Annotated in this window: 122 protein-coding genes, 1 other RNA gene and 1 riboswitch; of the genes, 37 read left to right on the forward strand and 86 right to left on the reverse strand. The window is 41.1% G+C overall.

All coding sequences use genetic code 11. The features are described from left to right. Window positions 1-481: 481 nt before the first annotated feature. Window positions 482-1216, reverse strand: a complete 735-nt coding sequence (locus ACLI08_RS10300) for a class I SAM-dependent methyltransferase (RefSeq protein WP_411428406.1) — start codon at window positions 1214-1216, stop codon at window positions 482-484. Window positions 1217-1352: 136 nt separating this feature from the next. Between ACLI08_RS10300 and ACLI08_RS10305 the strand changes: the two genes are divergently transcribed. Both ACLI08_RS10305 and ACLI08_RS10310 read left to right on the forward strand, forming a co-directional pair. After that, complete coding sequence (locus ACLI08_RS10305) at window positions 1353-2168, forward strand: 2,3,4,5-tetrahydropyridine-2,6-dicarboxylate N-succinyltransferase (RefSeq protein WP_411428407.1); 816 nt, start codon at window positions 1353-1355, stop codon at window positions 2166-2168. A 9-nt stretch (window positions 2169-2177) separates the two neighbouring features. After that, window positions 2178-4007 carry a glycosyltransferase gene (locus tag ACLI08_RS10310; protein ID WP_411428408.1) on the forward strand — a complete coding sequence of 610 codons (1830 nt, stop codon included), beginning with the start codon at window positions 2178-2180 and terminating at the stop codon, window positions 4005-4007. Here the strand turns inward: ACLI08_RS10310 and ACLI08_RS10315 are convergent. Then, a complete protein-coding gene (locus tag ACLI08_RS10315; RefSeq protein WP_411428409.1) occupies window positions 4004-4813 on the reverse strand; it encodes a glycosyltransferase family 2 protein in 810 nt (269 codons plus the stop codon). The two genes, ACLI08_RS10310 and ACLI08_RS10315, sit on opposite strands and share 4 nt — an antisense overlap. Window positions 4814-4820: 7 nt before the next feature. Further along, a complete protein-coding gene (locus tag ACLI08_RS10320; RefSeq protein WP_411428410.1) occupies window positions 4821-5582 on the reverse strand; it encodes a Kdo domain containing protein in 762 nt (253 codons plus the stop codon). A 77-nt stretch (window positions 5583-5659) separates the two neighbouring features. Here ACLI08_RS10320 and ACLI08_RS10325 point away from each other — a divergent pair, with 77 nt between their 5' ends. Continuing rightward, window positions 5660-6721 carry a glycosyltransferase family 4 protein gene (locus ACLI08_RS10325; RefSeq protein WP_411428411.1) on the forward strand — a complete coding sequence of 354 codons (1062 nt, stop codon included), beginning with the start codon at window positions 5660-5662 and terminating at the stop codon, window positions 6719-6721. 5 nt (window positions 6722-6726) lie between these two features. Here ACLI08_RS10325 and ACLI08_RS10330 read toward each other — a convergent pair whose 3' ends face one another. After that, window positions 6727-7587: a hypothetical protein gene (locus ACLI08_RS10330; protein ID WP_411428412.1), complete on the reverse strand. Its 861-nt coding sequence runs from the start codon at window positions 7585-7587 to the stop codon at window positions 6727-6729. Window positions 7588-7646: 59 nt separating this feature from the next. Between ACLI08_RS10330 and glf the strand changes: the two genes are divergently transcribed. The 8 genes from glf (at window position 7647) to ACLI08_RS10370 (ending at window position 15114) form a co-directional block, all read left to right on the forward strand. Beyond that, window positions 7647-8765 (forward strand): UDP-galactopyranose mutase, encoded by a 1119-nt coding sequence (glf, locus tag ACLI08_RS10335; protein WP_411428413.1) that lies wholly within the window; start codon window positions 7647-7649, stop codon window positions 8763-8765. Beyond that, complete coding sequence (locus tag ACLI08_RS10340) at window positions 8755-9528, forward strand: DUF4422 domain-containing protein (protein WP_411428414.1); 774 nt, start codon at window positions 8755-8757, stop codon at window positions 9526-9528. The genes glf and ACLI08_RS10340 overlap by 11 nt, the downstream gene beginning before the upstream one ends. A gap of 5 nt (window positions 9529-9533) precedes the next feature. Beyond that, window positions 9534-10637, forward strand: coding sequence for a DegT/DnrJ/EryC1/StrS family aminotransferase (locus ACLI08_RS10345; RefSeq protein ID WP_411428415.1), 1104 nt, complete (start codon window positions 9534-9536; stop codon window positions 10635-10637). Window positions 10638-10709: 72 nt separating this feature from the next. Then, on the forward strand, window positions 10710-11312 hold the full coding sequence (locus ACLI08_RS10350) for an L-threonylcarbamoyladenylate synthase (RefSeq protein ID WP_411428416.1): 603 nt from the start codon (window positions 10710-10712) through the stop codon (window positions 11310-11312). Beyond that, entirely contained in the window at window positions 11313-12746 is a 1434-nt protein-coding gene (locus ACLI08_RS10355) for a CCA tRNA nucleotidyltransferase (protein ID WP_411428417.1), read from the forward strand. Between the two features lie 6 nt (window positions 12747-12752). Continuing rightward, window positions 12753-13772 (forward strand): COX15/CtaA family protein, encoded by a 1020-nt coding sequence (locus tag ACLI08_RS10360; RefSeq protein WP_411428418.1) that lies wholly within the window; start codon window positions 12753-12755, stop codon window positions 13770-13772. 92 nt (window positions 13773-13864) lie between these two features. Further along, entirely contained in the window at window positions 13865-14047 is a 183-nt protein-coding gene (locus ACLI08_RS10365) for a CsbD family protein (RefSeq protein WP_411409640.1), read from the forward strand. Between the two features lie 194 nt (window positions 14048-14241). After that, complete coding sequence (locus tag ACLI08_RS10370; RefSeq protein WP_411428419.1) at window positions 14242-15114, forward strand: cupin-like domain-containing protein; 873 nt, start codon at window positions 14242-14244, stop codon at window positions 15112-15114. On the opposite strand, the gene ACLI08_RS10375 is transcribed toward ACLI08_RS10370, so the two are convergent. Further along, window positions 15111-15533, reverse strand: coding sequence for a hypothetical protein (locus ACLI08_RS10375; RefSeq protein WP_411428420.1), 423 nt, complete (start codon window positions 15531-15533; stop codon window positions 15111-15113). The genes ACLI08_RS10370 and ACLI08_RS10375 overlap by 4 nt on opposite strands. 62 nt (window positions 15534-15595) lie before the next feature. Continuing rightward, window positions 15596-17272, reverse strand: a complete 1677-nt coding sequence (locus ACLI08_RS10380; protein ID WP_411428421.1) for an amino acid permease — start codon at window positions 17270-17272, stop codon at window positions 15596-15598. A 222-nt stretch (window positions 17273-17494) separates the two neighbouring features. Between ACLI08_RS10380 and ACLI08_RS10385 the strand changes: the two genes are divergently transcribed. From ACLI08_RS10385 to ACLI08_RS10410, 6 genes are all read left to right on the forward strand, one after another. Beyond that, window positions 17495-18133: a peroxiredoxin gene (locus ACLI08_RS10385; RefSeq protein ID WP_411428422.1), complete on the forward strand. Its 639-nt coding sequence runs from the start codon at window positions 17495-17497 to the stop codon at window positions 18131-18133. A 31-nt stretch (window positions 18134-18164) separates the two neighbouring features. After that, the gene (locus ACLI08_RS10390) at window positions 18165-18479 is read left to right on the forward strand and encodes a thioredoxin family protein (RefSeq protein WP_411428423.1); all 315 of its coding nucleotides are present in this window, start codon (window positions 18165-18167) and stop codon (window positions 18477-18479) included. Continuing rightward, on the forward strand, window positions 18460-18720 hold the full coding sequence (locus tag ACLI08_RS10395) for a DUF6952 family protein (protein ID WP_411428424.1): 261 nt from the start codon (window positions 18460-18462) through the stop codon (window positions 18718-18720). The genes ACLI08_RS10390 and ACLI08_RS10395 overlap by 20 nt, the downstream gene beginning before the upstream one ends. 84 nt (window positions 18721-18804) lie before the next feature. Then, on the forward strand, window positions 18805-19308 hold the full coding sequence (locus ACLI08_RS10400) for an N-acetyltransferase family protein (protein WP_411428425.1): 504 nt from the start codon (window positions 18805-18807) through the stop codon (window positions 19306-19308). Between the two features lie 170 nt (window positions 19309-19478). Continuing rightward, complete coding sequence (gene rplS / locus ACLI08_RS10405; protein ID WP_411428426.1) at window positions 19479-19832, forward strand: 50S ribosomal protein L19; 354 nt, start codon at window positions 19479-19481, stop codon at window positions 19830-19832. Window positions 19833-19994: 162 nt separating this feature from the next. After that, on the forward strand, window positions 19995-21413 hold the full coding sequence (locus ACLI08_RS10410) for an alkaline phosphatase (protein WP_411428427.1): 1419 nt from the start codon (window positions 19995-19997) through the stop codon (window positions 21411-21413). A 36-nt stretch (window positions 21414-21449) separates the two neighbouring features. Here ACLI08_RS10410 and ACLI08_RS10415 read toward each other — a convergent pair whose 3' ends face one another. Both ACLI08_RS10415 and ACLI08_RS10420 read right to left on the reverse strand, forming a co-directional pair. After that, window positions 21450-22388 carry an NAD(P)H-dependent flavin oxidoreductase gene (locus ACLI08_RS10415; RefSeq protein WP_411428428.1) on the reverse strand — a complete coding sequence of 313 codons (939 nt, stop codon included), beginning with the start codon at window positions 22386-22388 and terminating at the stop codon, window positions 21450-21452. A gap of 17 nt (window positions 22389-22405) precedes the next feature. Beyond that, the gene (locus ACLI08_RS10420) at window positions 22406-24025 is read right to left on the reverse strand and encodes a S8 family serine peptidase (RefSeq protein ID WP_411428429.1); all 1620 of its coding nucleotides are present in this window, start codon (window positions 24023-24025) and stop codon (window positions 22406-22408) included. Between the two features lie 112 nt (window positions 24026-24137). Here ACLI08_RS10420 and ACLI08_RS10425 point away from each other — a divergent pair, with 112 nt between their 5' ends. The 3 genes from ACLI08_RS10425 (at window position 24138) to ACLI08_RS10435 (ending at window position 27829) form a co-directional block, all read left to right on the forward strand. Continuing rightward, window positions 24138-25007, forward strand: a complete 870-nt coding sequence (locus tag ACLI08_RS10425) for an EamA/RhaT family transporter (protein WP_411428430.1) — start codon at window positions 24138-24140, stop codon at window positions 25005-25007. A gap of 119 nt (window positions 25008-25126) precedes the next feature. Then, window positions 25127-25240: riboswitch (SAM riboswitch) on the forward strand. 139 nt (window positions 25241-25379) lie between these two features. Then, window positions 25380-26558 carry a trans-sulfuration enzyme family protein gene (locus ACLI08_RS10430; RefSeq protein WP_411428431.1) on the forward strand — a complete coding sequence of 393 codons (1179 nt, stop codon included), beginning with the start codon at window positions 25380-25382 and terminating at the stop codon, window positions 26556-26558. A 32-nt stretch (window positions 26559-26590) separates the two neighbouring features. Then, on the forward strand, window positions 26591-27829 hold the full coding sequence (locus ACLI08_RS10435) for a homoserine dehydrogenase (RefSeq protein ID WP_411428432.1): 1239 nt from the start codon (window positions 26591-26593) through the stop codon (window positions 27827-27829). A gap of 148 nt (window positions 27830-27977) precedes the next feature. Here ACLI08_RS10435 and tpiA read toward each other — a convergent pair whose 3' ends face one another. From tpiA to ACLI08_RS10465, 6 genes are all read right to left on the reverse strand, one after another. Continuing rightward, window positions 27978-28733 carry a triose-phosphate isomerase gene (gene tpiA, locus ACLI08_RS10440; RefSeq protein ID WP_411428433.1) on the reverse strand — a complete coding sequence of 252 codons (756 nt, stop codon included), beginning with the start codon at window positions 28731-28733 and terminating at the stop codon, window positions 27978-27980. Next, window positions 28733-29233, reverse strand: coding sequence for a TlpA family protein disulfide reductase (locus ACLI08_RS10445; protein WP_411428434.1), 501 nt, complete (start codon window positions 29231-29233; stop codon window positions 28733-28735). The genes tpiA and ACLI08_RS10445 overlap by 1 nt, the downstream gene beginning before the upstream one ends. 70 nt (window positions 29234-29303) lie before the next feature. Beyond that, window positions 29304-30380 carry an ABC transporter permease gene (locus tag ACLI08_RS10450; protein WP_411428435.1) on the reverse strand — a complete coding sequence of 359 codons (1077 nt, stop codon included), beginning with the start codon at window positions 30378-30380 and terminating at the stop codon, window positions 29304-29306. After that, complete coding sequence (locus ACLI08_RS10455) at window positions 30377-30571, reverse strand: hypothetical protein (RefSeq protein WP_411428436.1); 195 nt, start codon at window positions 30569-30571, stop codon at window positions 30377-30379. Before ACLI08_RS10455 ends, ACLI08_RS10450 begins: the two co-directional genes overlap by 4 nt. Then, window positions 30571-31689: a MauE/DoxX family redox-associated membrane protein gene (locus tag ACLI08_RS10460; protein WP_411428437.1), complete on the reverse strand. Its 1119-nt coding sequence runs from the start codon at window positions 31687-31689 to the stop codon at window positions 30571-30573. Before ACLI08_RS10460 ends, ACLI08_RS10455 begins: the two co-directional genes overlap by 1 nt. 221 nt (window positions 31690-31910) lie before the next feature. Further along, window positions 31911-32453, reverse strand: coding sequence for a DUF1599 domain-containing protein (locus tag ACLI08_RS10465; RefSeq protein ID WP_411428438.1), 543 nt, complete (start codon window positions 32451-32453; stop codon window positions 31911-31913). Window positions 32454-32535: 82 nt separating this feature from the next. On the opposite strand from ACLI08_RS10465, the gene folP reads away from it, so the two are divergent. Next, window positions 32536-33369, forward strand: coding sequence for a dihydropteroate synthase (gene folP / locus ACLI08_RS10470; protein ID WP_411428439.1), 834 nt, complete (start codon window positions 32536-32538; stop codon window positions 33367-33369). 172 nt (window positions 33370-33541) lie between these two features. Here the strand turns inward: folP and ACLI08_RS10475 are convergent, their stop codons facing one another. The 6 genes from ACLI08_RS10475 to rpsA all read right to left on the reverse strand — a co-directional run bounded on the left by ACLI08_RS10475 (window position 33542) and on the right by rpsA (window position 41151). Further along, entirely contained in the window at window positions 33542-35350 is a 1809-nt protein-coding gene (locus ACLI08_RS10475) for a T9SS type A sorting domain-containing protein (protein ID WP_411428440.1), read from the reverse strand. A 23-nt stretch (window positions 35351-35373) separates the two neighbouring features. Continuing rightward, on the reverse strand, window positions 35374-36552 hold the full coding sequence (locus ACLI08_RS10480; protein WP_411428441.1) for a porin: 1179 nt from the start codon (window positions 36550-36552) through the stop codon (window positions 35374-35376). Between the two features lie 3 nt (window positions 36553-36555). After that, a complete protein-coding gene (locus tag ACLI08_RS10485) occupies window positions 36556-37284 on the reverse strand; it encodes an SdiA-regulated domain-containing protein (RefSeq protein WP_411428442.1) in 729 nt (242 codons plus the stop codon). A gap of 8 nt (window positions 37285-37292) precedes the next feature. Further along, window positions 37293-38438, reverse strand: a complete 1146-nt coding sequence (locus ACLI08_RS10490) for a hypothetical protein (protein WP_411428443.1) — start codon at window positions 38436-38438, stop codon at window positions 37293-37295. A gap of 177 nt (window positions 38439-38615) precedes the next feature. Next, window positions 38616-39173 (reverse strand): fasciclin domain-containing protein, encoded by a 558-nt coding sequence (locus ACLI08_RS10495; RefSeq protein WP_411428444.1) that lies wholly within the window; start codon window positions 39171-39173, stop codon window positions 38616-38618. Window positions 39174-39372: 199 nt separating this feature from the next. Further along, window positions 39373-41151 (reverse strand): 30S ribosomal protein S1, encoded by a 1779-nt coding sequence (rpsA, locus tag ACLI08_RS10500; RefSeq protein WP_411428445.1) that lies wholly within the window; start codon window positions 41149-41151, stop codon window positions 39373-39375. A gap of 315 nt (window positions 41152-41466) precedes the next feature. On the opposite strand from rpsA, the gene ACLI08_RS10505 reads away from it, so the two are divergent. Beyond that, window positions 41467-42177, forward strand: coding sequence for a class I SAM-dependent methyltransferase (locus ACLI08_RS10505; RefSeq protein ID WP_411428446.1), 711 nt, complete (start codon window positions 41467-41469; stop codon window positions 42175-42177). A gap of 50 nt (window positions 42178-42227) precedes the next feature. On the opposite strand, the gene ACLI08_RS10510 is transcribed toward ACLI08_RS10505, so the two are convergent. The 12 genes from ACLI08_RS10510 to ACLI08_RS10565 all read right to left on the reverse strand — a co-directional run bounded on the left by ACLI08_RS10510 (window position 42228) and on the right by ACLI08_RS10565 (window position 54919). After that, window positions 42228-42626 carry a DUF2059 domain-containing protein gene (locus ACLI08_RS10510; RefSeq protein ID WP_411428447.1) on the reverse strand — a complete coding sequence of 133 codons (399 nt, stop codon included), beginning with the start codon at window positions 42624-42626 and terminating at the stop codon, window positions 42228-42230. Window positions 42627-42666: 40 nt separating this feature from the next. After that, window positions 42667-43299, reverse strand: a complete 633-nt coding sequence (locus ACLI08_RS10515; RefSeq protein WP_411428448.1) for a 7-carboxy-7-deazaguanine synthase QueE — start codon at window positions 43297-43299, stop codon at window positions 42667-42669. Between the two features lie 105 nt (window positions 43300-43404). Then, window positions 43405-45135: a tetratricopeptide repeat protein gene (locus tag ACLI08_RS10520; protein ID WP_411428449.1), complete on the reverse strand. Its 1731-nt coding sequence runs from the start codon at window positions 45133-45135 to the stop codon at window positions 43405-43407. A 2-nt stretch (window positions 45136-45137) separates the two neighbouring features. After that, entirely contained in the window at window positions 45138-46061 is a 924-nt protein-coding gene (locus tag ACLI08_RS10525; protein WP_411428450.1) for a PstS family phosphate ABC transporter substrate-binding protein, read from the reverse strand. A 128-nt stretch (window positions 46062-46189) separates the two neighbouring features. Continuing rightward, window positions 46190-46324, reverse strand: coding sequence for a hypothetical protein (locus tag ACLI08_RS10530; RefSeq protein ID WP_411428451.1), 135 nt, complete (start codon window positions 46322-46324; stop codon window positions 46190-46192). 119 nt (window positions 46325-46443) lie between these two features. After that, window positions 46444-47283 carry an energy transducer TonB gene (locus ACLI08_RS10535; protein WP_411428452.1) on the reverse strand — a complete coding sequence of 280 codons (840 nt, stop codon included), beginning with the start codon at window positions 47281-47283 and terminating at the stop codon, window positions 46444-46446. A gap of 31 nt (window positions 47284-47314) precedes the next feature. Next, complete coding sequence (locus tag ACLI08_RS10540; RefSeq protein WP_411428453.1) at window positions 47315-47866, reverse strand: ExbD/TolR family protein; 552 nt, start codon at window positions 47864-47866, stop codon at window positions 47315-47317. Window positions 47867-47889: 23 nt separating this feature from the next. Further along, a complete protein-coding gene (locus tag ACLI08_RS10545; RefSeq protein WP_411428454.1) occupies window positions 47890-48549 on the reverse strand; it encodes an ExbD/TolR family protein in 660 nt (219 codons plus the stop codon). Between the two features lie 84 nt (window positions 48550-48633). Beyond that, window positions 48634-49464 (reverse strand): MotA/TolQ/ExbB proton channel family protein, encoded by an 831-nt coding sequence (locus tag ACLI08_RS10550; protein ID WP_411428455.1) that lies wholly within the window; start codon window positions 49462-49464, stop codon window positions 48634-48636. 486 nt (window positions 49465-49950) lie between these two features. Next, window positions 49951-50676 (reverse strand): hypothetical protein, encoded by a 726-nt coding sequence (locus ACLI08_RS10555; RefSeq protein ID WP_411428456.1) that lies wholly within the window; start codon window positions 50674-50676, stop codon window positions 49951-49953. 39 nt (window positions 50677-50715) lie between these two features. Then, window positions 50716-53154: a TonB-dependent receptor plug domain-containing protein gene (locus ACLI08_RS10560; RefSeq protein ID WP_411428744.1), complete on the reverse strand. Its 2439-nt coding sequence runs from the start codon at window positions 53152-53154 to the stop codon at window positions 50716-50718. Between the two features lie 40 nt (window positions 53155-53194). After that, window positions 53195-54919 carry a peptidoglycan DD-metalloendopeptidase family protein gene (locus tag ACLI08_RS10565; protein WP_411428457.1) on the reverse strand — a complete coding sequence of 575 codons (1725 nt, stop codon included), beginning with the start codon at window positions 54917-54919 and terminating at the stop codon, window positions 53195-53197. 176 nt (window positions 54920-55095) lie between these two features. On the opposite strand from ACLI08_RS10565, the gene ACLI08_RS10570 reads away from it, so the two are divergent. The 4 genes from ACLI08_RS10570 to rny all read left to right on the forward strand — a co-directional run bounded on the left by ACLI08_RS10570 (window position 55096) and on the right by rny (window position 57463). Continuing rightward, complete coding sequence (locus ACLI08_RS10570) at window positions 55096-55386, forward strand: hypothetical protein (RefSeq protein ID WP_411428458.1); 291 nt, start codon at window positions 55096-55098, stop codon at window positions 55384-55386. Between the two features lie 5 nt (window positions 55387-55391). Continuing rightward, entirely contained in the window at window positions 55392-55679 is a 288-nt protein-coding gene (locus ACLI08_RS10575; RefSeq protein ID WP_411428459.1) for a cell division protein ZapA, read from the forward strand. Between the two features lie 60 nt (window positions 55680-55739). Next, a non-coding RNA gene (ssrS, locus tag ACLI08_RS10580) (6S RNA) lies at window positions 55740-55847 on the forward strand. A 53-nt stretch (window positions 55848-55900) separates the two neighbouring features. Beyond that, window positions 55901-57463, forward strand: coding sequence for a ribonuclease Y (gene rny / locus ACLI08_RS10585; RefSeq protein WP_411428460.1), 1563 nt, complete (start codon window positions 55901-55903; stop codon window positions 57461-57463). 296 nt (window positions 57464-57759) lie between these two features. Here the strand turns inward: rny and ACLI08_RS10590 are convergent, their stop codons facing one another. The 8 genes from ACLI08_RS10590 to ACLI08_RS10625 form a co-directional block, all read right to left on the reverse strand. Then, complete coding sequence (locus ACLI08_RS10590; protein ID WP_411428461.1) at window positions 57760-59022, reverse strand: asparagine synthetase B; 1263 nt, start codon at window positions 59020-59022, stop codon at window positions 57760-57762. A gap of 136 nt (window positions 59023-59158) precedes the next feature. Continuing rightward, window positions 59159-59671 (reverse strand): 3'-5' exonuclease, encoded by a 513-nt coding sequence (locus tag ACLI08_RS10595; protein WP_411428462.1) that lies wholly within the window; start codon window positions 59669-59671, stop codon window positions 59159-59161. 44 nt (window positions 59672-59715) lie between these two features. Then, the gene (locus tag ACLI08_RS10600) at window positions 59716-61074 is read right to left on the reverse strand and encodes a pyridoxal-phosphate dependent enzyme (RefSeq protein WP_411428463.1); all 1359 of its coding nucleotides are present in this window, start codon (window positions 61072-61074) and stop codon (window positions 59716-59718) included. A 58-nt stretch (window positions 61075-61132) separates the two neighbouring features. Beyond that, window positions 61133-63007, reverse strand: coding sequence for a putative porin (locus ACLI08_RS10605; protein ID WP_411428464.1), 1875 nt, complete (start codon window positions 63005-63007; stop codon window positions 61133-61135). Between the two features lie 200 nt (window positions 63008-63207). Continuing rightward, window positions 63208-64038: a hypothetical protein gene (locus tag ACLI08_RS10610; protein WP_411428465.1), complete on the reverse strand. Its 831-nt coding sequence runs from the start codon at window positions 64036-64038 to the stop codon at window positions 63208-63210. A 12-nt stretch (window positions 64039-64050) separates the two neighbouring features. Continuing rightward, on the reverse strand, window positions 64051-65649 hold the full coding sequence (locus ACLI08_RS10615) for a RagB/SusD family nutrient uptake outer membrane protein (RefSeq protein ID WP_411428466.1): 1599 nt from the start codon (window positions 65647-65649) through the stop codon (window positions 64051-64053). A 13-nt stretch (window positions 65650-65662) separates the two neighbouring features. Further along, window positions 65663-68728: a SusC/RagA family TonB-linked outer membrane protein gene (locus ACLI08_RS10620; RefSeq protein ID WP_411428467.1), complete on the reverse strand. Its 3066-nt coding sequence runs from the start codon at window positions 68726-68728 to the stop codon at window positions 65663-65665. A 260-nt stretch (window positions 68729-68988) separates the two neighbouring features. Beyond that, on the reverse strand, window positions 68989-70911 hold the full coding sequence (locus ACLI08_RS10625; RefSeq protein ID WP_411428468.1) for a S8 family serine peptidase: 1923 nt from the start codon (window positions 70909-70911) through the stop codon (window positions 68989-68991). A gap of 177 nt (window positions 70912-71088) precedes the next feature. Between ACLI08_RS10625 and ACLI08_RS10630 the strand changes: the two genes are divergently transcribed. Then, complete coding sequence (locus ACLI08_RS10630) at window positions 71089-71691, forward strand: ribonuclease HII (protein ID WP_411428469.1); 603 nt, start codon at window positions 71089-71091, stop codon at window positions 71689-71691. An 8-nt stretch (window positions 71692-71699) separates the two neighbouring features. Here the strand turns inward: ACLI08_RS10630 and lipB are convergent, their stop codons facing one another. Next, entirely contained in the window at window positions 71700-72422 is a 723-nt protein-coding gene (lipB, locus tag ACLI08_RS10635; protein WP_411428470.1) for a lipoyl(octanoyl) transferase LipB, read from the reverse strand. A gap of 86 nt (window positions 72423-72508) precedes the next feature. On the opposite strand from lipB, the gene ACLI08_RS10640 reads away from it, so the two are divergent. Both ACLI08_RS10640 and lysS read left to right on the forward strand, forming a co-directional pair. After that, window positions 72509-73351 carry a hypothetical protein gene (locus ACLI08_RS10640; RefSeq protein ID WP_411428471.1) on the forward strand — a complete coding sequence of 281 codons (843 nt, stop codon included), beginning with the start codon at window positions 72509-72511 and terminating at the stop codon, window positions 73349-73351. A 79-nt stretch (window positions 73352-73430) separates the two neighbouring features. Next, window positions 73431-75125, forward strand: coding sequence for a lysine--tRNA ligase (gene lysS, locus ACLI08_RS10645; protein WP_411428472.1), 1695 nt, complete (start codon window positions 73431-73433; stop codon window positions 75123-75125). A gap of 195 nt (window positions 75126-75320) precedes the next feature. On the opposite strand, the gene eno is transcribed toward lysS, so the two are convergent. The 36 genes from eno to rpsL form a co-directional block, all read right to left on the reverse strand. Then, entirely contained in the window at window positions 75321-76616 is a 1296-nt protein-coding gene (eno, locus tag ACLI08_RS10650; protein WP_411428473.1) for a phosphopyruvate hydratase, read from the reverse strand. Between the two features lie 24 nt (window positions 76617-76640). Further along, window positions 76641-77759, reverse strand: coding sequence for a glutamine-hydrolyzing carbamoyl-phosphate synthase small subunit (carA, locus tag ACLI08_RS10655; protein WP_411428474.1), 1119 nt, complete (start codon window positions 77757-77759; stop codon window positions 76641-76643). A gap of 173 nt (window positions 77760-77932) precedes the next feature. Further along, entirely contained in the window at window positions 77933-78418 is a 486-nt protein-coding gene (gene rplQ, locus ACLI08_RS10660; protein WP_411428475.1) for a 50S ribosomal protein L17, read from the reverse strand. 37 nt (window positions 78419-78455) lie between these two features. Continuing rightward, window positions 78456-79448 carry a DNA-directed RNA polymerase subunit alpha gene (locus tag ACLI08_RS10665; protein ID WP_411428476.1) on the reverse strand — a complete coding sequence of 331 codons (993 nt, stop codon included), beginning with the start codon at window positions 79446-79448 and terminating at the stop codon, window positions 78456-78458. A 23-nt stretch (window positions 79449-79471) separates the two neighbouring features. Next, window positions 79472-80077 (reverse strand): 30S ribosomal protein S4, encoded by a 606-nt coding sequence (gene rpsD / locus ACLI08_RS10670; protein ID WP_411428477.1) that lies wholly within the window; start codon window positions 80075-80077, stop codon window positions 79472-79474. Between the two features lie 92 nt (window positions 80078-80169). Beyond that, window positions 80170-80553, reverse strand: a complete 384-nt coding sequence (gene rpsK / locus ACLI08_RS10675; RefSeq protein ID WP_411428478.1) for a 30S ribosomal protein S11 — start codon at window positions 80551-80553, stop codon at window positions 80170-80172. Between the two features lie 8 nt (window positions 80554-80561). After that, on the reverse strand, window positions 80562-80936 hold the full coding sequence (gene rpsM / locus ACLI08_RS10680; protein WP_411428479.1) for a 30S ribosomal protein S13: 375 nt from the start codon (window positions 80934-80936) through the stop codon (window positions 80562-80564). A gap of 2 nt (window positions 80937-80938) precedes the next feature. Continuing rightward, on the reverse strand, window positions 80939-81055 hold the full coding sequence (gene ykgO / locus ACLI08_RS10685) for a type B 50S ribosomal protein L36 (RefSeq protein WP_074961360.1): 117 nt from the start codon (window positions 81053-81055) through the stop codon (window positions 80939-80941). Window positions 81056-81065: 10 nt separating this feature from the next. Then, window positions 81066-81281: a translation initiation factor IF-1 gene (infA, locus tag ACLI08_RS10690; protein ID WP_035129818.1), complete on the reverse strand. Its 216-nt coding sequence runs from the start codon at window positions 81279-81281 to the stop codon at window positions 81066-81068. Window positions 81282-81289: 8 nt separating this feature from the next. Further along, entirely contained in the window at window positions 81290-82633 is a 1344-nt protein-coding gene (secY, locus tag ACLI08_RS10695) for a preprotein translocase subunit SecY (protein ID WP_411428480.1), read from the reverse strand. 16 nt (window positions 82634-82649) lie between these two features. Further along, window positions 82650-83102, reverse strand: a complete 453-nt coding sequence (rplO, locus tag ACLI08_RS10700) for a 50S ribosomal protein L15 (protein ID WP_411428481.1) — start codon at window positions 83100-83102, stop codon at window positions 82650-82652. Window positions 83103-83115: 13 nt separating this feature from the next. Continuing rightward, window positions 83116-83298, reverse strand: coding sequence for a 50S ribosomal protein L30 (rpmD, locus tag ACLI08_RS10705; RefSeq protein WP_411409574.1), 183 nt, complete (start codon window positions 83296-83298; stop codon window positions 83116-83118). A gap of 13 nt (window positions 83299-83311) precedes the next feature. Then, complete coding sequence (rpsE, locus tag ACLI08_RS10710; RefSeq protein ID WP_411428482.1) at window positions 83312-83836, reverse strand: 30S ribosomal protein S5; 525 nt, start codon at window positions 83834-83836, stop codon at window positions 83312-83314. Between the two features lie 8 nt (window positions 83837-83844). Beyond that, the gene (rplR, locus tag ACLI08_RS10715; protein WP_411428483.1) at window positions 83845-84195 is read right to left on the reverse strand and encodes a 50S ribosomal protein L18; all 351 of its coding nucleotides are present in this window, start codon (window positions 84193-84195) and stop codon (window positions 83845-83847) included. Between the two features lie 14 nt (window positions 84196-84209). Further along, complete coding sequence (rplF, locus tag ACLI08_RS10720) at window positions 84210-84752, reverse strand: 50S ribosomal protein L6 (protein ID WP_411428484.1); 543 nt, start codon at window positions 84750-84752, stop codon at window positions 84210-84212. An 18-nt stretch (window positions 84753-84770) separates the two neighbouring features. Continuing rightward, the gene (rpsH, locus tag ACLI08_RS10725; protein ID WP_411428485.1) at window positions 84771-85169 is read right to left on the reverse strand and encodes a 30S ribosomal protein S8; all 399 of its coding nucleotides are present in this window, start codon (window positions 85167-85169) and stop codon (window positions 84771-84773) included. A 69-nt stretch (window positions 85170-85238) separates the two neighbouring features. Then, the gene (rpsN, locus tag ACLI08_RS10730; protein ID WP_411428486.1) at window positions 85239-85508 is read right to left on the reverse strand and encodes a 30S ribosomal protein S14; all 270 of its coding nucleotides are present in this window, start codon (window positions 85506-85508) and stop codon (window positions 85239-85241) included. Between the two features lie 3 nt (window positions 85509-85511). Beyond that, window positions 85512-86063: a 50S ribosomal protein L5 gene (gene rplE / locus ACLI08_RS10735; RefSeq protein ID WP_411428487.1), complete on the reverse strand. Its 552-nt coding sequence runs from the start codon at window positions 86061-86063 to the stop codon at window positions 85512-85514. Window positions 86064-86065: 2 nt separating this feature from the next. Beyond that, window positions 86066-86380 carry a 50S ribosomal protein L24 gene (rplX, locus tag ACLI08_RS10740; RefSeq protein ID WP_411428488.1) on the reverse strand — a complete coding sequence of 105 codons (315 nt, stop codon included), beginning with the start codon at window positions 86378-86380 and terminating at the stop codon, window positions 86066-86068. A gap of 11 nt (window positions 86381-86391) precedes the next feature. Continuing rightward, complete coding sequence (gene rplN, locus ACLI08_RS10745; RefSeq protein WP_116787132.1) at window positions 86392-86760, reverse strand: 50S ribosomal protein L14; 369 nt, start codon at window positions 86758-86760, stop codon at window positions 86392-86394. Between the two features lie 2 nt (window positions 86761-86762). After that, window positions 86763-87020, reverse strand: coding sequence for a 30S ribosomal protein S17 (gene rpsQ / locus ACLI08_RS10750; protein WP_411428489.1), 258 nt, complete (start codon window positions 87018-87020; stop codon window positions 86763-86765). 16 nt (window positions 87021-87036) lie between these two features. Continuing rightward, window positions 87037-87228: a 50S ribosomal protein L29 gene (rpmC, locus tag ACLI08_RS10755; protein ID WP_411428490.1), complete on the reverse strand. Its 192-nt coding sequence runs from the start codon at window positions 87226-87228 to the stop codon at window positions 87037-87039. Between the two features lie 12 nt (window positions 87229-87240). After that, window positions 87241-87660: a 50S ribosomal protein L16 gene (rplP, locus tag ACLI08_RS10760; RefSeq protein ID WP_072781252.1), complete on the reverse strand. Its 420-nt coding sequence runs from the start codon at window positions 87658-87660 to the stop codon at window positions 87241-87243. Between the two features lie 19 nt (window positions 87661-87679). Then, on the reverse strand, window positions 87680-88429 hold the full coding sequence (gene rpsC, locus ACLI08_RS10765) for a 30S ribosomal protein S3 (RefSeq protein WP_411428491.1): 750 nt from the start codon (window positions 88427-88429) through the stop codon (window positions 87680-87682). An 8-nt stretch (window positions 88430-88437) separates the two neighbouring features. Continuing rightward, a complete protein-coding gene (gene rplV, locus ACLI08_RS10770; protein ID WP_411428492.1) occupies window positions 88438-88851 on the reverse strand; it encodes a 50S ribosomal protein L22 in 414 nt (137 codons plus the stop codon). A gap of 5 nt (window positions 88852-88856) precedes the next feature. Further along, window positions 88857-89135, reverse strand: coding sequence for a 30S ribosomal protein S19 (gene rpsS / locus ACLI08_RS10775; protein WP_411428493.1), 279 nt, complete (start codon window positions 89133-89135; stop codon window positions 88857-88859). Between the two features lie 10 nt (window positions 89136-89145). Then, the gene (rplB, locus tag ACLI08_RS10780) at window positions 89146-89970 is read right to left on the reverse strand and encodes a 50S ribosomal protein L2 (RefSeq protein WP_411428494.1); all 825 of its coding nucleotides are present in this window, start codon (window positions 89968-89970) and stop codon (window positions 89146-89148) included. Window positions 89971-89976: 6 nt separating this feature from the next. Beyond that, entirely contained in the window at window positions 89977-90267 is a 291-nt protein-coding gene (gene rplW, locus ACLI08_RS10785; RefSeq protein WP_411428495.1) for a 50S ribosomal protein L23, read from the reverse strand. 9 nt (window positions 90268-90276) lie between these two features. Then, the gene (rplD, locus tag ACLI08_RS10790; RefSeq protein WP_411428496.1) at window positions 90277-90906 is read right to left on the reverse strand and encodes a 50S ribosomal protein L4; all 630 of its coding nucleotides are present in this window, start codon (window positions 90904-90906) and stop codon (window positions 90277-90279) included. After that, window positions 90906-91523, reverse strand: a complete 618-nt coding sequence (gene rplC, locus ACLI08_RS10795; RefSeq protein ID WP_411428497.1) for a 50S ribosomal protein L3 — start codon at window positions 91521-91523, stop codon at window positions 90906-90908. Before rplC ends, rplD begins: the two co-directional genes overlap by 1 nt. Before the next feature lie 274 nt (window positions 91524-91797). After that, entirely contained in the window at window positions 91798-92379 is a 582-nt protein-coding gene (locus ACLI08_RS10800; RefSeq protein WP_411428498.1) for a hypothetical protein, read from the reverse strand. Window positions 92380-92423: 44 nt separating this feature from the next. Then, entirely contained in the window at window positions 92424-92783 is a 360-nt protein-coding gene (locus ACLI08_RS10805; RefSeq protein WP_411428499.1) for a hypothetical protein, read from the reverse strand. 121 nt (window positions 92784-92904) lie between these two features. Further along, complete coding sequence (gene rpsJ / locus ACLI08_RS10810) at window positions 92905-93210, reverse strand: 30S ribosomal protein S10 (protein ID WP_020213633.1); 306 nt, start codon at window positions 93208-93210, stop codon at window positions 92905-92907. 11 nt (window positions 93211-93221) lie between these two features. Continuing rightward, window positions 93222-95357, reverse strand: coding sequence for an elongation factor G (gene fusA / locus ACLI08_RS10815; protein WP_411428500.1), 2136 nt, complete (start codon window positions 95355-95357; stop codon window positions 93222-93224). Between the two features lie 30 nt (window positions 95358-95387). Continuing rightward, entirely contained in the window at window positions 95388-95864 is a 477-nt protein-coding gene (rpsG, locus tag ACLI08_RS10820) for a 30S ribosomal protein S7 (protein ID WP_411428501.1), read from the reverse strand. Window positions 95865-95889: 25 nt separating this feature from the next. Then, on the reverse strand, window positions 95890-96303 hold the full coding sequence (rpsL, locus tag ACLI08_RS10825; protein ID WP_322625160.1) for a 30S ribosomal protein S12: 414 nt from the start codon (window positions 96301-96303) through the stop codon (window positions 95890-95892). A 184-nt stretch (window positions 96304-96487) separates the two neighbouring features. Here rpsL and ACLI08_RS10830 point away from each other — a divergent pair, with 184 nt between their 5' ends. The 6 genes from ACLI08_RS10830 (at window position 96488) to rlmB (ending at window position 104891) form a co-directional block, all read left to right on the forward strand. Then, window positions 96488-98149: a hypothetical protein gene (locus ACLI08_RS10830; protein WP_411428502.1), complete on the forward strand. Its 1662-nt coding sequence runs from the start codon at window positions 96488-96490 to the stop codon at window positions 98147-98149. 164 nt (window positions 98150-98313) lie between these two features. Next, window positions 98314-101418, forward strand: coding sequence for a SusC/RagA family TonB-linked outer membrane protein (locus ACLI08_RS10835; RefSeq protein ID WP_411428503.1), 3105 nt, complete (start codon window positions 98314-98316; stop codon window positions 101416-101418). A gap of 13 nt (window positions 101419-101431) precedes the next feature. Further along, entirely contained in the window at window positions 101432-102922 is a 1491-nt protein-coding gene (locus tag ACLI08_RS10840; RefSeq protein ID WP_411428504.1) for a SusD/RagB family nutrient-binding outer membrane lipoprotein, read from the forward strand. A 7-nt stretch (window positions 102923-102929) separates the two neighbouring features. Next, on the forward strand, window positions 102930-103565 hold the full coding sequence (locus tag ACLI08_RS10845; RefSeq protein ID WP_411428505.1) for a DUF5011 domain-containing protein: 636 nt from the start codon (window positions 102930-102932) through the stop codon (window positions 103563-103565). A gap of 48 nt (window positions 103566-103613) precedes the next feature. Further along, window positions 103614-104093 (forward strand): lipid-binding protein, encoded by a 480-nt coding sequence (locus ACLI08_RS10850; RefSeq protein WP_411428506.1) that lies wholly within the window; start codon window positions 103614-103616, stop codon window positions 104091-104093. Window positions 104094-104156: 63 nt separating this feature from the next. Beyond that, complete coding sequence (rlmB, locus tag ACLI08_RS10855; RefSeq protein ID WP_411428507.1) at window positions 104157-104891, forward strand: 23S rRNA (guanosine(2251)-2'-O)-methyltransferase RlmB; 735 nt, start codon at window positions 104157-104159, stop codon at window positions 104889-104891. 102 nt (window positions 104892-104993) lie between these two features. Here rlmB and ACLI08_RS10860 read toward each other — a convergent pair whose 3' ends face one another. The 3 genes from ACLI08_RS10860 to ACLI08_RS10870 form a co-directional block, all read right to left on the reverse strand. Further along, window positions 104994-105464 (reverse strand): hypothetical protein, encoded by a 471-nt coding sequence (locus ACLI08_RS10860; RefSeq protein ID WP_411428508.1) that lies wholly within the window; start codon window positions 105462-105464, stop codon window positions 104994-104996. An 89-nt stretch (window positions 105465-105553) separates the two neighbouring features. Further along, on the reverse strand, window positions 105554-106345 hold the full coding sequence (locus tag ACLI08_RS10865) for a rhomboid family intramembrane serine protease (protein ID WP_411428509.1): 792 nt from the start codon (window positions 106343-106345) through the stop codon (window positions 105554-105556). A 130-nt stretch (window positions 106346-106475) separates the two neighbouring features. Beyond that, window positions 106476-107351 carry a hypothetical protein gene (locus tag ACLI08_RS10870; RefSeq protein WP_411428510.1) on the reverse strand — a complete coding sequence of 292 codons (876 nt, stop codon included), beginning with the start codon at window positions 107349-107351 and terminating at the stop codon, window positions 106476-106478. Window positions 107352-107451: 100 nt separating this feature from the next. On the opposite strand from ACLI08_RS10870, the gene ACLI08_RS10875 reads away from it, so the two are divergent. After that, the gene (locus tag ACLI08_RS10875; RefSeq protein ID WP_411428511.1) at window positions 107452-108729 is read left to right on the forward strand and encodes a replication-associated recombination protein A; all 1278 of its coding nucleotides are present in this window, start codon (window positions 107452-107454) and stop codon (window positions 108727-108729) included. Between the two features lie 166 nt (window positions 108730-108895). Here ACLI08_RS10875 and ACLI08_RS10880 read toward each other — a convergent pair whose 3' ends face one another. The 6 genes from ACLI08_RS10880 to ACLI08_RS10905 form a co-directional block, all read right to left on the reverse strand. Then, window positions 108896-109678, reverse strand: coding sequence for a hypothetical protein (locus ACLI08_RS10880; RefSeq protein WP_411428512.1), 783 nt, complete (start codon window positions 109676-109678; stop codon window positions 108896-108898). Continuing rightward, window positions 109679-110368: a YjjG family noncanonical pyrimidine nucleotidase gene (locus tag ACLI08_RS10885; protein WP_411428513.1), complete on the reverse strand. Its 690-nt coding sequence runs from the start codon at window positions 110366-110368 to the stop codon at window positions 109679-109681. It abuts the gene before it with no gap. A 1-nt stretch (window position 110369) separates the two neighbouring features. After that, on the reverse strand, window positions 110370-110870 hold the full coding sequence (locus ACLI08_RS10890) for a hypothetical protein (protein ID WP_411428514.1): 501 nt from the start codon (window positions 110868-110870) through the stop codon (window positions 110370-110372). Next, window positions 110863-112170: an ABC transporter permease gene (locus ACLI08_RS10895; protein ID WP_411428515.1), complete on the reverse strand. Its 1308-nt coding sequence runs from the start codon at window positions 112168-112170 to the stop codon at window positions 110863-110865. Before ACLI08_RS10895 ends, ACLI08_RS10890 begins: the two co-directional genes overlap by 8 nt. A gap of 3 nt (window positions 112171-112173) precedes the next feature. Then, on the reverse strand, window positions 112174-112800 hold the full coding sequence (locus tag ACLI08_RS10900) for an ABC transporter ATP-binding protein (RefSeq protein ID WP_411428516.1): 627 nt from the start codon (window positions 112798-112800) through the stop codon (window positions 112174-112176). Window positions 112801-112899: 99 nt separating this feature from the next. Next, a complete protein-coding gene (locus tag ACLI08_RS10905) occupies window positions 112900-113280 on the reverse strand; it encodes a hypothetical protein (RefSeq protein WP_411428517.1) in 381 nt (126 codons plus the stop codon). 196 nt (window positions 113281-113476) lie between these two features. Here ACLI08_RS10905 and ACLI08_RS10910 point away from each other — a divergent pair, with 196 nt between their 5' ends. Continuing rightward, window positions 113477-114484 carry an aldo/keto reductase gene (locus ACLI08_RS10910; protein WP_411428518.1) on the forward strand — a complete coding sequence of 336 codons (1008 nt, stop codon included), beginning with the start codon at window positions 113477-113479 and terminating at the stop codon, window positions 114482-114484. Window positions 114485-114513 lie beyond the last annotated feature (29 nt).

Below are 114513 nucleotides of genomic sequence, written 5' to 3' on the forward strand. Positions count from 1 at the left end.
TTTTAAAGCCGTATCCGCCTCTCATTACCCACCGAACCTCGCAGTTCGGGAGGGCAAAGGTAAAACCTTTTTCCTTTTAATTCAAAACTTTTTTAAGCTTTTTTTCTGAAGTTTTTTTTCGTTCCCCTCCTCATTATAAAGAGTTAAACGCTAAAATCCTGCTTCCATGTTTTCAAATGAACGTCGCCGTAGTTGCGGGTGCAAAAGTAATAAACTTTTCGTTACATCCTAATCTTTTTGAAACTTTTTTTCAAGGCCGCTTTTCAACGTGTATTCATCTTATTACATAAGAGAAAAACCTCTTTCAAAATCTCATCAAGTTTTCTATGAACCTCGCTAACTTCTCTGTTGCGGGTGCAAAGATACCACTCTTTTACACTTAAACAACTACTAAATCAAGGTTTTTTTAATCATTCGGTAACACAAATCGGTAACACACTAAAACAACAAGAGTTAGCAGATGAAAAAAATGGAAAAAAAATTACACTTTACGCCCTACCCTTAGTAAAAGCGGAAAAACTACCTCCTTTTCTCCCCTGCCCCATATAGTTTGGAGCTCTGTTTTAACCAAATCTACAGGATTTATACCGTTTTTATTTATGTAATGCTGTACCGCAGACCACGTATTTAAGTACCCCAGTAGCTGCTCAACGTTCCAACTAAAGCGATTTTCAAACTTTTGTGATACAATTTCGGCAAATGGGAATGGAATTGTACTGTAATTCTCATCCAAATACCTTCTTTCCTCATCCCAGTAGGTTCCCAAAATCTCTCTGTATAGATGATAAAGCACCTTATCGGCCTTAAAACCCGCCGAAAATAACCCATAACCTAACACAGCAAAAACACCATTACTATTTAAAAGCCGGTTTACTTCTTTATAAAACGCATTAAAATCAAACCAGTGAATAGCCTGTGCCACGGTTATAAGATCAAAGGTATTATCCTTAAACCCTAAATCTTCTGCACTTGCCATCTTATAGTGCACATTATATAACTGTGTGGCGTTGGCCAACTGCTGTTCGCTTATATCTACTGCGTACACTTCTTTAAAATACGGAGAAAGCGCCGCAGCCACCTGGCCGTTTCCTGTTGCTACATCCAGCGCATTTTGGTGTTGTGAAACATTACTCATTATATATTGTATCATTTCCGCCGGGTAATGCGGCCGGAACCTGGCGTAGTCATTTGCCTGCGCAGAAAAATTATCTTTCATACTCTTATATATTATAGGTATTAAGGTACGGCTAAAATGCAGAATAGTAAAATTGGGAGTATAAAAAGTGATATTTACCGCAAACCTCTGTTTTATATGCCGACTTTAGTATATTTGCCGAAATACAAGCACTACAATGAACAACTTACAAACCCTTATAGAACAGGCCTGGGAAGACAGGAGCCTGTTACAAAACGAAAATACCACAAATGCAATCAGAGAAGTAATAGAACTACTGGACACGGGCAAACTGCGTGTTGCAGAACCTACAGCAGATGGATGGCAGGTAAACGAATGGGTAAAAAAGGCTGTGGTAATGTATTTCCCGATACAGAAAATGGAAACCCTTGAAGCCGGAATTTTTGAATATCATGATAAAATGCCGCTTAAACGTAATTATGCCGAAAAAGGGATACGTGTTGTACCTAATGCCGTAGCAAGGCATGGCGCTTATATATCGGGGGGTGTAATACTTATGCCAAGCTATGTAAACATAGGTGCTTATGTAGATGAAGGCACTATGGTAGACACCTGGGCCACTGTAGGAAGCTGCGCACAAATAGGCAAACACGTTCACCTTAGTGGCGGTGTGGGTATAGGCGGAGTGCTGGAGCCACTTCAGGCAGCACCGGTTATTATAGAAGACGGCGCGTTTATAGGTTCGCGCTGTATAGTTGTAGAAGGTGTACGGGTAGAAAAAGAAGCCGTACTTGGCGCTAATGTTTGCCTTACCGCTTCTACCAAGATTATTGACGTAACCGGAGATGAACCTGTAGAAATGAAGGGTATAGTACCGGCGCGCAGTGTAGTAATCCCCGGAAGCTATACTAAAAAATTTGCCGCAGGCGAATATCAGGTGCCTTGTGCACTTATTATAGGTAAACGAAAAGAATCTACAGATCTTAAAACTTCACTGAACAACGCCCTAAGGGAGTATGATGTTGCAGTATAACAGTTGCGGATGGAAGGTGAAAAAGTAAAGATATCGGCCCTCGCGATTGTTTTTAACGAGGAACAAAATATAAGAGAGTATTTAAACAACATTTCGTTTGCCGACGAAATTGTTGTTGTAGACTCTTTTAGTACCGACGCTACGCCGGAGATTATCAAAAATGAGTTTCCTCATGTGCGTTTTTACCAACGCGTTTTTGATGATTTTTCGTCGCAGCGAAATTATACTATAGACCTTGCCTCTAACGACTGGGTTATGTTCTTTGATGCCGACGAGCGCATTACGCCCGATGGCATCAAAGAAATAAAATCTGCCATAACACCTACAACAACCGAGGTAGCTTTTTGGGTAAAAAGGATTTTTTACTACAAGGACAAGCCTTTGGTGATGAGTAATTTTAACGACGACCGTACGGCGCGTATCTTCAGGAAGTCGAAATGCAGGTATAGCGACAAGCTGGTACACGAACAGCTGACCATAAATGGTAAAAGCCGGGTGCTTAAACATGCTATTAAGCACTACTCCTTTAAAAATAAAGAAGATTTTCTTAAAAAGAGTCTTTTGTACTCACGCCTGCGGGCCAAAGAGTTTTTTGAATTAGGCCTGCATCCTAATTTTTTACACTTTACCATTCGTCCTGCTTACAGGTTCTTTAAACATTACATATTAAAACTGGGTTTTTTAAACGGGCAGCGCGGTTATGAGGTTTCCTCTATACTGGGCTACCACGTATATATGCGTTATAAATACCTTCAAGATCTGTATAACTACAAGGAGAACCCTAAAATACTGGTTATACAACAAAAAATGATTGGCGATGTTTTAGCCAGCACCATTATATGTAATAACCTGAAACAAATGTATACCGCGGCTACGGTAGATTATTCTATTTATCCGTTTACACGCCCTGTTACAGAAAACAACCCTAATATAGACAATCTTGTTTTGTATGATCCGAAATACCGTACAAGCCGAAAAGATTTACTCAATTTTTTGTTTGAGGTTAGGAAACAGAAATACGACATAGTTATAGATGCCTATGGGAAAGTAGAAAGTAACCTTATTACTTCTTTTTCGGGAGCCAAAAAACGCATTAGCTTTTATAAGTTTTACACCAGCTATTTGTATACAGATACGGTTAAGGAGCTTACCGTACCGGTATCTGATGCGGGGCTGGCTATAGACAACAGGTTACAGCTGCTTACCATATTAAATGAAAAATATCAGCCTGTAAAAAGGCCGCATATTTTTATGACTGAGGCAGAAATAGAAAGTGGCAGGCAAATCATAGCGCAGTATAATCTGGATTCTGTACAAAATCTTTATATGATTAGCCTTTTGGGTAGTTCTTACAATAAGACTTATCCTTACGAATACATGGCGCAACTGCTGGATGTTATAGCACAAAAAGAGGATGTGTGTATGATTTTTAATTATATGCCATCTCAAAAAGACGAGGCGAATAAAATATACAGTTTGTGCGCTGAAACCACACAGAAAAAAATACGCACCGATGTAAATCCGGGCAGTATACGCGACTTTTTGTCTATACTGTACCACTGCAAGGCACTTATAGGTAATGAAGGTGGTTCTATAAACATGGCTAAGGCCATAAACATACCTACCTTTACAGTATTTTCAACATGGATAAATAAGGAGGCATGGAATTCTTTTGAAGACGGAAAGCACTACGTGTCTGTACACCTGAAGGATTTTAAACCACAACTTTACGGATCTAAGCCACCAAAGGAAATGAAAGATAGTGCCATGGATTTGTACAGCCACTTTACGCCTGATTTGATAATACCTAAACTTAAGCAGTACCTGATGGATAACTAAAGTTGTGCAATACCTGTAGGTGTTTTTACTACTTTATGCTTTTTAGTGTACTCGCGGATTTCGTTATTTTTTTTCCAAACAGCATCGCTTACATACCCTCGCGCATGATCAAGGTGCACGCATATAGCGCTGTATCGTATTTGAACCGGCTTTAACCCATTGTTTATAAGGCGTTCACCAAGCTCCCTGTCCTCACCGCCGTACTGCATTTCATGATTAAAGCCGTTTATATCAAGTAGTTCTTCTTTCCAGCACGATGCATTATGCCCGTTCCAGGTAGCCTTGGTAGGTGTAGCAGCGTTTAAGAGTGCTGCCAAAAAGCCCTTAGCTGAGAGTTTCAGTTTTTTAACTGCTTTGAGCCCATTTAGCTGTAACCAATGTACATCAAAACAGCGCTGGGCTATAATATCTTCTTTTGTTATCGTTTCAGAAGTAATCATGGGAAGTTTAAAATACCCGCCCGACAAAAAATGTTTCGGCCTGCGGAATTTTAAATGTGTAGCCACAAAATCGGCTCGCGGTATACAGTCACCGTCTGTAAAGATAAGATAGTCTGTTTCCGCCGCCAGAATAGCACGGTTTAATATCATACACTTCTGGAATCCGTTGTCCGGGTGCCATACGTGCTTTACAGGCATCTTAAGTTCGCTTCTCATGCTGGCAATCAGTTCGGCGGTTTTAGGTCCCGACCCATCATCAGCAATTATAATTTCAAAATCCTGTTCAGTCTGTACGCTAAAGCCCCAAAGCACTTTTTGTAGCCAGGCCTCGGCATTGTAAGTACTCATTATAACCGATGCTTTCATGCGCTTGCTATTTAAGTTTAAGTTTTTGCTTTAACGCCCTTTTTCTCCAAAACTTCCTTTGAAATTCGGCCGTTTTACCCCAAAGGGTATTAAATATTTCCTGCTCCGTTTTTTCTGTATATAACGCAGCATACTCGCTACTCATAACAGCAACCATTTCCTGCTTAGGGGTAAGCCTTTTAAGGTTTTCCATGCGAAGGTCAAAACTCATAGCATTATGGAAATTCATCCTGTTTAGGTCTACCAGGTAAAACGAATATTGCCCCGGAGCATTTTTAATAATAAGGGTGTTTCCCGGAGAATGGTCTTTAAATTCTATACCTGCCTGGTGCAACCTGAAAGAAAATGCTGTAAACTGACGCAAAATAATTTCGTGTTCAGGATAATCCGGAATTTCTACCAGTTCCCTAAAGGTAAGATCTGGCATCAGGTGTTCACTGGCATAATAGCTATCCTTCAGCCCAATAGCAGTTACGTTTTCAAAATATGCAATGGGTGCCGGGGTACCTATCCCTTTTTCAAGCAAAACAGTGGCGTGATCATACGAGCGCCTGGCTTTTGATTTTCTAAAAAAACGGTATACTATCGTATTCAGTGCATTTGGCACCCTAAATGATTTTACATTTACGTTTATGCCGTTACATTCAAAAATTTTTATAGCATTACGCCTTCCTATCACAAAGTCGGTTCCCTGTGTAGTAAATCCGTTAATGGCTGATTTTAAGGCTTCCTGCAAGTAGTTAAATGCAGGACTGATGGTGTAACGCATAAAAAATTTTCAACAAAAATAAATATTGCATTCCATAGTCGCTATATTTATCGATATTTTTACCCAAATTTTTACAAATGCGTACTGTATTCCTTGAGTCTCACAACCTAAAAAACAGAGCCGGTGGCCTTGGCACGTTTAATTATGAGCTAATTAAAGCCATGGCACAGCTACAGACCGATAATCTGGAAATTTACCTCAACCTAAAAAATCCGGAGATGCTAAAGTCAGAGTTTGGCGATGCTTTTTTATACAATAAATACAGTAGCCTGCAACGCCACGCTATATTCCGCATAAAAAAAAAATATGATGTTTGGCACAGCCTTAATCAAAACACTAAGGTTGAACCCTTCTTCAATCCGGGTAAATATATAGTTACCGTACACGACGTTAACTTTATGGAGGAGGGGCGCAGTGAAGACCGTAAAAAAAATGAGCGCGTTTTTAAAGAAAAACTAAAGCGTGCTGATGTTATTACTTACATAAGCAATTTTGCCAGGCAGCAAACGCACCAATATTTTAATGTTCCTGCCGTTAAAGAAGTAGTTATTTACAACGGCAACCCTATATCTACCCTACAGGATACCAGCAATTATAATGCAGAAGCTCCTGTAGACAAGCCTTATTTATACTCACTGGGCGATTTTATAGAGCGTAAAAATTTTATGGCATTGGTAAAAATGATGGAGGTTAACCAGCAGTACAACCTTATCATTTCAGGTAATAACGATAAGGAATATGGCCATGCCATAAAACAGTATATTGCCGAAAAAAAACTGGAAAACCGTGTATTCCTAACCGGAAAGGTAGATGATACAGGCAAGCAGTTTTATATGAAAAATTGTAAGGCATTTGTTTTCCCCTCTATCCGCGAAGGGTTTGGGTTACCACCGATTGAAGCTATGAAGTTTGGGAAGCCGGTATTTCTTTCAGACAAAACGTCGTTACCGGAAATAGGTGGCGATGCAGCGTTTTACTGGACTAACTTTGATCCGGAATATATGAATGATTTCCTGACCACTACCCTTACCCAGTTTAAAGAAAACCCTGAAGCACAGCTTAAAAAGATATACGACAGGGCTAATTATTTTTCGTGGGATAAAGCAGCCAAAGAATATTTAGCGCTCTACACCGAATAGAAATATTATTTAAATAACATACGGAACCACTGCCCGAAGTTTTTCATGGCCAGGAATAAAGAAGACACGCTGAGTTTACTGGTTTTTCTAAAATTAACCAATAGCTCGTTGATATTGGCTCCCGGCATAAACTCTAAAGTTTTCCAGTTCATGGGCTCCAGGTAAAAGAACCCCTGCATGGTCTTGTAATTTGATTTATTTACAGTGTCCCACTTGTGCAGAAATGCTTCTTTGTCTATATCTGTGTTATGGCCCCAGTTTTCCAGTTTCTGAACCAGTTCACTACGCTCTCGCGAAAGGCAGTCGTGCAGTGCAATGCTGTCTGTATATACAGAGCGGCATTTACAATGCCTGCCCACTTTGTAAGCCGGTTGGTTTACAGCAAGCATAAACTTATCAAGTTTATCTACATACAGTACGCCGCCATCTACATATTTATACAGGTTAACCTTCCACGCACAGATTTGTATAGGCTTACGCGACTTTAAATAATGGTTGTGGCTTTTTAAAAAGTCGGTAAACTTTTTAAAATTGTACATATATTCATCTGAGTCAAGCTGAATGAGCCAGTTACCCTGGCCCATTTGCGCGGCAAGGAGTTTTCTTTCGCGCACTTCGCATTCCATAGTGGAGAGCTCAGGCTTATAAAAGTCATCTTCATAAATTACCACCTTGCCCTTAGTATCAAATGCTTTTACCCATTCGAAAAAACTTTCTTCAATAGTAAAATACTCGCCATTCCAGGTACGCCTGTTGCGGTCTATTGCCAGAAAAACGGTATCGCTCTCCTCATATATGGGAGGCAATGCGTTTTGAATTAGCTTGTAATCATAGGAAACCAGAAACCCTACCTGAATTTTAGCCATCTTTAAAAATGTTGGTTTAAATGGCTTGCAAGTTAAGATATTATAAATAATTTCGCTATATGAAAGATAAATATGATTATTTGATCGTAGGAGCCGGACTTTTTGGCTGTGTTTTTGCCCACGAAGCCAACAAGCGGAACAAACGCTGCCTGGTTATAGACAAACGAAACCACATAGGAGGTAATGTTTATTGCGAAAACATAGAAGGCATTAACGTACACAAATACGGCGCACATATTTTTCATACTAATGACAAAGGGCTATGGGACTACGTAAACCAGTTTGCCACGTTTAACCATTACCGTAATTCGCCGGTATCTGTATCTAAAGGTAAGTTGTACAACCTGCCATTTAACATGAATACATTTTACCAGCTTTGGGGAACAAAAACCCCCGAAGAGGCTAAGGCAAAAATAAATGCACAGATAGACGAATACGGTGTGCAATACCCACAAAACCTGGAAGAACAGGCACTTTCGCTGGTAGGGAAAGACATTTATGAAACCCTTATTAAAGAATACACGCAAAAGCAATGGGGGCAAGACCCAAAGCAACTGCCTGCATTTATTATAAAAAGGCTACCCGTACGCTTTACTTACGACAATAATTATTTTAACGACACCTACCAGGGCATACCTGAAGGAGGTTACAACAAAATCATAGACGGCCTCATGCAGGGCGTAGATTACAAAACAGAGGTAGACTTTTTTGAAAACCGCGCCTACTGGGAAGACCAGGCAGCGAAGGTCGTATTTACCGGTAAAGTAGACGAGTACTTTGATTACCGTTTCGGCAGGCTTGAATACCGTTCACTGCGTTTTGAAAACGAAATACTCAATACCGACAATTATCAGGGTAATGCTGTAGTAAATTACAACGACCTCGAGGTGCCGTATACACGTATTATTGAGCATAAACATTTTGAATTTGGCAAGCAGCCGGCCACTGTAATAACCCGCGAATATCCTGAAAACTGGACGCCCGAAAAAGAGGCTTATTACCCGGTGAATAACCCGGAGAACCAGGAAATTTACAATCAATACGCCCAATTGAAAAAGGAAAATGCCTCTACTATATTTGGAGGAAGGCTTGCGGAGTACAAGTATTATGATATGCACCAGATTATTGCCGCTGCGCTAACAGCCGTTAAACGAGAATTTAAAGAGAATGAAGACTAAAATATTTGTAGTTACCCACAAGGCTGTACCCCCACTGGCAAACGACTTGTACATACCTATACAGGTGGGCAGCCGGGACGATATATACACAGGTATTACACGCGATAACAGCAGTGATAATATAGCGGACAAAAACAGCAGCTTTTGCGAGCTTACAGCAACATACTGGATTAGCAAGCATATTGCCGATGCAGACTATGTAGGTATATGCCACTACCGCAGGTACTTTAATTTTTTTAATCCGTTGTTTAACTTAAAGCCGTCGCGCCAAAAACCGGTTACTGCCGAAGAATTTAAGCAAACTGCTATCTGCAAAGCCTCGCCTGAAAAAACCGACGAAAAAATAGCCGCTATATTTAAGTCGCATGACGCCATAATGCTTAGGGCTTACAATCTTGAAAACGGGCTTTCGGAATCGTACTACAACGAACAGGGAGGGCACCGAAAATCAGACTGGGACGAAACCCTTAACATCATTAAGGAGCTTTACCCTGAGTACAGCAACAGTATTACCCAATACCTGGACGAGGGTAAAAAGTTTCATATGGGTAATATGATTGTTACCACAAAAAAGATTTGGAACGAATACAACCAGTGGCTGTTTAGCATATTGTTTGAACTTGAAAAACGTATTGAAGTACCTTCAGATCCCGTTCAGGGCAGAGTGTTTGGCTATATTTCAGAGAGAATAATAAACCTGTACGTATACCATAACAAGCTTCGCATTAAAGAAATGGGAGGCTACAAAATAACCGACATTTAAACCCAATGATAAAATTCCTCGACATACAAAAAATTAACCTGCTGCACCAGGAAGCACTGGAAGCGCGCCTGCTGAAAACATTCAGGAGCGGCTGGTACCTTTTAGGCGAGGAAGTAAAAAATTTTGAAAAAAACCTTCAAAGCTATATTGGTTGTAAGCACGCTATTGGCGTGGCTAATGGGCTCGATGCCCTGCGACTCATCTTTCGGGGGTATATGGAACTTGGGGTGTTAAGCCCCGGGGATGAAGTTGTAGTGCCGGCAAACACTTACATAGCCAGTGTACTCGCCATAACTGATAATAACCTTGTACCTGTGTTTGTAGAGCCAAGTGAAACTACACTAAACATAGACCTCAGCAAGATAGAGCAGGCAATTACCCCTAAAACTAAAGCCATAATGCTGGTACACCTTTACGGGCGTGCCGTGTACGGCAGCGATTTAGCTGGCATTGCACAAAAACACAATTTAAAAATCATTGAAGACAATGCACAGGCCATTGGCGCTACTTACAACGGCCTTAAAACAGGTAACCTAGGCGATGCCGCGGGTTTTAGCTTTTACCCGGGTAAAAATCTGGGCGCATTAGGCGATGGTGGTGCCGTGTGTACTAACAACGATCACTTAGCTGCTGCCATACGGGCGGTAGCCAACTACGGTAGCCAGCAGAAATATGTAAACCGCTATAAGGGACTTAACTCACGCCTGGACGAAATACAAGCCGCTGTACTCGATGAAAAACTGAAATATCTTGACAAGGAAAATGATATAAGAAGGCACATAGCACACTACTATATCAATAACATAAAAAATCCACAGATTATTCTGCCACAGGTTCCTGATAAGGATGAAGAACATGTGTGGCACGTTTTTGTAATCCGGACCAATCAACGAGATCGACTACAGAAATATCTAAATCAACGGGGGATTCAAACGCTTATACACTACCCTATCCCCGTACATAAACAAGAGGCCTATGCCGAATACAGCCACCTTAATTTACCAATTACCGAACAAATTCACAACGAAGTGCTGAGCCTGCCCATAAGCCCGGTGTTAACGGAAGATGAGCTAAAAACCATTACCGTAACTTTGAATGAATTTAAATAAGGTGCTCAAAACTTCGGTTGGGGTTTTTCCCTTTTTAAAAAGAAGTAAATTTGCGTTATAAATTGTAATGCTATGCATCCATTAGACAGAATGAACATGAGCGAGCAGGAACTGGTTAACCAGGAAGTGCATAACGCTTACGAAGCCATAAAGGCCGGAGGAATTATCCTTTACCCTACAGATACCGTATGGGGAATTGGCTGTGATGCTACTAATACCGAAGCCATTAAAAAAATATATGCGCTAAAGCAGCGCGAAGAAACTAAAAGCATGATTGTGCTGGTTAACGGAGACCGCATGATGTGGAGTGTTTTTAAAGACGTACCGGAAACTGCATGGCAAATACTGGATTTAAGCGAAAAACCCACTACACTTGTGCTTGACAATCCTAAGAATGTGGCAGATAATATTATAGCACCAGACAATACACTAGGGGTGCGTATAGTAAAAGAACCGTTTTGCTATAAACTAATGGAGCGCATGAAACGTCCGTTAGTTTCTACATCGGCTAATATAAGTGGTATGCCCACACCTACTCAATTTAAAGAAATCGACCATCATATTTTGGACGGCGTAGACTATGTAGTAAATTTGCACCGAGAAAAAGTTGCCGCCAAACCATCAGCAATTATAAAGCTAGGTAATGACATGACGGTTAAAGTGATACGCCCTTAAATGGAAAACAATACTTCATACCAAGAAGCCCTTACAAATACTATTTTTGAAATCACAGCCCAGGCGGCTGCGTCGCTTAATGTAAAAAGCTACGTTATAGGTGGCTTTGTGCGCGACTACCTGCTACAACGAGGCCTTAAAAAAGACATTGATATTGTGGCTGTGGGCAGCGGTATAGAACTTGCAAAAGCAGTATCGGGCCTTATTAAAGGTAAGCCAAAAGTTCAGGTTTTTAAAACCTACGGCACCGCCATGCTTAAGTATGAAGAGATAGATGTAGAATTTGTAGGTGCACGCAAAGAAAGTTACCGCGCAGACAGCCGTAACCCTATTGTGGAAACCGGCACACTGGAAGACGACCAAAACCGCCGCGACTTTACAATAAATGCCCTTGCATTGTCTTTATCTAAAGACGATTTCGGTACACTGGTAGACCCTTTTAACGGCGTTAAGGATTTGGCAAACAAAATAATCCGTACTCCTCTGGATCCGGATATTACGTATAGTGATGACCCATTGCGTATGATGCGTGCCATACGTTTTGCAACGCAACTCAACTTTACTATTGAAGAAGAATCACTTAAAGCGATTACCCGAAATAAAGAACGCATAAAAATTATTACCGGCGAACGCATTACGGATGAGCTGAATAAAATTTTATCGGCTCCGGTGCCTTCTGTAGGTTTTAAGTTGCTCTACGACACAGGGCTGCTGGATATAATTTTGCCTGAGCTTACCGCGCTGAAAGGTGTAGAGGAGGTAGAAGGGCAAACGCATAAAGACAACTTTTACCATACCCTGGAAGTGGTAGACAATATAAGCCGTAACACCGAAGATGTATGGCTACGCTGGGCGGCATTACTACACGATATAGGTAAAGCGCCTACCAAGCGTTTTGTAAAAAAACAAGGCTGGACGTTTCACGGGCATGAGTTTGTAGGAGGCAAAATGGTAAAAAAACTTTTTGAACGCCTGCACATGCCGCTAAACCATAAAATGAAATTTGTTTCGAAAATGGTGATGCTGAGCTCCCGCCCTATTGTACTAGCGCAAGATATTGTTACAGACAGTGCAGTGCGCAGGCTTGTATTTGATGCAGGCGAAGACATAGACAGCCTAATGACGCTTTGCGAGGCAGACATTACCACAAAAAACCCTAATAAGTTTAAAAAATACCATAACAACTTTAAAATTGTACGTCAGAAAATTGTTGAAGTGGAAGAGCGCGACCATGTGCGTAATTTTCAGCCACCGATTACCGGTGAGCAGATTATGGAAATTTTTAACCTGAAGCCTTCCCGCGAAATCGGGGTGCTTAAAGAAGCCATAAAAGAAGCAATATTGGAAGGCGAAATACCCAATGAATACGAATCGGCTTATTCTTATATGATGGAAAAAGCCACTAAAATGGGCTTAACGAAAGTAAATTCTTAAACAGTTATGAAACGCGATAAAGGAGTCATCATCTGGTTACTGTCAGGCTGTGTACTGGTGTTTATAATGGTGGTGGTTGGCGGTATAACCCGCCTTACAAACAGCGGCCTTAGTATGACCGACTGGCATTTGGTTACAGATACATTTCCTCCGCTAAGTGAGGAAAAATGGCAACACGCTTTTGAGGAATATAAAAAGTTTCCTGAGTATCAAAAGATAAACATCCATAATAATTTTACGCTGGATGATTATAAATACATCTATTTTTGGGAATGGTTCCACCGCCTTATCGGCCGTGTTATAGGTATGGTATTTATTATACCGTTTATATATTTCCTTTTAAAAAACCGCATAGCCCCATCTACTTTAAAAAAATGTTTTGTGCTACTGGGCATGGGTGCATTACAGGGTTTCTTTGGGTGGTTTATGGTAAAAAGCGGCTTGATTGACGATCCGGACGTAAGCCACTTCAGGCTATCGCTGCACCTTACCTTTGCTTTCCTTACCTTTGCGTACACGCTGTGGGTAGCGTTGGATTTAATTTACCCGGAAAGAAAAGCCCCGGTGCCTGTACTGCGCAAGTGGGCCAGGATAGCGCTGATAGTTTTACTGATACAAATTGTTTACGGTGGTTTTGTTGCAGGGCTTAATGCAGGGCTTGTTCACAACACCTGGCCGCTTATGAGCGATGGCCAACTTATACACGACAGTGTATTTATAGAGCGCCCTACATTGTTACAAAACCTTACCGAAGGCCAAAGCGGGGTTCAGTTTGTACACCGTACTATGGCGTACGTAGTAGTAGCCCTTATATTAGCGCTGTACTTTAAAGGAAAAAAACTGGGTGTAGACGCACAGCAGAAGCAAGGACTAAATGCCTTGGTCATTATAGTATTCCTGCAATTTACCCTTGGTGTACTTACCCTGCTGTTTAGGGTGCCGCTATGGCTGGGGCTTACCCACCAGGTTGTAGCTTTCTTTTTACTTACTGCAATGACGTATACATTACATAGATTAAGCAAGTAAACTTTAGCAACTCTTTATCAATCCCTTGGCTGTATTTTAAGATTAGGAAAGGTAATTTTACAATATCAAAATAACCTAATCAGAAAAAAGTTATGCCAAATTCAACAGAAATAAAAGGACACTGGGATGAGCTAAAAGGGAAGCTTAAACAAAAATATGCCGAACTTACCGACGACGATTTAACATACGAAGAAGGTAAAGACGATGAAATGTGGGGACGCCTTGAGCAGAAACTGGGCAAAGCTAAAAAGGAGATACTGTCTATTTTTCAGTAATTAGTCCGTTTCCCTCAACGCACATAACCACATATTTAAAACTGTTCTGTAAACAGCAATCTGTTTGCCGAACAGTTTTTTTTATGCACTACCCTTAGGTATAGCACCCTTTTAAAAAATCGCAATTTTAACACTGCCTTTGTACGTTTTTTCGATACTTTCGTAGTAAGAAACTACACACGAAACCACGCATCATGAATTTTGAATTTAGAGAAATTGAACGGGTGGAAAAACTCACGGAAAAAGAGTTTATTGAAAACTACTACAAACCACAAAAACCGGTAGTAATAACAAGGCAGCTGGAAGACTGGCCGGCATTTGAGAAATGGAACTTTGCCTTCCTTAAAAAAGTGGCTGGAGATAAAATGGTGCCTTTATATGATAATCGGAAAACCGACTATACCAAAAAGGTGAACGAACCTGATTTTACCATGACCATGACAGAATACATTAATATTCTGGAGAAAGGCCCTACACAGCTCCGTATCTTTCTATTTAATTTACTGAAAGAAGTACCTGCTATGAAAGCAGACATACGTTGGCCTAAACTCGGGCTAAGGCTTATAAAAAGCTTACCCCTGGTATTTTTTGGTGGTGAGGGCGCTAAGGTATTTATGCATTATGACATTGACTTCCCAAACATTCTGCACATTCACTTTCAGGGACGTAAACAATGCGTACTGGTAAGCCCGCAAGACACTAAATATATGTATCGCCTACCCTATTCCTGGATATGTAACGAAGATATTGACTTTGACAAACCGGACTTCGAGAAGTTTCCGGCTTTAAAAAAGGTAAGGCCTTATATTACACATTTAGAACATGGTGAAATGTTGTATATGCCTGAAGGTTGGTGGCATTACATGAAGTACGAAACCCCGGGGTTCTCACTAAGCCTGCGCTCCCTTGCCGGACGGCCATCAAATCTTTTAAAAGGTCTGGCAAATGTAACGTTTAACAGGATTTACGATAACTGGATGCGTAAACGAAAAGGACAGGCGTGGCTGGATTACAAAGCAGAAGAAGCCATACGCCGCACCAATAAACTTATAGAACAGGAAGCTTAGGCTTTCTGTTTTTTATTTTGCTGAAATACACCGCAACTCCAAAGTGCCCAACCAATCAGCACAGGCTGAAAAAACAGGCGGATGAGCCTTTTCTCGTCGGTATCAAGGCCAAAAGCACTTCGATGGTTTTTGTATTGCGAAATATTACCTGGAAATACCGCAGCGAAGAATGCCGCAGCTACAATACCTGTTACTAGTTTCTTATTTTTAGCCAGCAATAAAGCGGTACCCAGCGCTATTTCGGCAACTCCGGAAAGAAGCACAGTGGTATCTTTACTTACAGGCACCCAGTCGGGCACCTGATCCTGAAAATCAACGCGCGCAAAAGTAAGGTGGCTTACGCCTGCAAAAACAAGCATGGATCCCAGGGCTATGCGGGCTGTATTTTGTGCAACGGTCGTAGTTGTAACAGTTTTCATAAGTACTTTTTACACTAAAGTTATTTAATATAAGTACTTACAGTATATGCTTTAGCTAAATTTTATGCCTTTACGCTTAGTTTACTATGTTTCCTTCCGTAAGCAAAATAGAATAACAGCCCTAAAACCAGCCATAAGCCAAACCATGCCCAGTTGTTTAAAGACATTCCGGTAAGCAAATAGCAACACGAAACTAAACCCAGTACAGGTATAAGCGATAGGTTTTTAAGGAAAGACAAAATGGCCATAACTACACAAAGTGCAAAGAACACAATCATAGTTACGTTGCCTGTTATATTCTCTGAGAAGTTGAAGGTTTGGGCAAAAAAGCCGGGGAACACATAATGCACCACAGCCGCCGCACCTACAACTAGTAATGGGAAAATAAACTTAGCGTTGATATACGGTATTTTAAACTTGCCCTTGGCTTTATTTTCTGCGCTTTCAGCTTCGCTGTGCGGGCTAAGCATAAGCACACCACCACACACCAGTACAAAGGCAAACAATGTTCCTATACTGGTAAAATCAAGCACAAAAGTTTCATCGGTAAAAAAGATTGGTAAGCCTACCACAAACCCCGTAACTATGGTAGCAAAACCAGGAGTTTTAAATTTAGGATGGATTACAGAGAATTTTTTAGGCATCAAACCATCACGGCTCATGGTCATCCATATACGCGGCTGTCCTAACTGAAATACCAGCATTACACTGGTCATGGCCACCACTGCAGCAATAGACACAATGAATAGCATCCATTTTACGCCTTTAAGTGCAAAAATTTCAGCAAGCGGATCTGTAACGCCCAATTTGTCATAAGGCACCATACCGGTCAGTATTAGCGCCAGTATTATATACAGTACAGTACAGATTACCAGTGAGTATATCATACCCTTAGGCAGGTCGCGCTGCGGGTTTTTAGATTCTTCCGCAAGGGTAGACACCGCATCAAACCCTATATAGGCAAAAAATACTGCCGAAACCCCTCCCATTACGCCACCAAAGCCGTTTGGCATAAATGGCGTCCAGTTATCTATATCTATATAAAAACAACCTACCACAATAACCAGCAGTATAATGGCCAGTTTTATGTACACCATTAGGTTACTAAGGTTTTTAGACTCCTGTGTACCGCGATATACAAGGTATGTAATCAGTACATTAATCATTACCGCCGGCAAGTCGAATATAATCTTTAGCGAACCCAGCATCGGGGCATTTTGCCATGCAGTAAATCCTTCACCCGGTTTGTTTTCAAGGAAATTACGATGTGCTTCGGTATAATTAATGGTTAACCATTCGGGTAAATGAATATGGAAACTTTCGAGCAGGTTAGTAAAATACCCGCTCCACGAAAAGGCAATATAAATATTACCGATAGAATATTCCATGATAAGTGCCCAACCAATAATCCAGGCGAAAAGCTCGCCAAACGATACGTAAGCGTAAGTATACGCGCTGCCCGAAACGGGAACCCGACTGGCAAATTCGGCATAGCACATTGCTGTAAAGCCACATGCCACAGCACAAATAATGTAAAGTAAAATAACCCCCGGCCCACCCGAAAAGCAAGCATTGCCAATAGCACTAAATGTACCCCCACCTATAATAGCTGCTACTCCAAAAAATGTAAGATCTTTAACAGTTAGCACCTTGTGCAGGCCTCCGCTGTGTTCTCCATCGCCTCCCTGCTGCAAAATTTTACTGATAGGTTTGGTACGAAAAAGGTCTTTTAATGCCATTTGTGTAAAAAATATTGGTATAACAAACAAATATAGAAAACTTAATATAAAAACGAAGCGGGTTTGTATATTTATTGAATAATTTGTAATTTATAGTTATATAGGTTTTCTCTATTTTCTAATAAAGAAATATGATACTTATCATAGCAAAAAAGTAATTTTTGCACGTAATTTTGCACTAGAAATTTAAACCGATTATTAAATTCTTTAAATAAACAAACTATGGCATTAGTAGGAAAAAAATTCCCAAACATTGCAGTAGACGCTATAGACCACATGGGCGACTACCTATCTATCAACGTTTTTGAAAAAGCAGTAAACGAGAAGAAAAAAGTACTTCTTTTCTGGTACCCTAAAGATTTCACTTTCGTATGCCCTACTGAGCTACATGCTTTCCAGGCTGCCCTTGGCGAGTTTGAAAAAAGGAACACTGTAGTTATAGGTGCTTCTTGCGATACTAACGAAGTACACTTTGCGTGGTTAAACACCGCTAAAGACAACGGTGGTATAGAAGGTGTTACCTACCCTATCCTTGCAGATACTAACAGGAACCTATCTAACATCCTTGGTATTCTTGACATAGAATCAAGCGAGTACAACGACGAAACAGACACTGTTATCCTTACAGGCAGCAACGTTACATTCCGCGCTACTTACCTGGTAGACGAAGACGGTAAAGTATTCCACGAAAGCGTAAACGATATGCCGCTTGGCCGTAACGTTAACGAATACCTACGCCTTATAGACGCTTATACACACGTACAAACTAAAGGTGAAGTATGTCCTGCAAACTGGGAAGAAGGTAAAGAAGCCATGACTGCAGACCGCGATGGTGTAGCCTCTTACCTAAGCCAAAACTAATTTTTGTTTTTAAACTAAACGTATATCCATCATGTTACAGGAACTAAATAAAGATAACCTTGCCGAAATTGTAGCGGCCGAACCGGTAGTTGTAGTACAGTACTCGGCCGGATGGTGCGGTAACTGCAGGATTATGAAGCCTAAGTTTAAGAAACTTGCCGGCGATCATGAAAACATAACTTTTGTACTTGCAGATGCTGAAAACTTTCCGGAGTCGCGCAAACTGGCCAAGGTAGACAACCTGCCTACATTTGCCACCTTTAAAGGCGGCCAACTGGTAAGCCAGGTGCAAACAAACAAAGTAGAAATCTTAACAGATCTTGTAAATGAAGTTACCGGTAATTAAGCAACTTACGGAGTTTATAGAGCAAAACGACCAGGACTATGTTATAGAGGCCGTGGAAGTTTTAGAAGCGCTTACCGAAGTGCCCTCTTTAAAAGATGAGGAGCTTGATGTAATAGGTGAACTCATATCTAACATGTATGGTGCGCTTGAGGTAAACAAGCTGGTAAAAGACGGCATGAGCAAAAAAGACGCACTGAACAGTTTTATGCAACGCGTACTGGGCTCTATAGATAAAGGGTAAGCAAACCCAAATAATACCTAACGCCTCCGGAAACGGGGGCGTTTTTTTATGTACCTTTATGCTTAAAATTACCAAACACAATCCATGAACTATAAATTTAGGTCGGCAACAGAATCAGACGCAGATAAAATTTGGCAAATATTAGAGCAGGCGATAGCAAGGCGAAAAGCCGATGGCAGCACGCAGTGGCAAGATGGCTACCCAAACCCTGAAGTTGTAACAACAGATATACAAAACAGATATGGTTACGTACTTACAGACGGCGATAATATAGCCGGATACTGCGCTATTATGGTGAATAATGAACCTGCTTATGAACACATAGACGGTGCATGGCTTACCAACAACGATTTTGTGGTATACCACCGGGTAGCGGTTTCAGAAGCATACCTGGGCAAAGGGGTGGCCAAAGAAATGCTTTTATACATTGAGGAGTTTGCTAAAAGCAAAAATATAAACAGTGTGAAAGTAGATACCAACTTTGACAACGCGGGTATGCTGGCACTGTTACATAACTTTGGCTACGTGCATTGTGGCGAAGTTATAATGAGAGGCGGCATAAGAATGGGATTTGAGAAAATACTCTAAACTAATGCGTATTCCTTTACCAAACAGGTTTGCTAATCAACCCTTTAAAACTTTAAAAATTCGTTTTGCATTTAAAAAAATAGATTTATATTTGCACCCTCATTCGGGCCAACCTCTGGCGATAATCGTGAATACGTTGCCCTGATTAAACAAATTAAATTAAACAAATCATGTCTGATTTATTAAAATTCGTTCAGGACGAGTTCGTTACAAAAAAAGACTTCCCTGAATTTAACGCCGGTGATACTATCACTGTGTACTACGAAATTAAAGAAGGTGAAAAAACCAGGACTCAGTTCTTCAAGGGTGTAGTTATCCAGAAGAGGGGTGCAGGTATCACTCAAACTTTTACCATCCGTAAAATGTCTGGCGCTGTAGGTGTAGAGCGTATCTTCCCTCTAAACATGCCGGCTCTTCAAAAAATTGAAGTTAACCAACATGGTAAAGTTAGAAGGGCACGTATATTCTACTTCCGCGAACTTACTGGTAAGAAAGCTAAGATCAAAGAGAAGAGAAGAAGGTAATTTCCCATCTTATCAAAATACAAAAATCCTCGTACGCAAGTACGGGGATTTTTTATTTTCTGCACACACCTTACCCTGTGCATTACTGTTAATTTACTTCTTCTTAAAACTACATTCGGGTTTTGTTCTTAAATTTGGGGCATTCGTTACAACACACAACTTATGAACAGGAGAAAATTCTTCCGAAACGGTTCGCTCTTTACCCTTGGAGCAGCCCTGGTTAATCCTTTTGAAAGCACAGCTTCGGTTTTAGACACCGGAATTTTAAATAAAAACAAAAAAGCCAAAAACATCATTTTTATGGTGTCTGACGGTATGAGTGCAGGCACACTAAACATGGCCGACCTGTACCTGAACCGCAAAACCGGTAAAGGCAGCAACTGGATTCAGCTATATAAAGACAACCGTGTAGCTAATGCCCTTATGGACACAGCTTCGGCCAGCTCTATTGTTACCGATTCTTCGGCAGGTTCATCGTCTTGGGGCGGCGGCGTACGCGTAAAAAATGGCGTACTAAACGTAGGCCCTAATGGTGAGAAATATATGCCTATATGGCAAAAGTTTAAAAAAGCCGGTAAAATGGCGGGCTGTGTTACTACAGTACCCATAACCCATGCTACCCCGGCAGGCTTCTGTGTAAATAACGATAGCCGTAATGCCATGGAAGACATTGCCGAGGATTACCTAAAACTGGGCTTTGATATAATGATGGGTGGCGGTAACGACTATTTTAGCGCAGACCACCGTAAGGATAAAAAAGATATGTATGATGCCTATAAGGCAAAAGGCTGGCAAATAGCACGCACACGTAACGAGATGCTGGCTACCCAACCCGGAAAACCTGTACTAGGGATATTTGGCGACAACAGCCTGCCGTACTTCCTGGACCGCAGCAGCAGCAAAGAACTTACCGACGCTACCCCTACCCTTGCCGAAATGGCACAGAAAGCCATAGACCACATGAAAAATCATAAAAACGGTTTTGTGCTACAAATAGAGTCAGGGAAAGTAGACTGGGGCGCACATGCTAATGATATAGGAGCGCTGTTGTATGATCAGGTGGCTTTTGATGAAGCGGTAAAAGTAGCCATAGACTTTGCAGAAAAAGACAAGGAAACGCTTGTAATAATTACTACTGATCACGGCAATGCTAACCCGGGCGTGATTTACGGTAAGACTGCTAACGAAAATTTTGACAACATACAAAAGTTTACCAATACAAACGAATGGCTGCTTAACGAAATTAAGCCGGACTGGACGAGTGCTAAAGTACGCGAGCTTATAGCCTACGCTAACAACCATACCGTTACGGAGGATGAAGCAAAAAGTATTTTAAGCCATTACACTGGCATAGAAAAGGAAGAAGGCGGGCTTTACAACTACAAAAAGTTGCCTTACAAAGCATTCTCTGAAATGCAAAAATCCTATACTAGCGTGGGCTGGATAAGTATGGACCACAGTGCAGATTATGTAAATCTAGCCATGTTCGGGCCGGGAAGCGAATTGCTTAAATCGTTTGTAAAGAACACTGACCTGCATTACCTGATGCTTCAGGCTGCAGAAGTAGAAAATAAGTTTTAAAAATAAGATAGGCTAGTTTTTCCAGCCTATCTTATTTTACATTAAAGCTATCTCTTGTTTAGCATTATTATATTCTGTTATCATTTCACTAACGATTTCGGCAGCGGGTTTAATTTCCCGTATAAGCCCGGCAATCTGCCCTACTTCGAGTTCGCCTTCCACCAAGTCGCCTTCAAACATACCGCGCTTGGCACGGGCACGACCTAATAATGTTTTTAAATCGTCTGTGGTTGCGCCTTTAGCGTAGAGTGCCATAAGATCGTTGTAAAACTTATTCTTTATCAATCGTACCGGCGCTAGCTCTTTAAGGGTAAGGTGGGTATCGCCATCTTCAAGATCAAGAATCATTTCTTTAAATGCCTGGTGAGACGATGCTTCGGGCGTGGCTATAAACCGGCTTCCTACCTGCACGGCATCGGCTCCTAAAACCATTGCTGCAAGCATACCCCTACCGGTAGCAATGCCCCCGGCAGCTATAAGCGGAATACTTATTTTTTCCTTAACCATAGGTATAAGGGTAAATGTTGTGGTTTCTTCGCGTCCGTTATGCCCACCTGCCTCAAAGCCTTCGGCAACAACAGCATCTACACCGGCTTCCTGAGCCTTAAGGGCAAACTTTACACTACTTACCACATGCACTACGGTAATACCTTTTTCTTTAAGAAATGAGGTCCAGGTTTTTGGGTTACCTGCGCTGGTGAATACAATTTTTACGCCCTCTTCCACAATAATCTGCATTATCTCCTCAATATTAGGATAGAGCATCGGCACATTTACCGCAAAAGGATTGTTTGTAGCGGCCTTGCATTTTTTAATATGCTCTCGCAATACATCGGGGTACATAGAGCCTGCACCTATAATGCCCAGGCCTCCAGCGTTACTTACCGCACTGGCCAGTTTGTATCCGCTGGCCCATATCATTCCGGCCTGTATAATCGGATACTTAATGTTAAAAAGTTGGGTTATTTTATTCATGAGTTTGGGTTATACTATCAATTTTTAATTACCTTACCCGTGTAAGCTGCGTTACCCGAAAGCAAGCGGTAACTATATACCCCGGATGAAAAACCGGAAAGATTTACGGTTGGGTTACTTTGGCTAACGGTTTCTCGCAGCACAACTTGTCCCAGATTATTAAACAGTACAATTTCGGCAGCGCCTGATTCCTTCGGCAAAACTACTGTAAGTACGCTGTTCACGGGATTAGGATATAAGAGTAGATTTTTATTATTTGGCGCTATATCCTTTACAGCGGATATATCCTGATAAGCTGCCCAAAAGTCGGGTACTCCATAGCCGAAAGTATTATCAGGGTTATTGTAGCGGTCTGCCGACTGTTTTACTTTTTGAAGAACATCGGCATTGCTAAGTTGCGGAAGCGCTTGCCATAAACACGCAACCAAACCTGCAGTTATAGGGCCTGAAAATGATGTACCACTCGCCGATGTTATACTGCCATCTGTACTCCCTACAGAAACCCCAAGTCCCATAGCTACTACATCGGGTTTTATACGACCATCATACGAAGGACCTAAAGAACTGAAGTAGGCAATTTCTTCCGAAGAATCTACGGCTCCTAAAGTCAGCGTGTTAAAAGCATCTGCAGGAACTGAGATATGAGGATCTGAGGTAGCTGCGCTATTACCTGCCGAAGTAACTAAAAACATACCGCGTGTAAAGCCGACATTAGCACCACGGGTAATAAAAGCAGTTTGTCCGTTTATTTCTTCGTAGGTATGATCATACGATGGGTTATCAAACCTGAAATAGCCCAAAGAGGTATTAATCACATCTACACCAAGGCTATCTGCCTGTTCGGCAGCTGCCACCCAAAACGACTCCTCTACGGGGTTCTCATAGGTCATACTTTCGGTAACAAACAGATAGTAATTAGCATCGGGTGCTGTACCTACAAAAGAACCATCAGCATAGCCGGCCATAGTGCTTAGCACCATGGTACCGTGATTCCCTCCAGTATACACATTGTCTGACCCCTCTACAAAGTTATAACCTCCAAGTAATTTTCCATTTTGCCGGGCACGCTCCGTAAGCACACTAGTATCAGAACCCGGGAAACCAGCATCAAGCACCGCTATTGTTACACCAGCACCGGTAAATCCATTTTGGTGTAGCAAATGTCCGTTTAACATTTCTATTTGGGTAGCCGCCGCGCCATAATTAAAGTTAGCATGCACGCTAAGGTTCTTGTTAACGGTACGCTGCGCCGTAGCAGTTACTCCACTACCGCGCCTGTTGTTTAATGTTTTATCTGCAAATTCTATAGACGACACAAATGAAAAATCCCTCAGGGCATTAATGTCTGCAAATTCTCCACGTACATGGACTGCATTAAGCCATTTGCTCTTTGCCATTACTGTTATGCCGGATGAAGCAGCTACACTGTTAAGATAATCAGGATGTATAGGCACATCTTTATCATCGAGTGTTACGTTGTGGGCTGCACGCCGATCTAATGCCTTTTGAGAAAGCATTTCCAGCGGATGCGCCAAATAATAATCCGTATCTGGCTTATCTGAAAAATAAACCCATGCGTCCTGCTGGGCATATAGTGCAGTTGTACATAAAACCAGTAAAAGAAATAACCTTTTCACAGCAATTGTTTTTATCAAAATTACGTTTTTTAAAGATACTGCAATTACCATAACGGGCATTTGTAGTGCTATTCCATTAAATTGTACCTTTGCACAAACAAATTTAATACCGATGCTTTATTTACTACTGAGTATATTTTGCAGTGTATCTGTTGGTATAATTTTCAAGATAGCGGCAAAAAATACCCGCCGTAACTCGCAGATGATACTTAGCAATTACATGGTGGCGTTACTACTTTGCTACGCATTTTTTGCCCCGGAACCACACCTGAAGCAGTACACCGCCCATTGGCCGGAATTAACCGCACTAATGGTGTTATTGCCATCTATATTCCTGTTTTTGGCATTGTCTGTAAAATATGTGGGTATTGTAAAAACCGACGCCGCACAACGGTTATCGCTATTTATACCCATCCTTGCTGCATGGTTTATTTTCCATGAAAACTTTAATAGCTGGAAATTAATAGGGCTGGCAGTGGGGTTTCCTGCACTGCTACTCATCCTTTCAAAAAAAGAAGAAACAGAGGGTCAAAAAAATGCCTGGATGTACCCGGCGGTGGTATTACTTGGCTTCGGCCTCGTTGATACATTATTTAAAAAAGTAGCCATTTTACCGAATGTTCCTTACACAACATCATTAAGCATTGTGTTTATGGGCGCTTTAGTAATAACAACACTTGGCGTGATTTATGAAGTAACTTTTAAGGCTAAAAAAATAAAAGCCATCAACTTTGCCTACGGTTTGCTAATAGGGATTTTTAACTTTGGCAACATACTTTTTTACCTGAAAGCCCATAAAGAATTTGCCGAAAATCCGTCAACGGTTTTTGCCGCCATGAACATGGGTGTTATAGTTACGGGAAGTTTAGCCGGAATGTTTTTATTTAAGGAAAAACTTACAATAAAAAACTATTTTGGTATAGCACTAGCTTTACTAGCTATCGTTTTTATTACAATTTCACAGGTTTTGACACAAAATTAAACACCTGAATAACAAATCATTATATACAAATTTAGTGAATGCCTAAAAATTTTTATTGAAAAACGTTTGGAAATTAAAAAACTCCTGCGTTACCTTTGCAGCACGTTCATCAAACATTATTCTTATCCAGAAAGACCGAGGGAATTGACCCTATGACGTCTTGGCAACCTGTCCTGCATTTCAGCAAGATAAGGTGCCACATTCAACCCCGCCCTGGTGGGGAAAGATAAGTAAGAAACAGCAAATATATAATTTATCATATATGCCTTTCTGACTTGTCGGGAAGGCTTTTTTATTTTAAGTTCTTTCCGATACCTGGCTTTGAATAGTTTTTGAGAAACAACATGTTTAACAAAAATTAATTCGAAAAAAATGAAAGAACAAACTGCAATCCTGAACAACCTGCCAATAGATCCACTAACCGGCAGCATATCGGTGCCTATTTACCAAACATCAACTTTCGTTCAGGAAGCGCCGGGCGTGCACAAAGGTTTTGACTATGCACGCAGCAACAACCCTACCCGTAAAGTACTGGAAGATACTATAGCACAACTTGAAAACGGCACTAACGGCTACGCCTTTGCCAGTGGCCTTGCTGCCATAGACGCCGTTATAAAATTACTGAGCGCCGGCGACGAGGTTATAGCAGTTGACGATATTTACGGTGGTGCTTTCAGGTTGTTTACCCATGTGTACCAAAAATTTGGCATCAGCATCAAATACGTAGACACTACTTACGCAGAGAATGTGGCCAAAGCGATTACCGATAAAACAAAACTTATCTGGATAGAGTCGCCTACAAACCCTACCCTTAAAATTTCAGACATTGAGGCGATTGCCAAAATAGCCAAAGCCAACAACGTACTACTCTGCGTAGACAATACGTTTGCTTCGCCAGTAGCGCAGAAGCCGCTTAATCTTGGTGCCGACATCGTAGTACACAGTGCGACAAAATACCTTTCGGGCCACAGCGATCTTATTGCCGGCCTTGTAGTAACCGCTACCCCGGAACTTGGGGATAAAATCAAATTCATACAAAATGCTTCGGGTGCCATTCTTGGGCCGTTCGACAGTTGGTTGGTTATTCGCGGTATAGAAACCCTAAGCCTTCGTATTAAAGCACATGGCGAAAACGCCCAGAAAGTAGCAGAATACCTGCAAAGCGAAAAACTCATTAAGAACGTTTATTATCCTGGTCTTGAAACGCACCACAACCACGACATAGCTAAAAAGCAACAAAAATACTTTGGCGGTGTGGTAGCATTTGACCTTGTAATTGATGATAAAGAACTTGCCAGCAAAATTGTAAGCAGCACTAAACTGTTTAAACTTGCCGAAAGCCTTGGTGGCGTGAAGAGCCTGCTGTGTTTACCATGTGAAATGACTCACAAATCTATTCCGGCAGAAAAGCGTTATCAAAGCGGTGTTACGGATAGCCTTATCCGCCTGAGTGTGGGGCTTGAAGATGCCGATGACCTAATCGATGACCTAAAGCAGGCTTTTGCTGTAGCGGTAAACGCCCAGTCTAATGTAGAAAATGCCATAGCTTAATTTTTAATCAACTATCAACTAAGGAAGAAGTAATGGCAAGAAAGCAATTAAATATAGGGCTGTTTGGGTTTGGCGTAGTAGGTCACGGCCTGTACGAGGTACTGGAAAAAACACCCGCGCTTAAGGCTAACATTAAAAACATTTGTGTTAAGAATAAAGATAAGGAACGTGAAATAAGTGCCGAGCATTTTACTTACGACAAAAACGATATTCTTAACGATGAAGAAATAAACGTAGTAGTAGAACTGATAGACGATGCCGATGCAGCGTTTGAAATTGTTTCGGCTGCACTTAAAAAAGGCAAAGCAGTGGTTAGCGCTAACAAAAAAATGGTGGCAGAGCATTTCCTGGAACTGCTAGAACTGCAACGTGAATATAATGTTCCACTATTGTATGAGGCCGCAGCCTGTGCCAGTATGCCCATAATAAGAAACCTGGAAGAATACTATGATAACGACTTGCTCGATTCTATTGAAGGTATTGTTAATGGTAGTACCAATTATATACTTACCAAAACCTTTACTGAAAACCTCAGCTATAACGACGCGCTAAAACAGGCACAAGACCTTGGCTTTGCCGAAAGCAACCCCATACTGGATACCGGCGGTTTTGATGCCAAATATAAGCTGATTATCCTCCTTGCCCACTCGTTTGGATACATAGCAAAACCCGATGAGATATTCAACCTAGGAATAGACAACATAGGCGAACTGGAATTAAAATACGCCAAGGAAAAAGGCTTAAAAATTAAGCTGGTAGCACAGGCGTTTAAAGGCACGGGTAATACTGTTTCGGCATTTGTAACACCAAAATTTGTAACTTCTGAAGACAAATTATACAATGTAGACGACGTATTTAACGGGGTTATTACCAAAACTTACTTTGCCGATACACACTTTTTTGTAGGTAAAGGCGCAGGAGCATACCCTACGGCTTCGGCTGTGTTATCAGATATTTCGGCATTGAGCTACGATTATAGATATGAGTACAAAAAAATTTCACGTGAGGAGAACCTCATCTTAAGCAACGAAGCCGAACTTAAAGTACTGCTTCGCCATAAGAAGGATGATGCAGAAGCCCTGAAACTGGTGTTTAATGAAGTGGAAGAAGCTTACCTCAACCATCAGTCAGGATACATAACCGGAAACATTACACTAAATAACCTAATACAACTACAACAACAATACGGCACCGATGTTTCGTTTATACTTATAAAAGTAGTAAATGTAAATGAAAACAGTGCTGCAACTGCGCAGGTTGCAACTGCGTAGCACAAACAACGAATTTCTTTCCTAAACTATTCCAAAAACGGCCTTTTGAAGGAGCTCCTTTTACCACAGGGGCTTCTATTTTAGGTTAAAAGAAAAGCGACCAATAGGTCGCTTTTCTGATGTTATATGAGTTTAAAAATAGTGGTAACTATTCTATACCTTTAAGTATTCCAAGGAAGTCATCTGCCTTAAGCGACGCACCACCTATAAGGCCTCCATCTACATCCGGCTTACCGAAAATTTCAGCCGCATTATCCGGCTTCACGCTACCACCGTAAAGGATAGAGGTAGCCTCAGCAACTGCAGGGCTTACCGCTGTAGCAATAAGATTACGGATAAATGCGTGCATTTCCTGTGCCTGCTCTGGAGAAGCCGTTAGGCCTGTACCTATAGCCCATACCGGCTCGTAAGCAAGTACCACGTTAGCCCAGTTTTCTTGTGCTATGTGGAAAAGACCTTCACGAAGTTGGCTTTCTACCACTGTAAAGTGGTTTTCGCTTTGCCTGTCGGCAAGTTCCTCACCAAAACAGAATATGATTGTAAAGCCATGCGCAAGGGCTGTATCTACTTTTTTGGCAAGGATTTCATTGGTTTCGCCAAAGTAAGCGCGTCTTTCCGAGTGACCAAGAATCACAGTGTTTACGTGTGCACTTTTAAGCATATCTGCAGAAACTTCACCGGTAAAGGCACCGTTTTCTGCCTGGTGCATATTTTGTGCAGCAACTATTATACCTGTTCCGTTTGTTTTGGCTACAGCTGTAGTAAGGTTTATAAAACTTGGGGCAACCACAAGCTTAGCCGAAGTAGTTTCAGGTTTTTTAGCTATTAGTTCATCAAGCAGGGCTATTGTCTGGTTAATGTCGTTATTCATTTTCCAGTTACCCGCAACGATCTTCTTTCTCATTATTGTATTGATTTTAGTGTACTGATAAGTTTTTCATCGTCGGCCTCAATGGCGCGGAACAGCGCTATCTTACCATTTTTGTCAACCACCATGTAGCGTGGAATCCAGTCGAGTTTAATGTCTTTACTAAAAGCGCCTTCTTTCATGCTGGTACCCACGTGGTAGTTGTCGCCTCCTTTTGTATTAAACGACTCTATGCCCTGCTTCCATTTTTCATCTACACGGTCATACGACAGGAACAGATACTTAACGTTAGGGAACTGCTTTTGAAGGTCGTGCACCTTAGGCATACCTTTTTTACAATCCGGGCACCATGACGCCCATACGTCTATAACCACAACTTTACCTTTGTACTGGGCAAGGATGTCTTTAAAGGCTATTTCTTTTCCGTCTACCGAAGTCATTTTTGCCTCAAGGGCTTCTTTACCAAACTCGGTTTTATCTTGTGCCTGACACGCTATCATAAAAAATAGTATAGGCAGTAAAAATAGTTTTTTCATTTTAATATATAGTTATTTATAGCAAATTTAAGCCGTAATGCAGTTAAAGCAGTTACGATATTATCAAATCTTATTCCAATCGTATCCTCGGATCAAGCCATGCATAAATCACATCTACCAGTATGTTTATCACTACAAAGCTAGCCGCGATTACCAGCACACTTCCCATAATTACAGGTAGGTCGAGTGTGTTTAGTGCTTCCACTACTTCCTTACCCAAACCATTCCACCCGAAAATATATTCTACAAACACGGCCCCGGCAAGCATACTCGCAAACCACCCCGATATGGCAGTAACCACAGGGTTCAGTGCGTTCTTTAAGGCATGCTTACGTATGATGCGGATTTCACTCAAGCCTTTAGCGCGGGCAGTACGGATGTAATCTTGGCTCAGCACCTCGAGCAGTGAGTTTCGCATCAGTTGTATAACCACGCCAAGCGGACGGATGCCCAGTACTATGGCGGGCAGTATGATGTTCTTCCATTGTATGTGGCTGCCGTTGCCAAAATCGTCTACCTCATAAAGGCTGCCTGTCATGTTCAGGTTGGTAAGTTCATGCAACAGGAACCCGAATACCCATGCAAACAATATAGCTGCAAAAAATGACGGCAGGCTCATACCCAGCGTACTAATAAGGGCTATAGTGCGGTCTATCCAAGTATCTTTATACAGTGCCGAAACAACGCCAAGCACTAAACCTATAGCTATGGCTATGAGTATGGCAAAACAAGCGAGTACTACCGTATTCGGAAGGGTATCGCCTATAACCTGGCTTACTTTTTTACCGCTTTTCTGGAAACTTTCGCGCAGGTAAGGTGCTTTAATTACAGTAGTTGTAGCGCCGATTGTAAAGAGTTTTGCTGCACTGTATTTCCCCTCAGACAAGTGCGTATAATCATCTGCATTTGTGCTGTGAAACGATAATGGCGAAAGATCGTTAAGGTAATATAGGTATTGTGTAATTATAGGTTTATCAAAACCGTACTTTTTACGGATTAAAGAAAGTTGTTCGCTATTCTCGTTTTGATCCAGCATCATACGGGCAGGATCTCCGGGCAGCACATTAAATAAAAAGAATATAACGGTAACCACCCCAAACAGTGTAAGGAGCGCATAGCCTGTTTTATGTAGCAAGTAGCGGATCAATCTTTTTTATTAAATACGTCCTTAAAAATCCTTATCATAAATATCACATTAAGCACAACACCTGCCAGCATAAACAGTGCACCGGGAATTACTAATGCAAGATTTCCGTTAGATCCTTTGTACAGGAAAAAACCAATGAAATATACAATGATCGCCGCAACAAGCGGTTTAAGCCTTTTATTCTGTATCATTATTTTTTATTCAGTTCCTTGGACAAAGCCGCAGGGTTAAACTTCTCCCCTTCTATGCCCTGCCATTCTTTAATAACATTTCCATTCCAAAGATACAAAACGCCCGGGGTATCCTTATTATTACCCAGCAGCTTCCAGAATGATACAATATCCAGTATTTTGTACGGATACTTAGCTCCCGCATAATCAAAAAACTCAGGTATCTTCTCTGCTTCCTCATCCATAAAAATGATTTGCAGCTCAGGGAAATCTTTACTTTTCTTTTTCAACTCGGTCATTTGTTTGGCTGCGTCCCGGCAATGCTCACAACCCGGTACAAAAAGGGCAATTATCTTTTTACCCTTATCTGCATTGGCAAAGAAATTAGAATATACCGTTTTTTTAGGTGCCGGCCCAGCCGGTACCTCAGCCTTTACAGGTGCAGTTGTTTCTACTTTTGCATGATCAGTTTTATTTTCAGATGGTGCTATGGCAGTTGTTGTGGCCGCATTTTCGGTTGCCGGGGCAACGCTATCTACCGCAGGAGATACAAGACTATCGGTAGCCATCTCCTCCGGTATAGGGGCGCCTACATCAAAAGTAGTATCACTGCTTTGCAGCTTTATGGGTGCCAACATAAATACACTTAAAACTGAGGCAAACAGCACCGTTGTAAGGATAAAGAAGTTATTTCGGTCTGAACCCGAAGGTAACAGTTTGTACAACCAAACCAATAGCGCCACGGTAACCACGTTTTTATAAACCGACTCTAGCGGCGTCATGGGCAGCAGTGTACCAAAACAACCACAGTTACCCGAGTTACCACCACCTGCTATGGTTATAAGTAGGTGTATTATAAAAACAACCAGTAAGGCCACGGTAGCGGGTATTACCACACGCTTTAAATAATGCGGTTGTAACAGTAGTAACCCCAAGGCTATTTCTGCACCAATGAGGGTACGCGAAAGATATACGGCGATACCTTCAGAAAAGCCCAATGGTACCAGCTGCTTCATTTCAAACGTAGAAATGGCAAAGTACGGCGACGGATACATTTTTGCTACTGCTGAAAGCAGGAATAAAAAGGCAACCAGCCCACGCAGCACGTATGATATGTTTTGTTTTGTTGCTGTATTCATTTTAATTAGTTTTCCTCAAATTTAGGGGTTAAACCAACGTCTTTTGTTAATGAGATGTTATTGAACTGACGTGCCCTTTTTTCAATTGGCTGCAAAATGGTCTTTTCGCCCCAGATTTCACCTGTTTTCTTACTCCGTAGCGCTGCTATGCAGTGCAAAAAAGCTAAAATCTGAAACAAAAATCCCTATTTTTCGCTTCAATCAAAAAAGCCCAAGTCAGTTCATTGGGCAAAGCCAAGATGGATTAGTGCAAATACGGCATAGTTAAGCATATCCTGATAATTAGCATCTATGCCTTCACTTACAAGGGTTTTCCCTTTATTATCCTCAATTTGTTTTACCCGAAGTAATTTTTGCAAAATAAGATCGGTAAGCGAACTTACGCGCATATCCCTCCACGCCTCACCATAGTCGTGATTTTTGGCCAGCATAAGGTTTTTAGTAAGAGTTACTTTTTCATCATACAACCTTGTAGCCTCCTCTACGGTTAGGTCGGGTTGGTTAGCCACACCCTTGTCCAGTTGTATAAGCGCCATAACCGAGTAGTTTATAATAGCAATAAACTCGCCGGTTTCGTCTTCATCTACCATACGCACTTCGTTTTCCTGAAGGCTGCGTATGCGCTGAGCCTTTATAAAAATCTGGTCTGTAAGCGATGGCAGGCGAAGGATGCGCCAGGCCGGGCCGTAGTCTTTCATTTTATTGGCATACAGCTGCCGGCATACAGCTATCACCTTATCATATTGCAGGGAGGTATTGCTCATTTAGTAGTATCTTTGCTTTGAAAATTGTTCAAATGTACTAAAAAACGCCCCAACGCCCAAGAGGTGCATTAAACTAGCCCGTATGCATATAAACTGTAAAGGAAAACTCATAGACCTGAGCACCCCAAAAGTAATGGGGATATTAAACGTAACACCAGACTCGTTTTTTGATGGCGGTAAATACAAGGACGAAAGCCAGCTTTTAAACCAGGCAGAAATCATGCTTAGCCAAGGCGCCACATTTATAGATGTAGGCGCGTATTCCAGCAAGCCAAATGCCGAGTTTGTAACCGAAGATGAGGAACTACAACGTGCCGTTCCTGTAGTGGAATTGATACTAAAGCATTTCCCTGAAGCGATTATTTCTGTAGATACTTTTAGGGCAAAAGTTGCTGCTGCGTGCATAGAAAGCGGAGCTTCTGTTATTAATGACATTGCTGCCGGCCTGCTAGATGATGATATGATTGCTACAGTGGGCAAGTACAAAGTACCTTATATAATGATGCACATGCGTGGCACACCGCAAACCATGACCACTCTTACCCACTATGAGGATATTGTGGGCGAAATGCTAAAGTACTTTGCTGAACGAATAGATGTAGCGCGTAAGCATGGCATTGATGATATTATTATAGACCCTGGTTTTGGCTTTGCCAAAACGCTGGAACAAAATTATGAGGTAATGAAAAAGCTGGAGCTCTTCACTACAATTACCGGTTTGCCTTTGCTAAGTGGTATATCAAGGAAATCGATGATATATAAATTGCTTGGCACTACGCCACAGGAAGCACTTAACGGAACAACGGTACTTAATACCATATCTTTAGTCAAGGGTGCTAAAATACTACGTGTGCATGACGTAAAGGAAGCAATGGAAACAGTAAAAATATTTAATGCAACGGGCTTAATGTACTAATGTAATGGTGGTTTAATATACCAATTGATACATTGATACATTGATACATTGATACATTGATACATTGATACATTGATACATCGATACATTGATACATGACGCAAAAAAAATCCCGCCAAGATTAGGCGGGATCATTTTTCCGGACGGAAAAATTAAAAACACGAAACTAACACTACTTAATTATTAGTTTTTTTACTGCGCCAGTTGCCGTTTTTACAAGGTAAATGCCAGTTGCATAGCCAGAAACGTTTAGCGTCGTTATTTCTTTATCTGAATTGAATATTGTTTTACCTGTATAATCGTATAGAGTTACTTTTACCGGTTTGGTAAAGTTTACGACACTATTAGCAGGGTTAGGGTACATAACAAATCCGTTATTACTTACCTCATCTAAACCAAGGTACTCATCGCTGGTTACCGTTACATCGTCAAGGGCTACTTCAGCACGGCTACCGGTTACGCCAGTCTCTACATAGCTGTATACCCAGCGTACCTGTACCACCGGCTGGTTGTTAGCATTAGCAGGAAGTGTGGTAGTAAAAGAAGACGTATTACCGGTTTCAGCACTTTGGTATTGTGTGTAATTATTTGTACCATCGGCTATATCCATCCAGTTAGCGTTCGGTGCACCGGCTCCTATCCTGTACTGCATTCTAAGCGCATATACCCTGTTGTTCTGTGCAATGGTAGCACCTTTCCATGCTACGGTAATATTTTGCCTTGCTGTAGCATTAAGCGCTAATACCACTGCGCCTGCACGACCGTTAAGTACTGTATCTCCTGTTGCCTGTGTAGGATCGCTACCGTCGCAAACTCCAGTATACTGAGCACTACCGGTGTTAACCATAGAAATACCGGCATCGCCCTGGCCTGAAAAACGTGAACGTGTAGTAAGGCTGTACAGGCAAGAGTAATCTTCGTTAAACGCAACATCTATAGTTGGGTCTGTAGAGGCGTGCGCCCAAAACTTCATGTTAGCAGGATACGTACCCGCCGCAGATTCTGCCGGCCAGGCATTAAATGTATAGTTACCTGAAGCAAGGTTAAACGGCTCAGGGTTTGTAGCTGTAGAAACTACTAGAGTTGTATTTAGGGCTACGTTGGCGGTGATTCCACTGCTGGCTATGTTTAGCGTTCCTGTATACGTACCCGCTGTACTGCCGTTTGAGCGCACGTATAATGTAGTACCGTTTATGGCACCTGATGTTTGTGGAACGGTTACCGAAGTAGCAAACCCCGAAGTAGGATTTAGCGAAACTTCGAAAGGAGCAGCTACAGTAGCTGTAGCATCTGCTGTAAGGTTAGAACCTGTTACTGCAACTACCTGTGGCTGGGTTGGAGTACCTACTGTTTGCGTAAACGTAAGCGATGTGGCATTAGCCGAAAGTGTTGGCTGTACTACCTGGGATACCGAAAACACAAGGTCATCTATAACCACCTTGGCACGTGTACCGCTACCGCCTGTTCCTGTGCTTACAAAAAATCTTACCTTAACCGCAGACTGGTTATTTACGGCTGCGGGCAGCGTATATGTGTATGCGGTAAAGGCAGTTTGGTTTTCGTTTGGTAATGTAGCAACAAGTTGATCACCTATCCATGTAGTACCACCATCTGTAGAAACCGCAAGTGTAAGAGTAGATGGCCTTGTACCGGTTGAATTTGCCATAGATTTAGCCATGAACGCCAGGTTAACATTGCTGTAATTTGCAAGGTTAAAATCAAGGATAAGCTGACCTTCAAATCCGCTTGTAGGTATTACGCTAAGTGCTGCGGGAGCACTGTTATAATCGGTTTGATCCCAAAATATACGGGTGCTTGTCTGCGCCTCGTTAGCTGTATAATTAGGATATATTTGCACGTTGTTACCTGTGGCGCTAAAAGCCTCGGTAAAATCCTGTGTGTAGGGTAGTGTGCTGATTTGTGCTGTGGCTGCAAACTGAATTGCAAATAATGCCGCAGCCGAAAGTAAAAGTTTTTTCATTATGGTAGTATTAGTGTTTTTACTTAGTTAAAATTAAACTGTATACCAAGGCGGTACTGTTCTTTCCATTTAAGAGGATCTATAGTTTCCTCCTTTAAAATGTTAAAGTACTGAAATTTAACCATTGCGTCAAAACCTTTTACCTGGTATGCTATTGCAGGAGAAAAACGTTGTGAGTTCCCTTTCACCAAATCGCTAAGATCAAGCTCTTCGTATCGGGCTGAAACTATAGTATTAATAGCTGCTATATGATAATTAACTTCTGCAATGTAGCCTCCTGCCAAAAAATAGCCTCGTGTTTGCGCTGGGCTCAATCCCTGGTATAAAGGATCACTTGCCTTAACAGGCTGCCCTTTTATCTGGTGCATTTCAAACTGTGCCGAAAATCCCTGGTACATAAACGATGCATCAAATCCATATACATATTTTTTACCATCTACCACCTTCATTCCATATTCACTTTGGGTATTATCAGGAAAAACCTCTCCATCGGGCAGGCGTTTATTCATGTAACGCCCGTTAAGCCCTATCATAAACATAGGTACGGGTGTGTGCCTGTCGTCTATAAGCCTGTAGCGGTAACGCGCAGGATAGCTAAATTCGGCACGGCCAATGAACTCCGGGTTACCACTTGGGTCGTTATCGCCAATAAGTGCCATTTCCCCAAGCCCCGAATATATACCTGCATAAAGATTAATACGCTGCCTCCATAATGCAGAATGTAAGGTTACCCCGGCATCCCTCCGGCTGAAAAGCGAACCTCTTGTAAGTTCTGCTCTTTGCCAGTACGGAGAAAACGTAAACGGCACCATAGAACTAAGCGAATACGGTACTTTGCCATATCCTGCCTTAATATCTAAAAAACCTAAACCTTTGTAGGTTACGTTGGCGTCCATCAGCCCTGGATTTTCAGGATCTATTTCGCCACCGGCAGTGTTAGCGCTCATATCGGCAAAGTCTGCCTGTAGCTTGTATTCCCATATATTTTTAATACGGCCCTCTATGTTAATCTGGGCATCACGAAGTTTAAAACGGTCTTTGCTGTGATCGTACTCCCCTTCTTTTAATATACGCTGATTGTAGTATGTAGAGGCACTACCGGAAATCTCCATAACGTGCTCCCCGTTTGTAATAATAAGCTGGGCTTGTGCTGCAGTACCTAACAGCAGTATGGTTATAGCGGAGTATACTATTCTTTTCATGGATTACTGCTGTTTTTCGGGATTAGTAAATGAGTAAATGGTTTGCATATCATCTGAAAGCACAATCATGTTACCTTCTGCATCAAATGTTAATCCCTCCGGATTTAGTATTGGTAATTTCCAACTGCCAGTTACAATGTAATCGGCGGGATTAAGCCTGAAAACCATCATGCTTTCATCGCTCAACAGCCAAATACTGTTGTTGTAATACGTAATTGCCGAAACATCTTTAGCTATGTTTCCTAAGTTTATCTCGTTTACAATTTTAAAATCCTTGTCAAGCTCAAAAATATTTATGGGAGATTTTTCAACCACCACCACAAATCGGTCGTTTGTTTTGTTAAACGCTATGCCCTCATATCCTTTATTACGCGCACCATTGTATGGTACAGTTACTGTACGCACCACTTTAAGTGTAGCGGAATCAAACACCTTAATCTTTCGCGAAAGTTCTTCCGCAACATACACAAACTTACCTTCGGCATAGACACCCTCACAGTCCAGACCCTGGTAATCGGCCTGCCTGCGTATGGTTCCGTCAAGGTTTACCTCATACAGAACTCCGCCATCGCCTACAATCCAAAACCCATCTTTTGCGGCATTAAGCGCTATGTCGCTAGGCTCTGCAACTTTGGTATCAAATTTTTTAACGGGTTTTATTTTTTGCGGTTTCTGCGCCTGCAACTGCAATGCACCTAACAATACAGCGCTATATAGTATTATTTTTTTCATGTGTAATTTTATAAAGTATCACCCTCTACAGTTAGGTTATCTATACGGTTATTACCGCTGGTGGCCGTGCTACTGGGAGCATCAAACGAAACCTTAACCTTAAAATTAGGATTGTTGTTAGCCGCAGGAACAGCAGAAAAATCTAACGCGATCAGTGAAAAAGCTACATCTATGTTGTACACCGACGTAATGCCTGTAGTTACATAATCGGTTCCGTTTGTAGTATACGATACGGTTTGAGTAGCAGAACCGCTACCGGTGCGCATGGTAGCATAAGTAACCTTAATGTTTTTATGCCCGGTAGTAGGAAGGTTCATTATAAAATCACCCGATGGATTGCGAAGCCTTAATGTAGTACCCGCAACATCTCCGTTACGTGCATTTATGTCGGTAGACTCGGTAGTGCTGTCATAGTAAGCACCGCTATAAGCAAGGCTGCCGCTACCTGTATTAGGAGCTATTAATGTAGTCGTAGACGTAGCATCGTTAAAATTCCAGTAGTGAAACAGCTCAAACTTAGACGTACCGCCTCCGGTATTGCCTCCCCCCGCTGTGGTAGGTATACCGTCTAGCGTAATGTTATCAAAACGGGTATTACCTGTAGCCAGGTCGGCATTAGTGCTAAACGAAATTTTTATTTTAAAATTAGCGTTATTATCAGCGCCATCTATGGCAGAAAAATCAAATTGTTGTAATACAAACTGCTCTGAAACACCTATCTCACTATTGGAAAGGCCTGTATTTATAAAGTTTGTACCATCAACCGTATAAGAGACCGACTGGTTTTGCGGACCGTTAGACGTGCGCATGGTAGCAAACGTAAACACTACATCTTTAAAGCCTGTGGTAGGAAGGCTAACTACGAAATCGCCTGACGGATTCCTTAGACGTAAGCCCGTGCCAGCAACATCGTTATTACGGGCATTCAGGTCAGTTCCCGGATCTACATCGTCAAAATATGCACCTGCATACGTAAACGCTGCACCTCCGGCAGTTTGGGTTGGGGTATCAAGTGCGCTTGTATCATTAAAGTTCCAATAATGCACCACCTGATAGTCAGGATTTGTAGGCGCACTTATAACAGGAATATCCCTGTCTTCTGTACAAGATGCTAACCCTATAAATGAAATGAGTAATAGTAGTTTGTTTCGCATTGGTAATAATTTGGCGCAAAACTAACTGACACATCTTATTTTAAAGTGACACCCATTTTACGGGTTTGTTAACAAATGTATTCCTATATAAATTAATGATTAAGACAAGTTTAAAATAAAAATTCCCTGCCGGCTCAGAGCCAACAGGGAACAAAATACACCAATAATAACTATAAACTATTTTGGCATAAGTACAGTGTCTATAACGTGGATTACACCATTACTTTGGTTTACATCGGCTATAGTTACTTTAGCTTTATTACCTTTCTCATCAATAACCCAAAGGTCTTTTCCTTTCATTTTAAACCAAAGTTTTCCACCTTGTACAGTAGTAGCTTCGTAGCTGCCTCCACCTTTTTTAATCGCAGCCATAATTTCTTCTGCACTCCATTTACCGGCTACCACGTGGTAGGTAAGTACGGTTTGCAGCATTTCTTTATTTTCTGGCTTTAAAAGCGTTTCTACAGTTCCTTTTGGCAATTTGTTAAATGCAGCGTTAGTAGGCGCAAATACTGTAAACGGACCTTTTCCGCTTAGGGTTTCTACCAGGCCGGCAGCTTTAACAGCAGCAACAAGTGTGGTATGGTCTTTAGAGTTTACAGCGTTTTCAATAATGTTTTTAGATGGGTACATGGGCGCGCCACCTACCATTACTGTTTTTTGGGCAAAAGTAATGCTGCTCATAAAAAAAGAAAGTGCTACCAAAGCTGTTGCAAAAATTCTTGAAGTTTTCATAATGTTTTTTGTTTAATGTTTATAGCGTCATTTACGCAACAAAGAACATTATGGTTTTACAGAATTTTAATTTTTGGAAATTATTAACGAACAAGCAAACAGAAAACAACCACAAACCTTTAAAATACAATATTTTACGTGAAAATAAAAAAACCTCCGCATTGCTGCGAAGGTTTCTGTATTAAAAGGGAATCAAAGACTAGTTTTCTCCTCTTTCCATTCTTTCTTTAAGCTGAGATAGCGCGTCGATATCACCAAGAGTGGTTTTTTCTACGTTGTTGCTAGAAGAAGCTACGTTATTGTTGTTCTCCTGAGAGTTCCTTACGTTTCTTTCTTCCTCGTCTTTAAAAGTAGCCGTGTGAGATGCAACTACACGCTTGAATTCTTTGTTGAATTCGATTACTTTAAAGTCAGCAGTTTCGCCTTTCTTAAGTTTTTTACCGTCTTCTTTTTCAAGGTGACGTGCAGGGATGAATGCTACGATATCATCACCAAACTCTACAGTAGCGCCTTTGTCTACGATTTCAGCAATTGTACCGTTGTGTACAGTACCTACTGCAAATGAATCTTCGTATTTATCCCAAGGGTTAGCCTGAGTTTGTTTGTGACCAAGAGATAGTTTACGTCCATCAACATCTAGTTCAAGAACAACTACATCTAGTTTATCACCTACGTTTACAAATTCACTTGGGTGTTTGATTTTCTTAGTCCAAGATAGGTCTGAGATATAGATAAGACCATCAATACCTTCTTCTAGTTCTACAAAGATACCGAAGTTAGTAAAGTTACGAACGATACCGGTGTGGCGAGAACCTACAGGGTATTTAGTTGTAATATCAGTCCAAGGATCTTGTGTAAGTTGCTTTATACCTAGAGACATTTTACGGTCTTCACGGTCTAGAGTAAGGATTACAGCTTCTACTTCATCACCTACTTTTACGAAGTCCTGAGCAGAACGCAGGTGCGTAGACCAAGACATTTCGCTTACGTGGATAAGACCTTCTACACCTTCAGCAACTTCGATAAACGCACCGTAGTCTGCAATAACAACTACTTTACCTTTAACTTTATCACCTACTGCAAGGTTTGCGTCAAGCGCATCCCATGGGTGAGCGTGAAGTTGTTTAAGACCAAGCTGGATACGTGTTTTCTCGTCATCAAAGTCAAGAATAACCACGTTAAGTTTCTGGTCAAGTTCAAGAACTTCGCTTGGGTGGTTAATACGGCTCCAAGAAAGGTCAGTGATGTGGATAAGACCGTCAACGCCACCAAGGTCGATGAATACACCGTAAGAAGTAATGTTTTTAACAACACCTTCAAGTACCTGGCCTTTTTCAAGCTGACCGATGATCTCTTTCTTCTGAACTTCGATATCAGCTTCGATAAGCGCTTTGTGAGATACCACAACGTTTTTGAATTCGTGGTTGATTTTAACAACTTTGAATTCCATAGTTTTGTTAACATACTGATCGTAATCCCTGATAGGTTTTACGTCTATCTGAGAACCTGGTAGGAATGCTTCGATGCCGAATACGTCTACGATCATACCACCTTTAGTTCTGCACTTAACGAAACCGTTAACGATTTCACCTGTTTCATTAGCATTGATAACCCTGTCCCAAGCCTTGATAGTACGTGCTTTCTTGTGAGAAAGTACAAGCTGGCCTGATTTGTCTTCGCGTACGTCGATAAGTACTTCTACTTTATCGCCTACTTTAAGACCTGGGTTGTAACGGAATTCGTTAAGAGAAATAACACCTTCCGATTTTGCGTTGATGTCAACAATAGCATCCCTGTCAGTGATTCTTACTACAGTACCTTCAACAACTTCGTCACTGTCAGTTGAGATGAATGTTTTCTCAACAAGGTTTTCGAATTCCCTTAGGTTTTGTTCATCTACAGCATCAATACCTTCTTCGAAGTTATGCCAGTTAAACTCTTGTAGGAACTCTTCTTTTGTTTTTGTTTGTTCAGACATGTCTGATCCTTAAAAATTTGTATCCTGCTATTTTGTGGGTTATTTATGTATAAGCAAATCAGCAGAAGCGTTTTACATTTAAATAAAATTTTTCATTCCTTTCCTCAACCCATTATACTGAAAAAGGTGCGCAAAGGTACAACTATTTTAATGATTTCCAAACATTTATTACAACATTTACAATCCGAAAGACTCACATACACCCTAATGCGCCAAAAAACGTAAACCCATAAGAATCAAACCCTTTACCAACTACACATAAAACTGGCGTAAAACAAACGTATTAAGTAACTTTGTACCATACATACTAATGCTATGAAAGACTTATTTGGCAAAGCAATACTGGATTACCAAACAGGAAACAGCCCGGAAGATTTAATTACTGAAACTTCTATTACAGAAGAAGACGAAATGAGCGTAGCGTATTTGTTTAGATCCTACAAAGAAATGCCGGCCCTGGAAAAAAAAGCGATGCAACTAGCCAAAGGAAAAGTACTGGATGTGGGCTGCGGTGCCGGAAGCCACAGCCTTTACCTTCAAAACGAAAGAAAGCTGGAAGTTACGGCAATAGATATTTCCGAAGGCGCTATAGAAGCCTGTACACTAAGGGGCATAAAAAATGCCCTTTGCTGCAATGTACTGGAATTTAACAGTGAAAAGTTTGATACTATAATAATGCTTATGAATGGCATAGGCATTACAGGCAAGCTAATTAACATCAGTACATATTTTCAAAAACTAAAGTCGCTGCTTAACCCGGGAGGTCAGATATTATTAGATTCCTCAGATATTATTTATATGTTTGACGAAGACGAAGACGGCGGTAAGTGGATTCCTGCGGGAGATTATTATGGTGAAGTTGTATTTACACTGCATTACAAGGGAGAAACCGAAATACCTTTTAACTGGCTTTATGTAGACTATAACACCCTACAAAACGCTGCACATGCTAACGGGCTGAATTGTGAATTAGTGGCTGAAGGTGACCATTACGATTACCTCGCCCGGCTTAGCCTAATGGATTAAATAAAAAAACGACCGCAATTGCGGTCGTCTCCATATATATTATACAATAATTATTGCATATACTTCATCATAAGCTCTTGCATTTTACCCATCATCTCCTGAGTATCTGCCATATTCTGCTCTGCAAGTTTCACATTCTTGTCTGTAAATTTCTTGCCTAGCGGAGACTCATAGAATTTAATAATCTGCTTGATTTCGTCAGCTGTAAATTCTTTTAGGTAAAATTGTTCCTGCTTGTCTTGGAATGGCTTCATAAGCGCATCAAAATCTTTAAGGAACGCTTCTTTTTTATCTGCAGGAATCATACCACTTACCTGCTTTTTAGCCATGTCCATCTGGGCGCTGGCTCCGGTAAGCTGGATTAGTTTTTTTACATCTGCTTTTGCATCCTGAGCAGAAACAAAGTTAGCAGCACATACAAATGCTACTACAAATAATATTTTTTTCATAATGTTGGTGTTTATAAACCTTTGCTAAGGTAACTTTTTTTTACGGAATATTTAGGTATTTGTGTGTTTGTAATGACACCCTCCACTTAGGGTTATTCATTACATAATCCACTATTAGGGGGGTCATTTCATCCCTCTTGCTCCATTCGGGCTGAAGAAACAAAATGGCGTTTTCATTTACTTTTAAAGCCTGTTCCTCCGCAAAAATGAAATCATGCCTGTTGTGTATAATCACCTTTAGCTCATGGGCATTATCATATACGGTATCTGTAGGAAGTTTTGTTTTCTTAGGCGACAGGCAAATCCAGTCCCACTGCCCGCTAAGCGGATACGCACCAGAAGTTTCTATATGCACCTTAAGGCCGGCTGCTTTAAGCGCGTACGTAAGCGGATCCATGTTCCACGTAAGCGGCTCTCCGCCCGTAACCACTATAGTTTTAGCATTTGCCGTCGCATTGGCCACAATACTCTCTACGCTCGTAGGCGGGTGAAGGTCGGCATTCCAGCTTTCCTTAACATCGCACCAGTGGCATCCTACGTCACACCCTCCTACCCTTACAAAATACGCGGCAGTACCGGTATGAAAACCTTCACCCTGTATGGTATAAAATTCCTCCATAAGCGGAAGCATTTCCCCTTTTTCCACCGCCAGCTGCAATTCCTTCTTTAGCATTGTATGTAAATAAATTAAGCGTGCAAAGATAGGCAATAATTTAACGCCAAATGTTAAAACAAAAAAAGCCCCGCAATGCAGGGCTTTAGTAGTTATTAAAAACTATTATTTAAGTTTTGCAAGTTCTGCTTTTACATAAGCATCAGCAGGATCAAGAGCAAGTGCTTTTGTAAAATAGTCTTTTGCCTTAGCCTTATCAGTAACTGCATAGTAAGCACCAGCATTAGAATAAGCTTCTACAAGGTTTTTCTTTTGCTTTGTGGTTTCTTCAGCACCTTTACCGGTTACAATTTCTATATACTTATCGTAAGCCTTAGACATTTCGATATAAGACTCATTAGTCTGTATATATCTGTTTACCCTAGCCTTGTACAAGAAAGCATCTTGCGCGGCAGGCGAAAGCTCAATTACTTTGTTCAGTGCTACATCAGCCTTTTTAAGCTGCTCAACACTCTGCTTTTGGGCTTCAGCCGATTTACCTACATAATCGTAGTATGTAGCATAAGCCTGGTAGAAATTATCTGTAAGTGCATTTTTGCTATCCGGGTTAGATGCAGCTACTTCGTACACAGCGGCAGCAGAACCGAACAGTTTTTGATCAAACAATTTTTTACCAATATCACTCAAGTCAGCAGTAATAGTAATATCTTTTTCTGCCGCTTTCTTAAGATCGGCAATACCACTGTCAAATGATGCCTGGTCTTTTACAGTAGCCTTACCTTTATCATCTGTAGCCACGGCAAGAGCCAGTTTGGCAAGACCTGAATAAAGGTAATCACGTGCTATAACCCTTTTTGGCTCTGCTTTAGCAAAGAATTGGTTGATAGCATCTAAACTTCCCTGGTAGTTACCGTTTTCATAAGCAGCATAAGCAAGATAGCGGTAAATACGCGCATTTACCTTATCCATTTTCTGCATGGTCTGTGCTTCTGCTTCAAGACCTTTATAGTCGCCTGTAAGCAAAAGGAAGTCAGCATAACGCATCCTTGAGTCAAGAGAAAAGTCAGTCAACTGCATGTATTTCCTGTAGTAATCAAGCGCTTTAGCATTGTACTCTGCTCTTTTCGCTTTTTCAGCACGACCCCACTTGTAGTAGGTTTCGGCAAGTTCACGATATACCGGTCCGTAGTTAGCATTTTTTGCAACAATACCCTCAAAGAACTTAACAGCCTCAGGGAACGCTGCGCCGGTGTTTTTAGTAATAACACCAAGCTGAAGTTGCGCCCTAAGCATAGAAGGATCTAAATCAGAAGCGGTACGGTAATTTTTGTATGCATTGTTCTGGTCTCTGTCCCTGTAATATGCCTCACCTAAACTGAGGAACGCAAGTGCATTTTTAGGGTCTTTAGCTACCGCTTTGTTAAGCACCTCAATAGCTTTCTTATAGTTTGGTTTTTCTGAATAAATATACGCCTGACCTATGTAAATAAGCTGCTCTACATCTTTCTTTTTAAGATCTTTTTCAACTGCATCAAACTTAGCCTGAGCACCACTTGCATTATCATTGTCAAGATCCAGATGACCTAAACCTATTTGGTTATATGCCGCGTTGTTCTTTGCAGCTACACCTTTATTAAAATAAATGGCGGCAGAATCCTGCTCTGATTGCTTAAGATAAAGTTCTCCCAACAGGAAGTAGTTTTTACCTTCATCAGGGGTAGAAGCAATTAACGATTTTAGCGTCGTTTTTGCTTTGTGGTATTGTTCGGCATCGATAGCTTTTTTGGCATCTGTAGCATCCTGTGCATTTGCCACACCAAAAGCAAGCAACGACAAACCGATGAATTTAAAGTCTTTCATGTTAGTCATTTTAGTTTCTTCTTTTTTATTAAACAAGGTTATTTGTTTACAATTTCAATTTCGCGGGGAGGACGCTGTACCGGCAACAAGCCCGACTTCAATATTAATCGCTGCCCCGCCTCGCTTGTTATATAATTTGCAAAACCCGTGCCTAAACCGTTTTTACCTTCATAATTTAAAACATACAGCGTACGGGTAAGCGGGTAATTGCCTTCTGACAGCACTGATTGCGATGGCTTAAAATAATCTTTTGTCTGCGTTCCTTTAAGCTTTTTACTTACGCTAAGTACTTTTACATCCTTAACTAAAGCCTCCATTTCTACAGGTGGTTGCAGTATCCAGTTTACCCCCACAACGCCTACAGCGCCGGGATTAGCCTTTACAAAATTAAAAACTTCAGCTGTATTTTTTACAGAGTAAACGTTTTTTGGGGTTTTATTAGCACTTTTCGCACGCTTCATTAACAACTGAGCAATGCCAGACCTACTACTATCAAAAACAAGCTGTTTTATAGTAGACGCATCTTCACCACGTAATACTTTATAAATATCTTCCTGGTTAACAAGCGTATCGTTTGAAGTTTTAGATGCTACAAGTGCAAGGCCATCTTTAGCAAAAGCAACAGTATGTGGCTCTATACCTAATTTTTTAAAATGAGCTGCTTCATCGGTTGTAAGCTCACGAGTAAGAATGGCAATTCTTGCCGAATCATTTAAAAGCGCCTGTACAATATCGGCTTCATTACGGTTTACCTGCGTTATGTGCGCCTTAGGATATAAGCCCTGAAAAACAGCCAAAGCATCTTCTACTACAGGCTGTATAGAATAATCTACCTGTATAGTAGTATTACCAGAAGTCATCGTTTCCTCTGTACTTTCACCTAAAGTGTTTTTACACGAATAAATTGCAAATGCAGCAGTTAATGTTAAAGATAAAAGTAAGACAATCTTCTTTTTTTTCATTTGAAAAACGTTTAAAATAATGTGATTGTTAATGGAAATAAATTTCGGCACATACTTTTTTAATTTTCTTTATCTGAAGCAACAAAAAATTAAAAACATGACCGCATTCATTAAAATCTCATTTAAAATTAATTGTTGTCGTCTTTAAATTGCTGAACTACCCTTACCCCGCGTATAATACCATATACAATAAGGATAATCCCCATAATCATTCGCCTGTCCTGGCTTAGCGGGATAGGCAGGCTCTTGTAGAAGATGAGCATGAAGCCTAAAATCACATACGCCAAGAAAAAGATTGCGCCTAAAACAAACAGAAATCGCCTGTGGGGCGATTTCTGTCTAGGGTAGCGCTGTCTGTAAGAAGCCATCGCTGTATCTTAAATTAAGATTTAACATTGATTGTGATAGGAAGGTTGTAAGAAGCTCTTACTTCCTTACCGTTCTGGATACCCGGCTTCCACTTGGTCTTAACTGACTTTAATACGCGTTCAGCTTCTTTACCAAGACCATAACCCGGATCTCTAAGAATTTTTATACCGGTAAGAGAACCATCTTTTTCTACAACGAACTGCACAATAATCCTTGCAGTCATGTCCTGGTCTACCTCAGGAATCCTGAAGTTGTTAGTAACATACTTAAGGAATGCAGCTATACCACCCGGGAACTCAGGCTGAACCTGAAGACCTGCTGAGTTGTAAATACCTGTATCCTCTGCTTCTACAACTTCCTGACCTTTTTTAAGATCACCTGAATCAGTATTGATGTTAATATCACCATCCGGGCTTGCAGCTGCATCTTTGCTACTTGGGGTAGCCTCCTCAAACTGCTTAATGTTAGGCGGATCTTTAGGCACCTCTTCCTGCTTTGCAGCTTCAAGAGGTTTAAATTGCACCTCTTCTACAAGCGACTTAGGAGCTTGTTTAACCATAACCTGTGGTGGTGGTGGTGGCAATTCCTCCTTAGGAGTTTCTGGCACCTCCGGTATTTCAGCAACTTCTACTTTAGTAATTTGCTCTTCTTCATTACTTGCTGTCGCTTCCTTTATAGAACTATAAATAATTGGAGCCGCTACAGCAGTAGCAAAAAAGATAGAACCAAGTATAAGTGCTACAGTAGTTACTTTAGGGTTTTCTGCCCTCAGTGTATAAGCACCGTACTTTTTATTACGGCCCTCAAACACCATGTCAATCCACTGTTGTCCAAATATATTTAGCTTTGACATATCTTGTTATTTTTTGTTTTTTAGGCCGGATTTAGTACAAACCCGTTTTCTTTAACAAATCAATTTCCGCAGGAGTAATATCACCTATGGCATAAAGCTGAACTTTATTAATTGCCATTTCATCCAGTATATCAACCAGGTTTTTATAGCTGGCTGCATCACTCGCTTTAATGTTTACAATAAGGCCTTCATCCGGTTTCTTAGCATATTGCTTAGCAAACGCGGTGTTTTTAAGAATTTCTTTCCTTATACCGTTTTTACCGAAACTAGCTTCAGTAGGAGGCATCTTAGGAGACTCAAACTTACCCATGTACCATAGAAGCTTATTGTCTTTTCCTATAAGAATCGTCATCATACGTTCTTCAGGAATTTTGGTAACATCTGTGGGGTCTGGTTTCTCACTCTTATCCGGCATTGCCAGAGGCATCGATTGCGGCTTAGACAGTGTGGTAGTAAGCATAAAGAACGTAATCAACAGGAACGCAAGGTCCACCATCGCAGTAAGGTCAACCCCTGGGTTGCTCTTCTTACTTCTTACCTTTTTGCCTTTACCACCGTCTCCGCCGGTATTTAATTCTGCCATTCTATATTGTTATTTAATATAAATTAAAAATCTTTACCGCGTAAACCTGTCACCAGATAGAACTTGTTCTTTTTCTGTTTTTGCAGGATATCTATGATTCGCTTTACAGTGGTATACTCTTCTTTAGCATCACCTTTAATAGCAATAGAAAGCTCAGCTTTTTTCTTGAACTCTTCAGTGTCAATTTTACCTTCTGTAAGCTCTTGGTCATAGCGCGCCTTGTTAGCCTCACGCGCTTTTAAAATCCAGTTAGAAAGCTGGTCGTTTATACTGTCGTAAGGTATACCTTCCTGCACACCTTCTTTGGTCCTTTCTCCCGGAGGAAGCTTTAACCAACCCTGGATTTTGTTAAGCGGCATACCAAAACCATCGATGCGCTCAAAATCAGCAAGATCCTTATCTGTAACAGGAAGACCTTTTTCATCTGCCACACGCTTAAAGGTTTCTTTCCTTATTTCGCGCGGCAAAGTAAGGAACACCTGCTTGTCACCTACTGTAATTACAGCCACGCCATCTTCAGGCAGCTTGTCTTGTACAGTAGAAGCAGGAGCATCAACAGGCTTTGGCTCGGGCTGTTTCGCTGTAGCCGTCATTACAAAGAATGACAGCAGCAGGAATGCCACGTCGCACATCGCGGTCATGTCGATCCTCGTACTTTTTCTTGATATTTTTACTTTAGCCATTGTTACTTTTTACTCTTAGAAAACATAAGCAACATTAAAGTTAGCCAATATTTTCTGTTTAATGAATTACTTTAACTCTACAAATTAAGCGTTGGCACGAGCCCTAAACCTTCTGTAAGTTTGAGTGATGGCAAAACCAGCCTCATCAATAGAGTAAGTAAGTTTGTCAATCTTAGTAGTAAAGATGTTGTAAGCAATGATTGAGATAGTAGATGTACCGATACCAGTAGCAGTGTTAATAAGTGCTTCAGAGATACCTACCGCCAGCTGAGCTGAATCCGGAGTAGAACCCGCACCCATTGCAGAGAACGCCTTAATCATACCTGATACTGTACCTAGTAGACCCATAAGTGTACCGATAGATACAAGAGTAGACAGGATTACAAGGTTTTTCTCAAGCATTGGCATTTCAAGTGAAGTAGCCTCTTCAATTTCCTGCTGAATAGCAGCTTCTGCCCTTTCGCTGTCAAAACCTTCACGTTTTACTTCTTCGTATTTAAGAAGACCGGCTTTTACTACGTTAGCTACAGTACCTTGTTGCTTGTCGCACTCAGCCATAGCTTCAGTAATGTTACCTGATTTAATTTGGCCTTGTACTTTAGCCACAAAAGCCTGAACGTTACCTTTACCGGCAGCTTTAGTAATTACAATAAACCTTTCAATTGAGAAAACAAATGCGTTTAATAGTAGTCCAAGTAGTACTGCTACGATTGGTCCACCTTTATAAACGGTACCTAAGAAGCCTTTAGGGTGGCCTTCTGGCGTTCCGCCTTCGAAGTTATCACCGTTACCCATGATAAATTGCCATACGATGTAACCAATTAGGATACATACAAAAATTGCCAGGCCTGAGAAAATGTTTGACCCCTTAGAACTTCCTTGTTTTTCAACTTTCTGAACAGATGCGTTTGCCATTTTTTTAAAAATTTAGTTTTCTGATTTTTTAATAATAGTTCTTATTAGTTAAAAGTTACTTTACATAGATTGGCAAATTTATACGATTAGGTGGTAAAAAAAAACAAATTCATTTTTTTATTCTGTTGTTAACAATAATTTATACTGATAACCCGACACCAACTAACTGCATTTATTACGAATTTTATTATACAAAATAAATTTTTGACAATTTAAAACTATTATCCGTTAATGAATTTTTTAAATTAATATGTATTGCATATAAATAACACAAATGTTTCGTATTTATTGTGACACTAATTCGATTTAGTTTATTGTTGATAAATATACCGAAATCAATGTAGCAAAACACCTACAAAATCTATTTAGACGATGTATTTTCTTACGTAATTAATTTTAAAACGTTTTAGATTACACCCTGGTTCTACTTTTATGGTACATTTTACCATTATAAAAACTGAACCACATATAATAAAAAAAGCCCGGCTACTGCACGGGCTCATAATCGGTAACTTTAAAATCAGCCGAGGCAAGATTTACAAAGTGATAATGTACGGCATCATTCTTATCAAAAGCGCCATTTTTATTAATGTCTTCCAAGGTGCGGAAATAAACTCTGCTTTGCGCATCTATTACATTCCAGTCCAGTAATTCCTGCATATCGCCGGAAAGTTTTTTAAATCCCGTGCCGTTTATATTGCTTATGTAAAACGCTTTAATATCGTTTGCATCTACTTTTCCATCCTGATTAGTATCGTTATCTACCAGCGTGTATAATAGTAACTGCTTTTTGGTGCGTTGCGCCGTAGTATTAAGGTAAGTAACGGTTTGTATTTGTATCTTTTCCGTTGTAAGTGGGCGCAATGCGGTTGAATCTACATGCTGAAACTTAAGGTTTTCAAAGTATCCGGTAATTTCGTAACGATTGTAGTTAGATATGGCATAGCTTACAGAACTGTTTGTGCGGCTACTGCCGTATTCCCTGCTGGAATCGTCATATATCCTAATGTCGCCTACGGGGTGTATAAGGTACTGTGTACCATCCATCAGCACCGGCAAATCAGCTACTTTTATTTGTGTGGAATCTATACGCTTTGGCGCCTCTGTTTTCTTTGCAGCAGTAGTGTATCTAACCTTAGGCTTCTGAACGTTGTCTTTGCAACCGGCCAATGCAACCAGGCCGAAAAGCGCTATCATTATACTTTTTTTCATAACTAAAAAGGATATAACCAAATATAGCAAAAAACACGCTTATATTTTAGCGGCCAGCTTTATACTAAATACACGACTGGTAAGATAATTAGGTATACCGTATTGTTGTTTTGTATACACATCTCTTACCCAGGTATTTGTAATTGCATTTTGGTTATTAAACATATTAAATATTTCCAGTCCCAGCGAAAGCTCCTTCATTTTAGCCATCCATCCTCCCTTAGGGCGAATTTTTGCATCGGCAAAAACATACGAAAAACCTACATCGGCGCGCCTGTAATCGTTTAGCCTGCTCTGGTACTTATAAACATCGGCGTACGATGGCGAACCTCCGGGAAGGCCGGTGTTGTACATCATGTTAAGGTACACGCGAAGGTTTGGCATATTAGGCACATAATCCTGGAACAGCACCGCAAATTTAAGACGCTGGTCTGTAGGCCTTGCTATATAACCTTTGTTGTTATAGTTCTCTTCCGTTTTCATGTACCCGAAGGTAACCCATGACTCTGTACCCGGCACAATTTCTCCGTTAAGCCTCATATCTAGCCCGTAAGCATAAGCCACAGCGTTGTTATCTGCCCGGTAGCGTATACGTACATTTTCCAGTGTATAGGTGTTAATATTGTCCATAGACTTATAATACGCTTCGGCTACAAACTTGTACGGGCGGTTTTTCATCATAAAACTGTAGTCACTGCCCAGCACAACATGATAAGAGTTTTGCGCTTTTACGTTTGGCCTCACCATACCCAGGGAATCTCTTAGCTCACGGTAAAAAGGAGGCTGGCTGTAGCGCCCCCCCGACAGGCGAAACACTACATCGGTATTTTCCCATCCCGGCCTTAGCGCAAGCTGTGCCCTTGGGCTTACTACCACCTGGCTTTTGCCCGGCTCGCTGGCGCCATTAACCTGCCACTGATGCACACGCAGACCGGCGTTAAACAAGAGCCTTGCTTTGCCCAAATCAAACCTGCGGCTAAACTGCCCATAACCCGAAAGACGATTGATTACAACAAAATTTGTAGCGCGCACGCTTTGGTAAGGAACCAGCGGACCTGTATATGGAGTGTAAGGCTGGTCGTTTGGTACATAATCTATCACAGGCGGACGAATAGAAAAACCTGCAGAGTCTATAACTTCCCACTCCACAAGCCTATCCCTAAAATCCTCGCGCGTGTATTTTGCACCCCACTCTATGTGGCCCTTCTTAATGTTGTGGTAGCCTTTTACCTCGGCGTTAGCTATCAGGGCATCAAGATCATTACGCCCATGATTCAGCTGCGAGCCTACCGCACGGGCAAACTGTATATCTCCAAATGTTTCACTGCCTATATTAGTGTCTACGTCGCCTAACGCATATTGTGCCAGGATATCAAAATGCTCTTGTTCCTGTGTATGATATAGTGAGCCAATGAATTTTAACCTGAAATTATCTGAAACCAGATAGTCGGCAGTAGTGGCACCAAAATAAGTCCGGTACCGGTCTTTTTCCTGCCCCTGGTAAAATATCTGTAAAGCAATAGGATCTGAAATGGTACCAAAATTGGTTTGCCTGTACAGCGGCTGATAATCGTAATTATTCTGAGAAATGTTTCCCAAAAAATTAAATGAAAGCCTGCTGTTTGCCTGATAGGTGACTGACGTTTGCAGGTCAACAAAAATAGGTTTATAGTTGGTTTCGGTTTGCTGGCTGTTTACCAGAAGGCTGTTGTTACGGTAACGCCCGCCTATGATACCCGACCATTTTTTATTCTTAGAAACATTTTCCAAGGTAAGACTTCCGCCGAGGAAGCTGGCATCAAAAGCAGCACCGAATGCCTGTGGTTTACGGTATTTTATATCGAGTACCGAAGACATTTTATCACCAAAGCGCGACTGGAAACCGCCGGCATAAAAGTCTACATTCTTAACCATGTTGGTGTTGGTAAAACTCAACCCCTCCTGCTGACCGGAACGAACAAGGAATGGCCTGTAAATCTCTACATCATTTACATAAACAAGGTTCTCGTCATAGTTACCCCCACGTACCGAGTACTGCGTACTCATTTCGTTACTGGCATTAACGCCAAGGCTTAGCTTAAGTATGTTTTCTACGCCGGGATTAAGGCCCGGGATGTCTTTAATTACTTCGGGCGGTATTTGTATGGCTCCTTCTGCCCTACGCCTGCCTTCTTCATTATCCTTTACAATATCAACTCCTTTCAGCACGTATACTTTTTGCTTAAACGCGAAATCAAATTCTAACGATTCGCCATAGTGCATCTTTTTAACCTCTGCAAAAAGCAAATCAAAACTAACGTGCGAAAACCAAACTGTAACCTCCTGCATTAACGGAAGCTCCAGCTTATAAAAACCGGTACGGTCGCTGGTGGTTTGCACTTTTACACCTCCTGCTTCATAAAAAACAAGCACACCTTCCAGTGGCTGCTTATTTTCATCAAGGGTAAGTCCGTATATAAAAGGCTTCTTTTGCGCCATGGCGGCACAACAAAAAAAGAGCAGTAGTATAGTAGTGAGCTTATTTATTGTTCTCAACAGGGTTTGTATTTTGTGTTCGGAAAAAATATGTTTCAAAGGTAGCAGAATTTCCTACATTATCTGTCACCACAATTTTTAATTGGTTTTTGCCATCATCGGTAAGTCCGTCGCTAAAATTATACTTTAAAGACCGGTCTTTATAATCATAGTGCATTAGCACCCATTTGCCGTTTATAAACCCATCATAGGTAGCTATGCCCGAAAGGTCATCAGCAATGTGTACCCCTATGGTATCTGCCTTTACCTGCGCACCTTCTTTAAACGTAGGCCTGAAAATGGTAGGCGCCGTGGTATCTTTCATCAGCTTAAAGCTACCCAAAACCTTGATCTTTGCTATAAAGCGTCCGTTTTCATACCTTGTATTATTATAGCTAAAGCGCTTACCCCCTATGCCTGCTATAAACGTTTTAGCAGCTACCTCTTTTGTTACCCCGGCTGCATCAAACGATACTTCAACATAAGTGTGTACCGGCGTTGTAGGCCTGTGTAATCTAAGCACGGAATCTTTTACCTCAAAGTCCATGTAAAAATCATCATAGAACGCATTGGCAGGCACAAATACCGAAACGCCGTTTTTACTATAAATATTGTCGTTAGCGGCAATTACCCTGTAAGCGGTTACAAACTTAGGAGTACCCACCCTTGCAGGCTCAGCGCTATATTGTATTACCCCAGTAACGGTAGCTTTGTTGCCATGAAAATCGCTTACAACAATACTGTATTTTTTTGCTACGGTATCTTGCGGTGTAAGGCTTATTTGCCCATTACCCTGATTATGCTTTAGCAGCGACAGCGGAAATGCCCTTTTTATGTACAGCTTTTGAAATCGTTGTCCGGTGTTATAATAACGCTCGTAGTCAATATAATTATTTACGTACCGTGATTCGTCAAAAGCAAATGTATTAAACTCGCAACTAAAATACGGTGTGTTATTATAAAACAATTCGGTTTTGTAAATACCATTATTGGGTGTACTGCCGGTAGATTTGTCTGTAGCATTTACCCCGAAACCTATTACACCTTTAGCTTTAATAGTATCTGCCACAAAGATGCCATTTGCCTGCTGCTTTACATTTATAAGATAAGGCGACCGGGAACCATCGACCACTGCATCGTCGCTAAGCGGATAGAGCAACACGCTGTAAATGGTAGGGAGCTTGGTATCCTTCATTTTTTTATCGAGCCCAAAAGCCAGCGGATTTATAATCATCTCGGTCTTGGTATCTCTAATTTCGAAATGCAGGTGGGGCCCGCCCGAACCTCCGCTGTTGCCGGAAAGGGCAATTTCTTCGCCTTTTTCTATAACAATTTCTCCCGGCTTAGGAAAAAGCTCTATTTCAAACGACTTTTTCTCGTATTGCTTTTTGCGCACGTAAGCCTCAATTTTAGGGGCGTATTTAAGTAAATGCGCATATAATGTTGTATATCCGTTTGGATGGTCTATATAAATAGAAGTTCCGTAGCCATAGGCAGAAACTTTTATGCGCGATACATAGCCAGCAGCAGAAGCATATACGGCAAAACCGGTTTTTTGGTTGGTGCGGTAATCAAGCCCGGCGTGAAAGTGATTGGTGCGCAGCTCGCCAAAAGTCCCCGATGTATGTAACGGGATATCCATGGGCGGACGAAAATAATCCTGCGGATATTGTGTTTGCGCAGAAAGTGTTAGTGTACAAAACGTTAGTAAAGCTAAAAAAAATCTCATGGGGCTAAAATAAAAAAACAGCTACAAAAACATGCCTTAAATAACGTTAATGTTCCAACTTTACAACCGGGCTGATCCTACGCGGTTTTGAAAATTTCATTGTTTTTTGCGCGAAAGTGTTGTTTCTAATCAAAGTAATATTAACTTTGTAGTATATTGTAGTGAAACGCACCGATATGAGTGAATTATCCAAAATAGTTGAATCTCTGGAAAATAAGCTCGATTCGCTTCAGAAAAAAGTAGTGCACTTGCAAAAGGCAAATACAGAACTGGAGCATTCGGTAGCCCAAGCCATGCAGCGGTTAAAGCTGCAAACGGATGACATTGAAGCTTTAAAACAGCAAAATGAAACCCTGAGGCTGGCAAATTCATTACTGGGCAGTGACGAAAGCAAGAGGGAAACAAAACTCAAGATAAATTCATTGATCCGAGAGATTGATTACTGTATAGCCCAACTTTCAGACTAAAAGTCATGGACAATAAACTGAAAATTAAAATATCAATTGCTGACAGGGTATATCCGCTTACGGTAGACCCGGCACAGGAAGAGGGACTAAGAATAGCCTCGAAAAAAATTGATGCCATGATAAAACAGTTTGAAGAAAACTACGCAGTAAGGGATAAACAGGATGTGCTGGCCATGTGCGCGCTGCAATTTGCAGCAATGGCCGAACAAACCGTTATAGACCGCTCTTCGGAAATAGACGATGCCGTAAACAGGCTTCGGTTACTGGATGATAAACTGGGTAATATCCTTTAAATAATAAAGTACGTTCTTTACATACATACAATACTGCCTACATTAGTACATATTTGATAAACTCAACGCCAATTCTTTAAAATGGGTAAATCGTCGCTACTATAGCATGCTGCCTTTGTCGCAGATCCTTGAACAGCGGGTTAGCCCAAAACTTGTCTTTTCGAGTTTATACAATACCCCTGATGTAGGCTTTTTTTATATACATACACAAAAACCAACATATGGAGATACTATTTATAATAATAGGTGCAGCAGCGGGGCTGCTGGGAGGACTTGCACTGGGAAGGATACGTGAAAAGAAAAGCGCTACCGGAATTTTGGCCGAAGCCAAAAAAGAAGCTGCAATCCTTATAAAAGAAGCAACTAACGAGGGCGAAACCCTAAAGAAAGACAAATTACTGCAGGCTAAAGAAAAATTCCTGGAGCTTAAAGCAGAACACGAACAGGTAATCCTGGCTAAAGACAAAAAAATTGCCGAGGCTGAAAAACGCACACGCGACAAAGAATCGCAGGTATCTAACGAGCTTGCAAAAAATAAAAAACTAAGCGACGAGCTGGAGCACAAAGTTGCAGACTATAACAACCGCCTAGAGCATATAGAGAAAAAGCAACAGGAAGTAGACAGGCTGCACAAAAGCCAGGTAGAGCAGCTTGAAGTAATTTCGGGGCTATCGGCCGAGGAAGCTAAGAACCAACTTGTGGAAAGCCTTAAGGCGGAAGCTAAGAGCAGCGCCATGAGCCACATTCAGGATACTATTGAAGAAGCGAAGCTTACTGCACAGCAGGAGGCTAAGAAGATCATCATTAACACCATTCAGCGTGTAGGTACTGAGGAAGCGGTAGAAAACTGTGTATCTGTATTTAACATAGAATCCGATGATGTTAAAGGACGAATCATAGGCCGTGAAGGGCGTAACATACGTGCTCTTGAGGCTGCTACAGGTGTAGAAATTATTGTAGACGACACACCTGAAGCGATTATACTTTCTTGTTTCGACCCTGTAAGGAGGGAAGTTGCACGACTTTCGCTACACAAACTGGTTACTGACGGACGTATACACCCTGCACGTATCGAAGAAGTTGTAGCTAAAACTGCAAAACAAATTGAAGAAGAAATTATAGAGGTAGGTAAGCGCACGGTTATAGACCTTGGTATACACGGGCTTCACCCGGAACTTATTAAGATTGTGGGCCGTATGAAATACCGCTCATCTTACGGGCAAAACCTGTTGCAGCACAGCCGCGAGGTAGCTAAACTGTGTGGCCTTATGGCCGCGGAACTTGGCCTTAACGTAAAACTTGCCAAGCGTGCCGGATTACTACACGATATAGGTAAGGTGCCAGATGCAGAGAGCGATCTTCCGCACGCGCTACTGGGTATGCAGTGGGCTGAAAAATACGGTGAAAAAGAAGAGGTATGTAACGCTATTGGTGCACACCACGACGAAATAGAGATGAAATCTATGCTATCGCCTATTGTACAGGTTTGTGACGCGATTAGCGGTGCAAGGCCGGGCGCACGCAGGCAGGTTCTGGATTCGTACATTCAGCGTCTTAAAGACCTTGAAGATATTGCTTACGGTTTCCAGGGCGTTAAGAGTGCTTATGCCATACAGGCAGGACGTGAACTACGTGTAATCGTTGAAAGCGAAAAAGTAACCGACGATATGGCTGCTAACCTATCGTTTGAAATATCACATAAAATACAAACCGAAATGACCTATCCGGGGCAGGTAAAAATTACCGTTATCCGCGAAACAAGGGCAGTTAACATTGCTAAGTAATCAGTTATATGATTATTTGTTAATTCGGTTATTCGATATTAAAGGCTGCGATTTGCAGCCTTTTTTTATTGCTTTACATTTCCACAATTTATACCTTCTCTAATAAAGGAATAGTTTGCATAGCGAATCATTTTGTACACCACTATTCGTAGGCGGTCATTATCCCGCAAAGATGCTAAAGCGAGAGGTTTACTCCTATGAGAGCCCATCATATCTTGCTGACCTGAGTCTTTGCTAAATTATAGATACAAAAAAAGCCCTCTTAGGGGCTTTTTATATGTAGAACATTATGCACATTAGGTTTTAAGCTTCTTCTTCTTAGCTGCAGGGAAAAGCACGTTATTTAAAATAAGGCGATAACCCGGAGAGTTAGGGTGCAAATCCAGCACTGTTGGCGCATCCCCTACCCTATGTTGATAGTCTTCAGGATCGTGACCACCAAAAAATGTAAACATGCCCTTGCCTTTTGTGCCATGTATATATCGTGCCTCGCCATTTAGCTTGCATTCTCCCATCACAAGAATGTTAGACTTTACAAGATTACCGGCAAAAGCAGTAGTCTGCCCCATAAAACCTTTTACCAGCTGGGTATGGTTTTGGCACAGCATAGACGGAATAGGATCCCATTTGGCAGAGTATTCCATCAAAGTAAAATAATCCACATCGGGTAATATGTTTCGCTTATTTGTGGTATCAATATCCGAAAACTCGTATACCAACGGATTTCGTTCCAGTGTAAAATCTTTAAATGCTAATGTGGCTCCGTAATCTATACGCGACTGGTAGTTTGCCTCGCTGGGATCGCCATCAAACATGGGCTCGCAAATATCTACTCCTTCTGCCGAAAGGGCAATATCAAAACTATCTGTTGCAGAACACATGGCAAACATAAAGCCTCCACCAATTACAAAATCCCGGATTTTTTTGGCAACAGCAAGCTTTTCCTGAGAAACTTTAGAAAATCCAAGTTTGGCCGCCAGTTTTTCGGCATCCTGCTTTTGCTCAATGTACCACGGCGCATTTCTATACGCTCCGAAAAACTTACCATATTGCCCCGAGAAATCTTCGTGGTGCAAATGCAGCCAATCGTACAATAGTAAGCCATCCGAAAGCACCTCTTCGTCATATATAGGCGTAAATGGTATTTCTGCGTAGGTAAGAACCAGCGTTACGGCATCATCCCAAGGCTTTTTGCCCGGCGGAGTGTATACAGCGACTTTTGGAGCTTTTTCAAGCAGTACGTTTTCCATGTTTTGCGAAGGGCTGCTTATTTCATCTAAAATACCGTTAGCTGCACCATCAGAAAGTACTTCAAAACTAACGCCGCGTATTTGGCACTCCCTTCGTATTTCCTGTGCATCGGGTAGCAAAAAAGAACCTCCACGGTAATTAAGCAGCCAGTTGGCCTTATAATTTTTAGATAGCACCCAGTATGTAATACCGTAGGCCTTGAGGTGATTTTTTTGTGAGGTTTCGTCCATAGGTACCAGGATCATAGAAGCCCTTGCGCCAAATGACAATAACAATACCAATACAAAACTTATTTTTTTGAAATTCATTACAAACAACTTTAGCTCAAAGATAACGAATAATGCACCAAAAATAGTGCCGTAGAAAACACCGAAACCGGAACTATTCTAAACAGACTATTTTAAACACGTGCACATAATTATGAAAGTGGAAGTATCTGCGCCTCTATACACCTAGTTTAACCTGTCCGTTATGCAACAAATACAATTTTGCGCAGGCGCGGGCATCACTTAGCGCTTCGTGGTGGTTCAGCTGAATGTTATTTCGGTCGCAACAATACTGTAAATTTGCTTTAGGATAACCCTTAGCCCTATAAATTTTTACCGTGCACTCCCATCGGTTTGCTATTTCCAGTTCATCATAATAAAGACCATAGTACGCCATGGTTTTAGTAAGTACACTGCGGTCGAAACTTTCGTTATGCGCCACAATCTTTTTACCGAAAAGCCTTTTTTGTATCTCCGGGAATAAAGCATCAAATGTAGGTACCCTAAGAGTATCGGCAGGCTTTATACCATGAACCATGATATTACGGTACCAATACTCATTTTCGGGCGGCCGAATTAGTGTGTGGTATTCTTCTGTAATAATACCATTCTCTACCGTTACTATGCCTACCGCACAGGCACTGTGCCCAAATCCTGTAGCGGTTTCAAAATCAATTGCCGTAAACGTCATGCCTTAAAATATTAAAAGAGCCCGAAGGCTCTTTCAAAGGTAAATTATTTTATTGAACTTATAATGTCGTACTTGGTTATGATATGGTGCTTCCCGTTTGCCAGTTCTACTAACACTGCCTGGTTGTCTGAGAACAGCTTCGAAATATCTTCTATAGATGTCCCTTCTTTTACCACCGGATAAGGCTTGCCCATTACTTCGCGAATAGGTTTATCGGCAATGTCTTTGTCTTCCACATAACTCCTAAATAAATCCGTTTCGTCTACAGACCCCACAAAACCGGTAATGTCTACAACAGGAATCTGAGAAATCTTGTACTTGCGCAGTCGTTCTATAGCGTGGCTAACCAACTCTTCTGTACGCACAGTAACCAGCGGCTTATCAGAATGGTCTTTAATAAGATCTGCTGCGGTGGTAACCTCGTCTTCAAGGAAACCGCGCTCGCGCATCCACTCATCATTAAATATTTTTCCTACGTAGCGGCTACCGCTATCATGGAATAGAACCACCACAACATCTTCCGGCTTAAAGTGCTCTTTTAGTTGCAGTACGCCTTTCATGGCAGATCCGGCAGAGTTGCCCACAAAAATACCTTCTTCAAGAGCCAGTTTTCTTGTAAAAACAGCGGCATCCTTGTCGGTTACCTTTGTAAAGCCATCTATCAGGGAAAAATCTACGTTTTTAGGAAGGATATCTTCCCCGATACCCTCTGTAACATACGAGTAGATTTCGTTTTCGTCGAAAATACCGGTCTCGTGATATTTCTTAAATACAGATCCATAGGTATCAACACCCCAAATCTTCACATTAGGGTTTTGCTGTTTAAGGTATTTTGCCACTCCGGAAATCGTACCACCTGTACCTACACCTACCACGAAGTGCGTAACTTTTCCTTCGGTTTGTTCCCAAATTTCAGGACCGGTTTGCTCGTAGTGTGCAGCAGTATTACTTAAATTATCATATTGGTTTACATACCAGCTGTTAGGAATTTCTTCAGCAAGCCTCTTAGACACTGAATAATAAGAGCGTGGATCTGAAGGCTCTACATCGGTAGGACAAACAACCACACGCGCACCTACGGCACGCAGTATATCCATTTTTTCTTTACTCTGCTTATCGTTCATTACGCAAATAAGCTTGTAACCCTTTATGATGGCTCCTAAAGCTAATCCCATACCGGTATTACCCGAAGTTCCCTCTACAATGGTGCCACCAGGCTGAAGGCGTCCGTCTGCTTCGGCATCTTCAATCATTTTAATGGCCATACGGTCTTTAACCGAGTTACCCGGATTAAAGGTTTCTACTTTTGCCAAAACAAGAGCATCTATGCCCTGGGCAAGCTTATTTATTTTAACCAAAGGCGTATTGCCTATTGTTTCAAGAATATTCTTAGCGTATTTCATGATAAGTTATATAATGCTGCAAAGATACAGCTAATACTTAAATTTATAACAACCGGATTTATGAGAAGAAATTCCATATTACGCCAAAACGGATGGTAAAATCACGATACGGGTAATTAGGAGCAGAATAATAATCATATCCGGTAAAGGATGAATTAAAATGCTCTGCCTTAAGGAACAACTGAAATTCCTGAATCTTAGCATTCAGGAAAAAATCCAGTAAAGGAAAACCTCCCATCTTACGTTTTTCTTGTACGTAAAACTCCCCTATTAGCGGATTATAGTCGTTTCCATAGTACTTTGTAAAGTACTGAAAGGTTATACCTGTTTGTATCTGTAACGCCTTTTTAAACCACCGGTCTGTGTAATAAAAAGAGTTTCTTGTAACAAGTGCAGGTACATTGAGGATATTGTCTGACTGTTGTACGTTTTGATACAAAACAGTATTGTCCAATCCGAATCGGCCAAATGAAATATTGTTGTGCGCTTTTAACGATAGATAATTTATTGTTTTGCCATACTGGAACGGTTTTACATATAGTGTATCCATTTCGGCACTTGCCGTTGCAGTGTTTGCAAAATATAGGTGGTCGTTAAGTATTGTATACTGAAGAGAAGCGTCTAGCCACTTCGTTTTTCCTTCAAACTCAAAGCTATTTACTTTCTCGTTCTTAAAGTTGTTAGACCAGTTGTACGCCTTATAATCGCTTTGATACAATTGGTAATTAAGATCCGGAAGCTTATTCATCTTCTGGTAACGAAAAGAAATCGAGGTAGATTCGTTGTATTTATACGAAGCTTTAAGGTCTATGTTAGATAGCGACTGGTTTGTAATACTGTTTGAGATTGTAGCGGTACCGTACCATTTATATTTATGATACGTGTAACGTGCTCCATACGTGTCTATGCGGTCGTTAACCGCATTTGGCACGCGAACCGAAAAGTCATTAGCCAATATTACCGAACGATAATAGTAGTTATAGTTGTAATCTTCCAGGTAAAACTCTACACTACCTAACTTTTCGGTGGCATAGGCGGCTCCTAGGAGATTATACATGCGGTTGTAGCGCGTTTTATTATGAATAGATGTAGTGTATGCATCGCCAAACCTTTGGCTTAATGTGGGCTGGGTAAACTGAAAGAACTTGTTCTCGTAATTAAACTGGTGATGAATTACAACGCTGTTGGGATTACTTTTACTCAGCCTGAACGAATGGTCAAAAAAGTAGCGGTTACCCTTCAGTAATGATTTAGCATCTTTGAAATAAACATCGAGTCGTTCGCGCTGTGTATAAACGGCATCGCCGCTTTCAAAATTAGCCGTGCTTACTATACCGCCATTTTCCTCGTTAGAAAAGTCCTGCCCTGTAAAATGGAAACGTAACAGATAACGCCTGTTAGTAGTATTGTAGCTGCCCCCTATACGGAAATTACCGTTACTGGAAATAGCGTTTATATATTTACCTATGGATTTAAGCCCTTTGTAACCTGCGAAAAAATTTAAATTTTCAGATGTGTTAACCGTTACAAACGCATCTAGTATTTGTCCTTGCGACTGTGTAGACCTATACATAAGGTCTGTATACGGGGTGGCTACATTATAGTAATGTATATCTTCGGGCTGCATATATGCAAAATGCTTCGCCTTAAACCCAAATTCAGGAAACGGATTATAACCTACCAAACCGAAATCCAGCACATTATACGCCTGACCATCGTTAGCTAAAGGCAAAAGCCCAAAATTATCCTTTCGAAGATAATTAGATAAATACTCTCTTTTTATAGACAGGGTAGTGTCTACATAGGTTGTATCATTTTCTAATGAAATGATTTTATACATATCTATGGTAGCAATGGTATCAGCAGCACTCTTCCCTGCTTCGTCCCTTGAATCAGTTTTTCCGGATTTAGACACATCTCTTTTCAATGCCATCCCACCCTTTTTCCCTTGGGCGAAAGACAATGCTGTAATAAGTAATATGGAGATAAAAAATATTTTCTTTAGCATACAATTGTTTATGGACAATATAACGGCAAAGATACTTTTTTAATATCAATACAAAACTTTAAAATGAGTCAAAAAAAAAGCTGCCTCACAAAGAGGCAGCTTATATAGTAAATAACTAATATCTATTAGTTAGGGTTTAGCTCAACAGTTGCTGTTGCGCCAGAACCTGTGAAAAGTGTATTGTTAAATACAGCTCTGATGTATTTGTCAGATGGCCTGTACTCGCCACCAGCGGGACTTGCTCCACCATAGGTAGCTGTACCACGCACACTAACCGTGTTGTTACAGTTTACCCTAAGCCTTGCCGGGAAAGGATATTGGCCAAGGTAGTTGTTGTTTCCAGTGGCAGCAGCAACGTATTCTCCCCAAAGGTTATCTGTAGTCCAGGTATTCGGTACATTTTTAACAGGAGTAAGAACTACCTCGTACGGAGCACCACCAACATTAGTTGTCGCAGTGTAGCTATCTGCTACAGTACGCACACAACCACGCTGAATAGCTACAGCAGTAGTCATTTTATCCTCGTTATTGACGTCTGAATCCTCAACCGACAAAAGGTCATAAGATAAAATACGAGAACTAAAATCAGAAGGTAGCGCATCGTAGTAACCTTTAATCTTAATGGTAGCTGCAAACTGACCTGCAGGGATTACAAAAGAGGTAGTTTCAACAGTGTACATTGAAGGATCTGCTGTTGTAAACTCTTCATTAAGCTTTACTACATAGGCTCTGTCTTTATTTGATTTAACAGAAGAACCAACTGTAATATTGATTGTATTATCATACCCCTGTGGCATTTCTGCAGCAGTGTAGACATAAAATTCCTGTACCTTTTCATTGAACCCCACTAACGACTGCCCACCGGTAACGTCGTATACCACAGTGTCTGGTGAACAACTTGCAAACAATGCGGCAACAGAAAAAGCACCAATTAATTTAATAACATTATTTTTCATACCAACAATTTTTTAGTAATTAGGGTTTTGCTGACCACGTATTGAAGGGTTAGCCGTAATTTCAGTGTTAGGAATTGGTAATGTAAACTTATAGCTAGTAGCAGAAAGATCACACGCACTGTAAGGCTGGCAATCACGATAGTACCTATCTACAGACTTTCCTGTTACAGGGCCAAGACGCTTAATATCAAGGTAACGGTGGCCTGCAAAAGCAAGTTCCTTACGACGCTCATCCTGTATATCAGAAAGTGCATCTGTAATATCAGTGTAAGCTCTGTTAGCGTAAGAAGCCTGTGCAAAACGAGCTCTGCGTAAAGACCTCATAACATCCTGAACAGTAGTCTTGTTAACGTTACTGTTACTAACACCATTTAGCTGGCCAAGGTTAGCAAGCGCTTCCGCACGGATAAGATACATTTCTCCCATAGAGAACACCTTAATATCATTTAACAACGGGTCGTCCTGCGCTGAACTACCTGGGTACCTGTTAATAACAAGTATATCTGAATTAACATAATCGGCCTCGCCATCAGGATTGTCTGAAACGATAGATGAAGCATCGATTAGGTTTTCACCCGCAGCACGAATATCTGAAGGGGTTTCTTTAAATGCATCGTATAAAGACCTGCTTACTTCAAAGAACGGAGAACCAGATAATGAACTTCTTGCTGATGCCCAATATGACCCTATCTGGAAATCACCTAGTACACGAGCTAACCTGAATATTGATTCATTTGCAGAAGCATCTGTAACAATCTGGCTGTAAGCATCCGCTGTTTTTTGCAGAGCACTAGAATAGTTGCCAATTAACGACTGAGAAAGTGAAGCAGCCGTAGTGTAGTCTTTACGATATAAAGCCATCCTTGCTTTTAAGGCAGTGATAAAGTTAGGACTCACCCTGGTTACATCTGTAGTTCCCGCACCATCAGCAAAAAAAGTTGTTGCTTTTTCAAGATCTGAATCTATAAGCGTGTAAATTTCGCTGTTTTTAACCCTTGGAAGGAATGTGCTGTAATCGTTAAACTCAGGGAAGAAGTCAAGCTTCATAACCCCAAGTGCATCTGGGTTCGAAGGGTCTGTAGAGAACCATGACAGTAACTGGAAGTGACCAAATGCCCTTATTGCATAAAGCTGCGCCATTACATCATTTAGCCTCTGTAATTCACTTTGATATTCGCCCCATTTTACTGTATCTTCTTCTGTATAATCCGCATATTTAGCATCGATATTAGCTTTTACCCTATCCCTTTGAGCCATAAGACGGTTGGCAAAGTTAATCATGATGTAGTTTGACTGCCAAATTGAAGCAGCTGCATCACTACCGGATGTTAACTGAAACTGGTACTGTCCATCACCAAGACCCTGGCCACCGTTATTAACACCTATAGCTACCTCGTCTGTAAATATAGCAGTAAATTCAATGGTTTTTTCAGTGGAAATCAGTTCGTATACACCGTTAAGTCCACGCTCAAAGTCAACGATAGTATTGTATACTTCGTTAGCATTATTCTTTTCACCTGCCTGACGGATATTGTAAGCGTCCTCGCAAGAAGACAAGCCAACAGCACTAACTGAAGCTAAACCGTAAACAAATAATTTATTATATTTCATAGTAATTTTTTAATTAAAATTGAACCTCTAAACCAAAAGTAAAGATTTTCGGTGTAGGATACTGAGCAAAGTCACCAGCACGGTTACTTTCTGCGTCAAATCCTCTCCACTTACTCCAAGTAGCAAGGTTTTCGGCCTGACCGTAAACCCTTACAGTTGAGAAAGGTGTACCCTCAAGAAGTGTTTTCTTAAAGTTATAACCTACAGTTATATAACGTAACCTTACATAAGAAGCATCTACAAGGAACCTGTCTGAGAAGTTCCCTAAAGAAGCGTTTGTAGCGTAAAGAGCGGGAACATCGGTTACCCTGTTATCTGGGGTCCAGTAGTTAAGTAGATCTTGAGATTTGTTAAACAAGTCAAGATCTGTCGGATCCATAAGGCTAGAATAATCCTGGTCAAATCTGTAAGATTTAAGCACATATGTAAACATTGCAGTAGCAAATATACCTTTGTACTCTCCATCTAAACCAAAACCACCCTGATATTTAGGATAAAGGGACTTATTGGTCCATACCCTGTCACTTTGAAGTGGGTTTTCAGTTATAGTACCGTCTTTCTTGTAGAACAAAAGATTACCGTTTGCAGGGTTAACTCCGGCATAACGAGTTACATAATATTCATATAGAGGACCACCTTCGCGCAGACCATTTAATGACGAACCATCCCAGTTTGTACCTGTTACAGATGGCAGGTCAATAATTTTGTTTTTGTTGTAAGATCCGTTAAAGTTTACTGTTAAACGAGCGTCTTTTGTTGAGATTACATCGTAATCAAGTTTCAATTCAACACCCTTGTTACTCAAAGAACCGAAGTTAGCATAAATGCTGCTTGTACCGTTTACAGCACTGATTTGTACAGGCTGGAAAAGATCTGAAGTTACCTTTTTGTATACATCTATAGTACCGCGTAGTTTTTTATTAAATACTTCAAAATCTGTACCGATGTTTGTTTGCGTAACAATTTCCCAACGAAGGTCATCTTTAGGTAGTTGGGTTAGGTTGTAACCAATACCGTTATTGTAACCAGAACTTATACCGTACTGAGGCCTTGGAAGTGTACCAGCACCAAATACACCTGTAGAAAGTACATCCTGGTTACCTGTAGTACCGTAAGAAGCTCTTAGCTTAAGCATAGTAAATTTAGAACCTTCCATGAACTTTTCCCTGTCGATATTCCAACGACCAGAAATAGACCAGAAAGTACCCCAACGATAATCACCAGCAAACCTGTAAGAAGCATCTCTCCTTACTGTACCAGACAAACCATACTTACTGTCGTAATCATAATCCGCAGTAGCAAAGTAAGAGAACAGACCTGCTGTTGACTTACTAGCAGAAGCATCCGGAACATAGAAGTTATTAGATGATTGGTAAGGAATCCAACCGTTTGTAGCGCCATCTGCATAGAAAATCGGATCCAGACCATTTTGAGTATACCCAAATGACTTACCGTTAGCCCTAAGGTATTCAGTATAAATACCCGCGTCGATGCTGTGCTTTTCTGCAAAAGTCTTGCTGTAGCTTAAGCTTGTTGTTGTTGTCATTGCAACACTACGGCTAAATGATTCTGACATAGAACCACCAAATTCCTGGTTCTCATCAGTATTCCTGAAATAAAGCCCGTTAAAGCTATCAGGAGCCGTTCTGTTGTAACTATTGATTTGTGTATAGTCTATACCAAACTGTGTTGCGGCAACAAGGTCTGGAGTAATTTTGTAGCTAGCTTGCAGCTGACCAATACCTTTAACCTCCTCTGAGAAGTTTTTAAATCCGTTTAGCTTATCCTGAAGATACCAAGGAGTATACTCAAGGTTTGCTCCTTTTTCAAAAAGCCATTGAGACCCAGGATATCCCCTTGTAAGGTTATCAGTACCTGGATTCGCTACGTACTCAGGATAAAGATATGGAACCGCCTGAATAGCGCCCAAAACGTAGTTTTGGTTTACACCACCTGTACCAAGGCTCGAAACAAGGTTCGACCTTGAGAAGTTAGCAGTAAACACTGTTGAGTAATTAAACTTATCGTCGTTACTTTTACCTGAAAGGTTACTCCTAAAGTTAAACCTTTTTAGATCACTACCTTTTAGTATACCTTCAGTATCATTAAAACCAAGAGAGGTGTAAGAAGTAAGATTTTTACTACCTGCACTAAGGCTTAACTGATGGTTATGAGAAACACCTGTTCTGTAAAAATAGTCAGTCCATTTGTATGTACGATAGGCAGCAATTTCATCATCTGACTTACCAACACCGCGACCGCCTGAATCATAGGTTCTTTGAAGCGTAAGCAACTGCTGGCTGTTCATTAAGTGATACCTGTTACTCTGCATTTCAGAGAAACCTGTTTGACCAATATACTTAATATTTAAGCTTGAATCATAAGATGCTCTTTTTGTTTTTACAACAATAACACCATTTGCACCCCTGTTACCATAAATCGCTGTAGCACCAGCATCTTTAAGAACAGAAACCGACTCAATATCACCAGGGTTGATACTCCTGAAGTTATCTGAGTTTTGAGGCACACCATCTATAACGTAAAGCGGCTCAATGTTACCATTGATAGAGCCTGCACCCCTAAGTATTACAGTAGTGTTGTTTGAACCTGGCTGACCTGAACCAGAAGAAATACTAAGACCAGGAATCTGACCTTGTAACGTTTGAACAAATGACGCGTTAGGACGTCCTTCAATAGTCTTAGAAGTTACAACCGCAACAGCATTTGCTGATTTCGGTTTAGCCTGAGCCCTGTAACTATCCACAACAACGTCTGTCAGAGTAGTTACGGCAGCTTTCAACGTAACATTGATGGTATTTTGGCTACCTACAGGAATTATCTGCGTTTCGTAACCGGTATAAGAAAACTCCAGCTTATCACCGGCAGTAACTTCTATAGCATACCTACCATCCATATCAGCTTCAATACCCTTTTGCGCACCTACTACTTTAACGGTAGTTAACGGAAGTGCTCCGTTAGCATCAGAGATAACCCCCGTTACAGTACGCTTCTGAGCAAAGGAAAACTGAATAAAAAACGCCAAAAGAAGCGTAAAAATCCAAGTAAACTTTGACTTCATATTTAAATTAATTTGAGTTAGTTAAGCTGCAAATCTATTAATTTATTTTTATATAACAAACTTTTAACATTGCATATTCCTTGACTAAAAGCTCGTTTTTTTTTAATGTAAGCAATAATTCCACAACAGATTTGCATCTATCCACCCCATATTTGTATATTTTTAAAAAAAACATCAGCCCGAAGGGGCTGATGCTTTACATAATATAGGTAAGATGTGATTATTTAAACAAGGTTGCGTATTTGATGCAATTATTTTACTTATTTAACAATAAACTTTTGCACCTGTTGCTTTCCACCGCTTGTTAACTTAAGAAAATACACGCCAGAACTAAAGTTTTCTGTATTTATCTTTTCTAAAGTTCCGCTTGCTTTTCTAGCCAAAACCTGCCTGCCCTGAATATCGTATACCTTAATATAGGCATCTGAAGCAAATGCAGCACCAGAAAGCTGAACATTCACAAATCCGTTAGACGGGTTAGGCCATACCATTAAAGAGTTCTCAGCAACATCTTCTAACCCACCCGTGCTGTCTATACCAGTAACTATAAGCGTATAAGCCTGTTGATTATTTCTCAGTGTACCTTTATGGCTTACGGTAACGGTATACCAACCAGAAGCCTCTGCAACATCTACTTTTTCAAAATTATCTACATTGTTTTCTCCAACTGTAATGTATGAATTAGAAAACGAAGCATTAAGCTTCCACGGAAGAAATACGGTATTAGCGGCGTCTGTTACTTTTATATCAAGATTATTAACCAGTGCAGCAGAAGAAGAATCCGTAGTGTTGTTCGCTGTATTACCAGCAGGATCTGTCCATGAAATAGACGCAGAAATTTTTGCAGCAGAACTTGCTAATACACGCACTGTATAAGTTTCGCCCTGGTTAAGTGTCCTTTCTTCAAAAACAACTTTACCTTCGTCAGCATTTTTAGCTGTAAGCACAGCAGCAGCAGCTTCTGTATTAACCAAGCCCCAACCCGTCATAGCGTCCGGGCCTTCTTCTGTACCGATTTCATCTGCTGTGTGCTGGAGAAGCCCCCTTACACTTGCCGAAGTCATGTAGTTAGGCAAATCGCCCTCGTTAGCAACCGGATGCAGGTTAGAAAAATGCTGTTGAAGCAGCATTATTACACCAGTGATACCTGGCGTAGCCATAGAAGTACCACTCTCTGTAACAAACGAAAAGTTATTAGCATTGCCCGAAGAATATACATTTACACCTTTAGTGGCAATATTTGGCTTAATCCTAAAATCATCGGTAGGCCCATAATTAGAAAACGAAGCCACCCTTACATCGCTTGGGCTTATTGCCGCGTAGTTTCTAACCTCGTTGATGGCCGCAACAGTTAGGGTATTTTTAGCAACACCCATTTGCGAAAGAAGATCGTAACCATATTTAGTAGAGTTTACCGCACTTCCCCTATCATTACCTGCCGCAACGCAAATCTGGTAGTAAGGAAAGTTAAAGGCTACATTATCCGCATTTCTTGCATCATTATCGTATTTACCAAACAAATAAGCTGGCGTACTACCGTCTGCATCCAAACCATACGAATGGTTTGATGCTACAATCTGATCTGCAACGCTCGTCATTTCTGCGATGTCAGAATTCCAGTTAAACCCTAGGAGATTTCCTTGGTAAGCTATACCCCTGGCAGTAGCTACAGCCCCTCCGTTACCTACAATAGTACCTGCTACGTGCGTAGGATGCAAAGCCACAGGCATATCTGAGTCCATTACTTGAACCCTACCTGTTGAGAAAGTAGTGTGACTGGCAAGCACCTGCCCGCCGTCCCATATACCGGCAGTAATACCGGCACCTGTTAGAGCGAGGCCAGCACCTCCATTAGGGTATACTCTGTTAGCACGTGCAGTAATTGCTGCACCAGCATTAGATGTAGTATAGTAAATCGGCTGACCGAAATCATCAAGCTTCATTAGCTCGCTAAATGAGCCATCTTCACCTTTTTTAGTTAGAGGCCATCCTTTAATTTTCGCCAATTCCTCGGCTTGCTGCTTCTGTTCTTTACTCGCCTTAGCATAAGCAGCCGAGAGTGAATCCTGCTCACGGGCTGTTAGTAAGGTATATTTGTTTTTAGGCTTAGATTGCGCGTTTACGGTAACCGCAAAAACTAACATCCCAAAAAGAAATACCCCCTTCACAGTATTTTTTTTCATGATTCTGGTAATTGTATAATTTAGTTAATAGTTTCAAATATATTATCCCAAGAAAAAACTTCAGATTAGCAAAAATAGGAATAATAAGTGATTACTTCACAATAAATTAAACTTTAACTATAGTATGTTACAAATACAACACTATTTCTTTAATACTTTTGCATTAAAACAAACACTATGCTACTGCCGAAATACTCCAACTTTCAAATAGAAACAGGGACTGACGAAGCCGGACGCGGATGCCTGGCAGGCCCCGTTACCGCTGCCGCAGTAATTTTACGCGAGGATTTTTCGCTGGATTTATTAAACGATTCTAAACAACTTAGCGAAAAAACACGGTTTAAACTAAGGCCTTTAATCGAAGAAATGACCATTTGCTATAAAGTTGTTCACTTAGACCCCGTAGTAATTGACGAGATAAACATACTAAACGCATCTATACGCGCCATGCAGCAATGCATAACCGAGCTTACCCCAAAACCGGAATATATTATTGTAGATGGAAACCGCTTTAAACCCGTGGAAGGCATACCGCACAGTTGTATTATTAAAGGGGATGGAAAATACCTGAGCATAGCGGCAGCATCTGTACTGGCAAAAACGTACCGTGATGAATATATGGAACGCATACACGAAGAGTTCCCTATGTATAACTGGAAACAAAATAAAGGCTACCCAACCAAAGAGCACCGGGAAGCCATACGAAAATATGGCCCGACGAAATACCATCGCATGTCGTTTCAGCTACTGCCTACACAGCTTGAAATGGATTTCGGGTAGTACATAAACTATTGCACCTGTACTGTTGCTGTGTCGATGATCATCTCGGCTTCAAAAAGTTGCGAAAAATACTTTAGTATTTTTTCTTTTACTTCCCTTTCATCTATATGCCTGTTAAGCTCGGCGTGTAATGATGTAACGGCTTTTCCTCTTATACCACAAGGAATGATATTATCAAAATAACCCAGATTAGCATTAACATTCAGTGCAAAGCCATGCATGGTTACCCAGCGCGACGCCCTTACCCCCATAGCGCATATTTTACGCGCAAAGGGTGTACCCACATCCAGCCACACACCTGTTTCACCATCGCTACGTACGCCGTTAAGGCCGTAGTCTGCTAACACCATAATCATGGTTTCCTCCATAAGGCGAAGGTATTTGTGTATATCAGTAAAAAAGTTTTCTAAATCAAGTATAGGGTAGCCTACAATTTGCCCGGGGCCGTGGTACGTAATATCCCCTCCCCTGTTTACTTTGTAATAGGTGGCACCTCTTTCTTCAAGCTGTTTTTCATTAATAAGCAAGTTGGCAAAATCACCGCTTTTACCCAGCGTATACACGTGTGGATGTTCTACAAAAAGAAAATGATTTGGCGTTTCGGTATCCGTTCCCTCCCTGCGGTTTGCTATTTTTAAATCAAGTGTTTTCTGGAAAAGCTGCTCCTGGTATTCCCACGTATCCTTATAATCCCTTTCACCTAAATCCTGCACAAATATTTTCTTGTTCATGGTATACAGCCTATTGTTTTACACTACAAATTTACGAACAATTCGGCTATATTTGCTGTTATAAACCTAATACCAACAAAATCAATATGGGAATATTTGATTTCTTCAGAAAGAAAAACTCTAAAGCCAATACCGAATCTGCGTCTTACAACGGCGAATTGATTATTACGAACCACCCTAAAAAAAATCTATTTTTACCCAACGCATCACTTTATGGGTTTGAAAACATGGAAAATAAAAACCATGGAGCATTTTTAAACGAGATGGTTGACAAAGCACTACAGCAAACTCCGGTTGAAGAAAATCCGGTATATAAAGTATGTCAAAATGGTTCAAATAGGGTAATGCAAAGGGTTATCTACATTATTAGCTCTTATCATCGCAAAAATTTTGTAGCAAGTGTTTTCCCTTATTTTAAAACAGAATCTGTAATACAGTTTACCCCACATAAATTAACAAAGTGGGATGCCGCTATTGAAGCAGAGGTTGAAGGAGAAGCACAGGATACATTCGCACTGAGTTTTTATGCCTCAGATTATGCCATAAACGAATCTCTTTACCAAAGTGGGCAGAGGCTGGAAGTAAAAATATCTGCACTTGCTCTTGTCATTGATAAAAGCGAGCCCTTTGAAGTAAACGGAATGAAGTTTAGCGAAGATTTTGCAGCACTGATTCCAAATAAAGAAGCCGGAGACCTGTGTTTTTATGACTTTATTGGGAAACTAATACATTTTGAAACTCATACTGTGAATGAACTCATACACGGCTATATCCTTACCATTAAAATGATTAATGATGAAAAAGAAGACATATTTACTATTGATGTTTTTGCCAACTTACAAAATATGCGCATAACAGATTTAGAAATAGGAATGCGCCTGGCAGGATGTGTATGGATACAGGGGGAAGCATCAAAAATTATAGCCTAAATCTCCAACTTACTAATCTGCACATATTCATTAACAATCATTATCTTTGCAGCCTTAAAAACATTAATATTTTTACACCATGCAGCTTTCAGAACAGGAAATTATCCGCAGAGAAAAACTGGACACGCTGAGAAACCTCGGCATAGAACCATATCCCGCCAACCTTTTTCCGGTAGACACTACCAGTAAACAGGTTAAGGAAGATTTTTCTGAAGGCAAGAAGGTGGTACTGGCCGGCCGTATAATGAGTATGCGCATACAGGGTAAAGCCTCATTCGCAGAGCTTCAGGACAGCGAAGGCCGTATACAGATTTATGTAAACCGAGACGAAATTTGCCCCGGAGAGGACAAATCAAAATATAACGACCTGTTTAAAAAACTGATTGACCTGGGCGACTTTGTAGGCGTTGAGGGTAAACTTTTTACCACACAGGTGGGAGAAAAATCAGTTTGGGTAACCGATTTTAAACTGCTAAGCAAAACACTTCGCCCCCTTCCGTTACCAAAAACAGATGCCGATGGCAATACTTACGATGGTTTTACAGACCCGGAACTACGTTACCGCCAGCGTTATGTAGACCTTGTGGTTAACCCTCATGTTAAAGAGGTATTTGTTAAGCGTACCAAGCTGTTTAATGCCATGCGCAGCTTTTTTAACGACAAAGGCTACTTTGAAGTAGAAACACCGGTACTACAACCTATACCGGGTGGTGCCAGCGCAAGGCCGTTTATAACACACCACAACTCACTTGATATTCCGCTGTATATGCGTATCGCTAACGAGTTGTACCTGAAACGCCTAATTGTAGGTGGCTTTGATGGTGTGTATGAGTTTAGTAAAAACTTCCGTAACGAGGGTATGGACCGCACCCATAACCCCGAGTTTACGGCCATGGAAATATATGTAGCCTACAAAGACTACAACTGGATGATGGAGTTTACCGAGAACCTGCTGGAGTACTGTGCACTTGCGGTTAACGGTACTACCGAGGCTACCTTTGGCGAACATAAAGTAAACTTTAAAGCGCCCTATGCACGCATCAGCATGACCGATGCGATTAAGCAATTCACAGGATTTGACATTACAGGAAAAACCGAGGCTGAATTGTTTGAAGCAGCGCGAGGTATGGGTATCGCCGTAGACGAAACTATGGGTAAAGGCAAGCTCATCGACGAGATATTTGGCGAAAAATGCGAGGGTAACTTTATTCAGCCTACGTTTATTACAGACTATCCTATCGAGATGAGCCCGCTGTGTAAAAAACATCGTGAAAACCCCGAGCTTACAGAGCGTTTTGAGCTTATGGTATGTGGTAAGGAGATTGCTAATGCGTACAGCGAGCTAAACGACCCTATAGACCAGCGTGAGCGTTTTGAAGCCCAGCTAAAGCTAAGCGAGCGTGGCGACGTAGAAGCAGCCCAGTTTATAGACTTTGACTTCTTACGTGCGCTTGAGTACGGTATGCCCCCTACATCAGGCCTTGGCATAGGTATGGACAGGCTAATCATGTTCCTTACCAACAATCCAAGTATTCAGGAAGTATTGTTCTTCCCGCAAATGCGCCCTGAGAAGAAAGGTCCTGAACTTACCGAAGATGAAAAAGCTATTGCCGAGCTTGCAAAAGCAGCCGGACAACTTGCCCTGGACGCGCTTAAACAACAAGCCAATCTAAGTGGCAAGAAATGGGATGCTGCCATGAAAGGCCTTGCAAAACACGGCCTGCTTAAAGTGAGCCTGGAAGGTGATACTAAAATAGTAGAATACAAAGGATAGTTCCTTTACACAATACAGACAAAACCCGGACAAACGTTCGGGTTTTCTTTTTAATGTTTGACACGAATTACACTAATTTTCACAAATTTGACTGGTTTTGAGTGCCAATCCTAATCTTTAAATTAGTGAAATTCGTGGCTGAAAAAAACAAAGAAGCCCCGCGTTGCGGGGCTTCTTATATATAATCAGAAATGATTAAGCTTTTACTTTGAATGCTTTTTCACCAGGGAAATAAGCTACTTCACCAAGCTCCTCTTCAATACGAAGAAGTTGGTTATACTTAGCCATACGGTCTGAACGAGATGCAGAACCTGTTTTTATCTGGCCACAGTTAAGCGCTACAGCAAGGTCAGCAATAGTGTTATCCTCAGTTTCGCCCGAACGGTGCGACATTACTGAAGTATAACCTGCATTGTGCGCCATGTTTACAGCAGCAATAGTTTCGGTAAGTGTACCAATCTGGTTTACTTTAATAAGGATAGAGTTAGCTATACCCTGATCAATACCTCTTGAAAGACGCTCTACGTTAGTTACGAATAAATCGTCTCCTACAAGCTGTACTTTATCGCCTATTTTCTCCGTAAGTAGTTTCCAGCCGTTCCAGTCGTCTTCATACATACCATCTTCTATTGAAATGATAGGGTATTTTGTAGCAAGCTCTGCAAGGTATTCAGCCTGCTCTTCTGAAGTACGGATTTTACCGGTTGGCCCTTCAAATTTAGAGTAGTCATACTTACCATCTACATAAAACTCAGACGCTGCACAGTCAAGAGCTATCTTAACATCGCCACCAAAAGTGTAACCTGCTTTTTCTACGGCAAGTTTAATGGTATCAAGGGCATCCTCTGTACCACCTTCAAAGTTTGGCGCAAAACCACCTTCATCACCTACTGCAGTACTAAGACCACGGTCATGAAGCACTTTTTTAAGGTTGTGGAATACCTCTGTACCTATTTTCATAGCGTGAGTAAAGCTTTCTGCCTTTACAGGGAAAATCATGAACTCCTGGAACGCGATAGGCGCATCTGAGTGCGAACCACCGTTTACAATGTTCATCATTGGCACAGGAAGCGTATTACCAGATACACCGCCTACGTAACGGTAAAGAGGAAGGCCAAGCTCGTTAGCAGCAGCTTTTGCTACAGCAAGAGAAACACCAAGGATAGCATTAGCACCCAGGTTAGACTTGTTAGCTGTACCATCTAGCTCTATCATGGTTTTGTCTATAGCATTTTGCTCAAATACAGACATACCTACAACAGCAGCTGCAATAGTAGTGTTTACATTTTCTACGGCTTTAAGAACACCTTTACCCATATAATCTTTACCGCCATCGCGTAGCTCTACAGCCTCATGCTCTCCGGTAGACGCTCCTGATGGAACCGCTGCCCTACCCAGGACACCATTTTCTGTAATTACATCTACCTCTACTGTAGGGTTACCACGAGAGTCTAGTATTTGCCTGGCGTGTACTTTGATAATAATACTCATAATCGCTTAAGGTTGTTTAAAAGTTTAATTATTGTGTTTACCTTTTTCTATGTTTTCAATAAACTGGTCAAACAGGTAGCTGGCATCATGTGGCCCCGGGCTCGCCTCAGGGTGATACTGTACCGAGAAACAGTTTTTATTCTTCATACGCATTCCGGCAACCGTACCGTCGTTTATATGAACATGTGTGATTTCAAAATCAGGATGTTTTTCTAGTGATTCCCTGTCCACTGCAAACCCGTGGTTCTGCGAAGTAATTTCACCTTTACCGGTAACCACATTCTTTACCGGATGGTTAATACCCCTGTGGCCGTTAAACATCTTGTATGTGGGTATACCGTTTGCAAGCGCTAACACCTGATGACCAAGGCAAATACCAAAAACAGGCTGGTTATCTGCTAAAATCTGGCGCGCTACCTCCTGCGCGCCATACAGCGGATCTGGGTCGCCAGGACCATTTGAAAGGAAAAAACCATCTGGGTTAAACTCCTTCAGGTCGGCATAAGATGCGTTATACGGATATACCTTTATGTAACAATCCCTTTTTTCGAGATTGCGTAATATATTCTTTTTAATTCCAAGATCCAGTGCCGAAATTTTATATTTAGCATCTGGATTACCTACAAAGTAAGGCTCTTTTGTAGAAACCTTACTACTAAGCTCGAGCCCCTTCATATCAGGTACAGCAGCCAGTTTAGCTTTCAAAGCCTCAATATCTATATCTTCTTCAGTACATATAGCAGCGTTTTGGGCACCGTTATCACGTATATAACTTACGAGTGCACGGGTGTCAACATCTGAAATCGCTACAAGGTTATGTTTTTCAAAATATTGCTGAAGGCTTTCTGTAGAATTTACCCTTGAGTGGTTAAAGCTGAAGTTTTTACAAACAAGGCCAGAAATCATTATTTCTTCGGCCTCAATGTCTTCATTATTTGTTCCGTAGTTACCAATGTGTGCATTAGAAGCCACCATGATTTGACCGTAGTACGAAGGATCAGTAAATATTTCCTGATAACCGGTCATACCGGTATTAAAACATACCTCTCCAAAAACGGTTCCTGCAAGCCCTACCGACTTACCGTAGAAAACCGTACCGTCTGCAAGTAGTAGAATGGCTTTGTTTCTGCTTTTGTATTTCATTTAAGTAGTGTAATTGTTGTGTTGTGTGCAAATTTACTATAAAATTTCCTTATGGTAAAAGTATGGTATTACTTTTACATTAAGCGTAACCGATATCGGTTAAGCAATGCAAAAAAAAAGGACAAACTATAAAGTTTATCCTTTTTCTTATATTGAAAATCAATTGTTCATGATTATTCAGTTGCTTCAGTGTTTTCAGCAGTATCAACGGCAGGAGCTTCAGCAGCAGGTGCATCAGCTTTTTTGGCACGGCTACGACGGGTAGTTTTCTTAGCCTCTTTCTTAGCTACGTTGTACAGTTCATTGAAGTCTACAAGTTCAATCATTGCCATATCAGCGTTGTCACCAAGACGGTTTCCAAGCTTAATGATACGGGTGTATCCACCCGGACGATCGCCTACTTTAGCAGCTACTTCGCGGAAAAGCTCAGTAACGGCATACTTGTTACGTAGGTAAGAGAAAACAACACGCCTGTTGTGGGTAGTGTCTTCTTTAGCTTTAGTTACTAGAGGCTCAAAATAAACTTTAAGCGCTTTAGCTTTTGCAACAGTCGTATTAATACGCTTGTGCTCTATAAGTGAGCAAGCCATGTTAGCCAGCATCAGTTTCCTGTGACCAGCTTGCCTGCTTAGGTGATTAACTTTTTTACCGTGTCTCATTGTCTGTAACTTTGAACCAAACCCTTACGGGCATTGGTTATTCTTTATCTAATTTGTATTTGCTTAGATCCATCCCGAAGTGAAGGTTTTTAGAAGCTACAAGCTCATCAAGCTCTGTAAGCGACTTTTTACCGAAGTTACGGAACTTCATTAAGTCATTTTTATTAAATGATACCAGATCTCCTAATGTATCCACTTCAGCCGCTTTTAAACAATTCAGCGCCCTTACAGAAAGATCCATATCTACAAGCTTCGTTTTCAGAAGTTGCCTCATGTGAAGTGACTCTTCATCATAAGATTCTGTCTGGGCAATTTCATCGGCCTCAAGTGTTATCCTTTCATCAGAGAACAGCATAAAGTGGTGAATCAGCGTTTTAGCTGCCTCTGTAAGCGCATCCTTAGGGTGAATAGAACCGTCTGTGATGATTTCGAATACAAGTTTCTCGTAGTCGGTTTTCTGCTCAACACGGAAGTTTTCTATTGTATATTTTACATTTTTTACCGGAGTAAAAATTGAGTCTGTAAATATAGTACCAATAGGAGCGTTTTGCTTTTTGTTCTCTTCAGCCGGTACATAACCACGTCCTTTTTCTATAGTAAGTTCCATGTTTATGTTAATGCTGCTGTCCATGTTGCAGATAACAAGCTCCGGGTTTAACACCTGGAAACCTGAAATAAACTTCTGGAAATCACCTGCAGTAAGCTGGTCTTTACCAGTAAATGATATAGAAACAGATTCGTTATCTACATCCTCTATCTGACGCTTAAAGCGTACCTGCTTAAGGTTAAGGATAATTTCTGTAACATCTTCAACAACCCCGGGAATAGTTGAAAACTCATGCTCCACACCTTCGATACGAACAGATGAAATAGCATAACCTTCAAGCGAAGAAAGCAAAACTCTTCTAAGTGCGTTACCAACTGTCAATCCATAACCTGGTTCCAAAGGGCGGAATTCAAATTTCCCCTGGAAATCGGTTGAATCGATCATGATAACTTTATCGGGCTTCTGAAAATTAAATATTGCCATATTGTCGACTAAAATGTCAATTATTATTTGTTATACAACTCAACGATTAGTTGTTCTTTGATGTTTTCCGGTATCTGGATCCTGGCTGGTACGCTTACAAAAGTACCTTCCTTAGTATCGTTGTTCCAGGTAATCCACTCATATACGTGAGCAGAGTTTGATAAAGAATTTGTTATAGCCTCAAGTGATTTTGATTTCTCACGTACAGCAACTTTATCGCCGGCTTTTAGTATGTAAGAAGGGATGTTTACCACCTCACCGTTTACAGTGATATGACGGTGGCTAACGATTTGACGGGCTGCCCTACGAGAAGGTGCAATACCCATCCTGAATACTACGTTGTCTAGCCTAGACTCACACAACTGAAGAAGAACTTCACCGGTTACGCCTTTAGTAGCAGCAGCTCTTTCATACAGGTTACGGAATTGTTTCTCAAGGATACCGTAGCTGTATTTAGCCTTTTGCTTTTCCATAAGCTGAACAGCATATTCAGATTTTTTACCCCTTTTCTTGGCTAAACCATGTTGTCCCGGAGGGTAATTTCTTTTTTCGAAGGCTTTGTCATCTCCGAAGATCGCCTCGCCAAATTTACGGGCGATTTTAGTTTTTGGACCAGTATATCTTGCCATTTCTAAAAATTAAAATGAACAGGGGACTATGAATTCAGGTTCCATCCTCCGATAATCCTTACCCTGTTCTTGTTATACTCTAATAAAATAAATTAAACTCTCCTTCTCTTTGGAGGACGACAACCGTTGTGCGGTAGCGGAGTTACGTCGATGATCTCAGTAACTTCTATTCCTCCGTTGTGGATAGACCTGATAGCAGACTCACGTCCGTTACCTGGGCCTTTAACGTAAACTTTCACTTTCTTAAGACCAGCTTCGATAGCAACTTTGCTGCAATCTTCAGCAGCCATCTGAGCAGCGTAAGGAGTGTTCTTTTTAGAACCGCGGAATCCCATTTTACCTGCAGATGACCAAGAGATAACTTCACCTTTCTTGTTTGTAAGCGAAATGATGATGTTATTGAAAGTCGCATTAATATGAGCCTCGCCTGTTGATTCTACAACAACTTTACGTTTTTTTGTACTCGCTTTAGCCATACTACTTATTATTTAGTTGCTTTTTTCTTGTTAGCAACAGTTTTCCTCTTACCTTTTCTTGTCCTTGAGTTATTTTTGGTACGTTGGCCACGTAGTGGAAGACCCGCTCTGTGACGGATTCCTCTGTAGCAACCTATGTCCATAAGGCGCTTAATGTTAAGCTGTATCTCAGAACGAAGTTCACCTTCAATTTTGAAGTAAGAAACCGCTTCACGGATAGCGCTGATCTCGTCATCGTTCCATGTGCTTACTTTCTTATCCTCACTTACCTGAGCTTTGCTTAGTATTTCTTGTGCCCTGCTTTTACCAATACCGAAGATATAGGTCAAAGCAATAACTCCACGTTTGTTTTTTGGTATATCTACCCCTGCAATTCGTGCCATAATTATCCTTGCCTTTGTTTAAATCTAGGATTCTTTTTGTTAATTACATATAATCTGCCTTTCCTGCGAACAATAATACAGTCGGCACTTCTTTTCTTAACTGATGCTCTTACTTTCATTTTAGTAGCTTTAGTATCTATAAGTAATTCTTGCTTTAGACAAATCATAAGGGCTCATTTCTAGTTTCACCTTGTCGCCCGGAAGCAACTTGATGTAGTGCATACGCATTTTTCCTGAAATATGAGCAATTACCACGTGCCCGTTCTCTAATTCAACACGGAACATAGCATTTGATAATGCCTCTATTATCGATCCGTCCTGTTCAATTGCTGCTTGTTTTGCCATAAAAATTATTAAGCTACCGCTTTTCTATTTTTACTACCCTTCATCAAACCATCGTAGTGCTTGTTAAGCAGGTACGAGTTTATTTGCTGTATAGTATCGATTGCAACCCCTACCACAATCAGCAACGATGTACCACCGTAAAACAATGCCCATTGTGATTGTACGCCAAAGTTATGCACTACTGCCGGGAACACGGCTATAAATGCAAGGAATAGCGAACCTGGGAAAGTTATAAGCGACATAATCCTGTCAAGGTAGTCTCCTGTCTCTACACCCGGCCTTACACCTGGTATAAAACCTCCACTCCTTTTAAGGTCATCTGCCATCTTATTGGTAGGTACCGTAATCGCGGTGTAAAAGTACGTAAAAATTATAATTAATAACGCAAATACAATATTATAGGCTAAACCAAACACATCCTGGAACTTAGCAGTAACGGTTTGGGCCATATCAGATTTAGAAAGACCCGCCAGTGCCGCAGGAATAAACATGATAGCCTGAGCAAAGATGATCGGCATTACACCACTTGCGTTTAATTTAAGAGGAATCCACTGACGGTTACCATCAAAAGCGTCCTGCTCAAATTCACCCGAAGCTGTGCGCCTAGCATATTGTACCGGTATTTTTCTTACGGCCATAACCATAAGAATACACGTAATTATAACCACAAGCCAAACTACAACTTCAAGAAGCAGCTTTAGAGGGCCACCGTTATTCTGTGTTACCACAGAGGTAAACTCCTGTATAAAAGCTTGTGGCAGCCTGGCAATGATACCTACAAGTATCAAAAGCGAGATACCGTTTCCTATACCCTTATCTGTAATTCTTTCACCAAGCCACATTGCAAAAATGGTACCTGTTGTAAGGATAACTACCGATGAGAAAAGGAACTGGAATGATGTAGACGGAAGAATAAACGCCGCTTCTGGAAGCGTACGGTAAAGGTTATAGATATAACCCGGCCCCTGCACCATAGTGATGGCTATAGTAAGCCAACGCGTGATTTGGTTAAGAGTCCTTCTTCCACTTTCACCCTCTTTCTGCAATTTTTGCAGGTAAGGCACAGCTATACCCATAAGCTGCACCACGATTGATGCAGAAATATAAGGCATGATACCCAATGCAAACACAGAAGCTTGCGAAAACGCACCTCCTGTGAATACATCGATAAGCCAGCCTATACCGCCATCTGCCTGCTTGTTTAAGTTTGTAAGCCCCGCAGCATCAATACCGGGAAGTGTTACGTGTGCACCAAAACGGTATACAAGTAATAATCCCAAAGTAACTAAAATACGGTTTTTTAGTTCTTCAATCTTCCAGACATTGTTAAATGCTTCAAAAAATTTCTTCATAAGGCTTATAATTGGATTATAAACTTACAGCTTCGCCACCGGCAGCTTCAATAGCCGCTTTAGCACTTGCAGTAAATTTGTGGGCACTAACTTTTAGTTTTGCCTTTAGCTCTCCTCTTCCTAGTATTTTAACCTCTTCATTTTTAGTAGCCAGGCGGTTTGCAACAAGTACTGCAAAATCAACTGTATCTGTTACAATACCGTTATCTACAAGTAGCTGTAGCGTATCTAGGTTTACACCAGCATATTCTTTACGGTTTATGTTATTAAAACCATATTTAGGAACACGCCTTTGTAGTGGCATCTGACCACCTTCAAAACCTATTTTCTTAGAGTAACCTGAACGAGATTTGGCTCCTTTATGACCACGGGCAGCAGTACCACCTTTGCCAGAACCTTCTCCACGTCCTACCCTTTTATTTTGATTATGAACTGAACCCTCAGCCGGTTGTAAGTTACTTAAATTCATTGTTGTTCAAGTATTAGTTAGCTTCTTCTACAGAAACTAAGTGTTTAACTTTGTTTACCATTCCAAGGATAGCAGGAGTAGCATCATGCTCAACAACTTGCCCAAGCTTACGCAGACCAAGAGACTCAAGAGTCAATTTTTGAGTTTGAGGGCAGTTAATCTTGCTCTTTATTTGTTTTACTTTTATTTTTCCCATGATTTCCCTTGAATTAACCTTTGAATACTTTCTGTAAAGAAATACCTCTTTGTTTTGCAACAGTTGCAGCACTCCTCATTTGAAGAAGAGCATCAAAAGTAGCCTTAACAACATTGTGTGGGTTAGATGAACCCTGAGATTTAGACAATACATCGTGTACACCTACTGATTCAAGTACGGCACGTACAGCACCACCGGCAATAACACCGGTACCATGAGAAGCAGGCATAAGTAGTACGCGTGCACCACCAAATTTACCTTTTTGCTCATGAGGTACGCTATGACCGCTTAGAGGAATCCTTACAAGGCTCTTCTTAGCATCTTCCACAGCTTTAGCAATAGCCTCAGATACGTCTTTAGACTTACCAAGACCATGACCTACCACACCGTGCTCGTCACCCACTACTACGATTGCAGAGAAACCAAATGCCCTACCACCTTTAGTAACTTTAGTAACACGATTTACAGCTACCAGACGATCTTTAAGTTCAAGACCGCTTGGTTTTACTAGTTCTACGTTTTTATAATTATGATACATAATTTCGATTAGAATTTAAGTCCGGCTTCCCTTGCGCCTTCAGCTAATGATTTAACACGTCCGTGGTAAAGGTAACCACCCCTATCAAAAGAGATAGTAGATATACCAGCCTGTAGAGCCCTTTCAGCAACAAGTTTGCCTACTGCAGCTGCAGTTTCGATATTAGTACCTTTTTCAACACCCTTCTCACGAGAAGATGCTGAAGCAAGGGTAACACCTGTTGTATCGTCTATGATCTGTGCGTAGATCTCTTTATTGCTCCTGAATACAGAAAGTCTTGGTTGAGTTGCAGTACCGCTTACAATCTTTCTGATCCTGAACTTAATTCTTTGTCTTCTTTCAGATTTATTTAATGCCATGATCTTTTAATTTATTAAGCTGATTTACCTGCTTTTCTTCTTAGTTCCTCACCAACAAACTTAACACCTTTTCCTTTGTAAGGCTCAGGCTTACGGAACGAACGGATCTTAGCAGCTACCTGACCAAGAAGTTGTTTGTCGTAAGACGTAAGTTTGATGATAGGGTTTTTACCTTTTTCTGATATTGTTTCTACAACAACTTCAGGAACAACCTCTAGTACAATGTTGTGAGAGAAACCTAAAGCTATATCCAGTTTTTGACCCTGGTTTGAAGCCCTGTAACCAACACCCACAAGTTCAAGAGACTTAGTAAAGCCTTCATTTACACCTGTAATCATGTTGTTTATAAGAGCCCTGTACAATCCGTGTTTAGACCTTTGAAGTTTGTTATCCGAAGACCTTTCCACCACTACCTGACCATCTTCTACTTTTACGGTTACATCACTGTATTCCTGAGTAAGCTGGCCACCTTTTCCTTTTACCGTAACTACGCTGTCGGTAACTTCTACAGTTACACCAGCAGGTATTGCGATTGGATTTTTACCTATTCTTGACATCGTGTAAAGTCTTTTAGATTAGTAAACGTAGCAAATTACTTCACCACCTACATTAAGTTGTCTTGCCTGCTTATCAGTCATCAAACCTTTAGAAGTTGAAACGATAGCAACACCAAGGCCGTTAAGAATCCTTGGAAGGCTTGTAGCTCCGGCATACTTACGTAAACCTGGCTTACTTATCCTCTGGATATCTTTAATTACAGACTCTTTAGTTTCTTTGTCGTACTTAAGAGCGATTTTGATGGTACCTTGTACAGTACTGTCATCGAATTTGTAGCTAAGGATGTACCCTTGGTCAAATAAAATCTTGGTGATCTCCTTTTTAAGGTTTGAAGCAGGAATCTCAACCACTTTGTGGTTAGCCCTTACAGCGTTTCTTACCCTGGTAAGGAAATCAGCGATAGGATCTGTATACATATTTATTTATTTGCGGTAACGGTATTCGGCCCTGTTGGGCCGAACCTATTACCAATTATACTCTTATTATTACCAGCTAGACTTTTTAACACCTGGTATAAGGCCTTGGTTAGCCATTTCACGGAATGTTACACGTGATATACCGAACTGGCGCATATAACCCCTTGGTCTTCCTGTTAGCTTGCAACGGTTGTGCAGACGTACAGGCGAAGCATTTTTAGGTAGTTTTTGTAGGCCTTCATAATCTCCGGCTTCAATAAGAGCCTTCCTTTTTGCAGCATACTTTTCTACCAATTTCTCCCTTTTTACCTCGCGGGCTTTCATTGATTCTTTAGCCATGTCTTAATTCTTTTTAAAAGGTAAACCTAATTCTGCTAATAGTGACTTCGCTTCTTTGTCTGTTTCAGCAGAAGTTACAAAGGTAATATCTAATCCTGATATTTTGTTAACTTTATCAATATCAATTTCAGGGAAAATGATTTGTTCTGTAACACCCAGGTTATAATTACCCCTACCGTCAAAACCAGTAGCTTTAATACCGTTAAAATCACGTACACGTGGAAGAGCTGCAGTAATTAACCTATCAAGGAATTCATACATTCTTTCGCCGCGTAGGGTAACTTTAGCACCAATTGGCATACCTTTCCTAAGCTTAAACGTAGCAACGTCTTTCTTAGATATTGTAGATACAGCTTTTTGGCCGGTAATTTTTGTTAGCTCATCTACTGCATAGTCGATAAGTTTTTTATCAGATACAGCGGCGCCAACACCACGGCTAAGAACTATTTTCTCAAGTTTAGGAACCTGCATTACGTTCTTATAACCGAATTCTTCTTTAAGAGCAGCAACAACACGGTCCTTATACTCTTGTTTTAATCTTGGTATATAAGCCATCACTATAGTACTTGATTAGATTTTTTTGAAAATCTCACTTTCTTATCTCCTTCTGTCCTAACACCTGTTTTTGTAGCCTCATTTGTTTTAGGATCTACAAGTGCAATGTTAGAAATATGAATAGGAGCCTCTTTTTTAACGATACCACCCTGAGGGTTTTTAGCGCTTGGCTTAGTGTGTTTAGACACGAGGTTAACGCCTTCAACGATCGCTTTGTTTTTCTCACGAAGTACACGTAGTACTTTGCCTTCGCTACCTTTATGGTCTCCGGCAATCACTTTTACAGTGTCTCCTGATTTTATTTTTAGCTTTATCATCTCAACAACAATTAAAGCACTTCAGGTGCTAATGATACAATTTTCATGAATTGCTTCTCACGAAGTTCCCTTGCTACAGGACCAAAAACACGTGTACCCCTCATTTCACCAGCAGCGTTTAACAACACACAAGCGTTGTCATCAAACCTGATGTATGAACCGTCAGCACGACGTACTTCTTTTTTGGTACGAACAACAACTGCAGTAGAAACAGCACCTTTTTTAACGTTTCCGTTTGGTGTCGCATCCTTAACGGCTACTACAATTTTATCTCCAACAGAGGCATAACGACGTTTCGTTCCTCCTAAAACACGGATAGTTAAAACTTCCTTAGCTCCCGTGTTATCTGCTACTTTTAGTCTAGATTCCTGTTGTACCATAATTACTTCGCTCTTTCAATGATTTCAACTAACCTCCAACATTTTGTTTTACTTAAAGGACGTGTTTCCATTATCCTTACTGTATCACCTATGTTACAGTCGTTCTTTTCGTCGTGTGCTACAAACTTTTTAGTTTTTAGTACGAACTTACCATATAGTGGGTGTTTTACTCGAGTTACCTGAGCAACAACAATAGACTTATCCATTTTGTTACTGGTTACTACACCTATACGCTCTTTTCTTAAATTTCTGTTTTCCATCTTTCAGCAGATACAATTATTGTAACTCTTTTTTGCTTAGCTCTGTAGCAACCCTTGCAATAGACCTGCGAACAGACCTGATTTCAAGTGGATTCGCTATCGGAGAGATAGCGTGAGCAGACGTTAGGTCGGCATATGTTTTCTTTAGCTCACCAAGTTTACCTTGTAACTCAGCTGCAGATAGATTCTTTATCTCTGATTGTTTCATAATAAAATTTGATTATGCTTCGAAATCTCTGGCAACGATAAACTTAGTTTTTACCGGAAGTTTCTGCGCTGCAAGGCGAAGAGCTTCTTTAGCTACTGACAGAGGCACGCCTCCTACTTCAAACATAATACGTCCCGGTTTAACAACAGCTGCCCAGTATTCAACAGCACCTTTACCTTTACCCATACGTACCTCTAGAGGTTTTTTGGTGATAGGCTTATCCGGGAATATTTTAATCCACAACTGACCTTCCCTTTTCATAAAACGGGTTGCAGCGATACGCGCAGCCTCGATCTGACGAGAAGTAATGAAAGAATAATCTAAAGATTTGATACCAAACATACCATTTGAAAGTTCATGCCCTCTTTGAGACACGCCCTTCATTTTACCTTTCTGTACCTTACGGTATTTCGTTCTTTTAGGCTGTAACATTTTTCTTTAGTTTAAGGGATTACTTTCTTTTGCGCTGGTTTGGTTTACCATCCCTGTTCGGCCTTCCGCCTTGAGGTCTGTCCTGAGATCCTGCAGATTTAGACTTTTGTTTGTCCATACCTGCTAACGGAGAAAGATCTCTTTTACCGTAAACTTCACCTTTCATGATCCATACTTTGATACCCATCCTACCGTAGGCAGTGTGTGCTTCAGCCAAAGCATAGTCAATATCGGCACGGAAAGTTGATAGAGGAATACGACCTTCTTTGAACATCTCAGAACGTGCCATTTCAGCACCGTTTAGACGACCAGAAATCATAACTTTGATACCCTCAGCGTTCATACGCATTGCAGCAGCGATAGCCATTTTGATAGCCCTCCTGTAAGAGATACGGCTTTCAATCTGACGTGCTACGCTTGATGCTACTAGGTACGCATCCAGCTCAGGACGTTTGATTTCAAAAATATTGATCTGAACCTCTTTATCAGTAATTTTCTTAAGTTCTTCTTTTAGCTTGTCTACCTCCTGGCCGCCTTTTCCGATGATGATACCCGGACGAGCAGTAGTGATAGTAACGGTTACAAGCTTAAGTGTTCTCTCGATGATTACTTTGCTTACACTAGCTTTAGATAAACGGGCATGGATATACTTCCTGATTTTGTGATCCTCGGCAATTTTATCGCCGTAATCATTTCCACCATACCAGTTAGAATCCCAACCCCTGATGATACCAAGGCGATTTCCTATTGGATTTGTCTTTTGTCCCATACTGTTTATTAATTGCTTTGTGTATTATTGTTAGTAGCTCCAAGCACGATAGTTACGTGGTTTGAGCGTTTCCTTATCCTGTGGGCACGACCCTGTGGTGCCGGCCTAAGCCTTTTTAGCATTGCACCACCGTCTACCGTGATTTCTTTTACAAACAGGCCTGCTTCTTCAAGGTTAGCATCTGCGTTCTTTTGCTGCCAGTTGTTAATGGCACTAAGAAGCAGCTTTTCAAGTTTACCAGAAGCCTCTTTTGTATTGAATTTCAGTATATTTAGGGCTAACTCAACTTTTTTACCCCTTACCAGGTCAGCAACGATGCGCATTTTCCTTGGTGAAGTTGGGCAGTTGTTTAGTTTTGCAAAAGCAATTGACTTGTTAGCCTCTTTTCTAGCTTCAGCTGTTTCTCTTTTACGAACTCCCATTGCTCTTATTTTTTACCTTTGTTTTTAGCACCAGCGTGACCCCTGAAAGAGCGTGTTGGTGAAAATTCTCCTAATTTATGACCTACCATGTTTTCTGTTACATAAACCGGAACGAATTGACGTCCGTTGTGTACTGCGATAGTCTGTCCAACAAAATCCGGGGTAATCATAGAAGCGCGAGACCAGGTCTTTACAACATTTTTGTTACCGTTTTCGATATTTTCCTGAACTTTCTTCTCTAGTTTATAGTGTACGAAAGGTCCTTTCTTTAATGAACGTGCCATATCTTACTTATTATTTCTTTCTACGTTCTACGATATACTTATTAGACGGGTTAACTTTAGAACGAGTCCTGTAACCTTTAGACGGAAGACCTTTCCTAGAGCGTGGGTGACCTCCTGAAGAGCGTCCTTCACCACCACCCATCGGGTGATCTACCGGGTTCATAGCTACCGGCCTAGTTCTTGGCCTACGACCTAACCAACGGCTCCTACCTGCTTTACCAGATACTACAAGCTGGTGGTCTGAGTTAGATACAGCTCCGATAGTAGCACTACAAGTAAGAAGGATAAGCCTTGTTTCACCTGAAGGCATTTTTATCGTTGCATATTTACCATCCCTCGCCATAAGTTGAGCGAATGTACCTGCGCTACGTGCTATAACAGCACCTTGTCCAGGACGTAGTTCGATGCAAGATATAACGGTTCCCAGAGGAATTTTACTCAAAGGAAGAGTGTTACCAATTTCAGGAGCAGCATTCTCTCCAGAAACTACGGTTTGACCAACCTGAAGTCCGTTTTGTGCAATGATGTAAGTTTTTGTACCATCAGCATAAGCTAATAGGGAAATAAATGCTGAACGGTTTGGATCGTATTCAATCGTCTTAACTGTTGCAGGAACACCAGCTTTAGTACGCTTGAAATCAATGATACGATACCTTTGTTTGTGACCACCGCCTGTGTAACGCATGGTCATTTTTCCTTGACTATTTCTACCGCCTGAGTTTTTTTTCGGAGCTAGTAATGAACGCTCCGGCTTATCAGTTGTAATAGTGTCAAAGCTATTAACAACTCTAAAACGCTGACCCGGGGTAATAGGCTTTAATTTTCTAACTGACATTTTCTATTAGATATTGTTGTAAAAATCTATTGTTTCACCTTCTTTTACCTGTACAATTGCTTTTTTATAAGCACTTGTTTTACCAGTGATTAAACCACTCTTAGTGTATTTAACCGATCTATCAGCCCTGTAAATCATTGTGTTTACATCAGTAACAGATACACCATAAGCAGCCTCAACAGCTTTCTTAATCTCTACCTTGTTAGCTTTTTTGCTCACAACAAAACCAAAACGGTTAAAAACTTCACCGTCTTTAGTTATCTTTTCAGTGATGATAGGTTTAATAATGATACTCATAATTCCCTATTATTTGCTTAAAGTTTCTTCAATTCCTGCCAGCGACCCTTCAAAAAGAACAACACTACCAGCGTTAAGTATCGCGTAAGTGTTTAATTCTGAAGCAGTTATAACGCTAGAAGCCTTTAAATTGCGTGATGACAAATATACATTATTATTTGTATCACCCAACACAAACAAAGATTTTTTGTTATCTAACCCTAAAGCTTTCAAAACGTTAATGAATTTTTTAGTGCTTGGAGCTTCGAATTCGAAGTTTTCAACTACCACTAAATTTGATTCCTGAGCTTTAAGAGTAAGAGCTGATTTCCTTGCTAAACGCTTAAGACCTTTGTTAAGTTTAAAAGAGTAGCTTCTTGGCCTAGGACCGAAAACTGTACCTCCACCCTTAAACAATGGGTTCTTAACACTACCTGCACGAGCTGTACCCGTACCTTTTTGTTTTTTGATTTTGCGTGTACTACCAGTCACTTCAGCTCTTTCTTTAGCCTTGTGAGTTCCCTGCCTTTGATTAGCAAGGTACTGTTTTACGTCTAGGTACACAGCGTGCTTGTTAGGCTCAATTGCGAAAACTGAATCAGAAAGGGTAACCGTTCTGCCAGTTTCTTTTCCGTTGATATCTAAAACTTTTACTTCCATTACTTCTGAATGATTACATAAGAGTTTTTATGACCCGGTATAGCACCTTTAACCACAATAAGGTTTTTGTCTGCTACTACCTTTAAAACTCTAAGGTTTTGTACTGTTACATTTTCTCCACCTGTACGGCCGGCCATACGCATACCCTTAAATACTCTTGAAGGATAAGACGATGCACCTACTGAACCCGGCGCTCTAAGACGGTTGTGCTGACCGTGTGTAGCCTGACCAACACCACCAAAACCATGACGCTTTACAACACCCTGGAAACCTTTACCTTTAGAAACACCTTGTACATCTACAAATTCGCCTTCAGCAAATAGATCTACAGTAACAGTGTCACCTAAATTAAACGATTGTTCAAAACCTTGGAATTCAACGACTTTTTTCTTCGCAACTGTACCCGCTTTTTTAAAGTGGCCAGCCTCAGATTTAACAGTGTGTTTTTCTGTTTTGTCATCGAAACCAAGTTGAACAGCCTCATACCCGTCAACCTCATTGGTTCTGACTTGGGTAACAACGCATGGACCTGCTTCGATTACTGTACACGGAATGTTTTTTCCGTTTTCGTCGAAAATACTGGTCATGCCGATTTTTCTACCAATTAACCCAGACATATTAAAATTATTAAATTATTAAAAAACATGGGAATAGTACACACTACCCCCTTTTGAGGGCGCAAAGTTAATCATCTTTTTTTGATAAACAACACTTTACAAATCATTTTTAAAACTTTTTGCCTTATTTTCAGTATTTTATATTCAGTGCTTCTTTCTACGCTGTACGAAACCACCTTAAACGTAAAAAAAGGGCAAAAAAAACACATACTTACCTAAAAAAATAATCCGCAGCGTTATGCACCACTGCGGACTACTTGTATACCGCACACGTTTAATCAATCTTTTTAACCACATTCATAGGCTTAGAATCCGGTTTATGGGCATACAACACCATGGGAGGCGCCACAAGTGCACTCTTTGGCGGTGTTATAAAAAACTGGGCAAGATAATCATGGTTAAGCATGACATTCATATTGACAATAAAATCAGTTAGCGGATGAATACCATCCGGCTGGGTTTGCCCGCCGTCTGACATTCGGGAATAGTAATCGGTTTTATTAGACAGCTGAAACTTGATTTTAGTCAAATCATCATACTTCTCCGGAACTATACTGTTCCCTTTTTCATCATAATACCCCAGCAGTTGCACCCACACGAACATCTTTTTAGTAGAAGGCAAATAAAAGTCCTTCGGCAACGCCAGCTCTATTTTATTTCTGTCTTTCGGATTAAGATACAATGTGTCTGTTGCATAAATTACCTTACCCGGGTTTAGTAAATGAAAATTCTCCTGCTGTACATCTTCATCTACAGAGATAAAGTTAACCTTGTAAGCGGTCTTTACTTTTACCTTCTCTACATAAAAGGCAAACTTATCTAAAACATAGTCGTGCGGTGTACCATTCCTAAACATTAGGCCATAAACCAATTCATCGGAAATAGCAGAAGATCTCCGTTTTATAAACCGATTGGTTTCCCCCAGCACAATTTGTTTTTTATATCTGAACCAATCACTACTTCGTCCAGGTAAAAGATTTTCTTGGTAAGATAAAAGACAGAATCCATATTCTTCTTGGCAGCGCCAAACGTTTCGTAGTCTACCCTCCACAATGCTATTGAATCAAAAACAATATCTTTATGTATTGTATTTAACTTATCTGGTACCGTAACTGCATTGTAAACCGGCTTCTTATTATTAAACAATGTGTAGTTAACATTATCCACAAGCTCATAGGTATCCTTATCAACAGCAATAAAACACTGGGCAAACGCAACCGCACTAATAAGAAGCAAGGCCGCTACAAAAAATGATTTCATATAAAAAGGTATTGGGTGGTTTTAAGTAGGGCTATAATACAAAAAAAGTTAACACCAGCCATTACGGGATAAAAATAAAAAACCCGGCATAAGCCGGGTTCTTATATAAAGAGTGGAATTATCACACTTTGATTTCAACTTCTACACCACTAGGAAGCTCAAGTTTCATTAGAGCATCGATAGTCTTAGAAGACGAACTGTAAATGTCAAGTAGCCTTTTGTAAGAGCTTACTTCAAACTGCTCCCTAGATTTTTTGTTTACGTGCGGAGAACGTAGTACAGTGAAAATCTTTTTGTGTGTAGGCAAAGGAATAGGACCTGTTACTACAGCACCGGTGCTTTTTACAGTTTTAACGATCTTTTCAGCAGACTTGTCTACAAGGCTGTGATCGTATGATTTTAATTTTATTCTGATCTTTTGACTCATTTTCTTGAAAATTAAGCGTTGCCTTTAGCTTTTTTAATTACTTCGTCGGCGATGTTAGAAGGTGTTTCTGCATAGTGAGAGAACTCCATTGTAGAAGTTGCACGACCTGAAGAAAGTGTACGAAGCGTAGTAACGTATCCGAACATTTCTGAAAGTGGCACACTAGCCTTAACTACTTTAGAACCTGCCCTGTCGTCCATGTTGTTGATTTGACCGCGACGACGGTTAAGGTCACCTACGATATCACCCATGTTTTCTTCAGGAGTAAGTACTTCCAGCTTCATGATAGGCTCAAGGATTACAGCACCGGCAGCTTTAGCAGCCTCTTTGTAACCCATTTTAGCAGCAAGTTCGAATGATAGTGCATCCGAGTCTACAGGGTGGAATGAACCATCAAGAAGAGTAACCTTCATACTGTCCATTTCGTAACCTGCAAGAGGACCTTGCTTCATAGCTTCTTTGAAACCTTTTTCGATAGCAGGGATAAATTCCCTAGGGATGTTACCACCTTTTACTTCGTTTACAAACTGAAGGCCCATTGGTACTTTACCATCAACCTCGTCAGCCGGCTCAAGACGGAATACGATATCACCGAATTTACCACGACCACCAGACTGTTTCTTGTATGTTTCCCTGTGGTTAGCAGCACGTGTAATCGCCTCTTTGTACTCTACCTGAGGCTCACCCTGGTTAACTTCTACCTTAAACTCACGCTTAAGACGGTCTACTAGGATGTCAAGGTGAAGCTCACCCATACCAGAGATAATAGTTTGTCCTGAAGCATGGTCTGTCCTTACTGTAAACGTAGGGTCTTCTTCTGCAAGTTTTGCAAGAGCCATACCCATTTTATCTACGTCGGCCTTAGTTTTAGGCTCAACAGCGATACCGATTACCGGATCAGGGAAGTTCATACTTTCAAGAACGATAGGGTTTTTCTCATCACAAAGTGTATCACCTGTTTTGATATCTTTAAAACCTACAGCCGCTCCAATATCACCAGCCTCGATAAATTCGATTGGGTTTTGCTTGTTAGCGTGCATCTGGTAGATACGAGATATACGCTCTTTGCTTTCGCTACGTGCGTTAAACACGTAAGAACCTGCATCAAGACGGCCAGAGTACGCCCTGAAGAATGCAAGACGACCTACATAAGGGTCAGTTGCAATTTTAAATGCAAGTGCAGAGAACGGTTCAGAAACAGATGGCTTACGAGAGATAGCCTCGCCAGTATTAGGGTTAGTACCTTCAATAGCTTCTTTATCAAGTGGCGAAGGAAGGAACTTACATACTGAATCCAGCATGAACTGAACACCTTTGTTTTTGAATGACGAACCACAAAGCATAGGGATGATAGCCATATCTATGGTAGCCTTCCTTAGCGCTTCGTTGATTTCTTCCTCTGTAATAGAGTTTTCGTCTTCCATGTATTTTTCAAGAAGGTTCTCGTCGTAAGCAGCCACTTCTTCAATAAGTTGTGACCTGTACTGGTGAACTTCTTCTTTCATATCCTCAGGGATAGGCACAATATCAAAAGTAGCACCCTGAGTTTCGTCATGCCATACAATAGCCTGGTTCCTTATAAGGTCTACAACACCTTTAAAGTCTTGCTCTTCACCAATTGGAAGAACCAATGGCACAGCGTTAGACTTAAGCATGTCTTTTACCTGCTGGCATACAGCAAGGAAGTTAGAACCCTGACGGTCCATTTTGTTTACAAAGCCCATACGGGGTACTTTGTAGTTATCTGCAAGCCTCCAGTTAGTTTCAGATTGTGGCTCTACACCATCAACTGCACTAAACAGGAACACAAGACCATCAAGTACCCTTAGTGAACGGTTTACCTCTACGGTAAAGTCAACGTGACCCGGGGTATCAATGATGTTAAAGTGGTAAGGCTGGGTTTCAGGAAGGCTTTTACCTTGTTCTGTAGGGAAGTTCCAAGTACAAGTAGTAGCAGCTGAAGTAATGGTAATACCCCTTTCCTGCTCCTGAGCCATCCAGTCCATAGTTGCAGCACCATCGTGAACCTCACCAATTTTGTGAGATTTACCGGTATAGAAAAGAATACGCTCTGTAGTCGTAGTCTTACCGGCGTCGATGTGAGCAGCAATACCTATATTACGCGTGTATTTTAAGTCTCTTGCCATTTTAGTTGTTCTTTATGCTGTGTTGTTTAATTAAAATCTAAAGTGAGAGAACGCTTTGTTAGCCTCAGCCATTTTGTGAGTATCCATTCTCTTTTTAACAGCAGCACCTTCTTCCTTAGCAGCAGCAAGGATTTCAGTAGCAAGCCTTTGAGCCATAGATTTCTCGTTTCTCCTTCTTGCATAAAGTATAAGCCATTTCATGGCCATAGATATTTTCCTGTCCGGACGAATCGGCATAGGAATCTGGAATGTAGCACCACCTACCCTGCGGCTACGTACTTCTACGTGCGGCATTACGTTAGTAAGAGCATCTTTCCATACTTCAAGAGCAGGTTTTTCTGCGTCTTGTTTTTTGTTTTCTACGATTTCAATAGCATCATAGAAAACTTTAAAAGCTGTAGATTTTTTACCATCCCACATCAGGTTGTTCACAAAACGTGTTACAAGCTGGTCGTTAAATTTAGGATCCGGTAAAAGTGGTCTTTTTTTAGCCTGTCTTTTTCTCATGTCTTTTGTTTAAAAGCTTTAATGATTACTTTTTCTTACCTTTTGCCGGAGCTGCTGCTGGTTGTCCTGGCTTAGGACGCTTAGCACCATACTTAGACCTACGTTGAGTTCTACCTGCAACACCTGCCGTGTCAAGAGCACCACGTACAATGTGATACCTTACACCAGGTAAGTCTTTTACCCTTCCGCCCCTAACTAATACTATCGAGTGCTCTTGTAGGTTATGACCTTCACCTGGGATGTATGCGTTTACTTCATTACCATTTGTTAAACGTACCCTGGCAACTTTACGCATTGCCGAGTTAGGTTTCTTAGGTGTTGTAGTGTAAACACGTGTACAAACGCCCCTGCGTTGAGGACAAGAATCCAAAGCAGCCGATTTACTCTTCTTAGTTATCTGGGTTCTCCCAGTTCTTACTAATTGTTGAATTGTTGGCATAATTATTACTAAAAATTTCTAATTCTTTAAAAACCCGATTTTTTCGGGCATGCAAAGGTAGAAATTATAATTAATAAAACAAATCCTAATTCATTAATTTTCAACTGGCTTACCAATAGGTTAACCTTCACATATTTTTCAGCAAATATTTGCGTTATTTTTACAACCCGGAAATAACACCCGATTGAAAAAAACACTCCTTATATACATATGTATATTTTTCTGCCTGAAAACGGCAGCACAAAACGTATACCTTACTGCCGAGGGCGCTACAAAAACCGAAACTGCCTCTATCGACTCTATAGGATACGCAAAGGTACACCCAAACGCAAAAAGCCTTAAGGCCGAAACCGAACGCCTGGCAGCACAACTCTACGCGTCCGGATTCTTTGAATCGCAGATCAGCGCAAATATAAAACTAAACGACTCCACTTACTTATTTCAGTACAAACTGGGTTCACGCATAGCCAACATTAAGGTAGCAACCAAACTTCTTTCCGAATCCGAGAAAGATTTACTAAATATTACCGAAGATACCATCAACCTTAGCCCGGCAGGGATTGAAAACTTTATGGCCGGCAAACTTACGTTATTGGAACAGAAAGGCTATGCCTTAAGCCAGCTTCAGCTAACTAACTATACCAGAAAAAACAATACACTAAACACTACCCTACAACTTACACTCGAAAAAAAACGTAGTGTAGACAACCTCGTTATAGAAGGCTACCCAAAGTTTCCTGAAAGTATAAGGCGAAATATTTTAAAGCAATACAAGAAAAAACCTTTTAATAAAGACAACATTCAGAAGATATATCAAACCTTTAATAACCTAAGATTTGTGTCGTTGCCCCGCTATCCGGAAATCCTTTTTAAGCAAGACACCACTACTATATATGTGTATGCGCAAAAAGCCAATGCCAATACATTTGACGGTTTTATAGGATTTAGCAACGATGAACAGCAAAAACTAAAACTAAACGGCTACCTGGACCTCACGCTGATAAACACCTTAAACAGCGGAGAGAAATTTAACCTGTACTGGAAAAACAACGGACAAAAGCAAAGCACCTTTAATACCAGCCTGGAACTGCCTTACATTTTTAAAAGCCCAATAGGAATAAAAGGCGATTTACAGATATTCAGGCAAGACAGCACGTTTCAAAATACGGTCTCTAATATAAACTTAGCGTATTATTTTAAATACAACACAAAGCTACTTCTCGGCCGAAGCGCCACAACATCGGTAAGCACTACACAAACCGACACAAGTCTTAGTGGATACAACAGCAAATTCTGGACCGCCACTTACGAAACAGCAGCCTATGACAACCGCTACACATTTTTTCCCGAGCGCTACACCTTATATTTAAGATATGGCAACGGAAAACGCGACAGCGACAAAGGGAACAGCGACCAATACTTTGCCCAAGCAACAGCAGATTACAACGCTCCTTTAAACAATAAAAATCTGATTTATTTAAAAACGCAACTGTATTACCTTAACAGTCAAAATTTTGTAGTAAATGAGCTACAAAGATTTGGAGGCATAAATTCGATACGCGGATTTAACGAGAACATTTTGCAGGGTGATATGTACAGTTTCGTAATGACCGAATACCGGTATATTGCATCAGAAAATTTATGCTTGCATAGTATATTTGACGTTGGCTACTATCAAGACCACGCTACAAACCAAAATAACGGGTTATTTTCAATCGGTTTCGGAGCAAAAATTTTCACTTCAAATGGGATTTTTAACATAATTTACGCAAACGGCACAGAAAAATCACAAAACGTAAAGCTTTCAAACTCAATAGTACACGTAAGTTTTAAAACAAAATTTTAACATTTAAATGCCGTTTTTAGGCTTTAACACTTCGCTTTATCTAAAATTTATCATAAATATATTGTTTTCATTAACTTAAATTCAGATATTTGAAATTGACTAACTCAATTGATTCACTAATGAAAACGAAACTTCAGGTTTTATTAACATTGCTCTGCGTGTTAATGATGCAAATTTCATTTGCACAAGAAAGAACAGTTTCAGGAACTGTTACCGATCAGACGGGTTTTCCGCTTCCGGGTGTTAACGTTTTGGTAAAAGGAACCACTACAAGCGCACAAACGGACTTTGACGGAAAATTCCAGATTAAGGCCACACCAGACCAAATTCTGGTATTTACATTTGTGGGAATGTCCACACAGGAAATCAAAGCTTCAAATGCTTCGATTAATGTAAAAATGGCAGACTCTGCCCAGGAGCTTGAAGGCGTTGTAGTGACGGCCGTGGGTATTAAAAGAGAAAAATCTTCTCTTGGTGCTGCAACAACCACGCTAAAATCTGAAGAGATTGTACGCGGTGAGCAGGCAAACGTTTCAGATGCGCTTAAAGGTAAAGTTGCCGGTGTTGTAATATCAGCATCGTCTACAGACCCGGGAGCTTCATCAAGCATTATGATAAGGGGTATTAAATCCCTTGCAGGGTCTAACCAGCCACTATTTGTTGTAGATGGTATTCCTATCAGTAACGTAGCAAACTCGTCATCAAGCCTGTCTGGCGGATACGACTTTGGTAACGGTATCAACGACATTAACCCTCAGGACATTGAAAGCATGACAGTACTTAAAGGTGCTTCTGCAACAGTACTTTATGGTTCAAGGGCGGCTAACGGAGTAATCCTTATTACTACTAAAAAGGGTAAAAAAGGTAAATTATCTATCGATTTTACTACCACAACCACTTTTACTCAAATTAACAGGACTCCTAGGTACCAAAATCAATTTGGTCAAGGATGGGATGGAACCCACTACCTAATTGAAAACGGATCATGGGGACCTAAATTTGACGGACTTCCTCGTATATGGGGCCATGTTGTAAACAACAGCCAGCTTATAAAGCCGTACTCTTTCCAGAAAGACCAGCTTGAAAACTTCTTTACTACCGGTACATCTAAGATTAACTCGGTATCAGTTTCAGGTGGCCACGGTGACAGCACTGTACGTTTATCGTTCTCTAATACGGCTCAGGATGGTATTTACCCAACAGATGCCGACTCTTTTGAGAGAAATAACCTATCCCTTTCAGGTGCTACAAAAGTGGATAAAATAAGCATTAGTGGTAGCCTAAGCTATATAAACACGAGCGGAAAATCTGTAGCTACAGGACAAGGTGTTACAGTTTACAACAACCTTATGCAAATACCTAACGATATTCCTATCACAGAATTTAAGGACTATCTGGGAGATTTCCATAATGTAAGCAACTACTACACTCCTTACGGTATTACAAACCCTTACTTTACACTAAACGAAAACGGAAGTAAGAACAAAAAAGAACGTTTTCTTGCCAGTACGGAGTTTAACTACGAGGCTACAAAATGGTTGTCATTTACCTACCGATTTGGTCTTGACAGCTATAACGACCACACTAAAATATGGACTGCGCGTATAGATGCTCTACCGGGCAGCCCTAACGACGGATCTACAACCGAAGGCCCTGGCAGCTACTCTGAAAGCATGTTTAACTACAAGCAGGTTAACCACGATATCCTGGCTAACTTTAATGTAGATATTACAGACCAAATTAAACTTTCATCTTCTGGAGGTTTAAACATTAACGATGTAAGAACAACCAGCCTAAGCGCTTCTGTAGCTTCACAAGATATTCCGGGCTTCTATTCACTTGCTAACAGTGCAGAAATTCCTGTGGTGGGAACATATATAGATCAACGAAAAATATATGGCCTTTACGATACTACAACACTTTCTTATAAAGATGAACTATTCTTAACCGGTAACGTGCGTAACGACTGGTACTCTACACTACCTGCAGCAAACCGTTCTCAACTTTATGCCGGTGTAAACAGTAGCTGGGTATTTACCCGTTCTTTACCAGGTATAGAAAAAGTAATCAACTACGGTAAACTAAGAGCCGGTTACGGTACTGCCGGTGGAGATACAGGCCCTTACCAAGTACAAAACGTATTTGTTCCTACAAACGTAGGTATGGGCTTTGGTAACCTAACTTACCCTATAAACGGAATAAGTGCCTATACTATAGGTAACAGGATGCCTAACCCTGACCTTAAGCCACAAATCAGAACAGAGTTTGAGGTAGGTACAGAGCTATCGCTGTTTAAAAACTTTGTTACTGTAGATGCAACATACTTCAACGCAAGAGTAGATAACCAAATTCTTTCATTGGCATTAGCCCCTTCATCTGGTTACACATCTCAGGTAGCTAACGTAGGTAGGCTAAGGACAAAAGGTTTTGAAGGTTTAGTTACTTTTAACTGGGCTAAAAACCCCGAAGGTTTTGGATGGTCTACCAGCCTTAATTACACGAAAGCAAGATCTGTACTAGAAGAACTGGACCCTAGGCTTACTACTGTACCTCTTGGTGGCTTAAGCACCTATGAATATATAGCTCAGAAAGGGCAACCGGTAGGTTTAATAAAAGGTTACGTTCCGGAAACAGATCCTAGCGGAAACGTAGTTGTTGATGCAAACGGTGTACCGGTAGCTGCCTCTACAAAGCAGATATATGGCGACTCTCAGTATGACTATACTATGGGTATTACAAACAACATCAGCTGGAAAGGCCTGTCATTAGACTTTACATTTGATATTAGGCAAGGTGGTCTTATGTATTCAAGAACAGCAGATATTACACGTTTTACCGGAAACTCTATAACTACTACGTACAATGGTCGTGAGCCGTTTATTGTTCCTAATTCTGTAGTTAAAACAACAGGTGCAGACGGAGCTGTTACCTACACACCTAACACTACTCCTGTTAGTGGAGAGTATATGGATGACTACTACAGGGCAGATGCTAATGCACGTGCTAATGTAATAGATAAATCGTTTGTAAAGCTTCGTGAAGTGGTACTTAGTTACAAGCTACCATCTGACCTTCTTAAAGGAACTTTCATTAATTCACTATCTGCATCAGTAATAGGACGCAACCTTTTCCTTTGGACACCATCTAGTAACCAGTACATAGACCCAGAGGTTTCTACATTTGGTAATGACTTGTCTAGCCAGTTTGGGGAATTTAGCGCAAACCCTTCTACACGCAGTCTTGGCTTTAGCTTAAAGGCTAACTTCTAAATAACAAAAGGATATGAAAAATATAAATAAAATACTCATAGTTTTTGTATTAGGTCTTTTTGTTTCTTGCGACGAAAAACTTGATATCAATACAGACCCTAACTATCCGGGAGAGATCAATGCAGGTTTAGCACTAACATCTGCTGAATCTACCCTTGCAGCAGTAGTTGGAGGTGAGCTTACAAACCTGGGCGGTTTTTATGCCCAGTACCACACTCAGGCTCCATCGGCAAGCCAGTTTGAAAACATCGACTCGTATAACCTAAACACGGCGTACGCTAACACACCGTGGACGCAGTTATACGCTGGTGTACTTACCGACCTTAAATATGTAACGGAGCAAGCTAATGCTTCTAACGATACAGGAACTGCACTGATTGCAGAAGCCCTTAGAGCGTATACTTATCAGCTGCTTGTAGACCTTTTTGGTGATGTGCCATATACTGAGGCACTACAAGGTACAAGTGGAAATATTACTCCAAAAACAGATTCTGGCCAGGCTATATACGCTGACCTGCTTACTAAACTTGATGCTGCTGTTGCTGCGTACAATGCAAATCCGAGCACTCCAAGTGTAGGTACTCAGGATGTTATTTATGGTGCCAGCATAAGCCAGTGGATTAAGTTTGTTAATACCCTAAAGCTAAAAATGTACATCCGTATGGCTTACACCAGCCAGGCAAATCCTGCTGCGGTTAATGCCCTATTAACGGAAGGTAATTTTATAACTGAAGATGCAGCTTTTAAGAACTTTACAACTTCAGCTAATAAAAGGAACCCGTTCTATGAAACATTCCTAGCACAAACGGGTCTTGGAGACGTAAATCACGTAGCAAGTAATACGTTACACGATTTTTACGCAGATAACGCTGACCCTCGTTTAAGGGCTGCATACAGGGCAACTTCGTCTAACACCTACCCTTCTATACCTCAGGGTACAGGTAACACGTTTAACAACACTGCCATTTCTTATGCCCGTCCTAACATTGGACCCCTTACACCAGTATTCTTCCTTACAATCGCAGAAAGCAACTTTTTACAGGCAGAAGCCCTTATAAGGTATGCAGGCGGAACAGGTGCAAAAGCTAAGTACGACGCTGGTGTAGATGCTTCGTTTAGCATTTATAAAGAATTTTATGGGTTAGATGCTACCGCAGATGCAACTACTTTTACAAATGCAGGCGGAGCGTATGAGTTCCAGTCTACAGGTAATGTGGAAACAGATGTAAGGCAGGTAATTATTCAAAAATGGGCTGGTCTTGCTTATATCAGCACGATAGAAACTTTTATTGAAAGCACTCGTACTAAATTCCCTGAAGTAGTACCTGAAGGAAGTGAAAACTATGCTATAGGTAACAGGATTCCATCGTTGATTTCGGTATTCTCTGGTACAGATGTTCCAAGCATACTGTTCTACCCGGATGACGAAGCAAGCCGTAACCCTAACATTACCCAGCACAACAACCTGAGAGAAAACGTATGGTGGGATAAAAAATCTGAATAATTAAGTTATGAAAAAAATACTTTTAGCCAGTATAGCACTAGTTTTAGCAGTATGCTTTACATCGTGCAGTTACGAAGATCCTATAGGGTCTAAGGTAACAGTATATCCTATAATTACACTTAATGGCGATGCTATAACAGTAATTACTGAAGGCGCTACATTCTCTGATCCGGGAGCAGTAGCGACAATTGGTGATGAAGAAGTGGAATTAACCAAAACAGGAACGGTTGACGCAAATACACCCGGAGTTTATAATCTTTACTACTCTGCAGTAAACGAAGATGGATTTTCGGCAGAAAAAAGAAGGATCGTAATTGTACTTAGCGCTGCGCCAAGTACGGTAGACCTTTCCGGAACATTCTACCGAAATGGGAACCCAAATAACGTGGTAAGAATTGCCGATAGGGTATACACTGCAGACAATGCGGGTGGTTTATCGCTAAGTGACCCGTCGATTCTTATCAAGTTTACGTTCTACAATATTGACGATACACGTATCTATGCCCCATACCAGGAAGATGTTTCTGCAACGGGTATAGATGTAGAATCAAACATCGGTACCATAATATCTCCTGATAACTTTACCTGGGTGCTATATGCTTCTGCAACTTACGGTACTGCTGTAAGGAACTTTATCCGATAACCTAATTTTTTAAGGACTATGAAAATATTAAATATAAAAACTAGTTTGTTGGCCCTGACAGTTGTTATGTCTGCTGTACTTGTATCATGTAACGACGACGGATACGCTGACTACAAACAAGGCGGAGCTCCTAGTGAGGCAATGAACGGAGAATGGTGGATTGACATTACAGATGCAACCACAGGTGAGGTGTATGTACAACATGCATTTCATAAAACCTATGACGACAACAAAGGCGGCATGTGGATAAGCGACCGTTCTGGTTCTTCATTTACAGGCTGGTACTTGGAGTCTGTTGTTAATGTAAACAATTCAAACCTTACCTTTAGTGCTACAGATGCTGCTAACCTTGCAGACGATTCTAAAGTAACAATTACCGAAGGTAAAGTTTTGAAAAACGCAGGACGCTCTAAAACAGGTGTAGCAGTAGACAGTATCTACTTTAAAGGGGTATTTGACTACGACAAAAGCACTACACTTATATTTGCAGGAACCAAGCGTACAGGCTTTGAGGAAGACGAATATTAGTAGTTTTCTTAACATACTACAGAAACCACCCTTTTCAGGGTGGTTTTTTTATACCTTTGCACTATGGAAAAAGAATACCAGATATTTGGCATACGTGCCATTATTGAAGCAATAAACGCAGGAAAAGAAGTAGACAAGGTTTTTGTACAGAAAGACGCCCAAGGCGACCTGATGCGCGAATTGCTGAAAGTACTTAAACAAAAGAGCGTTAACTTTACCTACGTACCTGTAGAAAAGCTAAACCGACTTACGCCAAACAACCACCAGGGCGCGGTGGCAAGCATATCGCCGGTAAAGTTTCATGATATGGAAACGCTTATTGAAACCGTGCTTGAAAGCGGAAAAACACCCCTGTTGCTTATATTGGACCAACTGAGTGATGCGCGCAACTTTGGCGCCATTATACGTACAGCAGAGTGTACAGGTGTAGACGGTATTATTGTACAAAAGCAGGGCTCGGCACCCGTAAATGGCGATACGGTAAAAACATCAGCCGGTGCTGTATTTAATGTACCAATTTGTAAAGTAGAGCACATTAAAGATGCTATTTTCCACCTGCAAGGGTCGGGCATAAAAACCATAGCAGCGACAGAAAAAACAGAAAACACCATTTACGATGTTTCGTTTAACGAACCTGTGGCTATAATTATGGGAAGCGAAGACCGAGGTATTAACCCATCGGTACTTAAAATTGTAGACGACAAAGCGAAACTACCCATGTACGGTACTATATCTTCATTAAACGTATCGGTAGCCTGTGGCGCGTTCCTTTACGAAGCAGTGAGGCAAAGAATGTAACCTTTACATAAAATTATAATACAACAGAAAAGCCGCATTTGATTCTTCAAACGCGGCTTTCTTTGTAACACATATTGTACAATTGCGAGTAATTAAACGTTGCTAATATTCTAACGTCTCGTCAACAGGATGAGGAGGGTACTTTTCGCGCTCTTTTTCATCAGAACAGCTAGCCCATACCCTATAATACTCCTCATTTTCAGTACGGCTCTTTATAGAAAACTCTTTAATCTGATTATACAACTCAGAAGCTTCGTCAACGCTTTTAAAATTCGTCTTGCTAAGATTGTCGTTTATCCATTTAAGCAAAAGTATATCGCTAGAAAGCAGTGGCTGTACTTCTTTATTTTGCCCCGGCTTCGGTACAAGTTTTTCAACAAAGCGTTCCATGAGTTGGTTGCTTTTAATAAAACTTTCTGAAGTAATTAAATTCTTATGCAACCTGCCAAGTTCAGAAAGCGGCTTTTCGGCGTCAGTTACAGGAACCGGAGGCGACTGATATGCTACTGTTTTTTGTTTTGAACCGCAAGCAACAAAGATTCCTGTCAATACAATCAAAGATAATTTTTTCATTAAAACGTTGTTAATTGGTTAGTAACGATTGGTATGTAAAAGCTTCTAAAGCTACAAAATCTCCAGATAATGGCAAGAGGTAAAAATACCTATTTACTGTTATCATTTTGTAAATAAACATAAACCACCTGCACGGGTAACGTAGTACTAGGCTGTGGTGGCGATAAAATCTCGGCATCCACTACCTCCATGTCTTCCGGTTTCGGTGGGTTTACAAAATTGCCGTTTTCGTCAAACCGTTTCATAAACGGGTCGGATTTTGGGTCAAAGTCGGGTTTTTGCCAGTCGTATACAATGTGCCTGTTTTTATACTCCGGCGTATCGTAAGCCTTAGAAAAAAGGAAACCCGCCAAAAATCCGCCCAGGTGCCCTTCCCAACTTACCTGCTCATCTACCCCCGGGAACACATACCACAGCATACTGCCGTACAGCAGCACTATGGTTAACGATAGTGCCACCAGCCTGTAATAACCCGTTTGTATGCCTTTAAAAAATATAAAACTCACCAGTACATATATAAGTCCGCTGGCGCCTATATGGTAGCTTCCCCCCCGCCCTATGAGCCACGTAATAAACCCCGATATAAGCACACCATACATAATTACCTGTAGCGCGTACCTTCGGTAAAAATAACGCAGGGCGGCAATGAGGAGAAAAAGCGGGATGCTGTTGTTATAAATGTGCTCCAGGCTGCCGTGTAAAAAAGGACTGAGCACTATGCCGCGCAGCCCCACGAATGTACGTGGTAAAATGCCGTATTGCGTAAGGTATAAATGGTATTTTATTTCGACCCAATAACAAATCCAGATGGCAAGCACTGCAGTAAGCGGCCATAAAATTACAGAGGGCGAAAACTTAAAGGGTTCGTTATCCTGTTTCATGCCCCAAGGTACTCAAAAAAGCATCCAAAGTTTTTTTCCTGTTAAAATGGCAGTCCGGTATATACCCAAAAAAGCGCTTTGCCAATTCTAATACTTACCCAAATACCCACACGTTTAATTTCTACAAAACCTACTTCCTCGTTTTCTCAATTTCAACATCCATTATATAGCGTGCTCCCTTAATTCGTTTCCATATCTGTGGGCTGGTTATTCCGGTATTCATATCTATAAAACTGTCGTAAATAAACCCACTATTTTTGTGGCTGCCACGTTCCAATTTAAGGTAGGGCACTGCCGATATGGCGCCCACCTTAGACATTACCGTAAAGGTTTTATAAAAACCCTCGTCTAAACTTTCCAAACCCGGAATAATAAAAACCACGCAGGCACCTTGCCTGGGGACTTTAATATGGTATTTTGAAATATCTTTGGTAGCCCAGGTGGCTCCATTTTTATTTTCAACAACTATATCCTGAGGCAAAAGCGGCTTTCCCGGTAGTTTTGTGATGCTGTCTAGCGCATACACATTAGCCTTAAAAGGAAGAAAATTAAGCCCTTTAACTCCATGGGCATTGGTTACCCTAAATTTAAGCGCTGTAATCTTATCCCCCGCAGAAGCCTCAACAGGGCTGGCAATTTTCATCCCAAAAGAAAAATTAGTGTAAGGTAAAGTTGTGCTATCCTTATCGGCACGGGAGTCTACCACTACCTCATCCAGTACATTATCGCGCTTAGTTACCTTAAATACTTTTTTAATAGCCAAAGAATCTTTCGGTATAATACGCCTGTAATAATTAACATGACTAATGATAACGCTATTATACTTACCCGAAGCATCAATTTTAATGTTTCCGTTGTAGTTGGCTGCGCCCACAAACACAGAGTCGGTATAAACATCTGCATCCTGTAGCGGTGTATTTGTAGCCCCATCGAGAAAACGAAACAATTTCGGCTGGGCGAACACACAAGAATACACAAAAAAAGTAAGAAACAACAGTCGGTACATTGGTTTAGGATTTGGTTTATGTTAAAACGGAAATACGCCACGCTTAGTATTTAGCATTTTTAAAAGAGGCTTTTTTGTACCAAATACGTAATTTTACACCATGGAAGCACCATTAGCAGAACGCATACGCCCGCAACATTTATCGGAATATATAAGCCAGCTGCATCTGGTAGGGCCAAATGGCTCTTTAACCCAGCAGATAGCCCGTGGCATTATACCATCGCTTATACTATGGGGGCCTCCGGGTACAGGAAAAACCACCCTGGCGCAGATTATGGCGCAGGAAAGTAACCGTCCGTTTTTTGTGCTGAGTGCCATAAACAGCGGTGTAAAAGATGTGCGCGAGGTTATAGACAAAGCGAAGCAAAGCAGCGGCATGTTTACCTCTAAAAACCCGATTCTGTTTATAGACGAGATCCACAGGTTTAGCAAATCCCAGCAGGATTCGTTACTGGCGGCCGTAGAGCGCGGATGGGTAACGCTTATAGGCGCCACTACCGAAAACCCAAGTTTTGAAGTGATTCCCGCATTGCTTTCGCGCTGCCAGGTATATGTACTAAATGCGTTTACGCGAGACGATCTGGAAGCGTTGCTGCATCGTGCCATGAAGGCCGACCATATACTGAAGACCAAAAACATAGACCTTAAAGAAACCGAAGCCCTGCTGCGCCTTAGCGGGGGCGATGGCCGTAAGCTGCTGAATATTTTTGAGTTGGTTATTAACGCCAGCGAGGGCGACGACATTGTTATTACAAACGACCGCGTAATGCAGTTGGTACAAAAAAATACGGTTTTGTATGACAAAACCGGTGAGCAGCACTATGACATTATTTCCGCTTTTATAAAATCCATACGCGGCAGCGACCCAAATGGGGCGGTGTACTGGCTGGCCCGGATGATTGAGGGCGGCGAAGACCTGAAGTTTATAGCCCGAAGGCTGTTGATACTGTCTAGCGAAGACATAGGTAATGCTAACCCTACGGCACTTATTATGGCAAACAACACCTTTCAGGCGGTAAGTGCCATAGGCTATCCTGAATCACGGATTATACTCAGCCAGTGCGCGGTATACCTGGCTAATTCGCCTAAAAGCAACGCCACGTATATGGCTATAGGAAAAGCACAGAGCATAGTAAAGCAAACCGGCGACCTGCCTGTTCCGCTGCACCTGCGTAATGCGCCTACAAAACTAATGAAGGAACTGGGCTATGGCGACGACTATAAATATGCCCACGACTACGATAATAATTTTGCCACACAAGAGTTTTTACCCGATGAAATTAGCAATACAACGTTCTACGAGCCGGGAGCTAACAGTAGGGAAAATGCGGATAGGGATTTACTGCGCAAGCGCTGGAATGGGAAATATGGATATTAAGAGTCGCTTAGTTGCTAAGTACCTGATCTACTAAGCTTTATGATATTATGATACATAAAAAAGGCTTCCTCTGTAAATATTAGAGGAAGCCTTTTTTACTTTTGCAAAATATGGTTATAGCTAAGTAGCTAAGTGGCTCAAGAACTCAGAAGCTAAGAAACCCAGACTAAAACTTAATACTTAGTTTTTCGCTTACAAGCTTGTCGTTTACGTAATATTCAAAAAACCAGTCGTTGCCTTTTTTAAACACCACACCTGATTTACCCTCTCCGTTAGCCGAATAAGAATCCGGCTGCGAGGTGCGGTACATTTTCAGTACCACTTTAGGTGTGCTGTCTACCAGTTGGTAACCGTTAGCTATGGGCTGTGCAAACAAGGTGTTTTCGTTTACCGTTTGTTGTGGTTTTACCTCGGGCTGTACCTGTACAGGTACATTGTTAGCCGGGTTTACTGCGGGAGACTGAGCCGCAGCCAGTATAACCCCCTGGCTTGCCAGATACTGCGCTGCAGCGGCATCTCCTACATAATTGTATGCAACTTCTTTTAACGAGTTTATAGCGGCGCGTGTGGCCTCATAATACGCTTTTTGAAGCTCTTTTGTTTTACTCTTTCCCTTACCTGAACGCAGCACTTCTTTACCGTTACAGTCTTTTAACACCACATAAATGGTTGTAGACAACATACCCGAAGCATTGTCCAGGTTACCATAAAGCGCGTTACAACGGTTCATGGCTACCTCAACGGGTAACTGCTCATCATCAAAATAGGCTTTAAAACCATAGTGTTCAAACGCCATTTTCGTAAGCGTGTTAAGCTTAAAACGATCGGCCTCCTTAAAAAAGTCGAACTTGCGCGGCACTATAACATACTTATAGTTGTTTATAATCTCTGACTGTGCGGAAAGTAGCCCCGAGGCTAAAAACGCTATTAAAAGTACGAGTTTCTTCATTTACAAAATATTTTTAAGTTCCAAAAGGTGGTTTACCTGGAGTATATGCTGCGGGGCATCTACCTTGTGCTCGTTAAAAAAAACAGCGTCTATACCGTAATCTAAAGCGCCCTGAACATCGGCCTCTATGCAGTCGCCTATCATTACACTGTGGTGTTTCTCGGCTCCTGCGGCTGTAAGGGCATAGTGGTAAATATCCGGGTGGGGCTTTTTGCAGCCTGCATTTTCGCTGTTTGTAACCGTTGTAAAATACGCATCGAGGCCACTGTTTTTCATCTTACCTTCCTGCACGGTGTGGAAACCATTGGTTATAATGTGCAGCGCGTATTTCGGTTTAAGGTATTCCAGCAGCTCTATGGCACCGTCAAACAAATGATTGTTAAGCGGCAAAGTAGCTACATACTGTTCGCTTAAGGTATTTATAAGCGTATCGTCTGCCTCATAATTAAGCGCATTAAATACATCTTTTAAACGGCCATAGCGCAGCTGTTGTTGCGTAACCAAGCCATCGCGGTACAGTTTCCAGTACTGGGCATTAATGGGCACATGTATAGAAACAAACTCGGCTACATCTACGCCTACTTTATTTTCCGTAAGTATTTGCTCAAACGCCAGTGCCGAATTTTTTTCAAAATCCCACAGCGTATGATCCAGGTCAAAAAAAACGGCTTTTTTATCGGCTAACTTCATCTTATTTCTTTACCACTTCGGCATCTTCTATATGATAAATCCAGTCTTCCACATCAGAGTCGTTATAACGAAACGTTCCTTTCAGCGTTACATACTGGTCTGTTTTAAAGCGCATAGGCTCTTTCATTTTTATACCCATAATGGTTTCGGGCCCTGCTTTACCGCAAAAGAAACACGATGCAAATACGTTTTTGCTCAGCGCGTAGCTTTTATTGTCTATAGGCACCACAAAACCTGTCATAACCACCTGCTTGCCCTGTTTTGCTTTCAGCTGGGTATTAATAATAGGGTACATAACCCCTTCAGGATAATCTTTGCTTGGCTTTTTAATGTACTTAATTTGCCCGAGTAACTTCCAGTTAAGGGTATCTGAAAAAGGCTTTGATGACTCGGAATGGGCTACAGTAACAGTGTTATGTGTGGGTGTACTTTCGGGTAAACCCAATGAAGTAAGTACTACACCAGATAATGCCACAGCGGCTATAATAAGGGTTTTATGCATTTGCAAGAGTTTTAGAAATATTAAGTGAGTATGCTTTTACAGCCGGAATAACCGCCGCTATTATCCCTACAAAGATAGTAAGCGCCAGTAAATATCCTTCCTTGTCCCAAACAAACTCATAAGGGTTAAACGCCATTTTAAATTCTGATTCGCTACTGCCCGAAATAAGCTGCAAACCTATACGCCCAACAATAGTGCCAAAGATAAACCCTGTAACACAAAGCAACAGGCTTTCTATAAGTACCAGCAGTAAAAGCTGTAGGCGGCTTGCTCCATTAACGCGCAATAATGCAAATTCGTATTTGCGTTCTTTAAGCGTGTTGTATAGCGCGATGAATATACTAATCCCCGAAATAAGCATAATACCATAAGCCAAGTATTGCAACGCCTGTAAGCCTATGCCAAATAATGAAAACAACCTGTTGATTTCCAGGCCCGGCGCGGCAGCCTGCATTTTTGTGTTCATGGCTATCATGCGGGGCCACATGATTACGGGTTGGGGCCCGCGGAATTTAAGCAATACAGCGGTAATTTCCTGCCCTTCTTCGCTAATGGCCTCGTCTTCATGGTGGTGTGCTTCATGCTCATGGTGGTCTTCATGGGCAGCGGCATCATGACCCTCATGGTCGTGCTCGTGGCTTTCATGGTTATGGGCATCGGCTACGCTTCCCTCCTCTTCATGCCCGTGTTCGTGGTGCATGGCCCACACGCTGGCTACATTACTCAGTATAAGGTTATCTACCACTTTACCGGTAGGTGTGGCAATGCCTGTAACTACATAGGCGTGGTCTTTATGAAGTTCGCCCTCTGCAGCATCGCCGTGTGAACCAAAAAACGTATCGCCTACTTTAAGGTTCATTTTCCGGGCGATGTCGCTACCTACTACCACCTCAAAATTTTTATTGAACACTTTACCAGAAGCAATGGTAGCGCCGAAATGCGAAAGGTAGCCCGGCGTGGTACCTACAATGCGGAACCCACGGTAGTTATCGCCAAAAGCCAGTGGAATAGCCTCTTTAACCGATGGCTTTCGCATCCATACTTTTGCTTCGTCGTAGCTTATGTTACCCGTAGGCGCATCTACCTGGTAGACTGCCGAGAGTATAAGCTGTAACGGGCTGCCCTGCGCGCCCAACACAAGGTCTATACCGTCTACGTTGTCGTTAAACTTTTTTTCAAACTGCTGTTGTAGTAAAATCAGCAGGGTTATTATGGCCACGCTGGCGGTAAGCAGTATTATGCTTAGCGCAGTGTTTAGGGGTTTGTGCCAAATATTTTTCCAGGCTATTTTAGTAATCATAGGTTACAGCGCAATTTGGTTTGTAAATCGGTCTTTAAGACGTTGGTCATGAGTTACAATGATTAACGATGTACCGTGCTGTTTGGCCAGTGACGAAAGTAAATCAGCCACTATGTACGCGTTTTCATCGTCCAGGCTGCTGGTAGGCTCATCGGCCAAAAGAAGCTTAGGACTGTTTATAAGTGCACGGGCCACAGACACGCGCTGCTGCTGCCCTATACTAAGCTGTGAGGGTAGTTTATGCAACTGCTCTTTTAGCCCCAGGTCTGTAAGCAGGGTAACCGCTTTGTCTTTAGCTTCCTTGCCTGTGGCAAGCCATGAAGCAAGCACAACGTTATCTAAAACAGACAGTGCCGCAACAAAATACGATTGTTGCAGTACAATGCCAATGTTTTTTCCCCGGAAATGATCCAGCTGTTTCTCTGAAAGTGCAGCAATATTAGTATCGCCAATAATAACTTCACCCTGTTGCGGGCGTAGTAAGCCGCCAAGCAAATGCAGCAACGTGGTTTTCCCCCGGCCCGAACCACCTGTAATAAGCAGGGTTTCGGCGGGTATGGCTGTAATGTCCGGAAAAGAAAAATCAGTTCCTTTACCGTATGTAAATCGCAAATTGCGGGTGCTAATCATACCTTAAGTGTAGTGTATAGGTATGCAAAGTAACAAAAATGCAGTGAAAGAGAAAGAATTTTAATATTCAGGTTGGCTTAAAAAAACAATAAAAAACACTTAAGACGCAGCAGACTGGTCTTTGTTGTCAAAAATAAAAATTACGGGGTAGTCATCTGTATCCTTTTCCTCAAGGCCAGACAGTGAAAGTTCGCCGTTTTGCAGCGCGCTAAGGCAACGGTTATAAATAGAATCCCTGCTGCGCAAATCAAACCTTGTAAGATACAAACGCATTTCTACCAGCGTTTTATGTTGGCCGGCACGCTTTTCGTAGCCCGGATAGGTATGATAGTTTTCGGTGAGGTTAAAGTCTATTAACTCCAGTTTATGATCTATCATGCGCTGAAGCACCTGCTGCTCAAGATCCTTCTGCCGCATACGGGGGTCCGGCGGAATACTCAGGCAGTCGTGGCAGTAAAATGTCATGGTGTAATTATCCATTGCATTAGTAATTTGGTGGTAAAATTACGGCACAAACATGGTTTTTCCTCACAGATTAACAAACCTATAATACAATCCTGCGATTTATACCAAAAGAAAACCAAGCTGTTTTGGCTACAACGGCATCCGTTTTGGCTACAGCCTATCCCCGGCCTTTGCTGAACTTTGTAGTGTTCAATCATTAATTCAAAAAACAATGAGCATTAAAAAAGTAAAACTCGGAAGCCAGGGACTTGTAGTACCGGCTATTGGCCTGGGATGCATGGGAATGACCACTATGGCAGGGAATGACATTTACGGTAAGGCAGATGCACAGGAGGCCATAGCCACCATACACAAATCATTAGAGCTGGGCGGTAACTTTCTGGACACTGCCGATTTATACGGACCGCACTTAAATGAAAGGCTTATAGCCAAAGCCATTACCGGCAACCGCGATAAGTATATCATTGCTACAAAGTTTGCCTGGGAGATAGATGGCAATGAGCAGCTTACGTGGCGTATTAATGGGAAAAAAGACTATGTAAAAACCGCTGCCGAGCGTTCCCTTAAAAACCTGGAAACGGATTACATAGACCTGTACTATATGCACAGGTTGGACCCCGAGACACCTATTGAAGAAACCGTGGGCGCTATGGCAGACCTGGTTAAAGAAGGTAAGGTGCGTTACATAGGACTAAGTGAAGTAGCCGCAGAAACCATTAAGCGCGCGCATGCCGTGCACCCAATTACAGCACTGCAAAGCGAGTATTCACTCTTTGAACGCAGTGTGGAAGAACAGGGAATACTGGATGCACTTAATGAATTGGGTATCGGGTTTGTACCTTATTCGCCTTTGGGACGCGGGTTTATTTCAGGGGAGATAAAAACACCCGATGATTTCCCCGACAACGACTTTCGCCGTAGTATACCAAAGTTTCAGGGCGAGCAGTTTTATAAGAACATAACGCTGCTAAACGCTATAAACGAATTAGCTGTAGCCAAGGGCGTAACGCCATCGCAACTTGCCATAGCCTGGGCGGTAAACAAAGGCTTTGTACCCATACCGGGAACAAAACGCGTAAAATACGCTGAACAAAACCTTGCCGCGGCATCAATAAACATAACCGCCGAAGAAATGCACAGGCTGGAAAGTATGATACCATTAGGTACCGAAACCGGAAACCGCTACGATGCCTGGGGTATGAGTATGGTAAATCTTTAATATTTAAATTACAAAAAGGGCTATCTTTA

Origin of the sequence: Flavobacterium sp. RNTU_13 (assembly GCF_046614455.1) — a bacterium.
Lineage (GTDB): Bacteria > Bacteroidota > Bacteroidia > Flavobacteriales > Flavobacteriaceae > Flavobacterium.

What these genes read in the sequence shown, in the direction of transcription:
- rpsS (WP_411428493.1), bottom strand. Translation starts at nt 89,135, where the DNA reads ATGGCACGTTCATTAAAGAAAGGACCTTTCGTACACTATAAACTAGAG.
- rpsE (WP_411428482.1), bottom strand. Translation starts at nt 83,836, where the DNA reads ATGTATCATAATTATAAAAACGTAGAACTAGTAAAACCAAGCGGTCTT.
- ACLI08_RS10455 (WP_411428436.1), bottom strand. Translation starts at nt 30,571, where the DNA reads ATGATACAGAATAAAAGGCTTAAACCGCTTGTTGCGGCGATCATTGTA.
- ACLI08_RS10415 (WP_411428428.1), bottom strand. Translation starts at nt 22,388, where the DNA reads ATGAATAAAATAACCCAACTTTTTAACATTAAGTATCCGATTATACAG.
- rpsK (WP_411428478.1), bottom strand. Translation starts at nt 80,553, where the DNA reads ATGGCTAAAGCGAGTACAAAAAAACGTAAAGTTGTTGTAGAATCAACA.
- ACLI08_RS10360 (WP_411428418.1), top strand. Translation starts at nt 12,753, where the DNA reads ATGAAACGCGATAAAGGAGTCATCATCTGGTTACTGTCAGGCTGTGTA.
- ACLI08_RS10325 (WP_411428411.1), top strand. Translation starts at nt 5,660, where the DNA reads ATGCGTACTGTATTCCTTGAGTCTCACAACCTAAAAAACAGAGCCGGT.
- ACLI08_RS10465 (WP_411428438.1), bottom strand. Translation starts at nt 32,453, where the DNA reads ATGAGCAATACCTCCCTGCAATATGATAAGGTGATAGCTGTATGCCGG.
- ACLI08_RS10460 (WP_411428437.1), bottom strand. Translation starts at nt 31,689, where the DNA reads ATGAATACAGCAACAAAACAAAACATATCATACGTGCTGCGTGGGCTG.
- rplF (WP_411428484.1), bottom strand. Translation starts at nt 84,752, where the DNA reads ATGTCAAGAATAGGTAAAAATCCAATCGCAATACCTGCTGGTGTAACT.
- rplO (WP_411428481.1), bottom strand. Translation starts at nt 83,102, where the DNA reads ATGAATTTAAGTAACTTACAACCGGCTGAGGGTTCAGTTCATAATCAA.
- ACLI08_RS10545 (WP_411428454.1), bottom strand. Translation starts at nt 48,549, where the DNA reads ATGGCTAAAGTAAAAATATCAAGAAAAAGTACGAGGATCGACATGACC.
- tpiA (WP_411428433.1), bottom strand. Translation starts at nt 28,733, where the DNA reads ATGAGAAAGAAGATCGTTGCGGGTAACTGGAAAATGAATAACGACATT.
- ACLI08_RS10505 (WP_411428446.1), top strand. Translation starts at nt 41,467, where the DNA reads ATGAAAGACTTATTTGGCAAAGCAATACTGGATTACCAAACAGGAAAC.
- ACLI08_RS10375 (WP_411428420.1), bottom strand. Translation starts at nt 15,533, where the DNA reads ATGAAAACTGTTACAACTACGACCGTTGCACAAAATACAGCCCGCATA.
- ACLI08_RS10385 (WP_411428422.1), top strand. Translation starts at nt 17,495, where the DNA reads ATGGCATTAGTAGGAAAAAAATTCCCAAACATTGCAGTAGACGCTATA.
- ACLI08_RS10475 (WP_411428440.1), bottom strand. Translation starts at nt 35,350, where the DNA reads ATGAAAAAACTTTTACTTTCGGCTGCGGCATTATTTGCAATTCAGTTT.
- ACLI08_RS10805 (WP_411428499.1), bottom strand. Translation starts at nt 92,783, where the DNA reads ATGAAATCATTTTTTGTAGCGGCCTTGCTTCTTATTAGTGCGGTTGCG.
- ACLI08_RS10380 (WP_411428421.1), bottom strand. Translation starts at nt 17,272, where the DNA reads ATGGCATTAAAAGACCTTTTTCGTACCAAACCTATCAGTAAAATTTTG.
- rpsL (WP_322625160.1), bottom strand. Translation starts at nt 96,303, where the DNA reads ATGCCAACAATTCAACAATTAGTAAGAACTGGGAGAACCCAGATAACT.
- rpsD (WP_411428477.1), bottom strand. Translation starts at nt 80,077, where the DNA reads ATGGCAAGATATACTGGTCCAAAAACTAAAATCGCCCGTAAATTTGGC.
- rpsH (WP_411428485.1), bottom strand. Translation starts at nt 85,169, where the DNA reads ATGTATACAGATCCTATCGCTGATTTCCTTACCAGGGTAAGAAACGCT.
- ACLI08_RS10615 (WP_411428466.1), bottom strand. Translation starts at nt 65,649, where the DNA reads ATGAAATATAATAAATTATTTGTTTACGGTTTAGCTTCAGTTAGTGCT.
- ACLI08_RS10560 (WP_411428744.1), bottom strand. Translation starts at nt 53,154, where the DNA reads ATGGCGCAAAAGAAGCCTTTTATATACGGACTTACCCTTGATGAAAAT.
- rplE (WP_411428487.1), bottom strand. Translation starts at nt 86,063, where the DNA reads ATGGCTTATATACCAAGATTAAAACAAGAGTATAAGGACCGTGTTGTT.
- ACLI08_RS10860 (WP_411428508.1), bottom strand. Translation starts at nt 105,464, where the DNA reads ATGAAAAAATTATCTTTGATTGTATTGACAGGAATCTTTGTTGCTTGC.
- ACLI08_RS10490 (WP_411428443.1), bottom strand. Translation starts at nt 38,438, where the DNA reads ATGCGAAACAAACTACTATTACTCATTTCATTTATAGGGTTAGCATCT.
- rpmD (WP_411409574.1), bottom strand. Translation starts at nt 83,298, where the DNA reads ATGGGAAAAATAAAAGTAAAACAAATAAAGAGCAAGATTAACTGCCCT.
- eno (WP_411428473.1), bottom strand. Translation starts at nt 76,616, where the DNA reads ATGAGTATTATTATCAAAGTACACGCCAGGCAAATACTAGACTCTCGT.
- ACLI08_RS10845 (WP_411428505.1), top strand. Translation starts at nt 102,930, where the DNA reads ATGAAAAAAATACTTTTAGCCAGTATAGCACTAGTTTTAGCAGTATGC.
- ACLI08_RS10390 (WP_411428423.1), top strand. Translation starts at nt 18,165, where the DNA reads ATGTTACAGGAACTAAATAAAGATAACCTTGCCGAAATTGTAGCGGCC.
- rplC (WP_411428497.1), bottom strand. Translation starts at nt 91,523, where the DNA reads ATGTCTGGGTTAATTGGTAGAAAAATCGGCATGACCAGTATTTTCGAC.
- glf (WP_411428413.1), top strand. Translation starts at nt 7,647, where the DNA reads ATGAAAGATAAATATGATTATTTGATCGTAGGAGCCGGACTTTTTGGC.
- ACLI08_RS10410 (WP_411428427.1), top strand. Translation starts at nt 19,995, where the DNA reads ATGAACAGGAGAAAATTCTTCCGAAACGGTTCGCTCTTTACCCTTGGA.
- ACLI08_RS10565 (WP_411428457.1), bottom strand. Translation starts at nt 54,919, where the DNA reads ATGAGATTTTTTTTAGCTTTACTAACGTTTTGTACACTAACACTTTCT.
- ACLI08_RS10510 (WP_411428447.1), bottom strand. Translation starts at nt 42,626, where the DNA reads ATGAAAAAAATATTATTTGTAGTAGCATTTGTATGTGCTGCTAACTTT.
- ACLI08_RS10555 (WP_411428456.1), bottom strand. Translation starts at nt 50,676, where the DNA reads ATGAAAAAAAGTATAATGATAGCGCTTTTCGGCCTGGTTGCATTGGCC.
- ACLI08_RS10840 (WP_411428504.1), top strand. Translation starts at nt 101,432, where the DNA reads ATGAAAAATATAAATAAAATACTCATAGTTTTTGTATTAGGTCTTTTT.
- ACLI08_RS10365 (WP_411409640.1), top strand. Translation starts at nt 13,865, where the DNA reads ATGCCAAATTCAACAGAAATAAAAGGACACTGGGATGAGCTAAAAGGG.
- rpmC (WP_411428490.1), bottom strand. Translation starts at nt 87,228, where the DNA reads ATGAAACAATCAGAGATAAAGAATCTATCTGCAGCTGAGTTACAAGGT.
- rplV (WP_411428492.1), bottom strand. Translation starts at nt 88,851, where the DNA reads ATGGGAGTTCGTAAAAGAGAAACAGCTGAAGCTAGAAAAGAGGCTAAC.
- rpsM (WP_411428479.1), bottom strand. Translation starts at nt 80,936, where the DNA reads ATGGCACGAATTGCAGGGGTAGATATACCAAAAAACAAACGTGGAGTT.
- ACLI08_RS10430 (WP_411428431.1), top strand. Translation starts at nt 25,380, where the DNA reads ATGAAAGAACAAACTGCAATCCTGAACAACCTGCCAATAGATCCACTA.
- ACLI08_RS10310 (WP_411428408.1), top strand. Translation starts at nt 2,178, where the DNA reads ATGGAAGGTGAAAAAGTAAAGATATCGGCCCTCGCGATTGTTTTTAAC.
- rplQ (WP_411428475.1), bottom strand. Translation starts at nt 78,418, where the DNA reads ATGAGACACGGTAAAAAAGTTAATCACCTAAGCAGGCAAGCTGGTCAC.
- ACLI08_RS10625 (WP_411428468.1), bottom strand. Translation starts at nt 70,911, where the DNA reads ATGAAAAAAAATACTGTGAAGGGGGTATTTCTTTTTGGGATGTTAGTT.
- ACLI08_RS10495 (WP_411428444.1), bottom strand. Translation starts at nt 39,173, where the DNA reads ATGAAAACTTCAAGAATTTTTGCAACAGCTTTGGTAGCACTTTCTTTT.
- rplR (WP_411428483.1), bottom strand. Translation starts at nt 84,195, where the DNA reads ATGGCATTAAATAAATCTGAAAGAAGACAAAGAATTAAGTTCAGGATC.
- ACLI08_RS10900 (WP_411428516.1), bottom strand. Translation starts at nt 112,800, where the DNA reads ATGATTAGCACCCGCAATTTGCGATTTACATACGGTAAAGGAACTGAT.
- rplD (WP_411428496.1), bottom strand. Translation starts at nt 90,906, where the DNA reads ATGGAAGTAAAAGTTTTAGATATCAACGGAAAAGAAACTGGCAGAACG.
- rpsN (WP_411428486.1), bottom strand. Translation starts at nt 85,508, where the DNA reads ATGGCTAAAGAATCAATGAAAGCCCGCGAGGTAAAAAGGGAGAAATTG.
- ACLI08_RS10600 (WP_411428463.1), bottom strand. Translation starts at nt 61,074, where the DNA reads ATGAAATACGCTAAGAATATTCTTGAAACAATAGGCAATACGCCTTTG.
- ACLI08_RS10330 (WP_411428412.1), bottom strand. Translation starts at nt 7,587, where the DNA reads ATGGCTAAAATTCAGGTAGGGTTTCTGGTTTCCTATGATTACAAGCTA.
- ACLI08_RS10525 (WP_411428450.1), bottom strand. Translation starts at nt 46,061, where the DNA reads ATGAAAAAAAAGAAGATTGTCTTACTTTTATCTTTAACATTAACTGCT.
- ACLI08_RS10870 (WP_411428510.1), bottom strand. Translation starts at nt 107,351, where the DNA reads ATGTACCGACTGTTGTTTCTTACTTTTTTTGTGTATTCTTGTGTGTTC.
- ACLI08_RS10595 (WP_411428462.1), bottom strand. Translation starts at nt 59,671, where the DNA reads ATGACGTTTACGGCAATTGATTTTGAAACCGCTACAGGATTTGGGCAC.
- ACLI08_RS10530 (WP_411428451.1), bottom strand. Translation starts at nt 46,324, where the DNA reads ATGCTCATCTTCTACAAGAGCCTGCCTATCCCGCTAAGCCAGGACAGG.
- ACLI08_RS10370 (WP_411428419.1), top strand. Translation starts at nt 14,242, where the DNA reads ATGAATTTTGAATTTAGAGAAATTGAACGGGTGGAAAAACTCACGGAA.
- ACLI08_RS10590 (WP_411428461.1), bottom strand. Translation starts at nt 59,022, where the DNA reads ATGAATTTCAAAAAAATAAGTTTTGTATTGGTATTGTTATTGTCATTT.
- folP (WP_411428439.1), top strand. Translation starts at nt 32,536, where the DNA reads ATGCATATAAACTGTAAAGGAAAACTCATAGACCTGAGCACCCCAAAA.
- ACLI08_RS10355 (WP_411428417.1), top strand. Translation starts at nt 11,313, where the DNA reads ATGGAAAACAATACTTCATACCAAGAAGCCCTTACAAATACTATTTTT.
- ACLI08_RS10400 (WP_411428425.1), top strand. Translation starts at nt 18,805, where the DNA reads ATGAACTATAAATTTAGGTCGGCAACAGAATCAGACGCAGATAAAATT.
- lipB (WP_411428470.1), bottom strand. Translation starts at nt 72,422, where the DNA reads ATGAACAAGAAAATATTTGTGCAGGATTTAGGTGAAAGGGATTATAAG.
- ACLI08_RS10445 (WP_411428434.1), bottom strand. Translation starts at nt 29,233, where the DNA reads ATGAAAAAACTATTTTTACTGCCTATACTATTTTTTATGATAGCGTGT.
- ACLI08_RS10340 (WP_411428414.1), top strand. Translation starts at nt 8,755, where the DNA reads ATGAAGACTAAAATATTTGTAGTTACCCACAAGGCTGTACCCCCACTG.
- rny (WP_411428460.1), top strand. Translation starts at nt 55,901, where the DNA reads ATGGAGATACTATTTATAATAATAGGTGCAGCAGCGGGGCTGCTGGGA.
- rplS (WP_411428426.1), top strand. Translation starts at nt 19,479, where the DNA reads ATGTCTGATTTATTAAAATTCGTTCAGGACGAGTTCGTTACAAAAAAA.
- ACLI08_RS10535 (WP_411428452.1), bottom strand. Translation starts at nt 47,283, where the DNA reads ATGTCAAAGCTAAATATATTTGGACAACAGTGGATTGACATGGTGTTT.
- ACLI08_RS10515 (WP_411428448.1), bottom strand. Translation starts at nt 43,299, where the DNA reads ATGCTAAAGAAGGAATTGCAGCTGGCGGTGGAAAAAGGGGAAATGCTT.
- ACLI08_RS10665 (WP_411428476.1), bottom strand. Translation starts at nt 79,448, where the DNA reads ATGGCAATATTTAATTTTCAGAAGCCCGATAAAGTTATCATGATCGAT.
- ACLI08_RS10320 (WP_411428410.1), bottom strand. Translation starts at nt 5,582, where the DNA reads ATGCGTTACACCATCAGTCCTGCATTTAACTACTTGCAGGAAGCCTTA.
- rpsQ (WP_411428489.1), bottom strand. Translation starts at nt 87,020, where the DNA reads ATGGAAAACAGAAATTTAAGAAAAGAGCGTATAGGTGTAGTAACCAGT.
- ACLI08_RS10605 (WP_411428464.1), bottom strand. Translation starts at nt 63,007, where the DNA reads ATGGCATTGAAAAGAGATGTGTCTAAATCCGGAAAAACTGATTCAAGG.
- ACLI08_RS10895 (WP_411428515.1), bottom strand. Translation starts at nt 112,170, where the DNA reads ATGATTACTAAAATAGCCTGGAAAAATATTTGGCACAAACCCCTAAAC.
- rplP (WP_072781252.1), bottom strand. Translation starts at nt 87,660, where the DNA reads ATGTTACAGCCTAAAAGAACGAAATACCGTAAGGTACAGAAAGGTAAA.
- ACLI08_RS10800 (WP_411428498.1), bottom strand. Translation starts at nt 92,379, where the DNA reads ATGTTTAGGAATGGTACACCGCACGACTATGTTTTAGATAAGTTTGCC.
- rlmB (WP_411428507.1), top strand. Translation starts at nt 104,157, where the DNA reads ATGGAAAAAGAATACCAGATATTTGGCATACGTGCCATTATTGAAGCA.
- ACLI08_RS10540 (WP_411428453.1), bottom strand. Translation starts at nt 47,866, where the DNA reads ATGGCAGAATTAAATACCGGCGGAGACGGTGGTAAAGGCAAAAAGGTA.
- lysS (WP_411428472.1), top strand. Translation starts at nt 73,431, where the DNA reads ATGCAGCTTTCAGAACAGGAAATTATCCGCAGAGAAAAACTGGACACG.
- ACLI08_RS10905 (WP_411428517.1), bottom strand. Translation starts at nt 113,280, where the DNA reads ATGGATAATTACACCATGACATTTTACTGCCACGACTGCCTGAGTATT.
- fusA (WP_411428500.1), bottom strand. Translation starts at nt 95,357, where the DNA reads ATGGCAAGAGACTTAAAATACACGCGTAATATAGGTATTGCTGCTCAC.
- ACLI08_RS10570 (WP_411428458.1), top strand. Translation starts at nt 55,096, where the DNA reads ATGAGTGAATTATCCAAAATAGTTGAATCTCTGGAAAATAAGCTCGAT.
- ACLI08_RS10610 (WP_411428465.1), bottom strand. Translation starts at nt 64,038, where the DNA reads ATGAAAAATAATGTTATTAAATTAATTGGTGCTTTTTCTGTTGCCGCA.
- ACLI08_RS10640 (WP_411428471.1), top strand. Translation starts at nt 72,509, where the DNA reads ATGGGAATATTTGATTTCTTCAGAAAGAAAAACTCTAAAGCCAATACC.
- rplN (WP_116787132.1), bottom strand. Translation starts at nt 86,760, where the DNA reads ATGGTACAACAGGAATCTAGACTAAAAGTAGCAGATAACACGGGAGCT.
- ACLI08_RS10480 (WP_411428441.1), bottom strand. Translation starts at nt 36,552, where the DNA reads ATGAAAAGAATAGTATACTCCGCTATAACCATACTGCTGTTAGGTACT.
- rpsA (WP_411428445.1), bottom strand. Translation starts at nt 41,151, where the DNA reads ATGTCTGAACAAACAAAAACAAAAGAAGAGTTCCTACAAGAGTTTAAC.
- ACLI08_RS10865 (WP_411428509.1), bottom strand. Translation starts at nt 106,345, where the DNA reads ATGAAACAGGATAACGAACCCTTTAAGTTTTCGCCCTCTGTAATTTTA.
- ACLI08_RS10315 (WP_411428409.1), bottom strand. Translation starts at nt 4,813, where the DNA reads ATGAAAGCATCGGTTATAATGAGTACTTACAATGCCGAGGCCTGGCTA.
- ACLI08_RS10435 (WP_411428432.1), top strand. Translation starts at nt 26,591, where the DNA reads ATGGCAAGAAAGCAATTAAATATAGGGCTGTTTGGGTTTGGCGTAGTA.
- ACLI08_RS10305 (WP_411428407.1), top strand. Translation starts at nt 1,353, where the DNA reads ATGAACAACTTACAAACCCTTATAGAACAGGCCTGGGAAGACAGGAGC.
- rplW (WP_411428495.1), bottom strand. Translation starts at nt 90,267, where the DNA reads ATGAGTATCATTATTAAACCTATCATCACTGAAAAGATAACTAAAGAC.
- ACLI08_RS10875 (WP_411428511.1), top strand. Translation starts at nt 107,452, where the DNA reads ATGGAAGCACCATTAGCAGAACGCATACGCCCGCAACATTTATCGGAA.
- ACLI08_RS10910 (WP_411428518.1), top strand. Translation starts at nt 113,477, where the DNA reads ATGAGCATTAAAAAAGTAAAACTCGGAAGCCAGGGACTTGTAGTACCG.
- ACLI08_RS10300 (WP_411428406.1), bottom strand. Translation starts at nt 1,216, where the DNA reads ATGAAAGATAATTTTTCTGCGCAGGCAAATGACTACGCCAGGTTCCGG.
- carA (WP_411428474.1), bottom strand. Translation starts at nt 77,759, where the DNA reads ATGAAATACAAAAGCAGAAACAAAGCCATTCTACTACTTGCAGACGGT.
- rpsC (WP_411428491.1), bottom strand. Translation starts at nt 88,429, where the DNA reads ATGGGACAAAAGACAAATCCAATAGGAAATCGCCTTGGTATCATCAGG.
- ykgO (WP_074961360.1), bottom strand. Translation starts at nt 81,055, where the DNA reads ATGAAAGTAAGAGCATCAGTTAAGAAAAGAAGTGCCGACTGTATTATT.
- ACLI08_RS10550 (WP_411428455.1), bottom strand. Translation starts at nt 49,464, where the DNA reads ATGGCAAACGCATCTGTTCAGAAAGTTGAAAAACAAGGAAGTTCTAAG.
- ACLI08_RS10630 (WP_411428469.1), top strand. Translation starts at nt 71,089, where the DNA reads ATGCTACTGCCGAAATACTCCAACTTTCAAATAGAAACAGGGACTGAC.
- ACLI08_RS10425 (WP_411428430.1), top strand. Translation starts at nt 24,138, where the DNA reads ATGCTTTATTTACTACTGAGTATATTTTGCAGTGTATCTGTTGGTATA.
- ACLI08_RS10395 (WP_411428424.1), top strand. Translation starts at nt 18,460, where the DNA reads ATGAAGTTACCGGTAATTAAGCAACTTACGGAGTTTATAGAGCAAAAC.
- secY (WP_411428480.1), bottom strand. Translation starts at nt 82,633, where the DNA reads ATGAAGAAATTTTTTGAAGCATTTAACAATGTCTGGAAGATTGAAGAA.
- rpsG (WP_411428501.1), bottom strand. Translation starts at nt 95,864, where the DNA reads ATGAGAAAAAGACAGGCTAAAAAAAGACCACTTTTACCGGATCCTAAA.
- ACLI08_RS10880 (WP_411428512.1), bottom strand. Translation starts at nt 109,678, where the DNA reads ATGAAGAAACTCGTACTTTTAATAGCGTTTTTAGCCTCGGGGCTACTT.
- ACLI08_RS10890 (WP_411428514.1), bottom strand. Translation starts at nt 110,870, where the DNA reads ATGCATAAAACCCTTATTATAGCCGCTGTGGCATTATCTGGTGTAGTA.
- ACLI08_RS10885 (WP_411428513.1), bottom strand. Translation starts at nt 110,368, where the DNA reads ATGAAGTTAGCCGATAAAAAAGCCGTTTTTTTTGACCTGGATCATACG.
- ACLI08_RS10620 (WP_411428467.1), bottom strand. Translation starts at nt 68,728, where the DNA reads ATGAAGTCAAAGTTTACTTGGATTTTTACGCTTCTTTTGGCGTTTTTT.
- ACLI08_RS10835 (WP_411428503.1), top strand. Translation starts at nt 98,314, where the DNA reads ATGATGCAAATTTCATTTGCACAAGAAAGAACAGTTTCAGGAACTGTT.
- rpsJ (WP_020213633.1), bottom strand. Translation starts at nt 93,210, where the DNA reads ATGAGTCAAAAGATCAGAATAAAATTAAAATCATACGATCACAGCCTT.
- ACLI08_RS10575 (WP_411428459.1), top strand. Translation starts at nt 55,392, where the DNA reads ATGGACAATAAACTGAAAATTAAAATATCAATTGCTGACAGGGTATAT.
- infA (WP_035129818.1), bottom strand. Translation starts at nt 81,281, where the DNA reads ATGGCAAAACAAGCAGCAATTGAACAGGACGGATCGATAATAGAGGCA.
- ACLI08_RS10350 (WP_411428416.1), top strand. Translation starts at nt 10,710, where the DNA reads ATGCATCCATTAGACAGAATGAACATGAGCGAGCAGGAACTGGTTAAC.
- ACLI08_RS10485 (WP_411428442.1), bottom strand. Translation starts at nt 37,284, where the DNA reads ATGAAAAAAATAATACTATATAGCGCTGTATTGTTAGGTGCATTGCAG.
- rplB (WP_411428494.1), bottom strand. Translation starts at nt 89,970, where the DNA reads ATGTCAGTTAGAAAATTAAAGCCTATTACCCCGGGTCAGCGTTTTAGA.
- rplX (WP_411428488.1), bottom strand. Translation starts at nt 86,380, where the DNA reads ATGATAAAGCTAAAAATAAAATCAGGAGACACTGTAAAAGTGATTGCC.
- ACLI08_RS10345 (WP_411428415.1), top strand. Translation starts at nt 9,534, where the DNA reads ATGATAAAATTCCTCGACATACAAAAAATTAACCTGCTGCACCAGGAA.